We start from the raw sequence: 114,938 nt of genomic DNA, 5'->3' as shown, positions 1-114,938 counted from the left end.
ATCTCTTCCCTTGCCGACAAGTTCATTGAAGACCCGCACACCGTGGTTAAAGCGGGTGACATCGTGAAGGTGAAAGTGCTGGAAGTGGATTTGCAGCGCAAGCGTATCGCGCTGACCATGCGTCTGGACGAGCAGCCGGGCGACACCAGCGCGCGCCGCGGCGGCAATGGCGGTGGCCGCGAGCAGCAGCGCCCGGCCACGAAAGCGGCAAAACCGCGCGGACGTGACGCTCAGCCTGCTGGCAACAGCGCGATGATGGATGCGCTGGCGGCAGCGATGGGTAAGAAACGCTAAGGTTGCAATGCCCCTCACCCTAACCCTCTCCCCAAAAGGGAGAGGGGATCGCACGGTGCGGTCTTTCCCCCTCGTCCTCATGGGTGGGGGGAATAAAATCATATCGAAATATATGAAACCGATTGCATAGCCATATTTAAACCACGAATTATCACCCCGTTAACAAATACTCCCCTTTTTGTTTTCCAGGCAATTCAGCAAATATTGAGCCAAGTCAAACAGGCCGTAAATTAATACCGTAAACAACATTCCGTCACAGTTTTAATATTGCTGATAAAAACTATTCTCATTATCATCCCATAGTAGATAATTTAACCTTTCGTGGAATCAGGCGTTATGCAATTCACTCCAGACAGTGCATGGAAGATTACCGGTTTTACCCGCGAAATTAGCCCGGCCTATCGGCAAAAGCTGCTGTCGCTGGGCATGCTGCCCGGCTCGTCATTCCAGGTCGTGCGCGTGGCGCCGCTGGGCGATCCGGTTCATATCGAAACCCGCCGCGTGAATCTGGTGCTGCGTAAGAAAGACCTCGCGTTAATAGAAGTCGAAGCCTTATCCCGATAACAAGCCAGCGGTTTCAGTGAGTCTAAAAAAATGAAAAAGTTAACTATTGGCTTAATTGGCAATCCTAATTCCGGCAAGACGACGCTTTTTAACCAGCTGACCGGAGCCCGCCAGCGCGTGGGCAACTGGGCGGGCGTGACGGTTGAGCGTAAAGAGGGCCAGTTCACGACAACGGACAACCAGGTGACGCTGGTTGACCTTCCCGGCACCTACTCCTTAACCACCATTTCGTCGCAAACCTCGCTCGATGAGCAGATTGCCTGCCACTATATTCTTGGCGGCGACGCGGACCTGCTGATCAACGTGGTCGACGCTTCCAATCTCGAACGTAACCTTTATCTGACGCTGCAGCTGCTGGAGCTGGGCATCCCCTGCATCGTGGCGCTCAACATGCTCGACATTGCGGAGAAACAAAAGCTTCGTATCGACGTCGATGCCCTCTCCGCGCGCCTGGGTTGCCCGGTCGTTCCGCTGGTCTCGACGCGCGCTCGCGGTATTGATGCGCTGAAGCTGGCCATTGACCGTCACCAGGGAAATCATGACATTGAGCTGGTGCATTACGCGCAGCCTCTCCTGCGCGAAGCCAATGTGCTGGCGCAGGAGATGGACAAAAGCATGCCTGCGAAACAGCGCCTGTGGCTCGGCCTGCAGATGCTGGAAGGGGATATCTACAGCCGCGCTTACGCCGGGCATGCGGCTGATAAGCTGGACGCGACGGTGGCCCGTCTTAGCGACGAGCTGGACGACCCGGCGCTGCACATCGCCGATGCGCGTTACCAGGCCATCGCCTCGATTTGCGACGTTGTCAGTAACGCGCTGACGGCAGAGCCCAGCCGCTTTACGGCAGCGGTGGATAAAGTTGTGCTTAACCGCTTCCTCGGTTTGCCCATCTTCCTGCTGGTGATGTACGTGATGTTCCTGCTCGCCATTAACATCGGCGGCGCACTCCAGCCTATTTTCGACGCCGGTTCCGTCGCGGTCTTCGTCCACGGAATTCAGTGGGTGGGTTACACCCTGCACTTCCCGGAATGGTTAACCATCTTCCTTGCACAGGGGATCGGCGGCGGTATCAACACCGTTCTGCCTCTGGTGCCGCAGATCGGCATGATGTATCTGTTCCTCTCGTTCCTGGAAGATTCCGGCTACATGGCGCGCGCCGCGTTCGTGATGGATCGTCTGATGCAGGCGCTGGGTCTGCCGGGTAAATCCTTCGTCCCGCTGATTGTCGGCTTCGGCTGTAACGTACCGTCGGTGATGGGCGCACGCACCCTGGATGCGCCACGTGAACGTCTGATGACCATCATGATGGCGCCGTTTATGTCCTGCGGTGCCCGTCTGGCCATCTTTGCGGTCTTTGCCGCAGCCTTCTTTGGTCAGCAGGGCGCGCTGGCGGTCTTCTCGCTGTATGTGCTGGGCATCGTGATGGCTATTCTTACCGGTTTAATGCTGAAGCACACCATCATGCGCGGTGAAGCGTCGCCGTTTGTGATGGAGCTGCCGGTGTATCACGTGCCGCATCTGAAAAGCCTGGCGATCCAGACCTGGCAGCGCCTGAAGGGCTTTGTGCTGCGCGCCGGTAAGGTGATTGTCATCGTCAGCATTTTCCTGAGCGCGCTGAACAGCTTCACCCTCAGCGGGCAGGCGGCAGATAACATCAACGACTCTGCCCTCGCCTCCGTCAGCCGCGTCATCACGCCGGTCTTCAAACCGATTGGCGTGCATGAGGATAACTGGCAGGCGACCGTCGGGCTGTTCACCGGCGCGATGGCGAAAGAGGTGGTTGTCGGCACCCTGAACACGCTTTACACCGCAGAGAACATTCAGGAACAGGAATTTAATCCGGCAGAGTTTCATCTCGGTCATGAACTGCTGGGTGCCGTAGAGGAGACCTGGCAGAGCCTGAAAGATACCTTCAGCCTGAGCGTGCTGGCGAACCCTATTGAGGCCAGCAAAGGTGACGGAGAAATGGCAACAGGTGCCATGGGCGTGATGGGCGAGAAATTTGGCAGCGCGTCCGCGGCCTACAGCTACCTCATCTTTGTTCTGCTCTACATTCCGTGCATCTCCGTGATGGGGGCGATTGCCCGCGAGTCCAGCCGCGGCTGGATGGGCTTCTCAATCCTGTGGGGGTTAAACATTGCGTACTCGCTGTCGACGCTCTTTTATCAAACCGTTAATTTCAGCCAACATCCGCGCTACAGCCTGGTCTGCATTCTCGCGGTTGTGCTGTTTAACGTGATAGTGCTCGGTTTGCTGCGGCGTGCGCGCAGCCGCGTCGACATCGACCTGCTGGCAAACCGTAAAACCGCCGCGACCTGCTGCAGCAGCCCGGCGGGCGACTGTCACTAAGGAGCAAACCATGGCATCGTTGATTCAGGTTCGTGACCTGCTGGCACTGCAAGGGCGAATGGAGGCGAAACAGCTGAGCCTCAGCCTGCATACGCCGCAGCCGATGATCGATGCCATGCTGGAAAGACTGGAAGCCATGGGGAAAGCCGTGCGGATTCAGGAAGAAGCGGACGGTTGTCTCTCCGGCAGTTGTAAAAGCTGTCCGGAAGGAAAGGCCTGCCTCAGGGAGTGGTGGACGCTGCGTTAACAAAGCCGGGCATCGCTGCCCGGCTTTATCGTATTACTTGTAGACGTCCGCCGTTGCGCGTACGTTTTTGGTCTGTTTTTCTGCACTGGTGACGACGTAGTACGTTCCGCCCAGCTCATCCGCTTTCTTCGACAGCTCTCTGCGAGCATCCATCGGCGCGGTGGTGTCAGACGTAGAAATCTCACCAATTTTCGTCAGATTCATGCTGGCAACTTTATCTTTTTCCAGCTCTTTTGCCGCAAAGACGCCAAATGACAGTGACCCAATAACCAGAGAAGTGACAATACCTGTAACAAGTTTCATAGCCTGACTCTCCATAGGATTGTTTTTTTGATTATCGTAGGCAGAACAACCGCAACGACATCTGGAGTATGGTTGCGGTGTGTTACTTTTTCCAGGCAGGATAGAAAATAATCAGTCGAAACGTTGACTTAACGCAATCAGCGCTGAACAAAATTCCGTCGGATGAGAGATAAACGGGGCATGTGCGGCTTTGGCAATAATCTGCGATTCACTCTCCGGCCAGAGTGAATCCAGCAGCGGAACCACTTTGCGCGGCACAATCCCGTCGAGATAACCGTAGATACGCAGGTGCGGCACCGTCAGCGCGGCCAGCGGCTCGCGCAGGTCAACCGTTTTCAGGAGCTCAAGTCCGCCGTTTAGCACCTCAACCTCCGGCATCGGCAGCGAAAGCACGGTCTGCTTCAGCGTTCGGGCATCCTTACGCGCGGTGTCAGTGCCCATTGTCTGCAATGCCAGGAACCGCTCTACGGTCCGCTGGAAATCTTCGCTCAGCTGCTGCTGGAAGCCCGCCAGCACGTCAGGCTTGATCCCCGGCCACTCTTCCTGCGCGCTAAAACAGGGCGATGACGCCACCGTCACCAGCGCTTTTACGCGTTCAGGCTGCGACAGCGCAATCTGGCTCGCCACTAGCCCGCCCAGGCTCCAGCCCAGCCAGACCGCGTTTTGCGGCGCAGCGTCCAGAACCTGCTGCGCCATTTCATCAAGCGACAACGCGCCATACCCGCGGCTGCGGCCAAAGCCGGGTAAATCCACCAGATGCAGCGTGAAATGCGAGGCAAGTTCCTCACGTATGCAATGCCATATCTCCGCATTCAGGCCCCATCCGTGCAGCAGCACAAGATGGCAATTTCCTGTCCCTACGGTCTGCCACCACAGCGTCTTCATCAGTTACTGTTCTCTTTTTTCACATGGAGGTTGCACATGCTAACAGTACCCGGCTTGTGCTGGCTATGCCAAATGCCGCTGGCGCTCAGCGGGTGGGGCGTCTGCTCCGTCTGCACGCGATCGCTGCAATGGCGTATCGGGATCTGTCCACAATGTGGTTTACCGGCCACGAACCCCTCGTTGCCCTGTGGCCGCTGCCTGAAAAAATCCCCGCCGTGGAGCGCGCTGGTGGCAGTGGATGATTATGTTCCGCCGCTGAACAGGCTGATCCACGCGCTGAAGTTTTCCGGGCAGAGCTCGCTGGCACAGCCCCTTTCCCGACTGTTGTTGCTGGCGGTTTTGCAGGCGCGACGTCACCGGGCACTGCCGAAAATTGACATGGTGGTGAATGTCCCCTTATACCGCCGTCGGCACTGGCGGCGCGGCTATAACCAGAGTGACCTGCTCTGCCGTCCCCTCGCGCGGTGGCTCGGCTGCCGGTATGAGGCCCGCGCGCTGACACGCGTTCATGCCACCGCCATCCAGCATCAGCTCAGCGCACGGCTTCGCAAAAGAAACCTCAAAAATGCCTTTCGCCTTGAATTGCCGGTTGACGGTCTCCATATCGCGATTGTGGATGATGTCGTCACCACGGGCAGTACCGTTGCTGAACTTTCCCGACTGCTTTTGCGAAGCGGCGCCGCGTCGGTTCAGGTATGGTGTCTGTGCCGTACCTTGTAGCCCTTCTTCAATGGGCGTATGATTATACCCAGGTAATTTAGTCAACTATTAGGCCAAAGCTATGATCCGTATTTCCGATTCTGCACAAGCGCACTTTGCCAAACTGCTGGCAAATCAGGAAGAAGGGACGCAGATCCGCGTGTTTGTGATTAATCCAGGCACTCCGAATGCAGAATGTGGTGTTTCTTATTGTCCTCCGGACGCTGTGGAAGCGACTGACACTGCCCTTAAATTTGAACAGCTCACAGCCTACGTTGATGAGCTGAGCGCACCGTATCTTGAAGATGCGGAGATCGACTTCGTCACCGATCAGCTGGGTTCTCAGCTGACCCTGAAAGCGCCGAACGCGAAAATGCGTAAAGTGTCTGACGATGCCCCGCTGATGGAGCGCGTTGAGTATCTGCTGCAATCCCAGATCAACCCACAGCTGGCGGGCCACGGCGGTCGTGTTTCCCTGATGGAAATCACCGACGAAGGTTTTGCCATTCTGCAGTTTGGCGGCGGCTGTAACGGCTGCTCAATGGTCGATGTAACGCTGAAAGAAGGGATCGAGAAGCAGCTGCTGAACGAGTTCCCGGAACTGAAAGGCGTGCGTGACCTGACCGAGCACCAGCGCGGCGAGCACTCTTACTACTAATTCAGTATCCGTCTGTATCGCCCGGTGGCGCTGCGCTTACCGGGCCTACAGAAATAGTGAGGTCTGATGCCCTCACCCCCGGCCCTCTCCCACGGGAGAGGGTGAAAACATTAAAAACGGTAACCTCATGGTTACCGTTTTGCGTTTACCTCCCATATGTTGACCTGCGTCTCATAATTCAAATTTAGCCTCCCAGGGTGATTCTCAATCGAGCCATGTTACCCGTATCATTCTCGTGGGCACTCAGCATCCTTATAACAGCCGACTAAACTTAATGGTTTCGAAGGCATCAGTATGAGTGCCGTTAACACTCTGTTCCCAGTTGGGACAATCGGAATTTGTCGTTGAAACAATGACGTTACCCATAACAATTCAAAGGCCAGGTAAATCATGCCATTAGTCATCGTTGCTATCGGTGTTGTGTTATTACTGCTCTTGATGATCCGTTTCAAAATGAACGGATTTATCGCTCTGGTTCTGGTGGCACTTGCAGTCGGTCTGATGCAGGGTATGCCGCTGGTTAAAGTTATCAGTTCCATCAAAGCCGGCGTCGGCGGTACGCTCGGCAGCCTGGCGTTGATCATGGGCTTCGGCGCCATGCTCGGCAAAATGCTGGCAGACTGCGGGGGCGCGCAGCGAATCGCCACCACGCTGATTGCCAAATTTGGCAAGAAGAACATCCAGTGGGCGGTGGTATTAACCGGTTTTACCGTCGGCTTCGCGCTGTTCTATGAAGTGGGCTTCGTGCTGATGCTGCCGCTGGTGTTCACCATCGCGGCTGCGGCAAACATCCCGCTGCTGTATGTCGGTGTGCCAATGGCTGCGGCGCTGTCCGTGACTCACGGCTTCCTGCCGCCGCACCCGGGCCCAACCGCTATCGCAACCATTTTCCACGCGGATATGGGTAAAACCCTGCTGTTCGGTACGATTCTGGCGATCCCAACCGTGATTCTGGCGGGCCCGGTTTATGCCCGCTTCCTGAAAGGCATTGATAAGCCGATCCCGGAAGGTCTGTACAGCGCCAAAACCTTCACCGAAGAAGAGATGCCGGGCTTTGGCGTCAGCGTCTGGACCTCTCTGGTACCGGTTATCCTAATGGCGATGCGTGCCGTGGCGGAGATGATTCTGCCGAAAGGTCATCCGTTCCTGTCCGTTGCGGAATTCCTCGGTGACCCGGTCATGGCAACGCTGATTGCGGTGCTGATCGCGATGTTCACCTTCGGCCTGAACCGCGGCCGTTCTATGGATCAGATCAACGACACGCTGACCTCTTCCATCAAAATCATTGCCATGATGCTTCTGATCATCGGCGGTGGCGGTGCATTCAAGCAGGTTCTGGTCGACAGCGGCGTGGATAAATACATCGCTGCCATGATGCATGAAACCAACGTATCGCCGCTCCTGATGGCCTGGTCTATTGCCGCGGTTCTGCGTATTGCGCTGGGTTCTGCGACCGTTGCAGCGATCACCGCGGGCGGTATCGTTGCCCCGCTGATTGCGACCACGGGTGTTAGCCCTGAGCTGATGGTTATCGCCGTCGGTTCCGGTAGCGTGATTTTCTCTCACGTTAACGACCCTGGGTTCTGGCTGTTCAAGGAGTACTTCAACCTGACGATCGGTGAAACCATCAAGTCCTGGTCCGCGCTGGAAACCATTATTTCGGTGTGCGGTCTGGTCGGGGTACTGCTGTTGAATATGGTGGTTTGATGTAAAAAAGCCGGGTGGCGCTGACGCTTACCCGGCCTACATTCTATTCCCTCTCCCTCCGGGAGAGGGTTAGGGTGAAACTACCGCTTCTTGCCCACCGCTCTTCTGCGCTTGTCCAAATCCTTAATCAGCTTGTTCACCCCATCATCGGCAAACATCTTCTCAAGCGTTGTGGACAGCTTGCGACGCCAGTTCTTGTACTGATAGCTGGTCCCCGGAATGTTCACCGGCTCCGCCATATCAATCCAGTCTTCCGGCTGCAGGCCCAGCAGGGCGCTGTTGCTGTCGGCAATATAGCGCTGCAAGCCGCGATTGAGGGTAGCGGTCATCGACATCAATGACGCCTTATGTCCGGCACGTTTCGGCAGACAGCCCTGCTTGTGCAGCGCATCCAGCAGCCCCTGTTTGGAGAGCTCGCGATCCTGATACAGGCCGCGCAAAACCTCTTCATCAGGGTACAGCCCCAGCGTTTTACCGAGCGTCAGATCGCCGCTTTCCCAATAGCCACGAAGCGTAGGAAGGTCATGCGTCGTCGCGACTGCCATTGACTGTTCAGGGTACGCTTTCGGCGCGCGGAAGGTTTTCTCATGGTCGTTTTCAAAATAGAGCACTTTATAGGAGTAGACGCCGCTGTCGCGGAGCTTGCTGACAATTTCCACCGGCACGGTACCGAGATCTTCACCGATCACCATGCACTGATGGCGTTTACTTTCCAGGGCCAGGATCGACAGCAGATCGTCAACCGGATACTGCACGTACGCCCCGTGATCGGCCGTTTCACCGTACGGGATCCACCACAGACGCAGCACGGACATCACGTGGTCGATACGCAGCGCGCCGCAGTTCTGCATGTTAGCGCGCAGCAGGTCGATGAACGGCTCATAGGCGCGCGCCGCCATGACGTGCGGATCCATCGGCGGCAATCCCCAGTTCTGACCGAGCGGACCAAGAATATCCGGCGGCGCGCCGACGGAAGCTTTCAGACAGTAAAGCTCACGGTCGCACCAGGTTTCCGCGCCGCCCTCTGCCACGCCGACGGCCAGATCGCGATACAGGCCGATCGGCATCTTATAGCCCTGGCTCACCTGCCAGCAGGCGGCAAACTGGCTGTACGCCAGCCACTGCAGCCACAGGTAGAAGTCCACTTCATCGGCATATTTTTTACAGAACGCTTTTACTTCAGGCGTGTCGACGGACTGATACGCTTCCGGCCAGACCGGCCAACCCCAGCGCATTTCGTCCTCCTTCACCTGATACGCGTGCAGTGCATCAAACGCCGCCTGCCAGTACAGGCTCTCGCCCTCCTGCGTTACAAACTGGCGGAACGCGGCCATCTGCTCGTCATCGCGCTGCGAAAAGCCTTTCCACGCCAGACGCAGCGCGGCCATTTTCAGCGCCGTGACGGTGGAATAGTCCACCCAGTCCGCGTCGCGCGCCTGCTTCAGGGCCTGCTGCGTGGTGCTGAGTTTCCACCACGCCTGCGCCTCTTTGCTGTTTTTGAAGTCATCTAACGCGTTAACGTCGATATAAATCACGTTCAGCCAGCGACGGGACGACGGGCTGTACGGGCTGGCGCTCTCCGGGTTGGCCGGATAGAGCGCGTGGATCGGGTTGAGCCCGATAAACGCGCCGCCGCGCTCGCCCACATCCACCAGCATCTTTTTCAGATCGCCAAAATCACCGATGCCCCAGTTGCTGTCGGAGCGCAGCGTATAGAGCTGCACGCAGGCGCCCCACAGCTTTTTGCCTTCGAGCAGCGCCTGCGGCTCGTAGCAGCGTTTTGGCGCGACGATCACCCGGCAGTGGAAACGACGATCGTCCTGGGTGAGCGTTAAGGTGTGATACCCCTCCGGCAGCTTCGCCGGAAGGTTTAACGTTTTGCCGCCGGTGGCGTGGCCTTTGTGCTGATGCCCCTCTTCGGTGGTAAGCAGCCAGCTAAACTCGCCGCGCCCCTCCACCGCCAGCGGCATCTTTTTGCCTGCGGTGAATACCTTCACGTTGGGCACCGGCGCAACCGACGCTTTCGCGTCGGCTTTGTGCATGGCATCCAGCAAACGTCTTTTGGTGTCGGCGCCAATAGACTGCGGTTTGCCGTGCGCATTAATGTAACTGAGGCTGATCCCCGCCGCCTGCGCGGCGCTGTCCAGACGTTTACTCTCCATCGCGCTTCCTTAGCGTTTTGCCTGCCAGATACGGGCCTGATAATCACGGATTGAACGGTCAGAGCTGAACATACCGCAGCGCGCGGTGTTCAGAATGCACGCGCGGGTCCACGCCTCCTGGTCACGATACAGCACGTCGACCTGCTTTTGCGCTTCTACATAGGCCGTGAAGTCCGCCATCACCAGATACGGGTCACCGCCGTGTTTGTCCATGCTGTGCAGCATCTGGTCAAACGCGTGCTTGTCGCCGTCGCTGTATTTACCGCTTTCCAGCTCCTTCAGCACCGCGTCGAGCACTTTGTCTTTCTTACGCCATTTCACCGGGTCATAGCCTTTGGCCTTGATGGCCTTCACCTCTTCCACGGTATGGCCGAAGATAAAGATATTCTCTTCCCCGACCTTCTCGGCGATTTCGACGTTTGCCCCATCGAGCGTACCGACGGTCAGCGCGCCGTTCAGCGCTAGCTTCATGTTGCCGGTACCGGACGCTTCTTTACCTGCCGTCGAGATCTGCTCGGAGATATCCGCCGCCGGGATCAGCATTTCAGCCGCCGAGACGCAGTAATCCGGCAGGAACACCACCTTCAGCTTGTCGCCCACTTTCGGATCGCTGTTGATCGCCGCCGCCACTTTATTGATGGCGAGGATAATGTTTTTCGCCAGGTAATAGCCCGGCGCCGCTTTCGCACCGAACAGGAACACGCGCGGCACGCGGTCGGCCTGCGGGTTCTCGCGGATCTCTTTGTACAGCGCCAGAATGTGCAGCAGGTTCAGGTGCTGGCGTTTGTACTCGTGCAGGCGTTTGATCTGGATATCGAAAATGGCATTCGGGTTGATCTCAATCCCGGTACGCACTTTCACAAACTCCGCCAGGCGAACCTTGTTCTCCAGCTTGATCGCGCGATACTGCTCGCGGAATTTCGCGTCGTCAGCGTATTTTTCCAGGTTGATGAGCTGGTCCAGATCGTTGGCCCACTCTTTCTTCAGGGTCTTATCCAGCAGACCGGCCAGCAGCGGGTTGCACTGCTTGATCCAGCGACGCGGCGTGATGCCGTTGGTCACGTTGTGGAATTTGGTCGGCCAAAGCTGGTGGTATTCCGGGAAGAGATCTTTGACCACCAGATCCGAGTGCAGCGCCGCCACGCCGTTCACCGCAAAGCCGCTGACCACGCACATGTTCGCCATGCGCACCTGCTTATCGTGAACCACCGCCAGCTTCGCCCAGACCGCTTTGTTGCCTGGCCAGGTTTTATCCACCAGGGTTTTAAACTGGTCGTTAATCTTGTTGATGATCTGCATGTGGCGCGGCAGCAGCGTTTTCACCAGCTTCTCATCCCAGCACTCGAGCGCTTCTGGCATCAGAGTGTGGTTGGTGTAGGCAAAGGTACGGCTGGTGATGGCCCAGGCGTCATCCCAGCTCAGCTGATGCTCGTCGATCAGCACGCGCAGCAGTTCCGGGATCGCAATCGTCGGGTGCGTGTCGTTGAGCTGAATCACTTCGAAGTCCGGCAGCTGCGCCAGCTTGCGGCCCGCGAGGTGATGGCGACGCAGAATGTCCGCCACGGAGCAGGCGCACTGGAAGTACTGCTGCATCAGGCGCAGCTTTTTACCGGCCAGGTGGTTGTCGTTCGGGTAGAGGACTTTGGTCAGCTTCTCGGCATCGATGCCCTGCTGCTCGGCGCGCAGGAAATCGCCGTCGTTGAATTTGGTCAGGTTAAACGGATGCGCGTGCTTCGCCTGCCACAGACGCAGCGGCTGCGCCACGCCGTTACGGTAGCCGAGCACCGGCAGATCCCAGGCTTCACCGGTAATGGTGAACGCCGGTTCCCAGAGCCCCTGCTTTGTCACTTTCCCGCCAATGCCGACCTGCACATCCAGCTGCGCGTTGTGGCGGAACCACGGATAGGTATTGCGATGCCAGTCGTCCGGCGCTTCCATCTGATGGCCATCGGCAAACGACTGACGGAACAAGCCATACTGATAGTTCAGGCCATAGCCAATCGCCGACTGGCCGACGGTCGCCATGGAGTCGAGGAAACAGGCCGCCAGACGTCCCAGACCGCCGTTGCCCAGCGCCGGGTCAATCTCTTCTTCCAGCAGATCGGTCAGGTTAATGTCGTGTTCTTTAAGGACGTCACCAACGTCCTGATACCAGCCGAGGTTCAACAGGTTGTTGCCCGTCAGGCGGCCAATCAGGAATTCCATTGAAATGTAGTTTACATGGCGCTGGTTCTTCACCGGCTTTGCCAAAGGCTGAGCATCCAGCTGTTCTGCGAGCGCACCGCTCACTGCCTGCCACCACTGGTGAGGCGTCATCTCGTTTGCAGCATGAAGGCCAAAACGCTGCCACTGACGCGTCAGGGCAGCCTGGAATTGAGCTTTGTTGAAGGTAGGCTGTGACATAGGGGATCGGCATCCTTTAGAAAGAAAACACAAGTTGGCGCTAGTGTGCCTGGCTCATTTCCCCTCTTCCTCCTCCTGTGGGGGATTAGACAGGGAGGAGTAGCGGGGATGAGCATAAAAGTGTGATCGAGGCCACTCTCAGAGCATAGTTCGAGTGTGCCCGGAAGATAAAAAAGTAACCGGGGAGAATGTCAAAGAAATGAAATGCAGTTTCGGGTGAAATTAATCCGTTCTGAAATGATTACTTACGTAGAATAATAATTTAGCCATCGGGACACATCTCAAAAGACTATTACTCTCACTCAACTTTACCCGCACTTTATTAAATTTGACGTCACTATACCTTTCTGAAACCAGTTTCAGCGCAGCGGCAATGTATACAGACAAGCCAGCAGTGACGCGGCGTTACGGGCCTTTCGAGAAAGTTCCAACATTTGCCTGAATGTTTTGTGACAGAGTGCAAATTCAGAACCACAAAACCCAGACATAACTTGCAATAGTTCTCTTTCTGTTCGACCTTATATCGTATTAATTACGAAGCGCAAAAAAAATAAAATCTCTCGTTCCCCACAGTGAAGTGAAACCTATGTTGATTCCGTCTAAATTAAGTCGCCCGGTTCGTCTTGACCATACAGTGGTCCGCGAGCGTCTGTTGGCTAAACTTTCCGGCGCGCATAATTTCCGACTGGCGCTGGTTACGAGCCCTGCAGGCTATGGAAAAACAACGCTCATTTCGCAATGGGCCGCGGGTAAAAGCGATCTTGGCTGGTACTCCCTCGACGAGGGCGATAACCAGCAAGAGCGTTTTGCCAGCTATCTGATTGCCGCCATACAGCAAGCCACCCATGGACACTGCGTCGCCAGTGAGGTGATGGTGCAAAAGCGCCAGTACGCCAGCCTGTCCTCTCTTTTCTCTCAGCTGTTTATTGAACTGGCCGAATGGCATCGCCCGCTCTACGTGGTGATCGACGATTACCATCTCATCACGAATCCGGTGATTCATGAATCGATGCGTTTCTTCCTGCGCCATCAGCCGGAAAACCTGACTTTAGTGGTGCTGTCACGCAACCTGCCGCAGCTGGGTATTGCCAACCTGCGCGTGCGCGATCAGCTTCTGGAAGTGGGCAGCCAGCAGCTGGCCTTTACCCACCAGGAAGCGAAACAGTTCTTTGACTGCCGCCTGACATCACCGATTGAGGCCGCCGAGAGCAGCCGTCTGTGTGATGACGTTGCCGGCTGGGCCACGGCGCTGCAGCTCATCGCGCTCTCTGCCCGACAAAACAACAGTCCGGCGCATCAGTCTGCGCGGCGTCTGGCGGGCATCAACGCCAGCCACCTTTCTGACTACCTCGTGGATGAGGTGCTGGACAGCGTCGATCCCTCGACGCGTAATTTCCTGCTGAAAAGCTCGCTGCTGCGCTCCATGAACGATGCGCTTATCGTGCGCGTGACGGGCTGTGAAAACGGACAGCTGCAGCTCGAAGAGATTGAACGTCAGGGCCTTTTCCTGACGCGCATGGACGATCCCGGCGAGTGGTTTAGCTATCACCCGCTGTTTGGCAGCTTCCTGCGCCAGCGCTGTCAGTGGGAACTGGCGGTTGAACTGCCGGAGATCCACCGCGCCGCTGCCGAAAGCTGGATGGCGCAAGGCTTCCCGAGCGAGGCCATCCACCACGCGCTGGCCGCCGGTGATGCCAGCATGCTGCGCGATATCCTCCTCAATCATGCGTGGGGCCTGTTTAACCACAGCGAGCTGACCCTGCTGGAAGAGTCTCTCAAAGCCCTGCCGTGGGAAAGCCTGCTGGAGAACCCGCGTCTGGTGCTGCTGCAGGCCTGGCTGATGCAGAGCCAGCACCGCTACAGCGAAGTGAACACCCTGCTGGCGCGCGCCGAGCAGGAGATGGAAAGCGAAATGGATACCACCCTGCACGGCGAGTTCAACGCGCTGCGCGCTCAGGTGGCCATTAACGACGGCGACCCGGACGAAGCTGAACGGCTGGCGATGGTCGCGCTGGATGAACTGCCGCTGGCTAACTTCTACAGCCGCATCGTTGCGACCTCGGTGCACGGTGAAGTGCTGCACTGCAAAGGCGACCTCACGCGTTCGCTTTCACTGATGCAGCAAACCGAACAGATGGCGCGTCGTCATGATGTCTGGCATTACGCGCTGTGGAGCCTGATCCAACAGAGCGAGATTTTATTCGCGCAGGGGTTCCTGCAGGCCGCCTGGGAAAACCAGGAAAAAGCGTTCCAGCTGATTCGTGAACAGCACCTGGAACAGCTGCCGATGCACGAGTTCCTGTTGCGTATTCGCGCTCAGCTGCTGTGGGCATGGTCGCGTCTGGATGAAGCAGAAAGCTGCGCCCGCCAGGGTGTGGATGTCCTTTCCAGCTTCCAGCCTCAGCAGCAGCTGCAGTGTCTGGCGCTGCTGGTACAGTGCTCGCTGGCGCGCGGCGATCTCGATAACGCCCGCAACCATCTGAACCGCCTGGAGAACCTGCTCGGCAACGGTCAGTATCACAGCGACTGGGTCTCAAACGCCGATAAGGTCCGGGTGATTTACTGGCAGATGACCGGAGATAAAAAATCCGCCGCCAACTGGCTGCGTCAGACGCCAAAACCCGAATTTGCGAACAACCACTTCCTGCAGAGCCAGTGGCGCAACATTGCCCGCGCGCAGATCCTGCTCGGTGAATTAGAGCCCGCAGAGATTGTGCTGGAAGAGCTGAACGAGAACGCGCGCAGCCTGCGTCTGATGAGCGACCTGAACCGCAACCTGCTGCTGCTGAACCAGCTTTACTGGCAGGCGGGTCGTAAAAACGATGCCCAGCGCGTGCTGCTGGAAGCGCTGCAGCTGGCTAACCGCACCGGCTTTATCAGCCACTTTGTGATTGAAGGTGAAGTGATGGCGCAGCAGCTGCGTCAGCTTATTCAGCTCAACACGCTGCCGGAGCTGGATCAGCATCGCGCCCAGCGCATTCTGCGCGAGATTAACCAGCATCATCGACACAAGTTCGCGCATTTTGATGAGAACTTCGTTGAACGTCTGCTGAACCACCCGGAAGTGCCGGAGCTTATCCGCACCAGTCCGCTCACCCAGCGCGAATGGCAGGTTCTGGGTCTGATCTATTCAGGCTACAGCAACGAGCAGATTGCCGGTGAGCTTGCGGTGGCGGCGACCACCATCAAAACGCATATCCGCAATCTGTATCAGAAGTTGGGCGTGGCGCATCGTCAGGATGCGGTGCAGCATGCGCAGCAGCTGTTGAAGATGATGGGGTATGGCGTGTAGGACCTCTGCGGTCTGATGCCCTCACCCCGGCCCTCTCCCACAGGGAGAGGGGGAAAGTTTTGTAGGTCGGGTGAGCGCAGCGCCACTCGTCACAAGTCCTAGCACAATTCCAGCTGCAAATTATTATCTTTAATCACCTGCATCACGCCCGCCGGCGGCATCACGTCGGTGTAGACCGCATCCACCATGCTGATGCTGCCCATGTTTACCATCGCATTTCGGCCAAACTTCGAATGGTCCACCACCAGCATCACGTGGCGTGAGTTCTCAATAATCGCGCGCTTGGTGCGCACCTCGTGATAATCAAACTCCAGCAGCGAGCCGTCGCTGTCGATGCCGCTGATCCCGAGAATGCCGAAGTCGAGGCGGAACTGAGAGATAAAATCGAGGGTCGCTTCGCCGATAATGCCGCCGTCGCGGCTGCGCAGTTCGCCGCCCGCGAGGATGATGCGGAAGTCATCTTTCTGCATCAGGGTATTGGCCACGTTCAGGTTGTTCGTGACCACGCGCAGGTTCTCGTGATCCAGCAGCGCATGGGCGACCGCTTCCGGCGTGGTGCCGATATCAATAAACAGCGTCGCCCCGTTCGGGATCTGGCTGGCGACCTTGCGGGCAATGCGCTCTTTCTCTGCCGTCTGCGTGGCTTTACGGTCGTGCCAGGAGGTGTTGACCGAACTGGAGGGCAGCGCCGCGCCGCCGTGGTGGCGAAGAATGCGGTTCTGATCGGCCAGGTCGTTCAGGTCACGACGGATGGTCTGTGGGCTGACGGCAAACTGCTCCACCAGCTCTTCGGTGCTGACGTATCCCTGTTTTTTTACCAGTTCGATAATAGCGTCATGACGTTGTGTTTGTTTCATCAATTATCCCTGAGAATTATGTTCGTTTTCGCGCATGGAGCGTGTCGGCAAAGGCCATCGCTAACCCCACGGCCAGCCCGGCGACGTGTGCACCGTTGGCGATAGACATACCAAACAGATCAAACCATCCGGCAATTAGCCATATTAACGCAAAGGTTATTAATCCGCGCTGCAGATAGATGCCGCTTTCCGGATCGCGCTCCCCGCGAAGCCAGACATAGCCCATCAGGGCATACACGACGCCCGACAGCCCGCCGAACCACGGCCCGCTGAAATTGTGCTGCACATAGCCGCTCAGCAGGGCGCTGATAAGGGTGATAACGATCAGCTTGCCGCTGCCCAGACGCTTTTCAACAGCGCCGCCGAGATACCACCACCAGAGCAGGTTGAAGAGAATATGCATCACCGAGAAGTGCATCAGCGCGTGGCTAAAGTAGCGCCAGACGTCAAACTCAAGAGACGGGTCATAGGGCCAGGCCAGGGCAATCATCACGCTCTGGTCGCCCACCACGTTCATGATAATGAAGACGATAATGCAGGCCGCCATCAGCAGCAGCGTAAACGGGCCGGCGCGCTCGCGGATGGTGGCGAGGAAGGGAAAACGGCTGTAGTGCAGTCCGCTGTCGGTCTGCCCGGACTGCCAGCTGGCCGCCAGATAGCGCGGGTCGCCGGGGTTCTCAAGAAAACGCGCCAGCTCTTCGTTTACGCGCGCGGCCTGGCTCTCGTCGGCCAGCCAGACGTCGGTCTGCGTATGTTGCTGAATGGTCAGAATAACGCCCTGCGTCGCCATATAGTCGACAAACGCCTGGGCGACGCGCGGGTTGGTAAAAGAAGTGATCATCAACATGGGCAGCGGTCGCTTATTTCCACACAAAAGGGGACAGTATAGCGGGATCAGCGCTCAAAAGCGTATTCCACTTCTGCCGGGAAATGACGATGCCAGGCATCGAAGCCGCCGTCGACGCTGTACACCGCGTCGTAGCCCTGCTGAAGCAGATACTGCGCCGCGCCTTTGCTGCTGTTGCCGTGGTAGCACATGACCATCACCGGCGTCTCGAAGTCGTTATCGCGCATAAACGCGCCCAGCGTGTCGTTAGTGAGATGAAACGCGCCCGGCGTGTGGCCCATCGCAAAACTCTGCGGATCGCGGATGTCCACCAGCACCGCTTTTCCCTGGTGCATCTTCTGGTGGGCTTCTTCTACGTTAATACATTCAAACTGATCCATGGTGTTCTCTTTCGCTTATTCAGGTTTTATGCCGCCTGCTGACCCTCACCCCTGCCCTCTCCCTAAAAGGGAGAGGGAGCAAACCATCCCCTCGCCCCTCTGGGGAGAGGGTTAGGGTGAGGGGAGAGAGCATCAGACCGCACTATTTTACCCCGTAGTGTACGTCCTGGCGGCGGGTAAACGCCATTATGTTATCCATATCACTCTAAATTGTTTTTTTGATGTTACCAAAAGCGCGTTCCTTTGCTATTATGAGCGATATCGAACATTTCTGAGCTTTAACGAAAGTGCATGAGGGTGTTATGGAAACCAAAGATCTGATTGTGATAGGCGGTGGCATCAACGGTGCCGGTATTGCGGTCGATGCCGCAGGACGCGGTTTATCCGTACTGATGCTGGAAGCTAACGACCTCGCCTGCGCGACGTCGTCCGCCAGCTCCAAACTGATTCACGGTGGCCTGCGCTACCTGGAACACTACGAATTCCGCCTGGTCAGTGAAGCACTGGCCGAACGTGAAGTGCTGTTGAAAATGGCCCCGCATCTGGCGATTCCGATGCGCTTCCGCCTGCCCCATCGCCCGCATCTGCGTCCGGCGTGGATGATCCGAATCGGTCTGTTTATGTACGACCATCTGGGTAAACGCACCAGCCTCCCGGGTTCGACAGGTTTGCGTTTTGGCTCAGAATCGGTCCTTAAGCCTGAAATCGTGCGCGGTTTCGAATATTCCGACTGCTGGGTGGACGATGCGCGTCTGGTGCTGGCGAATGCGCAGATGGTCGAGAAGAAAGGTGGCGAGGTGAAAACCCGTACCCGTGCGACCTCTGCCCGTCGTGAAAACGGCCTGTGGATTGTAGAAGCGGAAGACATCGATACCGGCGAGAAATTCAGCTGGAAAGCACGCGGTCTGGTGAACGCCACCGGCCCGTGGGTGAAGCAGTTCTTCGACGACGGCATGCATCTGCCTTCGCCGTACGGCATTCGCCTGATCAAGGGCAGCCACATTGTGGTACCGCGCGTGCATACCCAGAAGCAGGCCTACATTCTGCAGAACGAAGACAAGCGCATCGTGTTTGTGATCCCGTGGATGGACGAATTCTCGATCATCGGTACCACCGACGTGGAGTACAAAGGCGATCCGAAGAACGTCGAGATCGACGAGAGCGAAGTGAACTACCTGCTCAAAGTGTATAACGCGCACTTCAGGAAGCAGCTGTCACGCGACGATGTGGTCTGGACCTACTCCGGCGTGCGTCCGCTGTGCGATGACGAGTCTGACTCACCGCAGGCGATTACCCGCGACTACACGCTCGATATTCACGACGTTGACGGTCAGGCGCCGCTGCTTTCCGTGTTTGGCGGCAAGCTGACCACCTACCGCAAGCTGGCCGAGCACGCGCTGGAAAAACTGGCGCCGTACTATAAAGGCATTGGCCCGGCATGGACCAAAGGCGCGGTACTGCCCGGCGGTGATATCGGCGACAATCGCGATGATTACGCCGCGAAGCTGCGCCGTCGCTTCCCGTTCATCACCGAAGGGATGGCGCGCCACTATGCCCGCACCTACGGCAGCAATACCGAGCTTTTCCTGGCCGACGCGAAGGACATTGCGGATCTGGGCGAACATTTCGGCCACGAGCTGTACGAAGCCGAGCTGCGCTACCTGGTTGAGCACGAGTGGGTTCGTCGTCTGGATGATGCTATCTGGCGTCGTACCAAAGAAGGGATGTGGCTCAACGCCGAACAGCAGTCTCGCGTGGCGCAGTGGTTACAGCAAAATGCGGGGAAGCGTGAGCTGTCGCTGGCGTCGTAATACGATCGGTGCGGGCTGATGCCCTCACCCTGACCCTCTCCCACAGAGAGAGGGAACAAACACTAAAAACGGCAACCGAGGTTGCCGTTTTGCTTTTACAACCTCACCGGATCAATATGCCAGATCGTCTCGGCATACTCCTTGATGGTCCTGTCGGACGAGAAATAGCCCATATTGGCGATGTTATACATCGCGGCGCTGGTCCACTTCTCCTGCTGACGGTACAGCTCGTCAACCTTATCCTGACAGTCCACGTAGCTGCGATAGTCCGCCAGCACCTGGTAGTGATCGCCAAAGTTAATCAGCGAATCGACCAGATCGCGATAGCGGCTCGGTTCATCCGGGCTAAACACGCCGGTCGCGATCTGCGTCAGCACCTGACGTAACTCTTCATCCTCTTCGTAATATTGACGCGGCGAGTAGCCTTTCCTGCGCAGCGCCTCCACCTCTTCCGTCGTATTACCGAAGATAAAGATATTTTCTTCGCCCACGTGCTCCAGCATCTCGACGTTCGCCCCGTCAAGCGTACCAATGGTCAGCGCGCCGTTGAGGGCAAACTTCATGTTACTGGTGCCGGATGCTTCCGTACCCGCCGTGGAAATCTGCTCAGAGAGATCCGCCGCCGGGATGATCATCTGCGCCAGGCTCACGCTGTAGTTCGGAATGAACACCACTTTCAGCTTGTCGCCAATGTCCGGATCCTGGTTGACCACCTTCGCCACGTCGTTGATGAGATGAATGATGTGCTTCGCCATGTAGTAGGCGGAAGCCGCCTTACCGGCGAAGATCTTCACGCGCGGCACCCATTCGGCCGTTGGATCGGCCTTGATGCGGTTGTAATGGGTGATCACGTGCAGCACGTTCATCAGCTGACGCTTGTATTCGTGGATGCGTTTGATCTGAACGTCAAACAGCGCTTTCGGGTTTGCCACCACGTTGAGGTGCATCGCTAGCCAGACCGCCAGACGCTTTTTGTTCAGCAGCTTGGCTTCGCGCACGGCTTTGTTCACCGTCGGGAAATCAATATGCTGTTCCAGCTCGCTCAGCTGGCTCAAGTCGGTACGCCAGGTACGGCCGATATTCTCGTCCAGCACCTCAGAGAGCGGCTGGTTGGCCAGCGCCAGCCAGCGGCGCGGCGTGACGCCGTTGGTCACGTTGCAGAACCGCGTCGGGAAGATTTTCGCGAAGTCCGCAAAAAGCGACTGCACCATCAGGTTCGAGTGGAGCTCGGACACGCCGTTGACCTTGTGGCTGATGACGACCGCCAGCCAGGCCATGCGCACGCGGCGCCCGTTCGATTCATCAATGATGGAAGCGCGGCTCAGCAGCCCGGTATCGTTCGGGTATTGCTCCTGCAGGGTCTTGAGGAAGTAGTCGTTAATCTCAAAGATAATCTGCAGATGGCGCGGCAGGATTTTGCCGAGCATGTCTACCGGCCACGTTTCCAGCGCTTCGCTCATCAGCGTGTGGTTGGTGTAGGAGAATACCTGACAGGTCACTTCAAACGCGTCATCCCAGCTGAACTTGTGTTCGTCGATCAGCAGGCGCATCAGCTCCGGAATGGAGAGCACCGGGTGGGTGTCGTTAAGGTGGATCGCGGTTTTCTCCGCCAGGTTGGCGTAGGTTTTGTGCAGCTGATGGTGGCGGCTGAGGATATCCTGAATCGTCGAGGAGACGAGGAAATACTCCTGACGCAGGCGCAGCTCGCGACCGGAGTAGGTCGAGTCATCCGGGTACAGCACGCGGGACACGTTCTCGGAGTGGTTTTTGTCTTCCACCGCCGCAAAGTAGTCCCCCTGGTTGAATTTACCGAGGTTGATTTCGCTACTGGCCTGGGCGCTCCACAGGCGCAGCGTGTTGGTGGCATCGGTGTCATAGCCGGGGATAATCTGGTCGTAGGCCACGGCCAGGATCTCTTCCGTTTCTACCCAGCGGGATTTTTTGCCTTCCTGCTGGATACGTCCGCCAAAGCGCACCTTGTAGCGCGTATTGTGGCGCTTAAACTCCCACGGGTTGCCGTACTCCAGCCAGTAGTCCGGCGACTCTTTCTGGCGTCCGTCGACGATGTTCTGTTTGAACATACCGTAGTCGTAGCGAATACCGTAGCCGCGGCCCGGCAGCGCCAGCGTTGCCAGCGAGTCGAGGAAGCAGGCGGCGAGACGCCCCAGGCCGCCGTTGCCGAGGCCCGGGTCGTTCTCTTCGTCGATCAGCTCTTCTAAATCTAACCCCATCTCTTCGAGTGCGGTTTTGACGTCGTCATAAATACCGAGCGACAACAGCGCGTTGGACAGCGTGCGGCCAATCAAAAATTCCATCGACAGGTAGTAAACCTGACGCGTTTCCTGCGAGAGCTGGGCGCGGTTTGAGCGCAGCCAGCGTTCAACTAAGCGGTCACGCACCGCAAACAGGGTGGCGTTCAGCCACTCGTGCTTGTTGGCGATAACCGGATCTTTCCCGATGGTGAACATCAGCTTGTAGGCGATGGAGTGCTTTAACGCCTCAACGCTGAGCGTGGGTGAAGAGTAGCTAAATGGAGCGTTCATATCAGTAACTTCGCCTCGTTACATCAAGCGTTGATAGAGATCGCGGTATGACTGCGCCGCAACATGCCAGCTAAAGTCCATGGACATCGCCTGACGCTGAACGTAACGCCAGAGCGATGGACGGGACCACAAGACGAAAGCACGCCGAATCGCCCGAAGCAGCGACCAGGCATTACTGTCCTCAAAGACAAACCCGCTGGCGATACCGTCCGCCAGGTTTTCCAGAGAGCTATCGGATACGGTATCCGCCAGTCCGCCCGTGCGGCGCACCAGCGGCAGCGTGCCGTATTTCAGGCCGTAAAGCTGCGTCAGGCCGCAGGGTTCGAAACGGCTCGGCACCAGGATGACGTCCGCGCCTCCCATGATGCGGTGCGAGAACGCTTCGTGATAGCCAATCTGCACGCCCACCTGCCCCGGATGTTCCGCCGCAGCGGCAAGGAAGCCTTCCTGCAGCACCGGGTCGCCCGCGCCGAGCAGCGCCAGCTGTCCGCCCTGCTCCAGTAAACCGGGCAACGCCTCCAGCACCAGATCCAGCCCTTTCTGGCTGGTCAGGCGGCTGACCACCGCGAACAGCGGCACTTTATCGTTAACCTTCAGGCCCATTGCAATCTGCAGCTGGCGTTTGTTCTCCGCTTTGTCTTCCACGGAATCACGGCCATAGCGCGCCGCCAGCAGGAGATCGGTTTCCGGGCTCCAGATCTGTTCATCCACGCCGTTCAGAATGCCCGACAGGCGGCCTTCGCGGTGGCGCTGTTGCAGCAACCCTTCCATGCCGTAGCCAAACTCCGGCTGGGTGATCTCACGCGCGTAGGTTGGGCTCACGGCGGTAATATGATCGGCGTAATACAGCCCGGCTTTCAGGAACGAGATCTGCCCGTTAAATTCCAGCCCGTGCATGTTATAGAACGATAATGGCAGATCGATTTCACTCATGTGATGGGCATAGTACATCCCCTGATACGCCAGGTTATGCACGGTAAAGACCGATTTCGCCGGGTGGCCGCGCGCCGCGAGATACGCCGGGGCAAGCCCGGCGTGCCAGTCGTGCGCGTGCACCACATCCGGGCGCCAGAACGGATCCAGCCCCGTCGCCATTTCTGCCCCGACCCAGCCGAGCAGCGCAAAGCGCAGCACGTTATCGGTGTAGGCGAACAGGTTCGTATCGTGATACGGGCTGCCCGGTCGATCGTATAAGTGCGGCGCGTCGATCAGGTAAATCCCTACGCCATTGTAATGTCCAAACAGCAGGGTGATGCGTCCGGCGAAGGTCTCACGGCGGGTCACCACTTTTGCATCGGGAATTCCACGCCGGATATCCGGAAAGGCGGGCAGCAGGACTCGGGTATCCACGCCTCCGGCGATTTGCGCTGCCGGTAATGCACCCAGAACATCTGCCAGACCGCCCGTTTTTAACAACGGGAACATCTCAGAACATACATGTAAAACCTGCATCATCGCTCCTGTTTGATCTGCAGCTTCCGCAACATTTCCCGTGTGACTAACACGATCCCCTCTTCCGAACGATAGAAACGACGCGCGTCTTCTTCCGCGTTCTCACCAATCACCATCCCTTCTGGAATGACGCAGGCACGATCGATAACGCAGCGACGCAGACGGCACGAGCGCCCTACCCAGACATCAGGCAGCAAGACTGCCGAATCGATATTACAGAATGAATTTATTCGCACGCGGGGGAACAGCACCGACTGCACCACCACCGAGCCTGAAATAATGCACCCGCCGGACACCAGCGAGTTCAGCGTCATACCGTGGCTGCCGGAGCGGTCCTGCACGAATTTGGCCGGCGGCAGCGATTCCATATGGGTACGAATCGGCCAGTTCTGGTCGTACATATCCAGCTCAGGCGTGACCGACGCCAGGTCGAGGTTCGCTTTCCAGTACGCTTCCAGAGTTCCCACATCGCGCCAGTAAGGTTCCGCATTGGGGTCGGACTGCACGCAGGACAGCGGGAAAGGATGTGCATAGGCCATGCCAGCTTTAGTGATTTTCGGAATGATGTCTTTACCGAAGTCGTGGCTGGAGTTTTCGTCTTTGTCATCGTCTTCCAGCAGCTCATAAAGATAATCTGCATCAAAGACATAAATCCCCATGCTGGCGAGCGATTTGGTGTCATCGCCGGGCATGGTTGGCGGGTTCGCCGGCTTTTCAACAAAGTCGATAATTTTGTCGTCGGCATCCACGTGCATCACGCCAAACGCCGTCGCTTCAGCAACGGGCACAGGCAGACACGCTACGGTGCAGCGCGCCCCTTTTTCGACGTGGTCGATGAGCATGTGGGAGTAATCTTGCTTGTAGATATGGTCCCCGGCGAGGATCACGATGTATTCCGCGTTATAGCGGCGAATGATGTCGAGGTTCTGCGTCACTGCATCCGCCGTTCCGCGGTACCAGTTCTCACCGTGGACGCGTTGCTGAGCGGGAAGGAGATCGACAAACTCGTTCATCTCTTCGCTGAAGAATGACCAGCCGCGCTGGATATGCTGAACCAGCGTGTGCGACTGATACTGCGTAATGACGCCAATACGGCGAATGCCCGAGTTAAGGCAGTTGGAGAGCGCAAAGTCGATGATACGGAACTTACCACCAAAGTGAACGGCCGGTTTCGCGCGCTTGATGGTCAAATCTTTCAGACGGGTACCACGTCCACCCGCAAGTATCAGGGCAACCGTTTTTAATGGTAGCTGGCGCGCCAACATTAAGGGATCGTTCTTCTCTAATCTAACCATGACTAACTCCTTTTTTATCATCTTTGGAATACGCACACTCCGTGCGCAGGCCCGTGCCAGACAGCCATTACTACCGGATTATCCGCTCCGGCAAAGGGGGGAACAGCTCGCCATTCCCCTTCAGGTAAAACAATCTCTGCGACGTCATCCGTCGCGTTCAGCGTGACCAGCCATTTATCCGACAGCAGGATTTGCAGGCGTGGTACGCCGTGTTGCCACTCTTGCGCGCTTAACGGTTGCGCGTCTTGATTCAACCAGCGAACGTTGCCGTCACCCTCTTCCCACCAGCGGTCGGCGGTCAGCGCGGGGATCTGCTGGCGAAGATGGATCAGCGCAGCGGTAAAATGAATCAGCCCGCTGTTGGCTTCACCCCAGTCGAGCCAGGTTAACGTGTTGTCCTGGCAATACGCATTGTTGTTACCGTGCTGGCTATGGCCGTGTTCATCGCCTGCCAGCAGCATCGGCGTGCCCTGCGACAATAAAAGCGTTGTCAGCAAAGCGTGAACGCTGGCGCGTCGCCGCTCGATGACGTCAAGGCTTCCGCCTAACCCTTCTATACCATGATTAAAGCTATGGTTATTGTTAGTACCATCGCGATTCTCTTCGCCGTTTGCCTCATTGTGTTTCTGATTGAAACAAACGCAGTCCCTGAGCGTAAAACCGTCGTGTGCCGTCAACAGATTGACGGTGGCCGACGGGCGTTTGCCGTCGCGCTTAAAGAGATCGCTTGAAGCGGCAAAGCGTCCGGCGAACTCCCCCAGCGAAAGATTCCGTTCCAGCCAGAAGCGGCGCGCGGCATCGCGGTAGTGATCGTTCCACTCGGCAAACAGCGGCGGGAAATTCCCGACCTGATAACCGCCTTCCCCGATGTCCCACGGCTCGGCAATGAGCTTCACCTGCGAGAGCACCGGACAGTTTTTTATCGCCTCAAACAGCGGCGCCTGCTGGCTGAACGCTGGCGTGCGCCCCATCACTGGCGCCAGATCGAAACGAAAACCGTCGACGTGGAACGTCTCCACCCAGTATTTCAGGCATTCATAAGCAAAATGCGTGACCGCCGGATGGCTGAGGTTGAGCGTGTTACCGCAGCCGGTCCAGTTCTCATAATCGCCATCCTGCCTGATCCAATAATAGCTACGGTTATCAATTCCGCGCATGGAGAGCGTCGGACCGTCGAGATCGCTTTCGGCACTGTGGTTGAGCACGACGTCCAGAATGACCTCAATGCCCGCCGTATGGAGCGCCTTCACCGCATCGCGAAACTCGTCCCGCGCCTTTTCCGGATGGGCGGCATAGCGTGGCTCAAGCGCGAACATCGCCAGCGGGTTGTAGCCCCAGTAGTTGCTTAGCCCCAGCCGCTGCAGGCGCGGCTCGCTGGCAAAGTGGGCGACGGGCAACAGTTCCAGCGCGGTGATGCCGAGGTGTTTCAGGTAGGCAATCATGGTGGGATGCCCGAGCGCCTTATAGGTGCCGCGCATCTCTTTGGGGATCGACGGGTGCAGGTACGTCAGCCCTTTGACGTGGGCTTCATAAATGACGGTATTGCCCCACGGCGTCTGCGGCGGGGCATCGTCTTCCCAGTCATAAAGATCGTTTACCACCACGCTTTTTGGCGCGACGGGCGCGCTGTCGCGGTGGTCGGGCTCGCCGTAGCCCACGTGGAACAGCGGGTCGTCTTTAAATTCGCCGTCCACGCGGTGCGCGCACGGGTCAATCAACAGCTTCGCCGGGTTAAACCAGTGCCCCTGCGCCGGATCCCACGGACCATGTACGCGAAAGCCATAGTGCATGCCTGGCCGTCCTCCGGCCAGGTAGCCGTGCCAGGTATCCCCCGTGCGCGCGGGTAAATCGTAACGGTGCTCGTTACCTTCCCCATCAAACACGCACAGTTCTACCCGCTCAGCGTGAGCGGAAAAGAGGGTGAAATTGACACCCTTTCCGTCAAAACGTGCGCCGAGCGGTTCGGGTTTACCTGCCGTAAGCTGCGTCATTCGCCCTCCCGCATCAGCCAGATGGTGCCAAGCGGCGGCAGCGTCAGGCTCAGGGAGTTGGGTCGCCCGTGGCTTTCGATGGCGTCGCTCTGGACCAGCCCGCCGTTACCGGCGTTGCTGCCGTGATAGTGCATCGAGTCGGTATTCAGGATCTCGCGCCATTTGCCCGGTTGGTTAATGCCGAAGCGGTAATGTTCGCGCGGCACCGGCGTGAAGTTGCTGGCGACGACGATCTCGTTACCCGCTTTGTCACGACGCACAAAGACAAACACCGAGCGCTCGTGGTCGTCCACCACCAGCCACTCAAAGCCGTACGGATCGAAGTCGAGCTCGTGCAGCGCTTTGTGGTGGCGGTAGGTCAGGTTCAGGTCGCGCACCAGACGCTGCACCCCGTGGTGCCAGTTGTCGCCGCCTTCCAGCAGGTGCCAGTCGAGGCTGGCGTCGTGGTTCCACTCGCGTCCCTGGGCGAACTCATTGCCCATAAACAGCAGTTTCTTGCCCGGAAAGGCAAACATCCAGCCGTAGTAGGCGCGCAGGTTGGCAAACTTCTGCCACGCGTCGCCCGGCATGCGGTCGAGAATGGATTTTTTGCCGTGCACCACTTCATCGTGCGACAGCGGCAGCATGAAGTTTTCGGTGTAGTTGTAGAGCATCCCGAACGTCAGCTTATCGTGATGATACTTACGGTGAACCGGATCCAGCTTCATGTAGTCGAGCGTGTCGTGCATCCAGCCCAGGTTCCACTTATACCAGAACCCCAGGCCGCCTGATGACGGCGGACGGGAGACGCCCGCAAAGTCGGTCGACTCTTCCGCCATGGTCACGGCACCGTCCACTTGTTCGCCGATAATCCGGTTGGTATTGCGCAGGAATTCAATCGCTTCCAGATTTTCACGGCCGCCAAACTCGTTCGGGATCCACTCGCCCTCTTTGCGGCTGTAGTCGCGGTAGATCATCGACGCCACCGCATCGACGCGCAGGGCATCAATGCCAAACCGCTCGATCCAGTACAGGGCATTCCCGACCAGGTAGTTTGCGACCTCACGGCGACCGTAGTTATAGATCAGCGTGTTCCAGTCCTGGTGATAGCCTTCGCGCGGGTCGCTGTGCTCGTACAGCTTCGTGCCGTCAAACTCTGCCAGCGCAAAGTCATCCGACGGGAAATGGCCCGGCACCCAGTCGAGGATGACGTTCAGCCCGGCGGCATGCGCGGCATCAATGAAATAGCGGAAGTCATCGCGCGTGCCGAAGCGGCGCGTTGGCGCATACAGCCCGGTGGGCTGATAGCCCCAGCTGCCGTCGAACGGATGCTCGTTGACCGGCAGCAGTTCAAGGTGGGTAAAGCCCATCCATTTGGCGTAGGGCACCAGCTGGTCGGCAAGCTCCCGGTAGCTGAGCCAGAAGTTGTTATCGGTATGGCGACGCCAGGAGCCAAGGTGTACCTCATAGACGGAGATCGGCGCATCAAAGCGGTTGGCCTGTTTGCGCTCCTCCGTCTGGACGACCTTCTCCGGCAGGCCGCAAATCAGCGACGCGGTATCCGGGCGCATCTGCGCTTCGAAGGCATACGGGTCAGCTTTAATGCGCAGCTTGCCGTTGGCGTCGATCATCTCGAATTTATAAAGCTGCCCGGGGTGCGCTCCAGGGATAAACAGCTCCCAGATGCCGCTTTCCCGGCGCAGGCGCATCGGATGGCGGCGACCGTCCCAATAGTTGAACTGGCCGACAACGGAGACGCGCTGGGCGTTAGGCGCCCACACGGAGAATCGCGTGCCGGTAATGCCGTCCATGGTATCGGCATGGGCACCCAGCGTTTCATAAGGGCGAAGATGCGTTCCTTCGGAGAGCAGCCAGGCATCCATCTCTTTAAGCAGCGGGCCAAAGCTGTAAGGATCGTCAATCAGGTTTTGCTGACCGTGCCAGAGAACGGCGAGCTGATAGCGAAAAGGGTTTTTACGGCGGGGCATCACGCCCGAGAAAAAGCCACGGGAATCGAGGCATTCAAGATTATCGACCTTGCGGCCGGTTTTGGGTTCAATCACCCAGACTTCTGTGGCATCCGGTAACAGTGCCCGAACTTCAAGGCCATCCTCAGTTTGATGCATCCCAAGCACAGAAAAGGGGTCAGCAAAATGACCCGCAATAAGCGCATTAATCACGTCTCTATCCACACGATCGGACATGGTATTCATCCTGTTTTTTATGTCGTCCTTTTTAAGCGCTCCGGGACGACTTTTAATGTGACCTGAACGGGACAGCACAAAAATGTGCATCCATTCTGCTCCGTTCGAACCTCAGGTAAGAAATGACTCTTCCTTAAAGCATAGCCAACGCTCTAGATGACTCCTGATAAAAAATAAGACATACGCGTGTTACTCCATGTAGTACGCAAAAAAAGGGGGTGAAAATCACCCCCGGTAGTTAACAAATTATTACGCCAGCTGGCGCAGCATGCGGCGCAGCGGCTCGGCGGCGCCCCACAGGAGCTGGTCGCCGACGGTGAACGCGGAGAGATACTCCGGCCCCATGTTCAGCTTGCGCAGACGGCCAACCGGCGTGGTCAGCGTGCCGGTAACGGCAGCCGGGGTCAGCTCGCGCATGGTGATATCGCGATCGTTTGGCACCACTTTCGCCCACGGGTTGTGCGCGGCCAGCAGCTCTTCAACGGTCGGAATAGACACATCTTTTTTCAGTTTAATGGTGAAGGCCTGGCTGTGGCAGCGCAGCGCGCCGATACGCACGCACAGGCCGTCAACCGGAATGGTGTTCGCGGTCGCGAGGATTTTGTTGGTCTCAGCCTGGCCCTTCCACTCTTCGCGGGTCTGGCCGTTATCCAGCTGTTTGTCGATCCATGGGATCAGACCACCGGCCAGCGGTACGCCGAAGTTGTCCACCGGCAGCTCGCCGCTGCGGGTCAGCTGAGTGACCTTACGTTCGATATCAAGGATCGCGGACGCCGGGTTTGCCAGCTCGGTCGCGACGCTTTGGTGCAGCTGGCCCATCTGGGTCAGCAGCTCGCGCATGTGACGCGCGCCGCCGCCGGACGCCGCCTGGTAGGTCGCCACGGAGACCCACTCCACCAGATCCTGCGCGAACAGGCCGCCGAGGGACATCAGCATCAGGCTGACGGTGCAGTTACCGCCGACAAAGGTTTTCACGCCGTTGTTCAGGCCGTCGGTGATGACGCCCTGGTTCACCGGGTCGAGAATGATGATGGCATCGTCTTTCATACGCAGCGAAGAGGCCGCGTCAATCCAGTAGCCCTGCCAGCCGCTTTCACGCAGCTTTGGATAGATTTCGTTGGTATAATCGCCGCCCTGGCACGTCACAATAATGTCGAGTGCCTTCAGCGCTTCCAGATCGTAAGCATCCTGCAACGTGCCTGTGGTACCACCAAAGGACGGAGCAGCCTGGCCGAGCTGGGAAGTGGAGAAGAAGACCGGGCGGATAGCGTCGAAATCGCGCTCTTCAACCATGCGTTGCATGAGTACAGAGCCGACCATACCGCGCCAGCCGATAAAACCAACGTTTTTCATAGCATTTTTTTCCTGCTGAGGGTGTGTGCTGATTGTGCAAGCCAGTATTGAACTGGGATATGCTTCACATTACAAAATGCTGCCAAAGTCGCAAGCGAAATTAATCGATGATTGCCCGGCAATCAGAAAAAGCGCTAATCATCGGAATAACACTACTAAGTATCAGGGATAATTTAAAGATGAGTGAAATCATTTCCGCGGCGGTTTTATTGATCCTGATTATGGATCCACTGGGAAACCTGCCTATCTTCATGTCGGTGCTGAAGCACACCGAGCCGAAGCGCCGCCGGGCGATCATGATCCGCGAGCTGCTCATCGCCCTGCTGGTGATGTTTATCTTCCTGTTTGCCGGTGAAAAAATTCTCGCGTTCCTGAACCTGCGCGCCGAAACCGTGTCGATTTCCGGCGGGATTATTCTGTTCCTGATTGCCATTAAGATGATTTTCCCAAGCGCGGAAGGCAGCAGCAGCGGCCTGCCCGCGGGTGAAGAGCCGTTTATCGTGCCGCTGGCAATTCCACTCGTCGCCGGGCCGACCATTCTGGCCACGCTGATGCTGCTGTCGCATCAGTATCCGAACCAGATGAGCCATCTGGTGATTGCCCTGCTGATCGCCTGGGGCGGGACGTTTATCATCCTGCTGCAGTCGTCGCTGTTCCTGCGCCTGCTGGGTGAGAAAGGAGTGAACGCGCTGGAGCGCCTGATGGGGCTGATTCTGGTGATGATGGCAACGCAGATGTTCCTGGACGGGATCCGCGCGTGGATGAAAGGCTAGGTAAACGCAAAACGGCAATCAAAGATTGCCGTTTTTAGTGTTTGCACCCTCTCCCCGTGGGAGAGGGGCGGGGTGAGGGCATCAGGCCGCAGAGGACACATATTCGTCGGGTGGCGGCCTCGCCTTACCCGACCTACAGCAACGCCAGCCCATCTACCCCTTACGAATCAAATACCGGTACGGCAGCGCCTCGGTCTGCTGTGCCACCAGCTCATGCTCCATAAAGGTACAAAAACCGGGAATATCGCGGGTCGTGGCCGGGTCGTCGGCAATAATCAGCAGCGTTTCACCGGTCTGCATGTTGCGCACGGTTTTGCGTACCATCATTACCGGTTCCGGGCAGCGAAGGCCCTGGGCATCAAGAGTGTGGTCTGGGCTGGAAAACAGGTCGGTCATGGTCTTCTCGGTCTGGTAAAAACGGCTGTAGTTTACGCCCGGTTGCGATCAATGCAAACCAGGTTAACGATTGCGTAAAAACTAACCATTGCAATGTCCTGCCAAAGCAGTATCATGTTGCGGTTTTTATTGGGTTCCCTCACCCCAACGTATAAAAAGGTCACAATATGACGTCGTTTTCTGAATCACAGCGCGTAAAAGCGTTGTTCTGGCTTTCGCTTTTCCATTTGCTGGTGATCACCTCCAGCAACTATCTGGTGCAGCTCCCAATCTCCATCTTTGGTTTTCATACCACCTGGGGCGCGTTCAGCTTCCCGTTTATTTTCCTCGCGACGGATTTGACCGTGCGTATCTTTGGCGCACCGCTGGCTCGCCGTATTATTTTTTCGGTCATGCTCCCGGCGCTGTTCATCTCGTACGTGGTTTCGTCACTGTTTTATATGGGAAGCTGGCAGGGCTTTGAGGCGTTAACCCACTTCAACCTGTTTGTTGCCCGTATCGCCGCGGCAAGCTTTATGGCCTACGCGCTGGGGCAGATCCTCGACGTGCATGTGTTTAACCGCCTGCGTCAAAATCATCGCTGGTGGATGGCGCCAACCGCCTCCACGCTGTTCGGTAACGTGAGCGATACGCTGGCCTTCTTCTTCATCGCCTTCTGGCGCAGCCCGGATGCGTTCATGGCCGAACACTGGATGGAAATCGCGCTGGTGGACTACTGCTTCAAGGTCCTTATCAGCATTGTGTTCTTCCTGCCGATGTACGGCGTGCTGCTCAATATGCTGCTGAAAAGGCTGGCAGATAAATCTGAAATCACGGCATTGCAGGCTGGTTAAGGGTTCGCTTTATCAGTTGTGATAAGATGAGCGAATGAGCCGTTATGGCCGTTTATCGAAAGGAAGAAGTCAATGCGCAATCTGGTTAAATATGTCGGGATTGGCCTGCTGGTTGTGGGTCTTGCAGCCTGTGATAACAGCGACACGAAAACGCCTGCTCAGGGCGCATCCGCAGAGAGCAACGCGACCGGCCAGCCGGTGAATCTGATGGATGGCAAACTCAGCTTCTCTCTGCCAGCCGATATGACCGATCAGAGCGGCAAGCTGGGCACCCAGGCGAATAACATGCACGTTTACTCCGACGCAACCGGGCAGAAAGCGGTCATTGTGATTGTGGGCGACGACACCAGCGAAGACCTGGCCGTCCTGTCCAAACGTCTGGAAGATCAGCAGCGCGGCCGCGATCCTCAGCTGCAGGTCGTGACCAATAAATCCATCGAGCTGAAAGGCCACACGCTGCAACAGCTCGACAGCATCATCTCTGCAAAAGGCCAGACCGCCTACTCTTCTGTGGTGCTGGGCAAGGTTGATAACAAACTGCTGACCCTGCAGATCACCCTGCCAGCCGAAGATCAGCAGAAAGCGCAGACGGCTGCTGAAAACATCATTAACACCATCGTGATCCAGTAACGCTTCACGACGATGACGTGGCCTCCGGTGCCTGCACCGGGGGCCATTTTTTTAGCCGCCACGTCAGCAGCAGCGCAATCACCACCAGACCCGCCGCGGCAAGATAGATCACCGGAACCCCTGCCCAGGCCATCACCAGCCCCGCCAGCGGGCCGGTAATGCCTAAAGACATATCCATAAACACCGTATAGGTCGCCAGCGCCGCCCCCTGATTCTGCTGCGGCACGGCTTTTACCGCCACCACGCCCAGCGCCGGGAAGACCAGGGAAAAGCCTGCCCCCGCGAGGAACACACCCACTTTCGCGACCCAGGGCACCATCGCAATTCCGGTCAGCAGCAGCCCGACAATCTCTATCGCAAAGCAGATCATCGCCACATTCAGCCCGCCAAGGCGGTTGATGCCGTTAGGGAAAAGCAGGCGGGCGCCAACAAACGCACAGCTAAACAGGGTTAACGCAAAGGCTGCGCCGTCCCAGCCTTTGGCGTCGTAGAACAGGGTAATGAAGGTCGCAATCACGCCGAAGCCGGTGGTCGCCAGCGCCAGGGCCATACCGTACGGCCAGACGCGCCCCAGCACCGCCCGAAACGGCAGCGGCTTGCCCTTGCTGGCCTTCACTTTCGGACGCGGCAGCGCAAAGAGGATTGCCAGCAGCGCGACCGCCATAATGGTGATGGAAAGCCCATACAGCCCGCCAAGCGCATAGCAGGCCACGCCGAGCGGCGCTCCGAGCGCCATCGCACCGTAGGTGACAATCCCGTTCCAGGAGATCACCCGGCCAATGTGCGGCGCGCCTACCACACCCACGCCCCACAGCGTCGAGCCGGTTCCCGCCAGACTTTGCCCGATGCCAAGAATAACGCGGCCCAGGCAGAGCAGCGCCAGGCTGACCAGCGGCCAGTGGCCGGTTGCGGCAGCCAGCAGGTAGCTCAGGCCGCTCAGGAAACAGCCGCACAACCCGACCACCACGATGCTTTTTGGACCGAACGCGTCCGCGTAGCGCCCGGCATGCGGGCGGCTGAGGAGCGTGGCGAAATATTGCAGGCTAATCACCAGCCCCGCCCAGAAGGCGCTGAAGCCCATCACGTCATGGACATAGCCCGGCAGGACCGCCAGCGGCAGGCCAATGGTCAGATAGCTGGCAAAGTTGAAAATAACAACGGAAACGATGCGCAGATTGAGGCGCAGTCCGCTCAGTGCCGGTTCAGCGGCAGGTTCGGGCATGGGGTTCTACCTGGATTTTTTACAACAGTGTTTCACTATTACCACGGCGCAATAAGAAAATCAGCCCCGACTTTCAGATTAACGGTGCCAGACGAAGCGAAGCCCGGGCACTACACTTATCGGGTCATCATATTAAGGAACACGCATGATCGCTAACCCGTCCGACAAAGCAGGACTCCACATCTTATTAAAACTCGCCTGTCTGGTGGTTATCCTTGCGGGTATCCATGCTGCCGCTGACATTATTGTTCAGCTCCTGCTGGCGCTCTTTTTTGCCATCGTGCTTAATCCTCTGGTCACCTGGTTTTTACGCCGGGGCGTCAGCCGTCCGGTAGCCATCACCATCGTGGTTATTGTCATGCTGATTGGCCTGACGGCGCTCTTCGGCGTGCTGGCGGCATCGCTGAGCGAATTCTCCACCATGCTGCCGCAGTACAACAAAGAGCTGACGCGTAAAATTGTCGCGCTGCAGGAGATGGTGCCATTCCTCAATCTGCATATCTCACCCGAACGGATGCTGCGCAGGATGGACTCCGAGAAGGTCATGACCTACGCCACCACCTTGATGACGGGGCTTTCCGGCGCGATGGCCAGCATTCTGCTGCTGGTCATGACCGTTGTGTTTATGCTGTTCGAAGTTCGCCACGTCCCCTATAAGCTGCGCTTTGCGCTGAACAATCCGCAAATTCACATTGCCGGGTTACACCGGGCCCTGAAGGGCGTCTCCAAATATCTGGCGCTGAAAACGCTCCTGAGCGTCTGGACCGGGGTGATTGTCTGGCTGGGGCTGATGCTGATGGACGTGCAGTTCGCGCTGATGTGGGGCGTGCTGGCCTTTCTGCTGAACTACGTGCCCAATATTGGCGCGGTGCTTTCCGCCGTGCCGCCGATGATTCAGGCGTTTCTGTTTAACGGCTTCTACGAATGCATGCTGGTCGGCGCGCTGTTCCTCGTCGTGCATATGGTGCTGGGCAATATTCTTGAACCGCGCATGATGGGACACCGTCTGGGCATGTCGACGCTGGTGGTGTTTTTATCCTTACTGGTTTGGGGATGGCTGCTGGGCCCGGTCGGTATGCTGCTGTCGGTTCCTCTAACCAGCGTATGTAAAATCTGGATGGAGACCACCAAAGGCGGCAGCAAGCTGGCGATCCTGCTCGGGCCGGGAAGGCCGAAAAGCCGGTTACCCGGCTAACCGACCTACCTGTACAGGTAGGTTTAAACCGTCAGTAATACACCGTAAATTACCGCGTCCCTAATCCGTCGCGGTATTTTTATTTGCGTTAAGGCGATACTCATTCTGTTTTTAATTACGCCGCGCGCATTACGTTGAAACGCAACTCATGATTTAACGCAAATTATAAAAAATGAAATTCTTATTTATTTTCCATGTTATTATGCCCGTCTTCGCGTCAACGTAATGTAAACATTAATATTGATTAAAAAATACACCCAGCGATAACAAAAAGCCGGATGAATATTATTTGTAAAAAACACTACCTTTAATTGTTATTATTGATATGGAGTTGTTGATGAAAAAGATCGTTAAATGGTGTGCTGCTGCCGTATTCGTTGGCGCACTGGCAGGCTGTGCGCGCACCGCCCCAATTGCTCAGGTTCACTCTATTGTAAGCGCGGGCCATACTGCCGATCAGGTAAAAACGGCAATTTTGAAAGCAGGCCAAAAACGCGACTGGATCATGACGGAAACCGGCCCGGGAATGATTAAGGGGCGTCTGCAGTCACGCGATCACTCCGTCCAGGTAAGTATTCCGTACACGGCCACAAGCTATTCAATCAACTATGAAAACAGCCTTAACCTGAAAGCGGCAGACGGTAAAATTCACAAAAATTATAACCGCTGGGTAAATAACCTCGACCACGATATTCAGCTGAACCTCTCCGCTGGCGCCGCGCTGTAATATTTTTCTAAAGTCGGGCCGCGTATGGCCCGATAACCTCTTTTTATTAGCCTCAAAGGTTACGCAGGAATGTACGAAAAGGACACACTCAGCGCACTGGATGCCATTACCGAAGCGCAACGCATCGCCTTTGCCCCGATGTTATTCCAGACTGCGCTTTGTCTGCGTAACTCAGGCGTTCTCGCCTGGCTCGATAAACAAGGTAAAGCGGGGGCAAGCCTCGACGAAATAACCGAACACAGCACGCTCGGCAGCTATGGCGTCAGCGTACTGCTGGATATGGGATTAAGCGGTCGAATTGTTACCCAACAGAATGGACGTTATTTCCTGGCGAAAGTGGGCCATTTTTTACTGCACGACGAAATGACCCGCGTAAATATGGATTTCACCCAGGACGTTTGTTATCAGGGGCTATTTCACCTGGCGGACGCCCTGCAGGAGGAAAAACCTGCCGGATTAGCCGTGTTTGGCAACTGGCCAACCATCTACCCGGCGTTATCCCAATTACCTGCTCCGGCGAAAGAGAGCTGGTTCGCCTTCGATCATTACTATTCTGACGCCGCTTTTGACGCTGCGTTGCCATATATATTCGCAAGCTCGCCGACAAACTTGTACGATGTGGGCGGAAATACGGGTAAATGGTCGTTACGCTGCTGCCGCTATGACGAAAATGTTGCCGTGACGATCCTCGATCTGCCGCAGCAGATAGCGCTGGCGCAGGAAAACATCGCAAAAGCAGGTTTTTCTCATCGTATTGCATTCCATGCTGTCGATATGCTTAGCCCAGCAACATTGCCGGGTGACGCCGACGTCTGGTGGATGAGCCAGTTCCTGGATTGTTTCTCTCCGGATCAGATTGTCGCCATGCTGACGCGCGTCGCACAGGCCATGAAGCCAGGCGCACGTTTGTGCATCATGGAGCTTTTCTGGGATGCTCAGAAATTTGAAGCAGCCTCTTTCAGCCTGAATGCCACCTCGCTCTATTTCACCTGTATGGCGAATGGCAATAGCCGGTTTTACAGCGTAGAGAAGTTCTATCGCTACCTGGAGAGCGCAGGTTTCAGCGTTGAACAGCGGCTGGACAACCTTGGGGTCGGTCATACCCTGCTGATATGCACCAAACGTGAACAATAGAGCAGCTTAGCTGCCGGGTGGCCCAGTCTGCCCTTTGAATACGGTTTTTTTCGCGGACGCGCGTAGATGAAATTTTCACTGAACATTATCGACTGGCAGGCGAGAGCGCCAGGACTCAGCGATGCCACAGAGTGGCAGGCATGGTCGCGCCTGCAGCTGGCCGTTGACCCAGCGGCCCCGCTTCCCCGCCTGACCGCTTTACCCATGATGACCGCGCGCCGCCTCAATTCAGGCAGTAAGCTGGCGGTGGATATTGGTCTGGCCATGCTGCAAAACCACGCCATTGATGCCGTCGTCTATTCCAGCCGCCACGGCGAGCTGGAGCGCAACTACCGTATTCTGCATGCTCTGGCGACCGGGCAGTCCGTTTCACCCACCGACTTCGCGATGTCCGTGCACAATTCCGCGGTGGGCAATCTCACGATCACCGCACGCCAGGCCATCGTCTCGTCATCCATTTCTGCCGGGCTGGACACCTTCCAGCAGGCCCTATGTGAAGTGCTGAGCCTGCTGCATGCGGGCTATTCCCGCGTCCTGCTGGTCGATTTTGACGGCGCGCTGCCGGAATTTTACCATCCGGCGCTACCGCCGCAGATGCCCACCTGGCCCTACGCGCTGGCGCTGGTGATTGAATCCGGCAACGGATTGCAGTGTGAAACCCGCAGCGGCAGCACGGGTGAAGAACCCGCCCTGCCGCAAAGCCTGATGTTCCTGCAGCGCTATCTCAGCGAGGAACGTCAGTTTGCGGTGCCCGGCGAACGTTTGCTGTGGCAATGGACGCGAGCATGAACCGCCTGGCTGCCCGTATCAACTGGTTATGGCGTCTGGTGATGACCGGCTTCTGCTTCGCGCTGTTTGGCGTGGGCGGGCTGATGCTGTCGCTGGTCTGGTTCAACCTGCTGCTGATCGTCCAGCGCGACCGCGCCAGCCGTCGCCGCCTGGCGCGTCGCAGCATTGCGGCCAGCTTCCGCTTCTTCCTGACCGTTGCGCGCGGCCTCGGCGTACTGGACTATCGCATTCACAATCTTGACGCGCTGCGCAGCGATCGGGGTTGTCTGGTGGTGGCTAACCACCCCACGTTAATTGACTACGTGATTCTGGCGTCGGTGATGCCCGAAACCGACTGCCTGGTGAAAAGCGCGCTGCTGCGCAATCCCTTTGTCAGCGGCGTTATCCGCGCGGCGGATTATCTGATTAACAGCGAAGCCGAGCCCCTGCTCGCGGCCAGCCAGCAGCGTCTGGCTCAGGGCGACACGCTGTTAATCTTCCCGGAAGGCACGCGTACCCGGTTTGGCGAGGCTATCTCCCTCCAGCGCGGCGCGGCAAATATCGCCGTGCGCTGTAACAGCGATCTGCGGGTGGTGCTGATCCACTGTAGCGAACACCTGCTGGATAAAAAAAGTCACTGGTATGATGTACCGCCAGAAAAACCTGTTTTCACCGTGGATGTCCGCGACCGCGTGAACATCGACGAATTTTACGATGCAAATGAACAAGAACCGGCGCTGGCGGCAAGGCAGTTAAACCGGCATCTGCAGCATCGATTAACATCAGGCCTTCAATCTTTGTCAGGAATTAATGATGCAAGCGCTTTATCTTGAAATTAAGAATCTCATAATCACCACGCTGAATCTGGACGAGCTTACCGCAGAGGATATTGATACCGATGCCGCGCTGTTTGGCGATGGGCTGGGTCTGGACTCCATTGACGCGCTGGAACTGGGTCTGGCCGTGAAAAACCAGTATGGCGTGGTGCTTTCTGCCGAAAGCGAAGAGATGCGCCAGCACTTCTTTTCCGTCGCCACGCTGGCGTCCTTTATCAACGCTCAACGCGCCTGAGATGTGAACAATGACTGAACAAGAAACCATTTATCAGGAAGTCTGCGGCCTTCTGACCAAGCTCTTTGAAATCGACCCACAGGACATTACGCCCGAAGCCCGTCTTTACGAAGACCTGGAGCTGGACAGCATTGATGCGGTGGACATGATTGTTCATCTGCAGAAGAAAACGGGCAAGAAAATCAAGCCGGAAACCTTCAAGTCGGTTCGTACCGTTCAGGATGTGGTAGACGCCGTCGAACAGCTTCTGCGCGAAGAGTAAGACGTCGTGCGTGGTGGACGGACGTTCCCGGTCATCCCACTGCTGACGGGGCTGATGCTGCTGGCGTGGCCCTTCCTGATTGGATTTGGGCTAACGCACAACAGCCTGCAGTGGCTGTTGCCGGTGATGGCGCTGGTATTGCTGCTGCGGCTGCGCCAGGCGCGGCGGAACGCTGGCCCGATGCGGTATGTGGTGCAGTGCGTGGCGCTCGCGGGCATCGCGCTCTGCGCGGCAAGCTACCTGCTGAAAACCCACCAGTGGCTGCTGTTCTACCCGGTGGTCGTCAACCTTGTGATGCTGGCCGTGTTCGGCGGTTCACTGTGGAACGCGATGCCGCTGGTCGAACGGCTGGCGCGCCTGCGCGAGCCAAACCTGCCCCCGGAGGGCGTGCGCTATACCCGCAAGGTGACCCTCGTCTGGTGCGGCTTTTTCATCGGAAACGGCGCGATGGCGCTGTTCACCGTGCTCCACGGCGACATGCATCTGTGGACGCTGTGGAACGGTATGGTGGCCTACATCCTGATGGGAACGCTGATGGCGACCGAGTGGCTGGTGCGCCAGCGGGTGATAAAAAAAGAGATGCACAATGACTAACCCCCTTCCGCTGGGCCAGTGGTTAAACGCGCCCCGCCCTGACGACATGCCCGTTGCCTGGCTTGACGATCGCACCTGGACGCTTGGCCAGCTGCGCCACGACGTGACCTTGCTGGTCGACACTCTGCATCAGCAGGAAGGCGAGCGCTGGGCGCTGTGCTTTGAAAACAGCTACCTGTTTATCGTTGCGCTGCTGGCCTCGCTGCACGCCGGTAAAACGCCGGTCATCCCCGGCCATAGCCGCGTCTCGCAGCTTGAAGAACAGCAGGCGTTGTTTAGCGGCGTTCTGAGCGATCGCTCTCTCGATTTCCATGGCAAGCTGATTGTGGTGGCCTCCAGCCATCAGACCGCTCGCCGCTGGGCGCCCCTGCCGGCCATTGACGAAAGCCGCTTCGTTGAACTGTTCACCTCCGGCTCAACGGGTACCCCGCGCCGGGTGATAAAGCACATCGTCAGCCTGGATCGCGAAGCCCGTCTGCTGGCTGACCGCTTCGGCGAGCGGCTGACCGGCTGTAGCATTGTCGCCTCGGTCGTACCGCAACATCTGTACGGCCTGACATTCCGCATCGTCTTGCCGATGGCGCTGGGCCTGCCGCTGCATGCCGCGATGCTCTACTACGCCGAGCAGCTGGCCGCCCTTCCTCATGACCGGCATTACCTGTTCATCAGCAGCCCGGCGTTCCTGAAGCGCCTGGATACGGAGCTGCCCGCGCCGCCCGTCAGAATGCTGATTTCAGCAGGCGGAATGCTGCCGTGGTGTGACGTTTCCACCACCGCTGGCTGGCTTAACATCTGCCCGGATGAAATTTATGGCAGCACCGAAACCGGGATCCTCGCCTGGCGCCATCGCCAGCAGGATAACGTCCCGTGGCTTGCCTTCCCCGGCGTTATCTTCCATCAGGAAGATGACGCCTGTCGCGTCACGTCACCACTGATCCACGAGGCTGAAGGGCTTGAGCTGGACGATATCCTGCACTTCGACAGCGAGGGGCTATTCAGCATCGCCGGTCGTCGCGGGCGGGTGGTCAAAATTGAAGAAAAGCGCATCTCGCTTAACGAGATCGAACGTCGCCTGCTGGAGCTCGACGGCATTTGCGAAGCGGCGGCACTACCGGTCACGCGCGGAGGCCGTCAGGGGATTGGCGCACTGCTGGTGCTGGACGAAGCGGTTCGCCAGCGCGGCTATATGCAGGATAAAAAAGCGCAGGAGTTCGCCTGGCGTCGCGCCCTGCTGCCGTGGCTTGAGCCGGTCGCCGTTCCGCGCTACTGGCGCATTGTCGATGAAATGCCGGTAAACAGTATGAACAAGCGTGTCTATGCGCAGCTAGAGGAGTTATTTCATGAAAATTCATGAAATTGAGCGCCACCAGACACAGCCGGAGAAGCTGGAAATCATTTTGCATCTCGACGCGGCGCTGTTCTGGTTTCAGGGCCATTTTGCCGTACAGCCTCTGCTGCCCGGCGTTGCGCAGCTTGACTGGGTGATGCACTACGCCACGACGTTACTGGCGCCGGGCTACCGCTTTCACAGCATTCAAAACGTGAAGTTCCAGGCGCCTCTGCTGCCGGAAACCACGGTGACGCTGGTGCTTGAGTGGCATGCCGAACGTCAGATGCTGACCTTCAGCTACCAGCGTCACGCCGGGGCGGAGCGCCATACCGCCAGCAGCGGGAAAATTCGGCTATGTCAGTAACCTTCCGCCCCTGCGTGCTGATCCCGTGCTACAACCACGGCGCCATGATCGCCCGCGTGCTGTCGCGTCTGGCACCGTTCGGCCTGCCGTGCCTGGTGGTGGATGACGGCAGCGAAGCGAGCACCCGTCAGGAGCTCGAGCGCCTGGCGGCGGAGCAGCCGCAGGTAACGCTGGTCCGCCTGGCGCAAAACGCCGGAAAAGGTGCCGCGGTCATCAGGGGGCTGGAGGAGTGCGCGCGCGCGGGCTATACCCACGCCGTGCAGGTGGACGCGGACGGTCAACACGCCATCGAAGATATTCCCAAACTGCTGGCGCTGGCGGAGCGCCACCCGGACGCGCTGATCTCCGGCCAGCCCATTTATGATGATTCCATTCCGCGCTCGCGGCTCTACGGGCGCTGGGTGACCCACGTCTGGGTGTGGATTGAGACCTTATCTCTGCAGCTTAAAGACAGCATGTGCGGCTTTCGGGTCTACCCGGTCTCGCCCACGCTGCGCCTGGCAGCGCGTGAAACGCTCGGCAAACGGATGGACTTTGACACCGAAGTGATGGTCCGTCTCTACTGGCAGGGCAACGCCAGCGTCTTTCTGCCCACCCGCGTTACCTACCCGCAGGACGGGTTGTCCCACTTCGACGCGTTAAAAGATAACGTGCGGATCTCCCTGATGCATACCCGGCTGTTCTTCGGCATGCTGCCCCGCATGCCCGGCCTGCTTTTCCGTCGACGCCGCCAGCACTGGGCGCAGCAGGACGAGGTCAAGGGCCTGTGGGGCATGCGCCTGATGCTGCGCGTCTGGAAGCTGATGGGCCGCCGGGCCTTTACCGTGCTGCTGTGGCCGGTGATAGGCGTGTACTGGCTTATCGCACGTCCGGCGCGGCTGGCCTCGCGGCAGTGGATTGGGAGAGTGAAGCAAGAACTGCGTCAGCGGAACATGCCCGTTCCCCCGCGGCTCAACAGCTTTTTCCATTTCATGCGCTTCGGCAACGCGATGCTGGATAAAGTCGCCAGCTGGCGCGGTGAGCTGCAGTTTGATCGCGACGTGGTCTTTGCCCCCGGCGCGAGCGAAACGCTTAATATCGCGGCGCCGCAGGGCAAGCTGCTGCTGGCCTCGCATCTTGGCGACGTAGAGGCCTGCCGTGCGCTGGCCCAGCTGGACGGCAGCAAAACTATCACCGCCCTGGTCTTCAGCGAAAACGCCCGGCGCTTTAAGCAAATCATGAGCGAAATGGCGCCCCAGGCGGGCGTGAATTTGATGTCGGTTACCGACATCGGCCCGGACACCGCGATTGCCATCAAAGAGAAGCTTGAGCGGGGAGAATGGGTCGCGATTGTGGGCGATCGCATCGCGGTGAATCCGCAGCGTGGCGGCGAGTGGCGGGTGATCTGGAGCCCGTTCATGGGCCAGCCAGCGCCATTCCCACAGGGGCCGTTTATCCTGGCCTCCATCCTGCGCTGCCCGGTGGTGCTGATTTTTGCCCTGCGCCAGCAGGGTAAGCTCGTCCTGCACAGCGAACCGTTTGCCGACCCGCTGCGCCTGCCGCGCGGCGAACGCCAGCAGGCGCTGCAGGAGACCGTCGATCGCTACGCGCAGCGGCTGGAGCATTACGCCCTCCTGTCGCCGCTCGACTGGTTTAATTTTTTCGACTTCTGGCATCTGCCAGAGTCCAGAGAGAAGGAGTAAAGGGTGCTGACCGATCCCCGCTTTACGACTGAAGTTGAGATCACCGTTCCGTTCCACGACGTCGATATGATGGGCGTGGTCTGGCACGGTAACTATTTCCGCTACTTTGAGATCGCCCGCGAGGCGCTGCTCAATCAGTTTGACTATGGCTATCGCCAGATGAAGGCCTCCGGCTACGTCTGGCCCGTCGTTGATACCCGGGTGAAATACCGCGATGCGGTGACCTTTGAGCAACGTATTCGCGTCCGCGCGCACGTTGAAGAGTATGAAAACCGCCTGCGCATTGCCTATCAAATTTTCGATGCGCAGACCGGCAAACGCACCACCACCGGCTACACCATCCAGGTAGCGGTGGAAGAAGCCACCCGCGAAATGTGCTTTGTGAGCCCGGCAATACTGTTTGAACGAATGGGAGTGACGCCATGAAATGGTTGTCTTTACTGGCGCTGCTTGTCAGCCCGCTGGTCAGCGCCGTGACGCTGGATGAACTGCAGCAGCGCTTCACCGGGCAGCCCGTCGTGCGCGCGCACTTCGAGCAGGTTCGCACCATAAAAGATATGCCGCAGCCGCTGCGCTCGCAGGGCGAGATGCTGATCGCCCGCGACAGCGGCCTGCTGTGGGATCAAAAAGCGCCGTTTCCGATGACGCTCCTGCTGGACGACATGCGGATGGTTCAGGCCATTAACGGCCAGCCGCCGCAGACCGTCACCGCCGACAATAATCCGCAGATGTTCCAGTTCAACCATCTTCTGCGGGCCCTGTTCCAGGCCGACCGCAGGGTGCTTGAAGAGAACTTCCGCATCGATTTTAAAGACCTGGGCGCCGGCCGCTGGTCGCTGGTGCTTACGCCAAAAACGACGCCGCTGGACAAGATTTTCGCCACCCTCGATCTGGGCGGCGCGACCTATCTGGAGACGATTCGCCTCAACGATAAACAGGGCGACCGTACCGATATCGCCCTTTCACGCCACCAACTGACGCCCGCCAGCCTGACCGATGACGAACGCCAACGCTTTGCCGCACCGTAAATCCCTGCGCCCGGCGCTGCTGTGGGCCACGCTATGCCTGATTCTGCTGGGCGTGCTGCTGTCGCTTCTGCCCGGCGCGCGTCTGAACAGCAGCGTGCTGGCCATGCTGCCGAAGCAGACGCTGGGGGCGATCCCGCCGGCGCTCAACGACGGGTTTATGCAGCGTCTCGACCGCCAGCTGGTCTGGCAGGTCAGCCCCGGCAAAGAGCCCGATCCGCGCGTGGCGCAGCAGTGGCTGGCGTTGCTGCAAAGCAGCGATTCGCTCAGCGAGGTCAAAGGCCCGATGGACGCCGCCGGGCAAAAGGCCTGGGGAGAGTTCTTCTGGCAGCACCGAAATGGCCTGATCGATCCCGCCACCCGCGCCCGCCTGCAAAACGGCGGAGAAGCGCAGGCGCAGTGGATTTTATCTCAGCTCTATTCGGCCTTTTCCGGCGTCAGCGGCAAAGAGCTGCAAAACGATCCCCTGATGCTGATGCGCGGCTCGCAGCTCGCTCTGGCGCAAAACGGCCAGAAGCTGCGGCTGATGGACGGCTGGCTGGTCACACAGGATGAGGCGGGAAACTACTGGTATCTGCTGCACGGCGAGCTGGCGGGCTCGTCATTTGATATGCAGCAGACCCACCGGCTCGTGACGACGCTTAACGCGCTGCAGGAGACGCTAAAAGCGCGTTACCCACAGGCGCAGCTGCTTTCGCGCGGGACCGTGTTCTACAGCGATTACGCCAGCCAGCAGGCCAAACGTGACGTCTCGACGCTGGGCATCGCCACCCTGCTTGGCGTGTTCCTGCTCATCGTAGCGGTGTTCCGCTCTCTGCGCCCGCTGCTGCTGAGCGTGCTCTCCATTGCCATCGGCGCGCTGGCGGGTACGGTGGTGACGCTGCTGCTCTTTGGCGAACTGCACCTGATGACGCTGGTGATGAGCATGAGCATCATCGGTATTTCAGCCGACTACACGCTCTACTACCTGACCGAACGGATGGTGCACGGCGCGGAGCACTCCCCCTGGCAAAGCCTGGCCAAAGTACGCAATGCGCTGCTGCTGGCGCTGCTGACGACCGTCGCCGCCTACCTGATTATGATGCTGGCCCCCTTCCCCGGGATCCGCCAGATGGCTGTGTTCGCCGCCGTGGGGCTGAGCGCCTCCTGCCTGACGGTGATTTTCTGGCATCCGTGGCTGTGCCGGGGTTTACCGGTGCGCCCGGTTCCGCTGATGGTTATCATGCTGCGCTGGCTGGCCGCGTGGCGACGCAATAAAAAATTGTCCGTGGGTTTGCCCGTCGCGCTGGCGCTGCTCTCCGCCGTGGGGATGAGCACCCTGAGGGTGGACGACGACATCGCCCAGCTGCAGGCGCTGCCGAAAAATATTCTGGCGCAGGAGAAGGCCATTACCGCCCTGACCGGACAGAGCGTCGATCAGAAATGGTTTGTGGTTCATGGCGCCTCGCCTCAGCAAACGCTGGAGCGGCTGGAAGCCTTTACCCCGGCGCTGGCACAGGCGCAGAAAGCTGGAGAGATCGCCCGCTGGCGTACGCTGCCGCTGAACTCGCTGGCCCGCCAGAAAAGCGATCTGAAGCTGCTGCGCGAGGCTGCCCCTGCGGTAACTAACGTGCTGAAAAGCGCCGGGCTCAACGCCGTATCCCCGAATCTCGACGCCATGCCGGTCAGCGTGGACGCGTGGCTTAAAAGCCCGGCCAGCGAAGGCTGGCGTCTGCTCTGGCTGACCCTGCCCAACGGGGAAAGCGGCGTGCTGGTGCCGGTGGACGGCGCGAAAAACAGCGCTTACCTCGGTGAACTGGCCGCGCGCCATGACGGCGTCGTCTGGGTCGATCGCAAAGCCAGCTTTGACAGCCTGTTTGCCCTCTACCGCACGCTGCTGACAGGGCTACTCTTTGCCGCGCTGGCAGTCATTGCCTGCGGGGCGATGCTGCGCCTCGGCTGGCGTAAAGGGCTGATAAGCCTGGTGCCGTCCGTGCTGTCGCTGAGCTGCGGCCTGGCGGTGCTGGCCGCAACGGGCCACCCGGTGAATCTGTTCTCACTGCTGGCGCTGGTACTGGTGCTCGGCATTGGCATTAACTACACGCTGTTTTTCAGCAACCCGCGCGGTACGCCGCTGACCTCGATGCTGGCGATTACGCTGGCCATGATGACCACGCTGCTGACGCTGGGCATGCTCGTCTTCAGCGCCACCCAGGCCATCAGCAGCTTTGGCATCGTGCTGGTGAGCGGTATTTTTACCGCCTTCCTGCTGGCTCCGCTGGCGATGCCGGATAAGAAAGAGAGAAAACGTAAATGAACGCTTTTTATCGCGCCGTTGCGCTGGCCGCGGCGCTGCTGCTGGCAGGCTGCAGCCATTCGACCGATACCAAAGAGACGCGGCCTCAGGCCTGGCTCCAGCCGGGCACCAGAGTGACGCTGCCGCCGCCCGGCATCAGCCCGGCGGTAAGCACCCAGCAGCTGCTGACCGGCAGCTTTAACGGACAAACGCAGTCCCTGCTGGTGATGCTCAACGCGGATGCGCATAAGGTGACGCTGGCCGGGCTTTCTTCCGTGGGCATTCGTCTGTTCCTGGCAACGTACGATGAGACCGGTATTCATACCGAGCAGTCGATCGTCGTGCCGCAGCTGCCGCCCGCCAGCCAGGTGCTGGCCGACGTGATGCTCAGCCACTGGCCGATTAGCGCCTGGCAGCCGCAGTTGCCGAAGGGCTGGACGTTAACGGACAATGGCGATCGGCGCGAGCTGCGTAACGCCAGCGGCAAGCTGGTGACGGAGATTGTCTACCTGCAGCGCAAAGGCAAGCGCGAGCCGATCAGCATCGAGCAACACGTCTTTAAATACCACATCACCATTCAATATCTGGGTGACTGAGATGATTTATATATCCGCTGTTGGCATGGTCAACGCGCTGGGCAACTCGCCTGACGAGATTGCCGCGAACCTGACGGCAGGCGTGGCGCCAGGGATGCACGCCCGGACCGGCTGGTTGCAGGGTTTACCCGAAGCCGTTCTGGGCGGCGTGGAAGGCGAGCTTCCACCCATCCCGGACGCCTTCGCCGCACACCGTACCCGCAATAACCAGCTGCTGCTGGCCGCGCTGGCGCAGATTCAGCCCGCCGTTGACGAGGCCATCGCCCGCGTCGGTCGTGACCGCGTGGCCGTGGTGCTGGGGACCAGCACCTCCGGGCTGGACGAAGGCGATGAGCACGTGCGCCACATGGCCCATGGCGAAGCGAGCACGCGCTGGCAGTATCCGCAGCAGGAGCTTGGCGATCCGTCCCGCTTCCTCGCCAACTGGCTTCAGCTCGAAGGCCCGGCCTATACGATCTCCACGGCCTGCTCTTCCAGCGCACGGGCGATGATCGGCGGCAAACGTCTGATTGAAGCCGGGCTGGTGGACATCGCCATTGTCGGCGGTGCCGATACCCTGAGCCGGATGCCCGTCAACGGCTTTAACAGCCTTGAATCTTTCTCCCCTACGCTCTGCGAGCCGTTTGGTCGCGACCGCCGGGGGATCACCATTGGTGAAGCCGCCGCGCTGATGGTATTGAGCCGGGAGTCCGCGGACGTGGCGCTGCTCGGAACGGGCGAATCCAGCGATGCGTACCATATTTCCGCTCCGCATCCGCAGGGTGAAGGGGCGATAAGGGCTATCGCGCAGGCGCTTAACGAAGCGGGCATGCAGCCGCAGGATATCGGCTACATCAACCTGCACGGCACGGCCACGCTGCTCAACGATCAGATTGAATCGCAGGTGGTTCACGATCTCTTCGGGGAAAGCGTGCCGTGCAGCTCAACCAAACACCTTACCGGCCATACGCTGGGCGCCGCCGGTATTACCGAAGCGGCCCTGAGCTGGCTGATTCTGACGCGCGATCTGCCGTTGCCGCCGCAGGACTTCGCCCGCTACGCGCCGGACGACACGCTAGCGCCGTGCGGCCTGCTGCACCAGCGAGCCGCTCTGAAAAAACCGGTCATTTTGTCTAACTCGTTCGCGTTTGGCGGCAATAACGCCAGCATCCTGCTGGGGAGAGCCTCATGAGCTACTTATCACCCGAAGCCTATTTGCCGCACGAGGCGCCAATGATGCTGCTGGGATCCGTTGAGAACGTTACGGACGACACGGCGGTCTGCCGCGTTGCGGTCAACGGGCAAAGCGTGCTGGCGCCGTTTCTCAATGCCGATGGCGACCTGCCGGGCTGGTACGCGCTCGAGCTGATGGCGCAGACCGTCGGCGTCTGGTCAGGCTGGCATCGCCAGCAGCAGGGGCAGGATCATATCGCGCTGGGCATGGTGCTCGGCGCGCGCGAGCTGGTCTGCGCCAGCGGGCGTTTCGCCGCAGGCCTGACGCTGGACATCACCGTTAAGCTGCTGATGCAGGACGAACGCTTCGGCAGCTTTGAATGCGCGATTTCCGCAAATGAAGAGACGCTGGCCACGGGCCGGGTCAACACCTTCCAGCCGAGCGCAGAAGAATTAACATCGCTTTTTAATCAGGGATCTAACGCATGAGTCGTTCCGTACTGGTCACCGGGGCCAGCAAAGGCATAGGGCGCGCCATCGCTCGTCAGCTTGCCGCCGACGGGTTTACCGTAGGCGTGCATTACCATCGTGATGCCGCAGGCGCGCAGGAGACGCTGGACGCCATCACGCAGGCGGGTGGCAACGGTCGTTTACTCGCCTTTGATGTGGGCAACCGCGAACAGTGCCGCGAGGTGCTGGAGCAGGAGATTGAAGCCCATGGCGCATGGTATGGCGTGGTCAGCAACGCCGGAATTACCCGCGACGGCGCCTTTCCGGCGCTGAGCGAAGACGACTGGGACAGCGTGATCCACACCAATCTCGACAGTTTTTATAACGTCATTCACCCCTGCATTATGCCGATGATTGGCACCCGTAAAGGGGGGCGCATTATCACCTTATCGTCCGTGTCCGGCGTGATGGGCAACCGCGGGCAGGTGAACTACAGCGCGGCCAAAGCAGGCATTATCGGCGCCACCAAAGCGCTGGCGATTGAGCTGGCAAAACGCAAAATCACCGTCAACTGCATTGCCCCGGGGCTGATTGATACTGGCATGATTGAGATGGAAGAGGCCGCGCTGAAGGAAGCCATGTCCATCATCCCAATGAAACGGATGGGCCAGGCTGAAGAGGTCGCCGGGCTGGCAAGCTATCTGATGTCAGATATTGCGGGCTACGTTACCCGCCAGGTCATTTCCATTAACGGAGGAATGCTATGACGCGTCGCGTGGTGATTACGGGCATGGGCGGCGTGACCGCCTTTGGCGAAAGCTGGCAATCCGTTTCCAGCAGGCTGCTGGCGTATGAAAACGCGGTGCGTAAAATGCCGGAATGGCAGGTGTACGATGGCCTGCATACCCTGCTGGGCGCGCCGATCGACGATTTCACGCTGCCGGAACACTATACCCGCAAGCGTATTCGCGCCATGGGCCGCGTGTCGCTGATGTCGACCCGCGCCACCGAGCTGGCGCTGGAGCAGGCGGGGCTGATTGGCGAAGCGGTGCTCACCAACGGCCAAACCGGTATCGCCTACGGTTCTTCGACAGGCAGCACCGGTCCGGTCAGCGAATTCGCGACCATGCTCACCGAAAAGCACACCAATAACATCACCGGGACAACCTACGTCCAGATGATGCCGCACACTACGGCGGTGAATACCGGCCTGTTCTTTGGACTTCGCGGCCGCGTCATCCCGACCTCAAGCGCCTGTACCTCCGGCAGCCAGGCGATTGGCTACGCCTGGGAGGCCATTCGCCACGGGTATCAGACCGTGATGGTCGCGGGGGGCGCTGAGGAGCTGTGTCCGTCTGAAGCGGCGGTATTTGATACGCTGTTCGCCACCAGCCAGCGCAATGACGCCCCTAAACACACCCCGTCGCCATTTGATACGCAGCGCGATGGTCTGGTGATTGGAGAAGGCGCAGGCACCCTGATTCTGGAAGAGCTCGAGCACGCCAAAGCGCGCGGGGCCACGATCTACGGCGAAATCGTGGGCTTTGCCACTAACTGCGACGCGGCCCATATCACCCAGCCTCAGCGTGAAACCATGCAGATTTGCATGGAGCAGTCGCTGTCCATGGCGGGATTAAGCGCCCGGGATATGGGGTATATCTCCGCGCACGGTACCGCCACCGATCGCGGCGATATCGCCGAAAGCCAGGCCACTGCCGCCATCTACGGTGACAGCGTGCCGGTTTCCTCGCTGAAGAGCTATTTTGGCCATACGCTGGGTGCCTGCGGCGCGCTGGAAGCGTGGATGAGCCTGCAGATGATGCGTGAAGGCTGGTTTGCCCCGACGCTCAATTTAACGCAGCCGGATGAGCAATGCGGTGCTTTAGATTATATTATGGGGGAAGCCCGCCAGATTGACTGCGAGTATCTGCAGAGCAATAACTTCGCGTTTGGCGGCATCAACACCTCGATCATCATTAAACGCTGGGCGTAACTATGTACCAGTTTGTACTGGGAAAAATCTCCACCCTTTGCGCGGACCCGCTGGCGTCAGCGCTCGCAGACAGGGCGCCTCAGGGTGCCCGACAGGCCTCCTGGCTGGCCGGGAGAACGCTGCTCGCCAGAACGTTATCCCCTCGCCCGCTCCCCGACATCATTTACGGCGAGCAGGGGAAACCGGCCTTTGCGAAGGGTCATCCGCTGTGGTTCAACCTGAGCCACAGCGGTGACGATATCGCCCTGCTGATGAGCGATGAAGGTGAAGTCGGCTGCGATATCGAAGTGATTCGCCCGAGGAAGAACTGGCAGGCGCTGGCTAATGCGGTATTCAGCATGACCGAGCATGACGAGCTGGAGCGTGAAGCGCCCGAGGAACGGCTTTCCGCCTTCTGGCGTATCTGGACGCGGAAAGAAGCGATTGTGAAACAGCGTGGCGGCAGTGCCTGGCAGATTGTCAGCATCGACAGCACGGCGCAGACGCACGCGGTCAGCCAGCTACAGGTCGGCTCGCTGAGCCTTGCCGTCTGCACATCGACCCCTTACACCCTGACCCACGAGTCGATTATTCACGTTGGGACGTTCGGGGCAGAAAAATCACTAACACACCCAGAATAATAAATCCGACGCCCACCAGCCCGTGCCAGGAGAAGCGTTCTCCCCAGCCGGGCAGCAGGATCGCCGCGCCCCACACCAGAATATAGCTGAGGCTCAGCAGGGCATAGGCTTTGCTGAGCGCCATGCGATGCAGCGCCAGATACCAGCAGCCCATCGAGGCCACGTACCCCGTCAACCCCAGCAGCAGCGCACCCGTGCCGGACGAGAAGTGCCACAGCGCGGATATCAGCGCCAGGATCTCACTGACCGGTGGCAATGCCTGCATGGCATTGCGCAGCAACAGCTGCGCCGCGCTGACTAACAGCACGCTGCATAAGGCCCAGAACGCTCCTTTCACAGGCTCCCTCCCAGGATAACAATCCCAATGATGATGAACCCTACCCCCAGCCAGTGATGCGCAGCAACGTGCTCACGCCAGAACGCCTTCGCCGCCAGCGTCACCCAGACAAAATTGAGGCTCAGCATAGGGTACGCGATGCCGACAGGGAGGCGTTGTAGCACCACCAGCCAGACCAGCATCCCGCTGCCCAGCGCCAGCAGTGCCAGGCCAAGCCACAGCGCGATATGCGCCCCGCGCCGTCCGGCTTTCGCCGGACGGGTGGCCTGTTTCTGGCACAGCTGCCCCGCGCAGCTGAGCAGGCTTGCCAGTATCAGCCAGATCCAGGTCATCACTTCGGCAGGTACTCCAGCAAGGCCAGACGCCCCTGAATATAGAGATTGTCCGGCTGCGGTAAATTCGCCCGTGAAATATCGTCGTGTTTTGACAGCAGCATCACCAGCGATACGCGCCCCTGCTGACGGTGCGCTGCCAGCCACTGCGCGAAGTCGTCCTCACTGACAAAACGATCTTTCACATCGGGATAATCCAGCCCGTAGCGCAGTTCGCCGCTCTGACCAAACAGCGTGATGTCATTGCGCTTCAGCTCCCACGCCAGGCCCGCGGCCACGCCAACGTTATTGGCCAGCACGAATCGGCTTTCCTGAAGCGGCTCGCGCACGGTATCGACCAGCGACTGCGGCTGTTTGGAATCCACCACCAGGTTAGGAATGGCAAAACCAATCAGCAGCGCCAGCCCTGCGGGGCACAGTGCCGCCAGCCACCAGCGCTGCTGGCTCTGTCTGAAGGTAAACCAGCCTACCGCGGCCCAGATGAGGAACGCCACCACCGCACAGAAGACTTTGTACAGTTCGACCGACGTCCAGACCGGATGCTTAGACAGTCCCCACGGCGAGACCACCAGCGCCGCCACCACGCCGATAACGCCAAACGCCAGGTTAATCCCGCCGTTAATGCGTAACGCTCTGGCACCTTTTTCCGCCGCGAGGCAGGCATAGCGCGCCATCAGGATAGCCAGCGGGGCAAAGCACGGCAGGATATAGGTCGGCAGCTTGCCTTTGGCGATGCTGAAGAACAGCAGCGGCATCACCACCCAACCCAGCAGATAGAACCCGCCACCCGCGTTTTGTCGGTCATTCCAGCCGAGACGAATCGCACCGGGCAAAAGCGCAAGCCACGGCAGGCTGCCCGCGATCAGGAACGGTATGTAGTACCAGAACGGGGCTTTGTGCTGCGCGTCGCTCTGGGCAAAACGCTGAATATGCTCAACCCAGAAGAAATAACGCCAGAAGTCAGGTTCACGCTGCGCAATAGCCAGCCCCCACGGCAGAACAATCAGCACACAGCTCAGGATCGCGAGCCAGCCAAAAATCAGCACCTCTTTCCAGCGCTTATGGGCGATTACCCACGGCAGCACGCCAATCACCGGTACCGCCAGCGCCAGGAAGCCTTTGGTCATCACCCCCATCCCGCAGGCCAGCCCAAGCAGCACATAGCCGCCCGCTTTTCCGGCAACGGTTTGGGCCTGTGAGGCCAGCCAGAAGCTGCACATCGCCGCCACCAGCCACAGGGTGATGATAGGATCCAGCACCGCATACGTGCCGATGCCATACACCAGGAACAGGGTCAGGAAGATAAGACCGGAGAAAATGGCGGTCCGCTTATCTCGCCAGAGACGCCATGCCATCCAGATGACCAGCAGCGCCGCTAACCCGGTGGAGAATATAGAACCGGCGCGCACGGCGAGGTTGGTGTGCCCGAACAGCAGCTGCCCGATGCTGTTGATCCAGTAGCCAGCAATCGGTTTTTCAAAGTAACGCAGCCCCAGAAAATGCGGGACTACCCAGTCTCCGGATGCCAGCATTTCGCGGCTGATTTCCGCATAGCGCGTTTCATCAGGCTGCCAGAGCAGACGAATATCGACCGGAATGAGGTAGTAAACGATAAACAGTGCGAGAAGCGCTAAGCCATAACGGGCTGTTTTCATGGGACCGGACTCACGGTTTGTTGATAGCCAAGCCAGCCTTCCCGGCCAGCCATTTCATTACGGACGACTTTGCCCACGGGCAGGGTGCTGAGATCGTCCGGCAGCAGCTCGCTCAACGGACAAAATTCAATGCCCTCCTGAGCGGCCATCGTCAGCAGTTCGTCGAAATCATGCTGATACGCAATCCCTTCCACTTCGGCATGGATGGTATACACCGGCGTGCCGGCGTCACGATGGATGCGGTCCAGAATGTAGCGATTGAACTCATCCGCCTTCACCTCGCGCCCGACCACTTCATCCCAGGTGGGAAGCGTAACCGGAATTTGCACCGTTCCGTAGCGATTTTCGCCTAACAGCGGCAAAAAGGGCCCGGTTCCGCGACAGTCGCTGTTGTAGCGAAACGCAAAGGCTTCTTTGGCCTTCACGACGCGCTGATCCGCACGCCATCCCGCCACGGCGGAGCAACGCACGGGCTGACCGGTAATGGCCTCCAGCTCCAGCATCCCACGCTCGACCTCACGGGACAGGCGCGGGATATCCCAGACGCCCGCCCAGGCTTGCCAGGCATGGTGGTCCCAGGCGTGCAGACCCACCTCATGATGCTGCGCCGCCTCACGGATAACGGCTTCATTACCCGCGCCGATACGTCTGCCGGGCCAGGCGGTGCCGGCCAGCAAAATATCCCAGCCGTAGAGGGATGCTGCGCGCGAGCGCAGCATTTTGAACAGAAATGCCGGTTTAATCAGACGCCATAAATGGCGTCCCATGTTGTCAGGCCCCACGCTGAAGAAAATGCTGGAACGCACACCGTGCTTGCTCAGCAGTTCCAGCAGTTTGGGTACGCCGTCACGCGTTCCCCTGAAGGTGTCGACATCAATGCGTAAACCGACTTTTTTCATGAGGCCTGTTCCGACAGCTCCACGGTGCGCAGGAAGAAATCGAGCGTTTCGTCAATGGTCTGCTCCATCTTCACCGTCGGCGTCCAGTTCAGGCAGCGCTTCGCGTTGCGAATGCTTGGCTTACGGTGCTCAACGTCCTGATACCCTTTGCCGTAGTAGCTGCTGCTTTCCACTTCGCGGAAGCCGGCAAACGGCGGGAACTTGTCGCGCAGCGGATGGCGCTCAAAGCTGTCCAGCAGCATCTCTGCCAGCTCGCGAATGCTCGCTTCGTTGTCCGGGTTACCGATGTTGATGATTTCACCGTTGCAGCGGTTATCTTTGTTTTCGATGATGCGGAACAGCGCTTCGATACCGTCGCTGATGTCCGTAAAGCAACGTTTCTGTTTCCCGCCTTCGATAAGCTTAATTGGCGAGCCTTCCACCAGGTTAAGGATCAGCTGGGTGATCGCACGGGAGCTGCCGATACGCGCCGCGTTGAGGTTATCCAGACGCGGGCCCATCCAGTTGAACGGACGGAACAGGGTAAAGCGCAGACCTTCTTTCTCGCCGTAGGCCCAAATCACGCGGTCCAGCAGCTGTTTGGAGACGGAGTAAATCCAGCGCTGTTTGTTGATCGGCCCAACCACCAGGTTGGAGGTGTCTTCATCGAAGTTCTTATCGGTACACATGCCGTACACTTCAGACGTGGACGGGAAGATGATGCGCTTATCGTATTTCACGCAGTCGCGGATGATCTTCAGGTTCTCTTCGAAGTCCAGCTCGAACACGCGCAGCGGGTTACGGGTGTACTCGATTGGCGTGGCAATGGCGACCAGCGGCAGCACCACGTCGCATTTTTTAATGTGGTATTCAATCCACTCGGAATGGATGCTGATGTCCCCTTCCACGAAGTGGAAACGCGGGTTGTCGAGGAAACGGCTGATGGCGTCAGAGCCGATATCCAGACCGTAAATCTCGTAGTTATCGTCCTTGAGCAGACGTTCCGTCAGGTGGTTACCGATAAAGCCGTTCACGCCGAGGATCAGCACGCGGGTACGGCGCTTGATGGCAACCACCGGCGCGCTGGTGATCAGCGCGCCGGCCACCAGACCCAGAGACTGCGCCAGCTGCGTGCCCTGCACGTACAGGCCGTTGTCGGTTTGTCCGGTGACGATCTCCAGCGCCTGCTCGCCGCAGCTTACAATCAGCGGAGAGACAGAGACGACGGTGCCCGGTTTGGCAGCAGGGATGTCGTCACGCACGCGGGATTTCCAGACGATAAATTTGCTTACGCCCGCAAAGCTGTACGCGCCCGGCCACGGGTCGGTCACGGCACGCACCAGGTTGTGCAGCTGGCGGGCAGGCTTGTTCCAGTCCAGACGACCATCTTCCGGCGCGCGGCGGCCAAAGATGCTTGCCTTGCTCTCATCCTGCGCGGTCTCGCTGAAGGTGCCATTGAGGATGCCTGGAAGTGCATCACGCAGCAGCGTCTGCGCCGTTGCATTCAGCTTTTGATGCAGCTGCAGCGCAGTTTCGTCCGCATCAATAGCGACCTTCTGCTGTGCCACGATAGCGCCCGCATCAGCACGGCGCACCATGCGGTGCAGCGTCACGCCCGTCTCCGTTTCACCGTTCACCAGCACCCAGTTCAGCGGAGCGCGGCCGCGGTAGGCGGGAAGCAGAGAACCATGAAGATTAAAGGCGCCTTTTGCGGCCAGACCTAAGATCTCGTCAGAGAGCAGGTTGCGATAGTAGAACGAGAAGATTACGTCAGGCGCGAGCGCGCGGATGCGATCCACCCACAGCGGGTGGTTGACGTCGTCCGGTGCATAAACCGGGATCCCACGCTCGGCGGCGATACGCGCCACGGAGCCAAAAAAGTTATTCTCTCCGGTCGTGTCCGGATGGGTAAAGATTGCCGCAATGTCATAGCCCGCTTCCAGCAGGGCCAGCGTGCCCGTGCACCCCATATCGTGATAGGCAAATACAACAGCTTTCATGGGTGAATTTCCTCTTGAGATGCTTTGTGTTCCTGACGGACAACACGTTGAATAAAGTAGCGCGGACGCGCGCGAACATCGTTATAGATACGGCCAATGTATTCACCGAGAAGGCCCATCCCGACAAACTGGGCGCCGATGAACATAAACAGCACGGCAAAGAGCATGAAGACCCCTTCCGCCGCCCACTGCGGGCCAAAGACCAGGCGCAGCACCACCAGCAGAACGGACAACGCAAACCCGGCCACGGCGATGATGCTGCCGAACACGCTCAGCAGACGCAGCGGCGTGGTGGTCAGGCAGGTGATGAGGTCATACATCAGGTTGATGAGACGCATAAAGCTGTACTTCGATTCCCCGTGCTCGCGCTCGGCGTGCAGAACCGGAATTTCCGTTGCCTTGCGGGCAAAGGTGTTGGCGAGGATCGGAATAAAGGTGCTGCGCTCATGGCAGTGCAGCATCGCGTCGACAATATGGCGGCGGTAGGCGCGCAGCATGCAGCCGTAATCGCCCATCGCTTTACCGGTCGTGCGCTGGATAAGGCGGTTGATGGTGCGTGAGGCCAGCTTGCGGAACAGACTGTCCTGACGGTTCTGACGTACCGTGCCGACCACGTCATAGCCTTCATCGGCTTTGGCGACCAGGCGCGGGATCTCTTCCGGCGGGTTTTGCAGGTCAGCGTCCAGGGTGATGACCAGATCGCCCGTAACGTGGCTAAATCCCGCCATAATCGCCGAGTGCTGGCCGTAGTTGCGGTTGAGCAGCACGGCAACAATATGGCTGCCTTCGGCCTGCGCGGCCTCTGTCAGCATCAGCGCGGAATTATCGCTACTGCCATCATCCACCAGCAGAATTTCATAAGCCTTGCCCATCGTGTCGCAGGCGGCGGTTGTACGGCGGATCAGTTCGGGCAGGCTCTCCTGCTCGTTATAAACCGGGATTACCACGGAAACTTTTTGTACAGGCGGTGCACTGAACATATCAATGTCCTGCAAGCTGATGGAGTGCGGTAATGACGCGGGTTGTGTCGTCATGAGTCATGTCCGGGAAAAGAGGGAGAGAACAAATACGCGCGCTATTCCATTCAGAATTCGGGAGCGATACATCAGGAAAACGCTCGCGGTAGTATTTTTGGGTGTGTGCCGCGCGGAAGTGGAGGCCGGTACCGATGCCTTTCTCTTTCAGCGCCGCCATCAGGTTGTCGCGTGAGATCCCGCAGCGCGCTTCGTCAACGCGAATAATAAACAGGTGCCAGGCGTGCACGTGCGGCCATGACGGAATGGTGAGCGGCTGGAACGGCGTATCGGCAAGCTCACGCAGGTAGCGTTCAGCAATTTCCTGGCGGCGTCTGTTGGCCTCTTTCAGCTTGCCTAACTGCACCAGCGCCAGCGCGGCGTTGATGTCCGCCAGGTTGTATTTATAGCCCGGCGCGATCACTTCCGCCTGCGGCGCGCGGCCGTGCGTCTGGCGGTCATAGGCATCTACGCCCAGGCCATGGAATTTCAGGCTGCGGATCCGCTGTGCCAGCTGGGCATTATCCGTGACGACTAAGCCGCCTTCCGCGCAGGTCATATTTTTAATGGCGTGGAAGGAAAAAATCGCGGTCCCTTTCCATCCCACATGATGGTTCTTGTAGTACGTTCCGGCGGCATGGGCCGCATCTTCAATAACCGGAATACCGTGACGTTCACCGATGGCATGAATGGCGTCGATTTCACACGGCGCGCCAGCATAATGAACGGGAATAATGGCTTTGGTACGCGGGGTAATGGCGGCTTCAACGGCTTCTGGCGTCACCATTAATGTATCTTTGTCCACATCAATCATGACCGGTGTGGCACCCAGCAACACGATCATATTCAGCGTGGAGACCCAGGTCTGGGAAGGGGTAATGACTTCATCGCCCGGGCCAATATCCAGCGCCATCAGCGTGACGTGCATACCCGCGGTGGCTGAACAGACGGGAATCGCATGCTGATTCCCGGTAAGCTGACAGAATGCCTCTTCAAGTTCCTGATTCTTAGGCCCAGTGGTGATCCAGCCCGACATCAAAACGTCCTGAAGCGCCGCAATTTCCTCAGCGCCCATCGACGGCCGCGAAAAAGGCAGAAAATCACTCATTATTAATTTCCTTGCAATAAAAATGGCATGTTTTTGATATTAACCAAATGCCAGCCCGTTTATTTCAACGAACCATAAACTTATATCAAAGTAGCTCTCTTTCCTTAGGGAAAAATTAAGACAACGTTTGCAACGTTATAAGACAACTAGCAGCTAGTTGAAAAACAACAAGTTAAATTAATATTAAATATTTTTAATGTGATCTTTCGCAACATTTTGAAATGGATTCATTTAAACCAATCATCAACAAACAAAAAAAATCCCGGCCATTTCAAAATAATATGAAATAGCCGGGAACTTTTCTTTTTAGTTAATTGTCGCGCTTATTAGAGATTATCTGGAAAGTTTTTCGGTAATTCACTGGCCGCACAGGCAATAACGCTTTCATTATTGGCACCGCAGTCGCGCACAAAGGTGATCGTAGCGAATTCATCAATCACTTCCGTTGGATACGCCGGACCCGCATCGCGATAGCTGTTCATCAGCGGAATATGGTCGTTCTGGAAGCAGACGGTTTTTTCCGGGTTGTTCATGACCCAGCGTGGGAAGAAGATGGTGCCGTGGAACAGCTTGTCGCCCAGGTTCACGATCAGGCTGACGTCGGTACCGGTTGGTTCGGTCCAGGAAATTTTATAGATGCTCTCGCCTACCCGCACGATATAAGCCTGCTGATCTTTCACCCAACGGTTGGCCACAAGACCGCTGTGAATACGGTAATCAAGCGTGGTCTCATTTTTTACGTAAATCTCGTAGTTCCAGCCGTTATCGTAGGTATATACAAGATGTTTACCAACAAAGCCGCTTAAGTCGTGTTTGTCGAAGGTGTTCATAAGATGTCTCCTTTGTTTTGATGAGACAATCGTACCCCTTCAAAAAATGAATGAATAACGCTATGTTTTAATCAAATTCATCCAAATTTTAGATAAATCATGCATAAGACGACGCTGGAACAATGGGCTTTACTGGAAAGAGTGGTGGAAGCGGGCAGCTTTGCCAAAGCCGCGGAAGAAACCCACCGCAGCCAGTCCTCGGTGAGCTATAACCTGTCGCTGCTGCAGGAGCGGCTCGGCGTGGCGCTGCTGGTCCCGGAGGGGCGACGGGCGGTGTTAACCCCGGCCGGAGAGCTTCTTCTCAACCAGGTTAAACCGCTGCTGAAAGCGTTTTCGTACGTTGAGACGCGCGCAGCGACCCTTCGCAACGGGATGCGAACGCGGTTAGATCTGGTGGTGGACTCCATTTTCCCGCGCCGCCGCCTGTTCGCTATTCTTCGTCAGTTCCAGCAGCAGTATCCGCAGACTCAGGTACGTCTGACCGAGGTGCTGGAAAATACCCGCGCCGATGCCATTAACGACGAAGCCGATGTGATGGTCTTAACCCGCCGCCAGGACATTACCGGGCTCGGAGAATGGCTGATGAATATCGACTTTGTTGCCGTGGCCCATTCCCGGCATCCCTTGTTTCACCTCGACGCGCCGCTAAATGATGAGATGCTGCGCCCGTGGCCGCTCATCCAGATTGCGGACAGCCAGCCCGCCGCGCGTGCTGCCGGCGAGTCGTGGACCTTCTCCACCATCGATGCCGCGATTGAAGCCGTCGTCTCTCAGGTCGGCTACGGCTGGCTGCCAGAGGAACGCATCCAGACCCAGTTGGATCAGGGTGTACTAAAACGGCTGCCGCTGAGCCACGGCGCGCGCAGGGCAACGCCGCTTCACCTGATTGTTAAACGTTCCCTCGCCCCGCTTGATGAACAGGTTGAGACGCTGTTGCGCCTTTTTAGCCAGGAGCCGTCATCCTCACCTGCTACGCTTTAAGGTCCGAACGTTAAAACGATAAGGAGCAGATGATGAAAATCGACTTTGCGGGGAAAGTGGCGCTGGTGACCGCCTCAACCGGCGGGATCGGATTCGCCATTGCCAGAGGTCTGGCAGAAAGCGGTGCGGAAGTGATCGTCAATGGCCGCAGCACGGAATCGGTGAATAAAGGCATTCAGCAGCTCCAGCAGGTGGTGCCGGGCGTACAGGTGCGTGCCGCGATTGCCGATCTCAGCACGGCGGAAGGGGTCGAGTCGCTTCTGAAGGTGGCGAATAACGTCGATATTCTGGTCAACAACGCCGGGATTTACGGTCCGCAGGATTTCTATGCCACCGACGATGAGACCTGGGAGCGTTACTGGCAGACCAACGTGATGTCCGGCGTGCGTCTGTCCCGCGCCCTGCTGCCGGGTATGGTGCAGAAAGGCTGGGGACGCGTGGTGTTTATCTCCTCCGAGTCGGCCTGCAATATTCCGGCGGATATGATCCACTACGGCGTGACCAAAACGGCGCAGCTCTCGCTGGCGCGCGGATTGGCGAAGTTTGTGGCGGGGAGCGGCGTGACGGTCAACAGCGTCCTGCCGGGCCCGACGATGTCTGACGGTTTCGCAGAGATGATGAAAGATGAAATCGAAAAAACCGGCAAATCGCTGGAGCAGCTGGCGAAAGAGTTTGTGATGGCCAACCGCCCCAGCTCGGTTATCCAGCGCGCGGCAACGGTTGAAGAGGTGGCCAATATGGTGATTTATGTCTGTTCGACCCAGGCCTCCGCCACCTCGGGCGCGGCGCTGCGCGTCGACGGTGGCGTCGTGGATGACATCATCTGACGCTGTCAGGCCGCGCTGCCTGCAATGCGACGAGCGGTAATGTAGTGTGCCTGCCAGTAATCATCCGTCAGGGTTGAGACCGTTACGCCCTGACTGGTTGAGGCATGAATAAACTGGTTTTCGCCAATATAAACGCCAACGTGCTTGCGGTTCGGGCCGGTCTGGAAGAAGACCAGATCGCCGGCTCTCAGGCGGTATTGCGCCACCTGCACGCCGCGATGGATCTGTTCACTCGTCGTGCGCGGCAAATTAAGATGCGCCGCATCGCTGAACAGGTGCTGCATCAGTGCGGAGCAATCCACCCCGCGATGCGTGGTTCCGCCCCACCGATACTGGGTGCCTTTCCATTTCTGGTATTGATCGAGAATACGCGAGCGCAGCGGACCTGTTTCCTGATGCACCAGCGCAGATTTCGCCGGTGATGCCGCCAGCTCGCTGTTCATCGATAACATCGACGCTGGAAGTTGAAAGCTGAACGCAGAAAACGAAGCAAAACTTAACGTGAGGATTGAAATAAGCGATCTAAGAGTCATATCAAGAAAGAAGTAGTGAGTGAGTTTTTCCTTACCTGTGGGGGCCAATGGTTCCCCTAAATATCTTGCGATGTGGCGATAATATAGACAGCTCGTTTTTTCACCAATTGTTATCGAGGCCAAAAATGGACTCACTTTGAGATCGCAAGATCGAGAAAAAAAGAGTGGTGATATAAGGACTGTCCAGCTAAAGCAGGTAAACTGATCCGCAGAATGTGTATTTCAGCTAAGACGTATTTATGACCAATATGATTGCCGACGAGACGGTGGCTAAATCCAGCGTGCTCTCTGTCTTTGACTTTGACGGGACATTAACGCACCACGACAGCTTTATTCCTTTCCTGCGTTTTGCCTTCGGTAAACGCTACTTCGCGGGCCGCCTGGTGCGCATGGCGCTGCCCACGCTCCACTGCGTGCGTCGCAAGCTGACGCGCGATGAGCTCAAGGAAGTGCTGATTAAAACGTTCCTGACGGGCGTGGATGAACACTGGCTGCGCCAGCAGGCGGAAGCCTTTTGTGAAAAATACTGGAACAAGCTGATGCGCCCTGAAGGGGTTCTGGCGGTGGCGGCTGAGGTAAATTCCGGTGCGGAGGTGACCATCTGTTCCGCATCCCCGGCGCTGGTGCTCCAGCCGTGGGCTGACAAACTGGGCATTAAGCTGATTGGCACGCAGCTGGAAGTGAAAGACGGCAAGCTGACGGGGCGCATCACGGGCAATAACTGCCGCTGCGCCCAGAAGGTGGCAAGGCTGGAAAAAGTGTATGGCGATCTGAACGCCTATCACCTGCGCGCCTGGGGAGACACCCGCGGCGACCACGAACTGCTGGCGGCGGCGCAGGATCCGCACTGGCGGCACTTCCATCACCCGCGCAAGCGTCGGAATTCACCGATTAAGGGTTAGGTGCGGTCCGGTGCCCTCACCCCGGCCCTCTCCCACAGGGAGAGGGAGAAAGGCGGTACATCAGGCCTCACGTTTCCCCGGGAACATCACGCTCGCAATAATCCCCAGCGCCAGCACGCCCAATACCACAAACAGGCTGGCCGTCGCGCCAATGCTGTAACCGTGATGCCAGAAGTGATCGGTGGCATTTAACCCCAGCTTGAACGCCACGAAGAACAGCAGCAGCACCACGGCTTTCTCGAGGTGCACCAGATACTGCTTCAGCGCTTCCAGCACGAAGTAAAGCGTACGCAGGCCGAGAATGGCGAACATCATGGCGCTGTAGATAATCAGCGGCTCGCGGCTCACGGCAATAATGGCCGGCACGGAGTCAAACGCGAACATGACGTCAGAGAGTTCGACGACGGCTACGCAAAGCAGCAGCGGCGTCGCATAGCGCTTCGCCTTCTTCACGCGTCCGACCATCACGTCCTGGTTTTCCGGTTTCTCCAGCTCCGCATCCACCTCTTTCTGGGTCAGAATAAAGGCGTTGCTGCTGATTTTCGGCCAAACCGGGTAGAAGCGCTTCACCAGGCGATAGGCGAGATGACCCGAGTAATCCTCCACTTCGTCACTCTCTTCATTGCGCCTGAGCATCATCACCGCCGTCCAGCCAACGACCAGCGCGAAGATCACCTCAACGTACGGCCCCAGGCTTAACAGGCTGGTGCCGATAGCCACAAAGATGCCGCGGAAGACTATCGCCCCCAGCACGCCCCAGTAGAGCACGCGGTGACGGTACTTATCCGGCACGCCGAACCAGGCGAAGATCGCCATCATCACAAACAGGTTATCGACGGAGAGCACCTCTTCCAGCGCATAGCCGGTGAGGAACAGGCTCGCCATCTCGGCGCCGTGGTGAACATACAGGAATCCGGCGAAGGCCATCGCCATCATGACCCAGAAAATGGACCACATCGCCGCGCTTTTCAGCGAGACGGGTTTATCGTGACGGTGCATAAAGAGGTCGATAAACATCGCCCCTACGGCCATCACCACAAAGACAACAACGGTTTCCGTCGGGAAACCGAGATGAGCAGCAGACATACAAAACCCTTTTGGCAGACAAAACACAACACCATGCAAACTGGCGTAAACCAGGAACAGAAAAGGGCGGGCCGTTAATCAGCCTCTTCGCCCTCAAAGTCGCGGCCTTCCGGCCACGCAAGGAGGAGTACTTTACCTTACCAGGCGGGGATCGCGCATCTGCCGTTTAGGCGCTCATGCCGCGCAAACGCTGCAGCACCGCCACCAGAACCGCGACAGACCAGCCCACCATCAACGCGCCCACCAGCCCTTCCACCCCGCCGATGAGCCGCCAGTGCTGGGGTAACGTGACGTCGCCGTATCCCACGGTAGCGTAGCTGACCAGTGAAAAATAGAAGCTGGTGTTCCAGTCATTAAACGCGTCGATGACAAAATAAAACGCAGCAAACAGTCCGGCCTCAAGGAGGTGGGCGAAGATCATGGAGATCACGATACCGACATTGCGTAAAACGATGCGTACCGCCGAATCGACTTCTAATTTGATGAACTTTAAAACGCCAAACATCCACAGCGAATGGATCACCACGGTAAGGGTAAGCAAAATAATAATACTGAGTAGCTGCATGATGCGTGCTCGACCAAAAGGAATCTGGCCCCGCGAACGAGGCGGGGCACCTGGTCGAAGCTTAGTTGAATGACGAGGAAAAGTTGGTGCAATAATTGCGTTGCGTGATTATCTCCCTTGCAGCGTGCCCTCTTTGCGGCTGGTTCGACTGCTGTGAGCGATATATCTGCAGCGCACTATCTGTGAGTCACCTCTTATTTACATCATTTAAACCTTCCATTAACTGGATAAAAATAACGCGCCGTCGCTATAGTGGTTTTGTTTAATAAAACTGAGTTGTACCTAATAAAACAAAGAACAAACCCTGCGAGGACACAATGACAGAACATTTACGTAACGGCGCTACCGCCACCGAGGACATAGAAAGAGAGACGATGCGGAAGGTGATCTGGCGTATTCTCCCGTTTCTGATTGTCAGTTACCTGGTCTCCATTATCGATCGCGGGAATATCGGCATGGCTTCGCTGCAGATGAATGAGGACCTTGGCCTCAGCAAAGCCGCGTTTGGCTTCGCCAGCAGTCTTTACTTCGTGGCCTATTTTTTGTTTGAAGTACCCAGCAACCTGGCCATGCAGAAAGTCGGCGCCCGGCTGTGGATCCCGCGCATTATGATCAGCTGGGGCATCGTCTCCATGTGTATGGCCCTGGTGCAGAACACCACGTCGCTCTATATCGTCCGTTTTCTTCTCGGTGCTGCAGAGGCGGGCTTCTTCCCGGGCGTCGTGCTGTATCTGACCTGGTGGATCCCGTCCCGCTACCGCGCACGCATTATTGCGTCCTTTATGGTCGCCATCCCGCTCGCTAACTTCATCGGCTCCCCGCTTTCCGGGTTGATACTGTCACTGGATGGCTGGCTGGGTCTTCGCGGCTGGCATCTGCTGTTCATTATTGAAGGCTTGCCGGCGGTGCTGCTGGGTATTGCAGCCTGGTTTATTCTCCGGGATCGCCCTCATCAGGCGAGCTGGCTCAGTGATGAACAGAAAAAGTGGCTGGAAACCACGCTTGAGACCGAGCGTAGCCAGCAAAAGAACATTGGACACCAGACGACGTGGCAGTTGCTAAAGCATCGTCAGATCTGGCTGATGGCGCTGATTTACGCGGGTGCATCTTCCGCGGGCACCACCATCAGCGTCTGGTCTCCTCAACTGCTGAAATCCTTCCATCTGGATAACCTTGAGACAGGTCTGTTTAACGCCATTCCTTACGGTCTGGCATCGGTTCTGATGATTGTATGGGGACGGAATTCCGATCGTACCAACGAACGCCGCTGGCATACCGCACTCACGCTGTTCATGATTGCCGCAGGTGTGTTCGCCGCCTTTGTAAGCGTCTCGCTGTCTGCCACGATCGTTATCCTGAGCATTATGCTGATAGGCGCTTATTCAATGAAAGGGCCTTTCTGGGCGCTGGCGTCCGGTTGGATGAGCAGTACCTCAGCGGCGGCGGGACTGGCCGCGATTGGCGCCATCGCAAACCTGATAGGTGGGGCGGTGATGGTAAACGCGTACGGCATTATCAATGAGCGGACAGGCAGCTACACGCTGGCAATGCTTCCGCTGGCCGCGCTGTGCGTGGCCGGGGGTATCGCGGTGCTCATTATGGGGCGGCAGGCCCGCCGCGCTCAGCTACACGAAAAACAGGTCACGCATTAACGATGACAGAAGCGGGACATTTGTCCCGCTTCTGCGTTTAAAGATTTTCTTCCGCCGCGTCGCTCGTTTCACCAAAGAACTGCTGACAGAAGGGCTTGCTGGCGCCCATTTTCTGCGACAGACGGCTTGCAGCCGCCTTCATCAACTGCCCTATTTCCTTCTCACGACGATCTTCCGTCAGCCGCGAGATGGGGCCGGTCAGGGCTAACGCCGCAACCAGCTTGTCGTGAACGCCGAAGACAGGCATCGCAAACGCAGCGGTATGGGGGTCGCGCGCGCCTGACGTGTAGAATGGGAGTTCAGCGTCTCCCTCCGGCAGGCTTTCATTGAGCCCCCAATGGCGTAATACCTTACTGATGGCCGAATTATCGAGCGGGAACTGGCTGCCGGGAAGATTGCTGTGTCGCAGGCCATGCGACGCTTCAGCGCGAAACAGGCAAAGCCGCTGCCCTCCCTCCAGCACATACCAGCTGGCACTCTCCTGAGACGCCAGGGATAAGGCCTGAAGCTCTGGCTGAACCACCCGGGAAAGATGGAAAGATTGTTCATACAGCTTGCCGAGGTAAAGCAGACGTGGGCCCAGCGCATAATTGCCGTCTTCATGCCTGACGACGTAATTCATCCGTTCAAGAGAATTCATCAAGCGGTAAACCGTGGTTTTGTGATAACCCGACAGCTGTGCCAGCGCGGTCAGCGTCAGGCTCTCATCTCCAGGACGGAAGCAATCCAGTAAAGCCAGCGCTTTTTCAACCGCTACAACGCCTTCATTCCCCATCATTATCTCCTTTTTAGCCCGGCAGTGAGTGTACCTCAAATTTTGTGAGTCACTTCGTGTTTACATCACAAACGCCACCTCGGGTCTGGCTAAAAGGAAAGCAACACCGCTATAGTTGTTTTGTTCTGTACACCTGCATTGTACTCAGTAAAACAATATGGAGGCATTTATGTCCGTTAATGAAAAAAAACCGATTAATCGCCATTTCGAGCGCGTTTCTGCCGAGGACGTACGTCGGGCGGCCGAGTATCAGGCAGCTATTCTGGCCGACGTGGCCGGTCGCCGCGGTACGCTTCATGGCCGCATCAAACCGCTGGCCCCACACATGTCCGTTGCGGGTCCGGCCATCACCGTTGAAGTCCGCCCGGGTGATAATCTGGCGATTCATGCCGCGATGGCGGTGGCGCAGCCCGGCGATGTCCTGATCGTCGATGGCAAAGGCGACCTGAGCTGCGCGCTGCTTGGCGAAATCATGGCCACTCAGGCTCAGGCGAGCGGCATTGCGGGCATTATTATTGATGGCGCTGTACGTGACGCCGACACCCTGAGCAAAGGTCACTACCCCGTCTTTTCTGCCGGTTTGAACCCCTGCGGCCCGACAAAGTTAATTTCTGGCCGGGTTAATCATCCCATTTCAGTCGCCGGGGCGACGGTTCAGGCCGGGGATCTTGTTGTCGCGGATATCGACGGCGTGGTCGTCATCCCGCGCGATGAGGTTCAGGAGGTTATCGCTCTGGCAAAAGAAAAGCTGGAGATGGAGACCCGGCGTCTTGCCGCCATCCGTGAAGGCGATTTACGTCCACACTGGCTTGATGACGCGCTTCGTAAGGCAGGTATGTTGAGCGACGAGGAGACGCTGTGATGGGGGGCAAAGACGTAGTGCTGGTTACCGGAAGCGACCTGGCGGAGCAGGCCATGGTGATGTTACAGGGCTTTGAGGTAGTGTTTGCGGGCCGCCAGCCCACAGAAGATGACCTGATCGCGCTGTGTAAACGACACAATCCTGTGGCGATCCTGGTACGTTACGGCAGGATCACCGAGAAAGTTATGGATGCCGCCCCGGCTTTGCAGGTTATTTCCAAGCACGGAAGCGGGATCGATGTGATAGACCAGACGGCAGCGGCCGAGCGCAACATCGCCGTCCGGGCTGCGCCAGGTGCAAACGCGGCGGCAGTGGCTGAACATACCTGGGCGCTGATCCTCGCCTGCGCAAAGTCAGTGGTGCCTCTGGACAAGCGGCTGCGAGACGGGCACTGGGATAAGGCGACGCATAAATCCATTGAACTGGAGGGCTTAACGTTAGGGCTAATTGGGTTGGGTGCTATCGGCTCGCGCGTGGCGACTATTGGTCACGCTTTCGGCATGAAAGTGCTGGCTTACGATCCCTATGCTAAGACTATGCCTGCCCTGTGCGAACGCGCAGAAACGCTGAACGGACTTCTTTCCCGTTCCGATGTCATCTCTTTGCACTGTCCGCTGACCGATGAGAATCGGGGGATGATCAATAGCGAAACGCTCGCACACTGCAAGCGGAACGCAATTCTGGTCAATACGGCACGCGGTGGGCTGATCCACGATGAGTCGTTACTGACGGCGCTCAGGGATGGCACGCTGCACAGCGCCGCGCTGGACAGCTTTACCCACGAGCCGCTGACCGCGCCGCACCTCTGGCAGTCCGTAGAAAACGTGGTTATTTCACCGCATATTGGCGGCGTTACCGCAGCGTCATATATCAGGATGGGGACCGTGGCCGCGAGCAATATTCTTGCTGTGACAGACGTCACCACCGTCAGCTCGTAAAGCCAACCGTGACGAGTGGCTGTGCTCTTATGTCACTTGTCTTCTGCCAGCGCCTGAGCGCACGCCCAGGCACTTGCCCATGCCCACTGGAAGTTGTACCCGCCGAGCCAGCCAGTGACGTCCATCACTTCGCCAATAAAATAGAGCCCCGGCACGTTGCGCGCTTCCATGGTGCGGGACGAGAGCTCATTCGTGTCAACGCCACCCAGCGTCACTTCTGCGGTGCGGTAGCCTTCGGTGCCGTTTGGCTGAACGCGCCAGTTTGTCAGGGTCTCGACCAGCGTTTCCTGCTCGCGGCTGTTAAGCTGCTTGAGCGATACGTCCGGGATCTGCCCCAGCGCCTGCAAACATTCCACCAGACGTTTTGGCAGCTGCATTGCCAGGGTGTTTTTCAGGCTTTGATTCGGGTGCGCGGTACGCTGCTCGTTAAGGAACGCGTCGAGATCGCAGTCGGGAAGCAGGTTAACCGTGACAAACTCCCCCGGCTGCCAGTAGCTGGAGATTTGCAGTACCGCCGGGCCGGAGAGGCCGCGATGGGTAAAGAGCAGATTTTCGCGGAACACCGTCCCGTCTTCGGCGGTAATGACCGAGGGAACAGACACGCCAGACAGCGTCTGAAGCTGTTCAAGAAGCGGTTTATGCAGCGTAAACGGCACCAGCCCGGCGCGCGTAGGCAAGACTTTAAGGCCAAACTGTTCGGCAATCTTATAGCCGAACGGGGAGGCGCCCAGCCCCGGCATCGACAGGCCGCCGCTGGCGATCACCAGGCTATCCGCACTGACGGTTTCACCGTTCAGCTGCAGCGTATAGCCCTGGTCGTCGCGGGCGACTTCCAGCACTTCCGTGCGCAGGCGCATGACGACGCCGCCCTTCTCGCACTCGGCCACCAGCATATCGACAATCTGCTGCGCGGAGTCGTCGCAGAACAGCTGTCCCAGCGTCTTTTCATGCCACGCGATGCCGTGCTTACCCACCAGGTCGATAAAATCCCATTGGGTGTAGCGCGCCAGCGCAGATTTACAAAAATGACGGTTTTGGCTCAAATAGGCCGCGGGTTCAACATACAGATTAGTAAAGTTGCAGCGCCCACCGCCGGACATCAGGATCTTACGGCCGGGCTTTTTACCGTTATCCAGCAGCAGCACGCGACGACCCGCCTGTCCGGCCATTGCCGCACAAAACATACCCGCCGCACCGGCGCCAATTACCACGGCATCAAACCTTTCCACGTCAAAACCCTCTTTGTTAACTGCCGCGGATTGTAAAGTTTCCTCTGTGGTCACACCAGCGTAAAAAGATATTACAAAGCCATTTCATTGAAATTTAAAGAATATCCTTTCTAGTGCTTTTCTCAAATCAGGTGGTATGTCAAAAAAAGTCTATATTTCACTTTGCCCGCCGCGCATTTGTCCTGGATAATGCGCCGCGTTCATGTCCTCAAAATGGCGTAACGTCCTATGCTACATTTGTTTGCCGGCCTGGATTTACATACCGGGCTTTTATTATTGCTTGCTCTGGTTTTTGTACTGTTTTACGAAGCGATCAACGGCTTCCACGACACTGCAAACGCAGTAGCGACGGTTATCTACACTCGCGCAATGCGATCGCAGCTTGCGGTTGTTATGGCGGCGGTATTTAACTTTTTTGGTGTTCTCCTGGGCGGACTGAGCGTTGCGTATGCCATCGTGCATATGCTGCCAACGGATCTGCTGCTTAACGTTAGTTCTGGCCATGGCCTCGCTATGGTGTTCTCAATGCTGCTTGCTGCAATTATCTGGAACCTCGGTACCTGGTATTTTGGCCTGCCTGCATCCAGTTCTCACACCCTCATCGGCGCGATTATCGGTATCGGGTTAACCAACGCCCTGATGACCGGGACATCGGTTGTTGATGCGCTGAACCTGCCTAAAGTATTGGGCATTTTCGGCTCCCTGATCATCTCCCCTATCGTGGGTCTGGTAGTCGCGGGGGGATTGATTTTCATCCTGCGTCGTTACTGGAGTAACACGAAAAAACGTGCGCGTATCCACCTGACGCCAGCAGAGCGTGAGAAGAAAGACGGCAAGAAAAAGCCGCCGTTCTGGACGCGTATCGCCCTGATCATTTCTGCTATCGGCGTGGCCTTCTCTCACGGCGCGAACGACGGGCAGAAAGGCATTGGTCTGGTGATGCTGGTTCTGATCGGCGTCGCACCGGCAGGCTTCGTGGTGAACATGAACGCCTCGGGTTACGAAATCACCCGTACCCGCGATGCGGTCAACAACGTTGAAACCTATTTCCAGCAGCATCCTGACCTGCTGAAAAAAGCGACCGGCGTTGATCAATTGATCCCTTCTCCGGAAGCCGGTGCAACCACCGCGCCTGGCGAGTTCCACTGCCATCCGGCAAACGCGATTAACGCGCTGGAACGTGCGAAAGGCATGCTGGGCGATATCGAAAGCTACGACAAACTGGCTGTAGAACAGCGTGGTCAGCTGCGTCGTATCATGCTCTGTATCTCTGATGTGACCGATAAAGTCGCGAAGCTGCCAGAGGTGAATGGTGACGACAAACGTCTGCTGAAGAAACTGAAAAGCGATATGCTCAACACCATTGAGTACGCGCCAATCTGGATCATCATGGCCGTCGCGCTGGCGCTTGGTATCGGTACGATGATTGGCTGGCGTCGTGTGGCGACCACCATCGGCGAGAAGATCGGTAAGAAAGGCATGACCTATGCGCAGGGTATGTCCGCGCAGATGACGGCGGCAGTGTCTATCGGTCTGGCGAGCTACACCGGTATGCCGGTATCCACCACCCACGTACTCTCTTCGTCCGTGGCAGGTACCATGATTGTTGACGGTGGCGGTCTGCAGCGCAAAACCGTGACCAACATTCTGATGGCCTGGGTGTTCACCCTTCCGGCCTCAATCCTGCTGTCTGGCGGTTTGTACTGGATTTCGCTGAAGCTGATCTAATCGGTTTAGTGCGACAAAAAAGCGGGTCAGGAAACTGACCCGCTTTTTTTATGGCAGCTTTTTTCCATGAAGTGTTTGATAACATGAGGATTTCCTGAACATTTTTTGTTCAATTTTAAAACACAGAAAAAACTATCATGGCGGCCAGAAGAAAAATCCAGACAAAGGAGAATGTATGGCTTCTGTCCCTATCTCAGGACCGGGTTCAATCGTTATAGCGAACAATATGCGTGAGGCACGCCTTAACGGAATGTCACGCAATATGGCTACGCCCTCAACGTATTATTGGTTCTACCAAAAAGTCCGAAATGGCGGTCCCTGGGATTATAAAAAATTCGACCCTTATTTTGCTGCATTTGGTAACTTCAACTTCGGAGCCGCCGGTACTGCGGCAGGTATCCCTGCAAACATCCTCCTTATGGGGGCAGGCTGGGCTCAAGGCCGGGCAGGTACCTCAAAACCGGAATGGGGAAAATGGTACGAAAAGCCGCCTTACGGAGACGACCCAACGGACCAACGCAACATCAGAGAAGGAATAGAGTATGCCATTCAAAACGGCTATTAAATGGATTCATCGCCTTGTTACCTTTTCACTTCTGGTTCTGGTCATTGGATTTTTCTGGTTAAACCATCAGCCCAATCAGCGAAATAGCGATGAGCTACAGCGCGTTTATAAATTATCCGATAGCGTCTGGCTCTATATGACCGTGAACAATCAGGGTGGCACAACCGTACCACCAATCTACCGTTACTATCTCTCGGGGGCGCTTGCAGGGAAAGACCCTGATATTATCCATCAGCTTGCGATGAAGTATCCGGTAATCGAAGGTACAGGCACGATAACCTCGGCCAGTATTGATACAAGCGGGGAAGTGAACATTGCCTATAGCGGAAAGGTTATTTCGATTGAGAACAATATCTCCAGTCTCCGGTTCTCAGTTAAGCCCTGAGCCAGATGAAAGAAGGCGGGGCTTTCCCCGCCTGCTGTGATGCTCAGTGCCAAATCATCAATGCAATCATACTGACTACGACCAGCCCGCACAGGGCACTGGTCAAAATGAACTGACGACGCAGGCGCTCGCAGCGACGAATAAACTCTTCATCGTGATGATCGCGGTAGCGCTGGTAGTAGATGTACCCCACCAGACGCATCTGCTTGCTGGGCTGTCCATGCGAGGTGAAGAACCCTCCACCGTCCACATACTGATAAAGCAACGGATCGCAACCACGAAGTACCACTAACAGCGCACGTAACGATGAGAAGTAGCGCGCCATATTCACTATGCAAACCACGCATAACGCCCAAAACAATGCGACGGTGCTAATCATACATCCTCCCCGGCGTCCACCCACGAAGCAAGGCTCCTGAGCTACCGCACCCCAATGCCCTGACAGACAGTTCAGTGAAAGAATGACCAAAATCGATCCGGTTCGCGTTTTAATATCCGAACGGCTCATTTAACAGTGTAGGAGATCCGTTAATTTTTTTGCCACAAGGTTAATCGTTATCAACACCAAAGCTTGAAAAATATGTTTAACTGGGCCGTAATGAAAGTATCAGACGACGGCATTCTCACTTAGTCATCGATAACTTAAGGAAGGAGTAACACTATGGCTTACAAACACATTCTCATCGCGGTTGACCTCTCTCCGGAGAGCAAAGTGCTGGTTGATAAAGCGGTATCCATGGCACGTCCCTACAACGCGAAAGTTTCGCTGATTCACGTTGACGTGAATTACTCCGACCTCTACACCGGTCTGATCGACGTGAATCTTGGCGATATGCAGAAACGCATTTCCGAAGAGACTCACCATGCCCTGAGCGAACTCTCCACCAACGCGGGCTATCCGATTACCGAAACCCTGAGCGGCAGCGGCGACCTGGGCCAGGTGCTGGTTGATGCGATCAAGAAATACGATATGGACCTGGTGGTTTGCGGTCACCATCAGGACTTCTGGAGTAAGCTGATGTCTTCAGCGCGCCAGCTGATTAACACCGTTCACGTGGATATGCTGATTGTTCCACTGCGTGACGAAGAAGACGAGTAAGTGCAAAAAAGCCCGGTGGCGCTAACGCTTACCGGGCCTACAAGGTAAAAGCAAAACGGCAACCTGGTTGCCGTTTTACATGTTTGTTCCCTCTCCCTGTGGGAGAGGGTTAGGGTGAGGGCATCAGCCCGCACTATTCCGGCGTACCCGGATAAATATCAAACCGGTGCCCTTTGGTGGTCACCGCGTTAGCGGTCGCAACGTCCGCCAGCGGCGGCGCATAGTCCGGGCGCTTTACCACCACCCGCTTCGTGGCAAGCTGACGAGCCGGCTCCAGCAGGCCATCGGCATCCAAATCCGGTCCCACCAGCGACTGAAACACCCGCATCTCTTTCTTCACCAGCGCGCTTTTCTGCTTATGCGGGAACATAGGGTCGAGATAGACCACCTGCGGGCGCGGGGTGATGTCCGTCAATGCCGTCAGGCTGGAGTCGTGGATCAGCTGCAAACGATCCTGTAACCAGGGGCCGATTTCCGGGTCCGCGTAGCCTCGCGCCAGCCCGTCGTCGAGCAGCGCAGCGACCACCGGATTACGCTCCAGCATCCGCACGCGACAGCCGACGGACGCCAGCACAAACGCATCGCGCCCCAGCCCCGCCGTTGCATCGACCACGTCCGGGAGGTAGCTCCCTTTGATGCCGACCGCTTTGGCCACCGCTTCGCCGCGACCGCCGCCGAACTTGCGCCGGTGCGCCATCGCGCCGCCGACAAAATCGACGAAAATCCCGCCGAGCTTCGGTTCGTCGCGCTTGCGTAATTCGAGATGTTCCGGCGTCATCACCAGCGCCATCAGGTTTTCTTCATCGTGCTCCAGCCCCCAGCGGGCCGCCAGAACAGATAAGGCGCCGTCTCCGGCGCCTGTTTCATCTACTAAGCAGATCTTCACGTAACAATCAGCCTTTGATCCCGTAATGCTCAAGCATCGCGTCCAGCTGTGGCTCGCGGCCGCGGAAGCGTTTGAACAGCACCATTGGCTCTTCAGACCCGCCGCGGGTCAGGATGTTATCGAGGAACGACTGGCCGGTTTCGCGGTTGAAGATCCCCTCTTCTTCGAAGCGGGAGAAGGCATCTGCCGCCAGCACGTCGGCCCACAGGTAGCTGTAGTAGCCCGCCGCGTAGCCGCCTGCGAAGATATGGCTGAAGGCATGCGGGAAGCGGCCCCAGGTTGGCCCTGGAATAACGGCAACCTGCTTTTTAATCTCGGCCAGGGTCTCAAGGATTTTAGCGCCCTGCTCCGGGCTAAACTCGGCGTGCAGGCGGAAATCGAACAGGCCGAACTCCAGCTGACGCAGGATGAACATCGCCGCCTGGTAGTTTTTCGCCGCCAGCATTTTATCCAGCAGCTCCTTCGGCAGCGGTTCGCCGGTCTCGTAGTGGCCGGAGATAAACGCCAGCGCGTCCGGCTCCCAGCACCAGTTTTCCATAAACTGGCTTGGCAGCTCGACCGCATCCCACGGCACGCCGCTGATACCGGCTACGCCTGCGGTTTCGATACGGGTCAGCATGTGGTGCAGACCATGACCGAACTCGTGGAAAAGGGTGATCACTTCGTCGTGGGTGAACAGCGCCGGTTTACCGCTTACCGGACGGTTGAAGTTACAGGTCAGGTAGGCGACCGGCTTCTGCAGAGAACCGTCGGCTTTACGCATCTGGCCTACGCAGTCGTCCATCCACGCCCCGCCGCGCTTGTTCTCACGCGCGTAGAGATCGAGGTAGAAGCTACCGCGCAGCTCGTTTTTCTCGTCATACAGCTCGAAGAAGCGCACGTCCGGGTGCCAGACGTCGATATCGGTACGCTCTTTGGCGGTGATGCCATAGATGCGTTTTACCACTTCGAACAGGCCGTTAACGGCTTTGTTTTCCGGGAAGTACGGGCGCAGCTGCTCGTCGCTGATGCTGTAGAGATGCTGCTTCTGTTTTTCGCTGTAGTACGCGATATCCCACGGCTGCAGCTCGTCCACGCCGAACTCGGCTTTCGCGAAGGCACGCAGCTGGGCCAGCTCTTTCTCACCCTGCGGACGGGCGCGTTTCGCCAGATCGGTCAGGAAGTCGAGCACCTGCTGCGGGTTCTCCGCCATTTTGGTGGCGAGGGATTTATCCGCGTAGTTTTCGAAGCCCAGCAGCTGCGCCAGCTCGTGACGCAGGGCGAGGATTTCCGCCATTACCGGGCTGTTGTCCCACTTACCGGCATTCGGCCCCTGATCGGAGGCGCGGGTGCTGTACGCGCGGTACATCTCTTCGCGCAGGGCCTGGTTGTCGCAGTAGGTCATTACCGGCAGATAGCTCGGGATATCAAGCGTCAACAGGAAGCCTTCCTGCTCTTTCGCTTCGGCCTGGGCTTTTGCCGCCGCCAGCGCGCTTTCCGGCATACCGGCCAGCTCAGCTTCGTCGGTAATCAGCTTCGTCCAGCCCATGGTGGCGTCGAGCACGTTGTTGCTGTACTGGTTGCCCAGTTCGGACAGACGCGCGGCAATTTCGCCGTAGCGGGTCTGCTTCTCTTTTGGCAGGCCAATCCCGGACAGCTCAAAATCACGCAGGGCGTTATCGACCGATTTTTTCTGCGCCGTGTTCAGTTCGGCATAGTGGTCGCCGTCGCGCAGGTCGCGGTAGGCTTTGTACAGCCCTTCGTGCTGCCCGACCCAGGTGCTGTACTCAGAGAGCAGCGGCAGGGTCTGCTCGTAGGCTTCGCGCAGTTCCGGGCTGTTTTTTACCGAGTTCAGGTGGCTCACCGGGGAGAAGATACGCCCCAGCACGTCGTCCACTTCGGCCAGCGGCTGACACAGATTTTCCCAGGTGTACGGCGCGCCCTGCGCTACCACGCTTTCTACCGCCGCGCGGCAGTTGTCCAGCGATTGCGTAACGGCTGGAACAACATGCTCAGGGAGGATTTTAGAAAACGGCGGCAACGAAAAAGGCGTCAGTAATGGATTGGTCATAAACGCTGTCCTGTTGAAATAGGTGAATGAAGCGCGCATCCGGCGCTGTGCATATGGGATCTAGAATGGGGTTAAGTGTAGAGGATTTCAATGCCGGACGTTGCGCTTTCGCGGCGGTGGAAACTTTTCTGTATACTGTGGCGATACGCTCTATTTTTGCCCGATGGCGTTACGCTTATCGGGCCTACGTTTACTACCTGGAACACATTCATCCATGCTCAGTTATCGCCACAGCTTCCACGCAGGCAACCACGCCGACGTCCTTAAACACACCGTTCAGAGCCTGATCATCGAATCGCTCAAAGAGAAAGAGAAGCCGTTTCTCTATCTGGACACGCACGCGGGCGCGGGCCGTTATCAGCTGAGCGGCGAGCATGCCGAGCGTACCGGTGAATATCTGGAAGGGATTGCCCGCATCTGGCAGCAGGACGACCTGCCTGCCGAGCTGGAGCCTTACATCGGCGTGGTGAATCACTTCAACCGCAACGGCCAGCTGCGCTACTACCCTGGCTCACCGCTGATTGCACGCCAGCTGCTGCGCGAGCAGGACAGCCTCCAGTTGACCGAACTGCATCCGAGCGACTTCCCGCTGCTGCGTTCCGAATTCCAGAAAGACAGCCGCGCCCGCGTGGAAAAAGCCGACGGTTACCAGCAGCTGAAGGCCAAACTGCCGCCGGTTTCCCGTCGTGGCCTGGTGCTGATCGACCCGCCGTACGAAATCAAAACCGACTATCAGGCAGTGGTAACCGGCATCCACGAAGGCTACAAACGCTTTGCTACCGGCACCTATGCCCTGTGGTACCCGGTGGTGCTGCGCGCGCAGATCAAACGCATGATCAAAGACCTGGAAGCGACCGGCATCCGCAAGATCCTGCAGATCGAGCTGGCGGTACGCCCTGACAGCGATCAGCGCGGCATGACCGCCTCCGGCATGATTGTGATCAACCCGCCGTGGAAGCTCGAAGCGCAGATGAACAACGTGCTGCCGTGGCTGCATAAAACGCTGGTCCCCGCCGGTACAGGCCACGCCACCGTCAGTTGGATCGTGCCGGAGTAATCGCAGTCATCGGTGGAAACTATTGATTTCAGGTATACAATCGCGGCAATTCACGATTAAGGACAAAAGCAATGACTAAGCATTATGACTACATCGCAATCGGCGGCGGCAGCGGCGGCATCGCCTCCATCAACCGTGCGGCCATGTACGGCCAGAAGTGCGCGCTGATTGAAGCCAAAGCGCTGGGCGGCACCTGCGTGAACGTGGGTTGTGTACCGAAGAAAGTGATGTGGCATGCGGCGCAGATCCGTGAAGCTATTCATATGTATGGCCCGGACTACGGCTTTGACACCACCATCAACCGCTTCGACTGGGACAAACTGATCGCCAGCCGTACCGCCTACATCGACCGCATTCACACCTCGTACGACAACGTGCTGGGTAAAAATAACGTCGATGTTATCCACGGTTTCGCCCGCTTTGTGGACGCGAAAACGATCGAAGTGAACGGCGAGACGATCACCGCCGATCACATCCTGATCGCCACCGGCGGTCGTCCGAGCCACCCGAACATCCCGGGCGTGGAATACGGCATCGACTCCGACGGTTTCTTCGAGCTGCCTGCCCTGCCAAAACGCGTTGCCGTTGTTGGCGCGGGCTATATCGCGGTGGAACTGGCTGGCGTGATTAACGGCCTGGGCGCGGAAGCGCACCTGTTCGTACGTAAACACGCGCCGCTGCGCAGCTTTGACCCGCTGATTGTCGATACGCTGGTTGAAGTGATGAACACGGAAGGCCCGACCCTGCACACCAACGCCGTGCCAAAAGCGGTGGTGAAAAACGCGGATGGTAGCCTGACGCTTGAGCTGGAAGATGGCCGCAGCCAGACCGTCGATTGCCTGATCTGGGCGATTGGCCGTGAACCTGCGAACGATAACTTCAACCTGGGCGTGACGGGCGTGAAAACCGACGAAAAAGGCTATATCGTCGTCGATAAATTCCAGAACACCAGCGTACCGGGCATTTATGCGGTCGGCGACAACACCGGCGCGGTTGAGCTGACGCCGGTCGCCGTTGCGGCGGGTCGTCGTCTCTCCGAGCGCCTGTTCAACAACAAGCCGGACGAGCATCTTGACTACAGCAACATCCCGACCGTGGTCTTCAGCCATCCGCCAATCGGCACCGTCGGCTTAACCGAGCCGCAGGCGCGCGAACAGTACGGCGACGACCAGGTGAAAGTGTATAAATCGGCGTTTACCGCGATGTACACCGCCGTCACCTCTCACCGTCAGCCGTGCCGCATGAAGCTGGTCTGCGTGGGCCCGGAAGAGAAGATTGTCGGCATCCACGGCATCGGCTTCGGCATGGACGAGATCCTGCAGGGCTTCGCCGTGGCGCTGAAGATGGGCGCAACCAAGAAAGACTTCGACAACACCGTGGCCATCCACCCGACGGCCGCGGAAGAGTTTGTGACCATGCGTTAATCCTGATGCCCCTCTCCGGAGGGGCATTTTTTTAACATTCATAAATCGTTGCAAAACGAATGCTCCGAAAATAGTGATCTACCGCACATATCCCTCCCCATCTACCGAAGCGAATGTCTACGCTTATAAGACGCCCGGATAAACCTGTCTTTTGAACACACAACCGGAGGTCCCTATCACCATGTTCAACCAGAAACTACAGGCTACCGAGAACATCGAGTTCGAGATTGCAGAAGAGCTGCGCTACGAGACCGATCCCTGCGAGTTGAAACTGGATGAAATGATTGAGGCGGAACCGGAACCCGAAATGATCGAGGGGCTACCCGCCTCCGATGCGTTGACGCCCGCAGACCGCTATCTTGAACTGTTCGAGCATGTGCAGTCGACGCGGCTGTTTGCGGACAGTAAAACCTTTCCCGACTGCGCGCCGAAGATGGATCCGCTGGATATCCTGATCCGCTACCGCAAGGTCAGACGCCACCGGGATTTCGACCTGCGCCAGTTTGTGGAGAACCACTTCTGGATGCCGGAAACGTACGGCACAGAATATGTCTCCGACCCGGGACTCTCCCTGAAAGAGCATATTGATAACCTGTGGCCGGTGCTGACGCGCGAGCCGCAGGATCATATTCCCTGGTCTTCCCTGCTGGCCCTGCCGCAGGCCTATATCGTCCCCGGCGGGCGATTCAGCGAGACCTACTACTGGGATTCCTATTTCTCCATGCTGGGGCTGGCGGAGAGCGGCCGTAACGATCTGCTCAAATGTATGGCGGACAACTTCGCCTGGCTGATTGAACGCTACGGGCATATCCCCAACGGCAACCGCACCTATTACCTCAGCCGCTCACAGCCGCCGGTCTTTGCCCTGATGGTAGAGCTGTTCGAGGAGGACGGCGTGCGCGGTGCGAAACGCTATCTGGATCACCTCAAAATGGAATACGCCTTCTGGATGGACGGCGCGGAGTCGCTGCTGCTTAACCAGGCTTACCGCAGCGCCGTGCGTATGCCGGACGGTTCACTGCTCAACCGCTACTGGGACGACCGTGATACCCCGCGCGACGAATCGTGGATCGAGGACGTTGAAACCGCGCGTCACTCGGGTCGTCCGCCCAATGAGGTTTACCGCGATCTGCGCGCGGGGGCGGCGTCCGGCTGGGATTATTCGTCCCGCTGGCTGCGCGATCCGTCGCGGCTCGCCAGCATCCGCACGACGCAGTTTATCCCCATCGATCTGAACGCCTTCCTGTTCAAGCTGGAAAGCGCTATAGCCAACATCTCGGCGTCGAAAGGGGATAAAGAGACGGCAGAGGCGTTCCGCCAGAAAGCCAACGATCGCCGCGCGGCGGTGAACCGCTATCTGTGGGATGAGGAGAGCGGCTGCTACCGCGATTACGACTGGCGACGCGAAGAGCTGGCGCTGTTTTCTGCCGCCAGCATTGTGCCGCTGTACGTTGGAATGGCGACGCACGAGCAGGCAGAACGTTTGTCGGATGCGGTCAAGGCGCGTCTGCTGACGCCGGGCGGAATTCTGGCGACCGAGTACGAAACCGGCGAGCAGTGGGATAAACCCAACGGCTGGGCGCCGCTGCAGTGGATGGCGATTCAGGGGTTCAAGCAGTACGGCAACGACTCGCTGGGCGATGAGATCGCCTGGAGCTGGCTGCATACGGTGAACCATTTTTATAAGACGCATCACAAGCTGATTGAGAAGTATCACATCGCCAGCAGTACGCCGCGCGAAGGCGGCGGGGGTGAGTATCCGCTGCAGGACGGTTTCGGCTGGACGAACGGCGTGGTGCGGCGGCTGATTGGGTTGTATGGGGAGCCTTAAGCGGGGTGCGGTCTGGTGCCCTCACCCCTCACCCTAACCCTCTCCCCAGAGGGGAGAGGGGACTGCACGGTGCGCTCTTCATCTCCCTCGCCCCTATGGGGAGAGGGCTGGGGTGAGGGGAAAAATTTTAGCGAATCACCTCATAAATGGCAGTCTGAATGGACTGCCATTTTTTCGTGGTGGCATCCGGCTGCGACTGCGCGCGGCGAGTGGCCATGTCGAGATCGTGCTGCTGGCGTTTCACCACGGCAGGCACGGTGCAGAACGCTTTGAGATACTCTTTACGAACCGAGGTCAGAGACTCGCCGTTCGACATGGCGTGGCTGAGCGTGTTGATGAAGCGACGGCACGGCTTCTCTTCCACCATGTTCTGGCGGTAGCGTAACATCAGCTCCAGCACATCGTCATAGCCTGCCGACATCGCCTCTTCGGTCCAGGAGAGCTTCCAGTCCATACCGCCCTGCAAAAACAGCAGGGTCACGCGGGTATCGTTGCGGTTAATGGCCGAGCGGAAATTATTCTCGTCCCAGGTGACCCCCATGCGCGTGAGCGTTTCGCGCGAAGAAGGCGTCTCGCGCATTTCCTGCGGAGAAGCCGCTTCAGCCGCGCTGGCGGTTGCAGGCTGCGGTTTGCTGCTGGTCACCAGCCAGAAGCCTCCCGCCACGATAGCAATCACCATGACGCCAACCGCCCCCCATAGCGCACCGGAAATGAGCTGCTCGCGTTGTTCAGGGGTACGCGGCGCGCGCTGGGTCGGCTTTTCAATGGTGTCACGGACTTCAAACAGATCCCCACCGGTGACCCGATCCATTTTCTGCGCCTTTTCCCAGAAGGTATGCAATTCGCTGGCATCTACCGCCATGAATCCGGCCGGATTGACGCGCGTTCTCCCCTCTTCAAACGCGCGCTGAACGGGCCGCGCGATCTGCGCGTAGTAGCTATCCAGCAGCTGAATTTGCGCCGAGCTTAACGTTTTCTGAACGGTGATGCTGTTGCGGATTTGCCGGATGTCATCGAGGAAGGTTTGCAGCGTTTTGCGCGGTTCAACCAGCAGCGTCAGCATGGACGGGTCGCTGAACAGCGAAGCGTAATAGCGGCTGAACTCTTTTTTATCCACCAGCATCTGCGCCAGTTCACTGAACATCATGCCGCTCAGGACATCATTGATCTCGCCAAGCTTCAGCCAGCGCCGCACGCGGTCAGCGTTAAACAGGGTCTTTAGATGGTTGTTCAGCCGCACCTGATCGGGCCAGGCCTGCTGGATGAGTCCTTTAATCATCAGCTCAATCGCGCGTACCTGCTTGTGCGCCTGCTGCTGCTGGAGTTCGCTTCCCGGTGCCAGGTCGGTGCTGTAGGTCAACAGCGGCTGCTGCAGGCGAAGATGTTCCAGCGCGGTCACAAACCGCATCGCCGCAATAAGCTGGTTTTCACTCACATCCTGTCCGCTTTCATACTGCGGAACGCGCTGCTGCAGCAGGCGCAGCTGGAGCGTAAATTCCGACATCTCGGCATCATTGAGGTTGAGTTTTTTCGCAACGGCTCCCCAGCCGCCCAGAGCTAATCGCGCGCTGTCGAGTTGTTCCAGAAACCAGCGTGGATCTTTTCCCTCAGAAGCATGTACATTCAGAAGGAGTAAAATTTCCACCGACGCATGGCGAATGACCGCCAGACAGTGTTCAAACTGTTCGCGAATATGATGTGATGTGCTGAGAGTCATTGTTTTCCTTAAGCGACAACGAAGACATCCGGAATGGGCACGAAACGCCCTTTATTCTTTTTATTTATACGCGGTTAACCATACCTGAGTTTCTGTTGAAATAAAGTGACAACCCTAAAATGATTTAAAATGTTTCAGGAGAATCTGAATGCCGGTTTTAATTACCTCTCGCCTGACCTGTTCGCCCCTGCAGGAGCAAGACTGGCCCTTTTTTCTGGCGCTACAGCAGCACCAGGACGTGATGCGCTTTGTGGCGGAAGGCCGCCCCGTCGCGGCGATCCGCGAGGCGTTTGATTCGCGCCTGGCCCCATGGGCACCGGGCAGCGCGCACTGGCTTTGTCTCGTCGTGCGTGACATCGCCTCACAGGCCCCGCTGGGCGTTACCGGGTATATTCATCGGGAGGAAGACTGCGCCGAAGTGGGCTTCCTTTTCGCACCCGAGGCGCAGGGGAAAGGTTACGGCTTTGAATCCCTGAAAGCGCTTTGCGATTACGCTTTTCATCAGGGCGGTATACGGCGACTCACCGCCACTGTCACCGCGGGAAATGTCGCGTCAAGACGCCTGCTGGAAAAAGCCCGCTTTCGTCTGGAAGGTGAATTACGCGAGAGCTATTACCTTGCGGGGCGCTGGCAAAATGACTGGCTATTTGGTTTATTACAGCAGGAATACCTGAATAATAATTCCTGACCAACCGCTTTTTAGCAGATATTTCCCGGACGTCGTTTCCTCTTCAGTGTCGCTATTAAGAGGAAACGAATATCAAACGTCATTCGCTGAAAATATTTTCTGCCGCCATTGCGTTAATAAATAATCATCAGGGTCTTTCTCTTGAGAAATATCGTGATGAAAAGGGGTTATCGGCTATGGCTGCCTGCGTTCTTTATCACTGTCAGTATGCAGACACATCCATACTAAGGGTTTCATTAAGGGGTTCCTTCCCCTTAAGCCCGTGTATCACAGGAACATACCGCCTGATACTTCAATACGTTGCGCATTCATCCAGCCCAATTTATCGCTGAGCAGTGCCGCAATGGCATCGCCAATATCGTCCGGCAGCCCCACCCGGCCCAGCGCCGTCTGCGAGGCCAGAAGCTGATTCAGCTCCGCGTTGTCGCGCACGCGTCCGCCGCCAAAGTCGGTTTCAATCGCGCCCGGCGCAATGATATTGACGGAAATTCCGCGCGCGCCCAGCTCTTTCGCCTGATAACGCGTCAGCACTTCCATCGCCCCCTTCATGGCCGCGTAGGTCCCAGAGCCCGGCTGGGTAAAACGGGCCAGCCCGCTTGAGACGTTGAGGATACGCCCCCCGTCGTTAAGCAGCGGCAGCAGGCGCTGGGTCAGGAAGAAAGGTCCTTTGAAATGAATGTTCAGCGCTTCATCAAACTGGGCTTCCGTCGTGTCGGCATAGGGCGCATATAAACCCGTTCCGGCATTGTTCAATAAATAGTCAAAGGTTTCGCGCTGCCAGACGGTCTTAAGGGTTTCCTGAAGCTGTCGGGCAAAATGATCAAAACTCGTGATATCCCCGACGTTGAGCTGTAATGCCGCTGCGTTGACGCCTTTTTCCTGAATTTCATGCACAACATCCAGCGCTTCCTGCTGGCTACGATTGTATGTCAGGACAATTCCCGTTCCGTCTGCCGCCAGCTTTAACGCAGCGTTTTTACCCAGACCACGGCTACCACCCGTCACTAATGCGATACGTTCACTCATTATAAACCTCGTTTTGGCTGTTAAGGAGATTGAGAAAGAGCTTATTAGGTGATAGAAAATCAATAAAGATGGGTTAAAACGCTTCACTGTTTCAACAGAAACAACAATGAGCTTCCTCTATGGATAAAATTCACGCAATGCAGTTGTTCGTCCGCGTCGCGGAACTGGAGAGTTTTTCCCGCGCGGCCGAAACATTAACCCTGCCGAAAGGCAGCGTCTCGCGGCAAATTCAGGCTCTGGAAAACCGGCTTGGCACCCAGCTATTGCACCGCACCACGCGACGCGTCAGCCTGACGCAGGACGGCATGGTCTATTACGAACGGGCAAAAGATCTGCTGGCAAACCTTGATGAACTCGACGGTATGTTTCAGCACGATCCCTCCAGCATCAGCGGTCGGCTCCGCGTGGATATGCCCGTCGGCGTTGCTCGAAATTTAGTCATCCCCAAACTGCCTGCTTTTCTGCAGCACTATCCGGGCATTGAACTCGAGCTCAGCAGCAGCGATCGTCTGGTGGATGTGATCCGCGAAGGGTTTGATTGCGTGGTGCGCGTCGGCACATTGAAGGATTCAGGGCTGATTGCCCGTCCGCTGGGCAAGCTGTCGGTGATTAACTGCGCCAGCCCGGATTATCTGGCGCGATTTGGCTACCCGGAAACGCTCGACGATTTAGGCTCGCACGCCGTCATCCACTACGCCGCGATGCTGGGAACCCGCCCGCAGGGCTTTGAGTTTTATAACGGCAGTGCGACGCAGTGGATAAAAACGGGCGGGGTATTAACCGTCAACAGCACGGAAACTTACCAGGCTGCCTGTCTCGCCGGGCTGGGCATTATTCAGGTTCCGCGGGTTGGGGTGCGTGATTTACTGCGCGCGAAGAAACTGATTGAGATCCTCCCGCAATACCGGGCCGAACCGATGCCTGTCTCCCTGATTTACCCCCACCGCCGCAACCTCTCCCGACGGGTCCATCTGTTCATGGAGTGGCTTACCGAACTCACAAAAGCTTACGTGGACTAGCCGCAAGCTATAATTCAAAAACACATCCAGCTCAACGAAAAGGAAAATGCGCGTGACGCCGGAAAACAACCCGCAACGACCCACCCAACATTTAGAGTATGAGCCCATCAAAAAGATGGAAACCGAGCCTGAAGCGCCCGCAACGCCGGGAACAGCCAGCAAAGCGCTGGGTACGGTTACCAGCATGGCAGAAAAGATCCAGCAGCTTCCCATGATTGCGCACCTGATACGCGCCACAGAACGGTTTAATGACCGCATGGGAAACCAGTTTGGTGCCGCCATCACCTATTTTTCCTTCCTGTCGATGATCCCAATCCTGATGGTGTCATTTGCGGCAGCCGGTTTTGTGCTCGCGTCGCACCCGACGCTGCTGCAGGATATCTTCAGTAAGATCCTGAATAACGTCAGTGACCCGACTCTTGCCAGCACGCTCAAGAGCACCATCAATACCGCCGTTCAGCAGCGTACCACCGTCGGCATCGTCGGTTTGCTGATTGCCCTTTACTCCGGCGTTAACTGGATGGGCAACCTGCGCGAGGCCATTCGCGCCCAGTCGCGCGACGTCTGGGAGCGTAAGCCGCAGGACCAGGAGAAAATCTGGGTGAAGTATCTCCGCGATTTTGTTTCGCTGATTGGCCTGCTCGTCGCGCTGATCGTGACGCTTTCCATTACCTCCGTGGCGGGCTCGGCGCAGCAGATGATCATCTCCGCGCTCTATCTTGATTACATCGAATGGCTGAAGCCCGCCTGGCGCGGCATTGGGCTGGCCATTTCTATCTTCGCCAACTACCTGCTGTTCTTCTGGATCTTCTGGCGCTTGCCCCGCCATCGTCCGCGCAAGAAGGCGCTGATCCGCGGCACGTTGATTGCGGCGATCGGCTTTGAGGTGATCAAAATCGTGATGACCTACACGCTGCCGTCGCTGGTGAAATCCCCTTCTGGCGCGGCGTTTGGCTCGGTGCTGGGACTGATGGCCTTCTTCTATTTCTTCGCCCGTCTGACTCTGTTCTGCGCGGCATGGATTGCCACCGCCGAGTACAAAGGCGACACGCGAATGCCCGGTAAAACGCACCGCTAGCCCCGCTCTCGGGCTGAAATTTCAGCCCGATTCATCATTTCAGCATATAAATCCAGTCCGTAACTTTTATTTAACTGAAAACCAGTTTAATTGACTGATATTTAAAATCTGTGAAGCATTTCATAGACGTGTTTTCGCTGGCCTGAAAATTATCCGCTTTTTGTTGCTTTTATCACCAGCTCGCGGTTTTGTTACAGATTGAAATGTCGCTTTTGCTGTGCGTAATATGGCCTTTCGTTCGACAAAAATAAGAAAATATTATGCAAGCAACAGCCACCACACTCGACTCAGGAACGGAAAACGTTCCGGTAAACTCGCGCAATAAAGTTGTCGTCGCCTCGCTGATTGGCACCGCCATTGAGTTCTTCGACTTTTATATTTATGCCACCGCCGCGGTCATCGTCTTCCCGCATATTTTCTTCCCGCAGGGCGATCCGACGGCGGCCACGCTGCAGTCTCTGGCGACCTTTGCCATCGCGTTTGTTGCGCGTCCGATTGGCTCTGCGCTGTTTGGACACTTTGGCGATCGCATTGGCCGAAAAGTCACCCTGGTGGCCTCGCTGCTGACGATGGGCATCTCCACCGTAGCCATCGGTCTGCTGCCGACCTATGAAACCATCGGCATTCTGGCGCCGGTCCTGCTGGCGCTGGCGCGTTTCGGTCAGGGTCTGGGGCTGGGCGGTGAATGGGGCGGCGCGGCGCTGCTGGCCACCGAGAACGCCCCGGCGCGCAAGCGCGCGCTGTACGGTTCATTCCCGCAGCTGGGCGCGCCGATTGGCTTCTTCTTTGCCAACGGGACGTTCCTGCTGCTCTCCTGGCTGCTGACGGATGAACAGTTCATGAGCTGGGGTTGGCGTCTCCCGTTTATCTTCTCAGCCGTGCTGGTGCTGATTGGCCTGTATGTGCGTGTTTCGCTGCATGAGACTCCTGTTTTTGCGAAAGTGGCCGCGGCGAACAAGCAGGTGAAAGTGCCGCTGGGTACGCTGCTGACCAAACACGTCCGCGTGACCGTGCTGGGCACGTTTATCATGCTGGCAACCTATACGCTGTTCTACATCATGACCGTCTACTCCATGACGTTCAGTACCGCCGCCGCGCCGGTTGGCCTGGGCCTGCCGCGTAACGAAGTGCTGTGGATGCTGATGATGGCGGTGATCGGGTTTGGCGTGATGGTACCGATTGCGGGCCTGCTGGCGGACAAATTTGGTCGTCGTGCGAGCATGATTACGATCACCACGCTGATTATTCTGTTCGCGCTGTTCGTCTTCCCGCCGCTGCTGGGTTCAGGTAGCCCGGCGCTGGTGATGGCCTATCTGCTGATTGGCCTGAGCCTGATGGGGCTGACCTTCGGCCCGATGGGCGCGCTGCTGCCTGAGCTGTTCCCGACGGAAGTGCGTTATACCGGCGCGTCGTTCTCCTACAACGTTGCCTCTATTCTGGGCGCGTCCGTTGCGCCGTATATCGCCACCTGGCTGCAGGCGAACTATGGTCTGTTCTATGTGGGCGTCTATCTGGCGGCCATGGCGGCGCTGACGCTGATTGCGCTGCTGCTGACGCACGAGACGAAGCATCAGGCTCTGTAAGCTAAGCCGGGTGGCGGCTACGCCTTACCCGGCCTACGATTCAAATGTAGGCCGGGTAAGCGCAGCGCCACCCGGCAAAAACAGGCCGCACCTTACTTCTTCATCTGCGACAAAATAGTCCGGCACTGATTGGCCTCGCCTTCTGACGGCGAAATCAACGCCAGCAGCGCTGCGGCCGGGGTGACCAGCGTCGCCAGGGCCGCAGCCACCGCACCGCGCGCAATCAGCGGTCCGGGCTTCACGCCCGCCTGCGGGTTTTTGAAGGTTCCGCGCACGTAAAGCGGCGAGCGCAGGGTGATGATGCGGATCCCCTTACTTTCCGGGTCAATCGTCAAATCAAGCTGCTCCGAGGCCATGCTGGCGGTCCCGGTCACGTTAATCACCGCGTTTTCCGTGTCGAAGGCAAATATCTGCGGACGCGCCACGCCGTTAACCAGATCCAGATTGGCCGCCGCGCAGTTCACCCGCACCTCGTCATCACCAAAAATTTGCCCGATGACGTAGTTACCGACGTTCAGCCCCAGGATCTCCATCAGGTTGCGGCTGACCAGCCCGTCGTTCATCAGCAGCTTCAGGTTACCATTGCCGCTGCCCAGCAGCGCCGCCACCGAGTTCCCCACGCCGCGAATGTCGGCATCACCGTTCATTTCACCGAGGGTTTTCTGCATCAGCTCTACGTTCGGCATCAGCTCTTTCAGCTTCAATCGACGCGCCTGGATCTCCGCCCGTCCCTGCATCGGCTTCTTATCGCCTTCCAGATGAATGTTCGAGGAAATCGTCCCGCCCGCCATGCCGAACTTCAGCGGCTGCAGGCGCAGGTCGGCATTTTTGAGGAGAATATGGGTCGAAAGATTGCTGATCGGCAGCGTACTGCCATGTTCAATTTTTCCGCCTTTGAAGCGCACATCCGCATCCATCACGTTCCATTTGTCTGTTTCGAAACGATCGTATGGCAGCACTTTGCCCGCAGGCTGAACATCCTTTTTGACCTCTTTCGACCTGGTACCTTTACCCGAGTCCACGCCAATCAGCGGACCAAGATCGGCCAGACGCAGCTGACGGGACTCAACATCCCCTTCCAGTTTCGGGCGCGGTTTTCCGGTGGTGTAGGTCAGCGTGCCGTGGATGTCGCTGTCGCCGATACGGCCGTTGAAGTCCCGGTAGTCAAAAACGGACGATTTTTCGGTATCGATTTTGGCGACCAGATGCCCGTCCGTTTCGAACGGCGGGGTATCCGGCAGCAGCACGCCGGTGAGTTCATACAGCTCGCCCAGAGAATCGCCGGCAAATTTGAGCTGAAGGTCGACGCCGCCCATATTCATCGGATCGTTGACCGTGCCCACGAACGCCACGCGGGTGTTACCGGAACGGAAGTCCGCCTGCACCGGGAACGGCGTGCCTTCGCTCCGCAGCGCCAGCATGCCGCCTATTTTCCCTTTACCACTGAGAGGCCGATCGTTGTAGCGTCCTTTTGCCGTCAGGCCGAAGACATAGTCACCTACGCTTGCCGCGTCGCCTTTTGCTTTCGTGCCCGTGACTTCGCTAAACGGCAGCGGTTTGCCCAGCGGATCGACGAGGATCTCCACATCCGCCTTGCTGACCTTATCGTCTATGGCGATCCGTCCGCGATCGAAAAGAATATTGTCGAGACGGAATGACCAGGAAGAAGGCTGGGCATTCGGATCTTTTTCGCTGTCGCTGGCAAGGTTAAACGTCCAGTTGTTGTTTTTTTCTGAGAGTCGGATCAGGCGCGCATCGGGCTGCTGAAGTTTGATCCACGGCAGATAAACCGTTTTGGTGAGGAGCGCCAGCGGAGCCAGCGTGGCTTCAACGCGCGGCAGGTGGATCATGGTGACGTCCGGGATATCCGGCGGGTTGCCGAGAATGATGTCGTCGGCATGGACGTGAGGCCAGGGGATCCAGCTTCGCCAGCCGGGCTCCTCTTTCTGACGCTCCCATACCACCCCTAAATCGCCGCGTATGGCGAAGGGGCGGTTCAGTTCGGTTGAGACTTTCTGGTTGATGGTCGGCTTGAGACGGTTCCAGTCAAACGTCGCAATAATGATGGCGACGACCACGATCAACAACAAGAAAATCCCTGCTGTCCAGGAGATTACCCTGGTTGTTCTCGTCATTTTTATCCCCTTTCCTGATGACCTGTCCTGTAAAACTATAGTCCAGACAAAGGGAAGCGGGCTTATCAGAGGGTCGTTATAACGCTATCGAGGCGATCCATGGGTACCGGGCGGGAGAGATAATAGCCTTGCGCCGCCGCTGCGGGGGAGTTTTGCACATCACGCCACTCTTCCAGTGTTTCCACACCTTCAACAATCACGCCCTGGCAATAGCGGTTCATCAGCTGTAATAACAGCGTAAACAGATTCCGCCCTTCCGGGGTCTGACGCAGCATAATGAACAGGTCGCGGGCCACTTTGATGTAGTCGTAGCGCACCTCACTCAGGGCGGAGAAGTTCGCCATGCCGGTGCCAAAGTCATCCAGCCACAGCGGGCCGTATTCGCATATCGACGCAAACGAGGAATCCTGCGGCAGGCGGACATGCTCCACCAGCTCAAAGCGCATCCACGGCAGGGTGGCGATCAGCTCCTGCAATTTTGCGTTCTGACGCAGCGCCAGCAGGGTTGGACCATCGACGTTCACCGAGGCGAGGATATCGTGCCGTTCGAAAAAGGACTGCTTCGTTGCCAGCATACGAAGCTGTTCTTCCAGCACGTCCAGACGCTGGCGAACGGCAACTTCGGCAAAATAGCGATCCGGCGCGATGCGCTGAGTAGGGTTTGAGGGATGCGTAACGACGGTCAAAATTTCAATTGCCATCAGTCGACCATCTGTTCGGTAGATCGGCTGATAGGTGTACGCACGCTCACATTGCAGCCAGTAGCGATGCTCCTGCAAGTTCTCAATACTTGCCTCAGGCGTAGTGCTCAGCCGCTGGATAACCTGCTCTGACTTCATTTCAGATGTCCTGTTGTTGGGATAGCCTTTCTGGACTCGTCACAGGATTATCGGCGCGACAATTGAGAACTTTATGTTCAATTCACCGGGAAAATGAAATTAAGATGACAGAAATGCGCGGGAACACGCGCTGGCTCAAATAAAATAATGGAACGTTGTTTTAATATAGTTGACCGGTTAATTCACTCAGCGCACACTGCTGATAATTCTTCTGTTCAGGTTCACGACTATGTCCAAAAAAATTGCCGTGATTGGCGAATGCATGATTGAGCTGTCACAAAAAGGCGCGGAAGTCAGCCGCGGATTTGGTGGCGATACGTTAAACACGTCCGTTTATATTGCCCGTCAGGTCGCGCCTGAGGCGCTCACCGTGAACTACGTGACCGCCCTGGGTACGGACAGCTTCAGCCAGCAAATGCTGGAGGCCTGGCAGAGTGAACATGTCGAAACGTCGCTGATTCAGCGTATGGAGAACCGCCTCCCGGGGCTTTATTACATCGAAACCGACAGCACCGGCGAACGCACGTTTTATTACTGGCGTAACGAAGCCGCGGCCAAATTCTGGCTGGAGAGCGACGCGGCCGCGGCCATCTGCGAAGAGCTGGCGACCTTTGATTACCTCTATCTGAGCGGGATTAGCCTGGCGATCCTGAGCCCTACCAGCCGTGAAAAACTGCTCTCGCTGCTGCGCGAATGCCGTGCAAACGGCGGCAAGGTTATTTTCGATAACAACTACCGCCCGCGCCTGTGGGCCAGCCGCGAAGAGACGCAGCAGGTCTATCAGCAGATGCTGCAGTGCACCGACATCGCCTTCCTCACGCTCGACGATGAAAACGCTCTGTGGGGTGAGAAACCGGTAGAGGACGTGATTGCACGCACGCAGGCGGCAGGCGTGAGCGAAGTGGTGATTAAGCGCGGGGCGGATTCGTGCCTGGTCGCGGTGGCGGGCGAAGCGCTGGTTGACGTTCCGGCGGTGAAGCTTGCCAAAGAGAAAGTGATTGATACCACGGCGGCCGGTGATTCATTCAGCGCGGGATATCTGGCGGTACGGCTGACGGGTGGAACGCCGGAAGCGGCGGCACAGCGTGGTCACCTGACGGCCAGCACGGTGATTCAGTATCGCGGGGCGATTATTCCGCGTGAGGCGATGCCTGTTTAAGGAGGGTGCGGGCTGATGCCCTCACCCTCTCCCACAGGGAGAGGGAATGTTGAAGCATTACTGCCCCTGCGGAATATCCGTCGCGTCCGGATGTAAATCATCAGCCGTGGCGGCCTGCGCTGGCTGCGGCGCGGTAGCCATAATGGAATCCCAGGTCTTCTGAAGTTCCTTCATGTCATATTCCGGCTCGCCCTTCGGTTGCAGGAGGATCAACGCCATCTCCTGCGACAGCTGCTGACGGAGGTCCTGATTGAGCATCTCGACGGTCAGACCGTTCAGGAATTCCTGACGCAGTTTCTGGTACTGTTCCGGCGCAATGTCCACCACCTGATTCTGCAGGGAACGAATACGCTGGCTGATCAGAATGTCGGTATCGGCGCGAGCGTAGGTCGCAAACAGCTTCTGCAGCTCGAGTTTTTTCTGCGCCACGAGAGCGTTGAATTCCTCTTCGGAAAGCCCCTCTTTACGCACTTTTGCCAGCTCTTTTGCGACCACGCCCAGATTGGCATTCAACTTATCGCCCGGCGACTCAACGTTGATGGCACACTGTGCACGCTGGAACAGCACGCGGCAGTCAAAGCCAAGACCGATATTCTTCACGTTGTTCTTGCTCAGCGTCTGCTGAACGTGCCAGAACAGCGCTTCACGCGCCAGATCGGCACGCCAGTAGCGTAACATCGCCGCGGACTCGCGGATTGGCTGCCAGGCGTTATCCCACATGACGGAGAGGCGATCCTGACGCACGGCGTCCGTCATAATGCTGACAGGCTCTGCACGCAACGGAGAGAGCGTCGGGACAGGGGCTGGCGTTTCACGCTTGCCTTTCAAATCACCAAACGCTTTGTTGATCTGCTCCACCACCGCGCGGCTGTCCACGTTACCCACCACGATCAGCGTCATCGCATCCGGGGTGTACCACTTCTGGTAGAACGATTTTACCTGTTCGGCGTCCACCGGCTGTTTCAGCGGTTCGGCCGGGTCATGTCCCAGCAGCGTCGAGCCCTTCAGGCGGTAACGCCACCAGCCCTCTTTGGTATCCCCGGGCCAGGTCGCCACCATGTCGCTGTTGCTCAGCGCATAGTTGACGGTGTCCGGCGTAATCGCCAGATTGCCAGAGGCATCGGAGAGATACGTAAGCGCTTCTTTAAGCAGGTCGTTACGGTTATTTGGCAGGCTCAGGTTAAACATGGTGTAGTCATACGAGACCACAGCCGGAGGGAGCGGGCGTTTCGGATCGATGGCCTGCTGCCAAAGCGAACGCACCTGAACCGCTTGCAGGCTGCCGCTCTGCGTGAGCGCCAGCCGGGGAATAAAATGGCTAAAACCGGTTTGCTGAGTGCTTTCCGCGAGGGAACCGGTATTAATGGACAGACGGATTTCTACACGGTCACTGGGACGTTGCGGAGTGGCTAAAACCTGCCACTGAAAACCGTTCGCTAATGTCCCTTGTTGCCAGGCCGGGTCTGGCTGGAGCGCATCTGCCTGCACATAACTGGCTGCTGCCATCATCAGCAAACCGCCGGTTAAGAGTCGAATTTTTGTGCCCTGCATGTGAACCCCTGATCAACATTCCTGGTTAAAAAAGAGTGTTTCGCGACGCGCTTCACTCTTAAAGATGACGATGAAAACACGTCGATTAGACCGCGCGTTCGGCAAAACGTCACGGTCAGAAGTGAAATATACCCAAAAAAAATCTTGTCGAATTATGACAGGTACGAACAGTTATTATGCGCAGGAGCCCGCATCCCGACAAGGGAATACGGGCATTTGTGACAAGATTAAGAGGTTAAGCCAGGATTTTTGCTGTCAGTTGAACGGTTATTCAGAGTATCGTCGAGCTTTTTGTGATCCAGCTCTTTCACCCATTTCGCCACCACCACCGTCGCCACGCCGTTACCCACCAGGTTGGTTAACGCACGCGCCTCTGACATGAAGCGGTCGATACCGAGAATCAACGCCAGACCCGCCACCGGCAGGTGACCCACAGCGGAAATAGTAGCAGCCAGCACGATAAAGCCACTGCCCGTAACGCCTGCCGCGCCTTTAGAGGAGAGCAGGAGCACCACCAGCAGGGTAATCTGATGGAAAATATCCATATGGCTGTTGGTCGCCTGAGCGATAAACACGGCCGCCATCGTCAGGTATATCGAGGTGCCGTCCAGGTTGAAGGAGTAGCCCGTCGGGATCACCAGCCCGACCACCGATTTACGGCACCCCAGCTTTTCCATCTTGTCGAGCATACGCGGCAGCGCGGATTCTGAAGAGGAGGTCCCCAGAACGATCAGCAGCTCTTCGCGGATGTAACGGATAAATTTGAAGATGTTGAAACCCGTCGCGCGGGCGATGGAGCCCAGCACCACGACCACGAAAAGGATACAGGTGATATAGAAGCAGATAATCAGCTGACCCAGCTGCACCAGCGTACCGACGCCATACTTACCGATGGTGAAGGCCATCGCGCCGAAAGCACCGATCGGCGCCAGGCGCATGATCATATTGATGATGCCGAAAATCACCTGGGAGAAGCTTTCGATCACATTAAAGATAAGCTGGCCTTTGCTGCCCAGACGGTGCAGAGCAAAGCCAAACATCACGGCGAACAGCAGAACCTGCAGGATGTTTCCGCTGGCGAACGCGCCAATGACGCTGCCCGGAATCACGTCCAGCAGGAAGGCCACCACACCCTGATCCTTCGCCTGCTCGGCATATACCGCGACCGCTTTGGCATCCAGCGTTGACGGGTCTACGTTCATCCCCGCGCCCGGCTGCACCACGTTGACGATGATCAGACCGATAATCAGCGCAAGGGTACTGACCACTTCAAAATAGAGAAGCGCCACTGCACCGGTACGGCCGACCGCCTTCATGCTTTCCATGCCAGCGATGCCCGTTACTACCGTACAGAAGATCACCGGCGCGATGACCATTTTGATGAGCTTAACGAACGCGTCGCCAAGCGGTTTCATTTGCGCGCCCAGCTCAGGGTAATAGTGACCCAGCAGAATACCGATGGCGATGGCTGTCAGGACCTGGAAATAAAGACTTTTGAAGAGTGAGGTTTTCATAAGGTGTCCTTGGGAAGAAAAACCACAGGCTTTGTAAGGTTATGGTTAACCTGCGGCTTTAAAATAACACCCACATAACAGGACAGAAATAAACTCAGTTCAAATTTGAAACACAAATGTTAAGAATTTTGAGCTGGCTCGCACAAGCCAGCAACAAAATTACACTTTTGCGTTATTGTCAGCACCAGAAAGGTATCGTTCTTCAAAGACATCCGAAGGAACAGCAGGGGCAAAAAGGAAGCCTTGTCCGCTCTCCACGCCCGCCTCTGCCAGCCATGCGCGTTGCGCTTCGGTTTCAATCCCCTCGGCAATAAGATGCAGGTTGAGGCTGCGCGCCATCTGGATAATCGCCTGAACCATGCTGCTGTCGCCAGGCAGACCGTCGACAAACGCTTTATCAATTTTGAGCACATCCACCGGAAGGGTTTTCATGTGCTGAAGCTGACGCAGCCCGGCGTATCCCATACCAAAATCGTCCAGCGCAATGCGAATGCCGGCATTACGCAGCGGTTTCAGAATTGCGACTGCCTGATTAGGATCGTCGATGCGTCGGCTCTCCGTCACTTCCAGAGTTAACGTATCAGGCTTGATTCGGTAACGATGGATCAGCTCCAGCATCTCTGAAACCATGGTCGGGTGCATAAGCTGCAGGGCAGACAAATTGACCGACAGCGGCAGCGTCACGCCGCGCTCCTGCCAGGCGGCAAGCTGACGGCAGGACTCCTCCAGCACCCAGTAGCCGACGGTAACCATCAGGCCACAGGACTCAATGCGCTCAATCAGCCCTTCCGGCAGCTCCCATGAACCATCCGGCTGCTGCACGCGCAGCAGTGCCTCGGCGCTTTTCACTTCTCCCGTCAGCAAATTCACCTGCGGCTGTAGCCAGAGGGCAAACTGGCGGTTATCCAGCGCGGTCAGGATGTCGCTCTCTTCCGTCAGGCGCTGCTGCGCCTTTTCCATCTCTTCCGGCGCGAAGAACTGGATCTGATTTTTCCCTTTGCGCCGGGCGGTGAACGCCGCCGAGAACGCGCGATGATAAAGCTGCTCTGCCGTTAAATCGCCATAGTACATCGCAATACCGATACTGGCGCTTGGACGAAGCTGGATACCCTGAATGGGCAACCGCTCATTAATGACAGTGAGTACTTGCTGACCTAAAGTGATCGCATGCCAGGGCTCTTTTACGCCGTTGGCAATCACCACAAGGTCGTAACCGCTGACCTGGGTCAGCACCATGCGCGGGGCAAGGACAGACTTCACTTTTTCCACCAGGGTCAGCAGCAGCATTTCGCGCTGGCTCTCCCTGAGCACGCCAGCCGTATCCTGCAGGGTTTCACAGGCGATAACCATCAGCGCCGTGGTTTGCTGACGGGCAACGGTCTGCTCCAGCATCGCCATCAGGAAGGCTTTATTGGGAAGCTCCGACACCGGGAAGCGCGTGGCGCTGCTGTTTAACTCATCCTGCTGGCGCTGAATGCGCTGCTGGTTGAGGTTGTAGCTGCGCACCAGCATGCCTATCTCATCGTCATGATGCAGACGCGGCAGCTCAAGCTGATGCCCCATCTGATCCTGCGGCGCAAGCGTATTCAGCTCGCGGGCGATACGGCGTAGCGGATGAACAATCAGCCGGTTAATGCACCAGGTAAGCGCCACGCTGAGAATAAGCGTCATAAGTAAGCAAGTGGTCACTAACGTAACCACCCAGCTCATGACGAATTTATACATGCGGTAGGAATCCGCCTGTAATACCAGGTAGGCCAGCGGCTGCGGATTGGCAGGGCGTTCAAGCGAATAAACGGGCAGCGAAATCTGCACCGGCAGTTCAAACAGACGCATCACCATCATCGGGACGGGACGCTCCGGGATAAAGCTCATCCGCAGCGCCTGAAACTGATTGGGCAAGACCACATCGGCGCGGCTAACGACGCCGGCAGGCTGAATGCGTTTTAAAATGGTTTCCGCTTCGGGAATATCCCCTTTCAGGATAGCGGCAGAGAGCGGGCCGCGCACCGATCGCGCGATACTTTCTAACTGCGAAGCCGTGTTATAGCGATTCTGCTGTACGGAATGAAACAGCAAAATTACGCAGAAGAGCAGTACAAACAGCACGGTGACGGCAGAAACCATCGCCATCTGTTTGATTGTTAAGGAACGGCTGACACGCAAAATGACTCTCCACAAAACTCGAAGCGCAGGGCGCGCCAGGGTGTAAACCTGGCGCGCCTGAGTATACCCGATTGCCGCGCTATTAAGAGAGACTTACAAATGGATTAAGGATAATCCGATTACCAGTCCGCGTAAGGGATGAGCGGCTGCGGCGGTAAGTCCATATCGCCCTGCCAGCCTGCAGCAGAGTAACGCACATAGATCAGCGCATGGCTTGGGGTATAGTCTTTCGCTTCCTGAATATCCACGCCCATGCCCACAAACCAGTTGGACGTTACGCGGCGTTCGATAATGGCCCGCGCGGTATAACCCGTGCCAGAGGAGCTGCTGCCGGTTTCCATCACGCCCCGGTCGGTATAGCGGTCTGGCTCATCGGTCGGGATCAGATTCTGGATCGGGTAGCGCAGTTCGTCTTTGGTTTTCGAGTGAGACCAGGACACCGAGCCGCCCAGCTCCCAGGACCAGTTCTCCGTGCGTTTACGCCAGGTCACCGGCAGTGCGAAGGAGACATACTCCTGCGGGCTGTAGTAGCCGCCCTGACCCAGGGTATAACCGCTCAGGTCTTTGTCGTAGTGCCAGAGCATATTGGAGACGCCGACCGTCAGGCGCTCGTTGTTTTTATTAATGAGCTTGTAGTAGTAACCCGTCATCCAGCGGACGCGCCAGTTATCTTCCACATTTTTACCCGTCAGCGTTTCCGCGTTCAGGCTTGACCAGACGCCGTTCGCTTCCCCTTTGTCATAGCTCATGCTTACGCCGCCACCGGTGGCACGTACGCCGCCCCAGGTTGTGCCGGTGTTGGTATCTTTTTGCCCGGCGAACGCCAGCAGAGAGCTGGAGATGGGGCGGCGATGGGCGTTAACGGTATAGCCGATGGGCCCCAGATCGCTGCTGTAGCTGATGCCGCCCACCACGTCGACGACGTCAAAGCCCATTGGCGTGGTGCCAATATCCATCGCCCAGGTTTTATTCTGCCAGCCGACGGCGACGCTTGCGCCATTGTCGGACTGATGGGTGTTGCCGCTACACGGCGTTTCGTAGCAGGTCCCCCATTTTGGATCGTAGGTCCCGTTATTGTTATCAAATGAACCGGCGTCCATGTTGACCAGATCGCTTCTGAAGAACATGCGCCCGTCAGAGAGCGGGGCATCCACCTGCAGCATGGTAGTGTGCGCTTTCAGGTCAGAATAGCCACCCGTGCCGCTGGAGCCCCAGTAGTCGTGCTGCAGCGTGACGTTAACATCCTGCTGACGGTACAAGTCACCGGCATCACTGCGCACGCCGCGCTTCAGCCAGTCGTCTTTTTCATCGTTGCGCGTCAGACGGGTGAAACTGTCGTTGTCGGCCGGACGCGTCGTGGTGATGCCCGTCGACACCATCGCGTCTTTATAGGTTTCCAGCGCCTGCTGAGGCTGACCGTTTTGCGCCTGGAAACGCGCGGCATCACGTAACACCAGCGCGTTTTCCATGGAGCCGGGCTGCGATTTAGCCTGCGGAATGATTTTGTTGAAGGTCTGTTCTGCGGCAGCGGAATCGCCCAGACCTGCCTGCGCCATCGCGATCCGGCGCTGCATGTTGAGCGACAGCGGCTGGCCGTTTTGCGCGGCGGGCAGTTTCGCCAACTCTGCGCGCGCGGCATCTTTGTCGCCCTGCGCGCTGTAAATCTCGGTCAGGCCGAGGATCGCGTCTTCGTTCTGCGGTTCACGCTGCAGAACGGCGTTATACGTCGTTTTCGCCGACGCCAGATCGCCACGCTGCTGCGCCCAGTCAGCCAGCGTCAGGTCGATGCGGGTGGAGGTCGGCTGCTGACGCAGAAGGTTTTCCGCCTCCTGCTCTTTTCCGCTGTCGCGCAGACGGTTGGCGGTTTCCAGCACCTGATTGCTTTGCAGGCGGTCGGCAAGCTCCTGAATATTGCCGTTCCACCGGCTGCGCGGCAGCGTGTCCAGATGCGCCAGCGCGGCGCGGTCCTGATCGTTGCCGGAAAGATAGAGCCCGCTGGCGTACACCTGATCCGGATCGGTCGGTTTCTGGCTGGCAAGCTGACGCATAAGGGTATCCGCCTGGCTGCGCTGACCCGCGCTGTAGAGATCGCGCGAGAGACGATAGGTTATCCAAACGTCGCCGGGAGAGAGCGCCAGACGACGGCGCTGAATCTCTGCCGCCTGGGCGTATTTTCCCTGATTTTCCAGCTGTTCTGCCTGAGCGGAGAGCTGCTCGTTGGTCAGACTGCGTTCAATATCATCAATGCTCCGGCGCTGGCTGGCGGAGAGAGACTGGATAAACTGCGAGGCCTTCTCCGGGGACTGCGCGCGGTAAATATTAGCCAGGCCGCGGACCGCATTGCTGTTGCCGCTGTCCATACGCAGCGCCTGGCGATAGTAACGTTCCGCCGCGTCATTATCTTTACGCGCCGCGGCGGCATCGCCCAGCCCCAGCACGGCATAACTGTCGGTATTGTCGATACTGCGCGCCTGCTGATAGTAACGCTCCGCCTGCGCAGGGTTATTCGCCTTCAGGGCCGCATCGCCCTGCTGGATCAGCAGCCAGTAGCGGTTGACCTTCAGCAGACTGTCCCATTTACCCCGGTTATCGCTCTGGGGATCGAGGGCAATCGCCTTTTCAAACTGCGCCACCGCGCGGGCGCGGTCGCCTTTCTGGGAATAAGCCTGGCCAAGGGCACCTACCGCTTCACTGTCGGCATGGTTGGCGCTGACGGCTTTTTGCAGTTCCGCGACCGCCTTACTTCCCTGCCCGGCATCCACCGCCGCCAGCCCTTCCGCTTTCGCGCGGAACGCCGGGTCAGCGAGCTGTTTTTGCTGTTCTTCGAGCTGGGCACGCGCCGCCGCGACGCTATCGCCGTCACTGAATACGCTCAGGTATTTTTGCAGCGCACTGACGCTGGCGCTGCTGGCAGGCTGGCCTTTGATTTGGTCATACCACATATCAGACGCCTGGCTGCGCCCGTTGGTCGATTTAGCCATATCCTGCAATACCGCAAAGCCTTCGTCACGGCGTCCGCTCTGGAACAAAAGCTGGGACAGCGTCGCCTGCAGCTGTGTATTTCCGGGGCTGCTGGTGTTGATTTTCTTGAGCTGGTTAATGGCCGCATTCCGGCGAGCGGGGTCTTTCGCCACGACGTTCCAGTATTCCGTCGCCACGTCGCCGCCCGGCGGGTTGCCGTCAAACAGCTTGTCATAGGCTGCAATCGCCTCCTGCGTGTGTCCCGTGGTGGCGAGCAAACGCGCCTGCTGGAGCTGCTGGCGGCCATCCGGCGTGGACAGCAGCATCGTGTTGCGTGATGACTGGTATGCACTCGAGCCCGGCGCAATCCCTTTCAGACGATCCAGCTCTTTTTGCGCACCGGCGTTATCGCCCTGGCGCAGCAGGTAGCGAAAGCGTGCGGCAATGACGTCAGGGTTGTTCGGGTCAATCAGCTCAAGACGGTAAAGCGACTGACGAACCAAATCCTCACGCTGTGTCGATTCGCCCAGCCGAACCTGTTCCAGCAGCTGTTTCTGCTGCGGAGAGTTAGCGGCTTCAGCCATCGGCATCAGTGCCAGGCCAAGCGATAAAGTGAGTAGATTTACTGTGAACTTGCGCATTCCTGGCCCCAATCCGGTATTAATTCACCTTTTGCGGTGAAGCGAAAACGATGCTGATCCCATCCTTGCCCAAAGAGAGTCAGCACGTAGCTGTAATAGGCATTGTTATCGGGAAAATGGTCCGCAACGCGCTGGCGCTGAACCGCCTGGGCATCACGTTGTTGTAAAAACGGCAGCATGGCGGCAGAGAACCCGACCGGGCCATTCCCGGTGCGTTTACCCGTCGCCACATCCACTTTCTCCGGCGGCACACCCCGTTTCATTGTCTTTGCCGCCATCGGCTGAAAGCGCGTCAGCAGCCGGGCTTTCTGAGGATCTTTATCACTCATCATTCCCACCCAGAGATAAACGCGGATGGCGTCGTAGCCGCCCACCAGCGATTTATCCTGCTGTAACCGCCAGCCTTTGTTTTTCTGATACTGAACCCAGTCCGGCGAAAACCCTTTCGGCGCGCTCTCCAGCAGCAGACGCTGATTGGTTTCACGAAGCTGGGTCCACGGGGGACCAAAGCGCGTGAAATAACTCGCTAACTGCGGAGGAAGATAGCTGGGGTTAAAACGCCAGACGTTTTCATCGGCAAAACCGACTTTACCGGGAAGCAGCATTGCGCCGAGCCCCGGCACTTTCACCACTTCCTCACTGACAATGCGTTTCAGCAGCGCCTTACCCGTGCGGGTATAGTCCGGATGTTTCCATAACCGGCCCGCTTCGAGCAGAGACCAGGTGATCCAGACATCGGCGTCAGAGGCGGAGTTGGTATCAATCACCGCCCACGTCTCTTTATCTTTCTGGCCCCATAGCCAGGCGGGCAGATGGTCGTTGAGATTGCCGCTGGCAAGATTATCGCGCGTCCAGGTCAGCAGCTGGTCAAACGCGCTGCGATCGTTCGCCGCAAGGGCAAAGAACAAGGCGTAGCTTTGCCCTTCAGAGGTCGTAATTTTGCGCGTGTCGCTGGGATCAACGACACGCCCGCCCTCACTGATATAATCCTTTTTAAACTGCTCCCAGGCAGGCCAGGTACAGGCGGCGCGAAGAGGAAGCGCCGCCAGCATCAACGCTGCTAATGCACACCAGCGAAAGGCTTTCATCACATCTTACTCATCCGGGTTCAGGCGACGACGGCTGATGATACGCAGCAGACGCCACAGTACCCATGCCAGCAAGACCACGCTGACCGCCGCCAGGATGGCGAGCAGAACCGGATGGTTAGCCAGCGCATACCACAGGCGTTCGAACCACGGCAGATGGCCCACGTAGTACACGTCGCCCACGCGCAGGCTATTGACGCCGGACTCACGGATCACCGACACGGATCCAAACATCGCGGCACGTTTACCGCTGTCGTTCATGGCCGTATTGAGCAGTTCATACCCGCGCGGGCTGTCCGCCAGAAGAGCCACCACGCTACGCTGTTCGTTGTAAGGTGACTGGAAGCCCACCACCGCGGCCATTGCCCCCGGAGACGTTACCGTCGTCTGCGCGCTGGCCTGACGGTCGTTCATATCCGGCATAATGCTCGGGAACTCGGTCTGACGCAGCGGCGTGTTAACCCAGGACTGGGCCGCTTTCACCAGCAGATCGATACGTTTGTCATCCTTCAGCTTATCCGGAATGGTACCGATCACCATGATGTCAGCATCTTTGTTCTGGATCTGGCTGCCATCGTCCGTCAACGTGACGTTAATCGCCGGTAATCCCGTCTGTCCCCCAACGGTCGCCATGGTATCCAGCAGGGTCGTGACCTGCCCTTCGCTTGGCGCTTTTGGCATCACAACGATGGATTCAGAGAGATCGGCCATGCGGCTGAACGGGAAGCCCGCGTTAGCAAAGGCGCGCAGATCCGGCATCGCCAGGAAGTGATAGTACTTCGAGAAGTCGATGGTCGACTCATCGCCAATCACGACGTGGTTCTGTACGGGCTGGAAGGTGATGCAGTTTTCCGCCGAGCCGCCAGGCATCGGGTTCATGTACTGGAAGTCAAAGCGCAGCTGGTTTATCGCACCCAGCTTCAGTGCCGGGATGGAGACATCCGTTTTACCGTCCAGCAGCCCCTGCAACACCGGCAGGCGAAGCATCAGGCGGTTAGTATCCTGCGTGCTTTGCAGGCTGAACGACTGCAGGAACTGGTTGTTCAGGCTGATATCCATGCGCGAGCTGTCTTTGGTCGCTGGCGCGGTATAACGGTAGTTCAGATTGATATCAATGCCGTTGGTACGCAGCAGATACAGATCCGGCGGCAGATTCAGTGACAGGCTAATCGGCGCTGGCTCAAGCCCCGTCGCCTGCAGCTGTTCTTCATAGGTTTTCAGCTCGCCAAATGTCACCGCACGGTCGGTACGCACCCAGTTTGGCGCATCATAAGGTTTACGCGCCAGCAGCGGTTTGACCTCATCCACTACAACGCTGTTGCCACGGAAAAGGACGTTGCCCTGGGCAATCGCTTTTGCTGCCTGCACCAGATCTTTATCATCACGGCCAAACACCACCAGCAGCTTCACGTACGGGTTTTCCGGGTGGCTTATCATCTCAACGGTCGGCGCTTTGACGTCCGGATGATCGCGCAGGAAGGCCGGGCGTTTCGCGTTGGTCGCAAACACAATGGCATTTCTGTCCGGCAGTTTGTCATACATCGCCGGGAAGCTCTGTCCACGCCAGCCAGCACGTGAACCAAACCAGGACGCCACAATGGTGGCCGCCAGCTGCTCGGTCACGTCCGGGGATGATGCAAACACCATCGGCAGCGTGAGCGGACGGTTATCACGCGGATCGAAGAACGGAACCGGGAATGCCGAGAGATCGTTTTTCAGCGCCAGCGACTGGTAGGTCATCTGCAGCGAGGAGTTACGCCCGACGTCCATCCACAGCGTGTTGCTGGCAGGGTTTTCGCAGACATCGCGGTAGTGACCGACAAATTCCAGACGGATACGGTTAAAGTCGGTGATGAACAGCGGGTTGATCGGCACCTGCGCCTGGGTTTTCTTGCCAAGCTGCTCTTTGGTGACCGGCAGTACGTCCATCAGCTCATCATTCAGGTAGACCTTCAGCTGAGACTGCGTCGGCAGCAGAGATGGCGACGGCGTATATTCCAGGTTCAGCACCGCATTGGAGACGACCTCATCGCTGCGCATGCCAAACTCAATGCCGCCGTTAGGGTTGATGCCGCGCAGCACCATACTGCCCGGAGGCGGTGCAATTTGCGCGAAGGTCAGCTTCACGTCCCGTGACGGCGCATTGTCCGCAACGACAGGCGCATTCGCCCCCCGGACGCCCGGCATCACCTGCCCGATGACCTGGCCGTCTGCCGGCAGGGTGTTCCCCTCCGTTGGCTGGTTCGGCATGATATTTTCTGTTTGACCAGGTGCCGCGGTGACAACCGGATCGGTTGCTTGCGCGACGACAGGTACCGTTGGCGCAGGCGTTGCCGCTGCGTTACCGGGAGCTGCGTTAGCCATTGTTGCGGGGAGGACATTCATCCCCATTGCCACTGCACATAACCAGGAAAGTTTTGTTTTCATCGCGTTATCATCATTGTTGAGCCATAACCGGGTCCGCCTGCTTCGCCTCATCCCGCTCAGGACGACGAGGAATGAACGACACGACCCAGGAAACCAGCGAAGTAAGTGACCGGAAAATTAATTTCACCGACGACGGGGCGAATTCTGCAAGGTGACGATAGCCACGGAACCCCAGCTTCAGAATATCCAGCAGGCTTTCCAGAGGTTTATCTTCCGGGAAGCTGTCCTGCCAGAGAGCCCACGTATCCGCGCGGGCAAACGTACACTGCACAAAATCGATATGTTGCTTTTTGGTCAACGGCATCAGCTGCAAACCGACTTCATTGCCCGCCACGCGCACAACCTGCGTCGGGAAGACATACTCCTGCTGACCGCGCTTAAGCAGCAGGTTAACTTTCTGGCCTTCCAGCACCTTCGCCTGGCCGTTGATTTTGATTCCCAGGCCACCGTCAGAGAAGTCGTGCACGGTACAGGAGAAGAGATGGCCATCTTCACGGGCGATCGCCGCAGGCATGCAGATTTCAACGCGATGCGCACGACGAACCTGTTTACTCTCCACCGACACCGCCACCGCGCCGCCAAGGATAATCAGGTTGTAGAAGACCCAGGCCATACTCACAAAGACGGTCAGGATTTCGTTTTCCGGGCCGTAGAAGTAACGCCAGATACCGGCGATGACGCCAACGATATTCAGCAATACCAGGAAGATATACGGACGGGAGATGACCCAGTCGACGTACTCCTCTTCAACCAGGCCGCCCTTGGCGGTGACGTTAAATTTCCCTTTGTGCGGGTTAATCAGCGCCACCATCGTCGGCGGCGCGATATACCAGGCTAGCACCGTTTCGTAGATTTCACTCCAGAAGGAATGGCGGTATTTACCCTGTATCTTCGAGTTCGTCAGGCTCGCGTGGATCATGTGCGGCAGAACAAACAGCGCAATCATCAGCGCCGGGGCGTAAATGATATAAGCGTGAAGGAGCAGGAACGCCAGCGGCGCGGTCAGGAAGATCAGCCGCGGGATACCGGATAAGAAGTGGAACATGGCGTTGACGTAGCAGAGACGTTGCGCCAGCTTGAGCCCTTTCCCAATCAGTGGGTTATCGAGACGGAAAATCTGCACCATGCCGCGCGCCCAGCGAATACGCTGACCAATGTGCGCCGACAGTGACTCCGTTGCCAGACCGGCGGCCTGCGGAATACGCATATACGCCGAGGTATAGCCACGACGGTGCAGGCGCAAAGAGGTATGCGCATCTTCAGTGACCGTTTCGACGGCGATACCGCCAATTTCATCCAGCGGCTTACGGCGGATAACCGCACAGGAGCCGCAGAAGAAGGTGGCATCCCACATGTCGTTTCCGTCCTGCACCAGGCCATAAAACAGGGTGCCTTCGTTCGGGGTTTTGCGGAAGCGGCCAAGGTTACGTTCAAACGGATCCGGCGAGAAGAAGTGGTGCGGCGTCTGCATCATCGCCAGCTCTTTCTCCTTCAGGAACCAGCCCATGGTCATCTGCAGGAACGAGCGCGTCGGCACGTGGTCACAGTCAAAGATCGAGACAAACTCCCCTGTGGCATACTTCAACGCGTTGTTGATGTTCCCGGCTTTCGCATGTTCGTGAGTCGGACGAGCGATGTACTCGACGCCGACCTCCTCTGCGAACTGGCGGAACGCCGGACGGTTGCCGTCATCCAGGATCCAGACCTTGAGCTTGTCTTTCGGCCAGTCGATGCCCAGCGCAGCATAAATGGTGTTTTTCACCACGCTCAGATCTTCGTTGTAGGTCGGTACAAAGAGATCAACAGACGGCCACTGCGCGGTGTCTTTTGGCAGCGGAACCGGCTGGCGGTTGAGCGGCCAAATAACCTGGAAATAGCCCAACACCAGTACGATCCAGGCGTAGGTTTCGGCAAACAGCAGCACCAGGCCGCACACCAGGCTGACCGGGTCGTCCCAGTTCAGGGTTGAGGTATAACGCCACCAGATGTAGCGACAGGAGACGGTCAACGACAACACAATCAGCATCAGCGCCGAGAAGCGGCCCGGAATACGGCGGACCAGCAGCGCCACGCCCCACAGCAGGATCAGGAAGGTGAACTGCGCCAGAGGATTGAAAGGCTGCGTAATACAGACCAGCGCCAGAATGAGCGAGAACACGACGATCACGCCGAGGATAAAACGCCGCAGGCCCGGGTGAAGATGCCCGAGCTCTTTATGGTTATCCAGATGGCTGGTCTTATCGCTTACGCTGTTGGGCAGTCTGTCCAGCCACTGGTGGTAGCGCTCACGTAACTGCTGAACCCGGGAGAAGCTGCGCCAGTGCGGCGTTATTTTCTCTGAGCGGGATGACGTGACCACCAGCCAGATGGCCTGAATGAGATAGCGCGCCGGATCCAAAGGACGCGGCCGGTTGGGATTAATATGCGGATATAGCTCACTGTGCCGGGCACGTATGCGCTGCCAGCGCGGGTGTTCGAGTGGAATAAACATCCAGGCCAGAATCATCCAGAAGCAGCCGAGCGCGGCGCTAAATGCCGAAGCACCGTGCCGGCGGAAATGCCGGTAATGTTCGCTCAAACGCGAACTGACCGGTGGGATGAGTAACCAGCTGGCGAGACGACTCATACAGAACTCCCTGCATGCTCCGCCCTGTTGGCGAAGTTCAGCAGACACCAGTTAGCCAGCGTCAGGATCTCTTCTGCCGCCAGTGAATCGCTGCGGTATTCGCCGAGCGGTTGCTTAGACGCTAGGCATTCCGCCATCCCCTCATCACGATGGATGACAATGGGAAGCAGACGGCGCTGGCTTTGCAGCCAGACCTGATACAGATCGTCCTGGATCTGGCTGCCAATGCGCAAATCGTTAATCAGAAGGTGAGCGTTCTGAGGCAGCCCCTGCTGATGCAGGCGGATATGGCAGTTCGCATCGACGTTGACGATGGAAAGTATATGATCGCACTGGGCGATAAGCTGTCGAGTGAGCGTGCCGGCGCCGTGCGGCAGATCCAGCAGGATCCACTTGTAGTGCCCCTTTTCTTTCAGGGTTTGCAGCGCCAGCGTGAACTGCGAAAACAGGCGCTGATACGCGGCTTCATTCTCGCGTTCCGTGGTGGTCAGTTGCCCAAACGGCAGCAGATCAAGCTGGGAGGTATAGCGCATCCCCGCATCCTGCCAGTCTTTATCATCAAGCAGCGCGCGGGCCCAGCCCTCTTCACGAGAAAAGTCGACGTTAAACGACATACGCAACAAATTATCGGCGCAGGCGTCAATAACCAGCACCGATTCACCTAAAAGCTGTAATGACCACGCCAGCGCCGCGGTAACTGATGTGGTACCCACACCGCCACGGACACCCTGTAATCCGAGTATGGCCATCAATGGCTCCCTTATTGTTGATGGGCGAATTCAGCTAATAACGGCCAGCGTTTAATAGCCGCGGCCAACTGTTCCCGCTGGGAAATATCGGTGTAATCTATTTCAGGTAAAGAAAAGGCCTGCGTCAGCGCCAGAAAATCGTTTTGGAATGTGTAACCCAGAGTCGAGTCGACTGGGGTTCCAGGTTCGTTATTATCCATTCTTTTTCCATCCCTTTAAGGAAAATCGCACGCTAAAGAAGTTGCGGGGCTTCCTGCCCTGACAAATTTCATTTACATGCTAAATCTGATGTTCTTTAATTTCAATGTTAGGTTTATTTCTACGCTTTCGCTAGTAAACTGAGATACAGATAAATTAGACGAAAAGAGGGACACCGTGGACTCCATATTTTCTATTGGCATCCAGTCATTATGGGACGAATTGAGCCACATGCCAGTCGGAGGAGTCTGGTGGATTAATACGGACCGTAATGAAGATGCTATCAGTCTGGTAAACCAGACAATTGCTGCTCAGGATAAGGATTCCCGCGTGGCCGTCATTAGCATGGGCGAAGATCCGAAGAAAATTATTACGCTTGAAAGTGGTCGCGGCCCCCAGACGGTGCGATTATTTTCCATGACATCGGAAGCCGATAGTCTATACTTTTTGTCCCGCGACGTTCAGTGCTCTATTGATCCGGATCACTATTTTGTGATTCTGAAATGCGCAAATAACGTCCTGCAAAATATGCCCGCTGAAAAACTGCTGCCCTGGCTGGAAAAAATCAATAAATGGGCAAAATTTCAAAATTGCACGCTATTGATAGTCAATCCCGGCAGTAATAATGACAAGCTGTTCTCACTTTTAATGGGCGAATATCGCTCCCTGTTCGGTCTGGCAAGCATTCGTGACCAGGCAGGCAGCTATCTCTACGATATTGCATTCTGGTGTAATGAAAAAGGCGTGAGCGCCAGGCAACAGCTTACGCTGAAACATATTGAGGGCGAGTGGCACCTGGCGCAGCAGGAAGAAACCGTGGTGCAGCCGCGCAGTGATGAAAAACGCATCCTGAGCCATATCGCGGTTTTAGAGGGGGCACCCGCCCTGTCGGAAAACTGGACATTGTTTGATTCTAACGAAGCCCTTTTCCATGAAGCCCGCACAACCCAGGCGGCAACCCTTATTTTCTCGCTGATGCAGAATAACCAGATTGAGACGCTGGCACGACAAATCCACACCTTACGCCGCCAGCGCGGCAGTGCGTTGAAAATCATCGTGCGCGAAAATAATACCAGCCTGCGCGCCACCGATGAGCGCCTGCTTCTGGGCTGCGGCGCCAATATGGTTATTCCATGGAATGCGCCGTTGTCACGCTGCCTGACGCTTATCGAAAGCGTTCAGGGCCAGCAGTTTAGCCGCCACGTACCGGAAGATATTTCCACGCTGCTCTCCATGACGCAGCCGATGAAGCTGCGTGGGTACCAAAAATGGGATACCTTCTGCGACGCCGTGGGCAACATGATGAACAACACGCTTCTTCCTGCTGACGGAAAAGGGGTCATGGTTGCTCTGCGTCCTGTACCGGGTATTCGCGTTGAACAGGCTCTCACCTTATGTCGCCCGAACCGTACAGGGGACATCATGACCATTGGCGACAATCGCCTGGTGCTGTTTTTGTCCTTCTGCCGGGTAAACGATCTCGATACGGCGCTTAACCACATCTTCCCTCTGCCTACAGGGGATATTTTCTCGAACCGTATGATTTGGTTCGAAGATAATACGATTAGCGCGGAGCTGGTGCAGATGCGTGCGCTCCAGCCTGAACAATGGGTTAAGCCGCTCGCTATCAAGAGCGATGCCAAACCGATCCTCAATGCCAGGCATGATGGACACGTCTGGCGTCGAGTTCCGGAACCCCTTCGCTTATTAACAGACAACGCGGAGAACGCATCATCATGAACATCAGCGATATCATTCAACTGGTTATATTCTGTGCGCTGATCTTTTTCCCGCTTGGCTACTATGCGCGCCATTCCATCCGCCGTATCCGTGATACGGCCAGAGTGCTGTTTATTAAACCTCGCTATGTAAAACCAGCCGGAACACTGACACGGGCATCACACGTCAAGGCAGACCGAAAACATGACTAATTCTACCTATACCGCTTCGTCACCCTCGCCGCTCTGGCAATACTGGCGCGGCCTTTCCGGCTGGAACTTCTACTTTCTGGTGAAGTTTGGCCTGCTGTGGGCAGGCTATCTGAATTTCCATCCCCTTCTAAACCTCGTGTTTATGGCCTTCCTGCTGATGCCGCTGCCGAATATCAGGTTACATCGCTTGCGCCACTGGGTCGCTATACCTGTCGGCTTTGCGCTGTTCTGGCATGATACCTGGCTACCGGGGCCGGACAGCATTATGAGCCAGGGGTCGCAGGTGGCGGGCTTTAGCGCCAGCTATGTCCTCGATCTGACCGAGCGTTTTATTAACTGGCAGATGATTGGCGCGGTATTTGTGCTGCTGGTTGCCTGGCTGTTCCTGTCACAGTGGATCCGCGTCACGGTGTTTGTCGTCGCGATTATGATCTGGCTTAACGTGCTGACGCTGGCTGGGCCGAACTTTTCGCTGTGGCCTGCTGGTCAACCGACCACCACGGTGACCACCACAGGGGGAAGCGCGGCGGCAACCGTCACAACGGCAGGCGATACGCCTGTGGTGGGCGATATCCCAACCCAGACCGCACCGCCTACTTCTACAAACCTGAACGCCTGGCTCTCCAGTTTCTATACCGCGGAAGACAAGCGACAGACTAAATTCCCGGACGCGCTGCCGGCGGATGCTCAGCCGTTTGAACTGCTGGTGATCAACATCTGCTCTCTCTCCTGGGCCGACGTGGACGCCGCCGGTTTGATGTCTCATCCGCTGTGGTCACACTTCGATATTCAGTTTAAAGATTTCAACTCTGCCACCTCGTACAGCGGCCCGGCGGCGATCCGCCTGCTGCGTGCAAGCTGTGGTCAGACATCGCATAAAAACCTGTATCAACCCGCCGGCAACCAGTGTTATCTGTTCGATAACCTCGCAAAGCTGGGCTTTACGCAGCACCTGATGCTGGGGCATAACGGCCAGTTCGGTAACTTCCTGAAAGAGGTGCGCGAACAGGGCGGCATGCAGGCACCGCTGATGGATCAAACCGGTCTTCCCGTCTCTCTGCTCGGCTTCGACGGTTCGCCCGTTTATGACGATACTGCCGTCCTGCAGCGCTGGCTGCAGACCATCGAAAAAGACAGCAATCCACGCAGCGCGACGTTCTTTAACACCCTGCCGCTCCACGACGGTAACCATTTCCCGGGCGTGAGCAAAACGGCTGATTATAAAGTGCGTGCGCAGAAGTTCTTTGACGAGCTGGACGCGTTCTTCACGGAGCTGGAAAAATCAGGCCGTAAAGTGATGGTGGTTGTGGTACCTGAGCACGGTGGTGCGCTGAAAGGTGACAGAATGCAGGTGTCGGGTCTGCGTGATATCCCAAGCCCGTCCATCACCAACGTGCCTGCCGGCATTAAATTCTTTGGTATGAAGGCACCGCATCAGGGCGCACCGATTGAGATTACACAGCCAACCAGCTATCTGGCGATCTCAGAGCTGGTTGCCCGCGCCGTTGACGGGAAGCTGTTTGTGGAGGATAGCGTGAACTGGGATCAGCTCACCAGCAACCTGCCGCAAACCGCAGAGGTCTCAGAAAACGCTAACGCGGTCGTCATTCAGTATCAGAACAAACCGTACGTTCGCCTGAACGGCGGGGATTGGGTACCGTATCCGCAGTAACAAGGTATGACTTCCCTCTCCCCATCGGGGAGAGGGATAATGTCGACATTATTGCTGGGCGATCCACACCAGCATTTTCAGACTTGCCGAATAGTAGTCGTCTTTAGAGGTGATTTCGGGTTCACCGGAAGACTGCCCCATCGTGAAATCACGTACAGCCAGCAGGCCGCCTTCCATCATGTAGGGCGCATATTCGTTGGTCGCGACGTTAACCCAGGCGGGCGTTTGTTCCCGGGGGAACTGACCGAACCAGGCCTTCCACGGCGTCAGCAGTGGGCTTTGCTTATCAGACCAGGCAACGTACAGCGGAACACGAATCGCGTCATAGCTCATTCGCGGCGGCCAGCCTTTGGCAGGAGCCAGCTTGCCACCTGATGCCAGTGAAACCCAATCAGTGGGCAGATTCGCTTTACCCGAGCCCATTTTCCCCAGCAGGCGTTTCCCGTCCTTAATCAAATCGCGCCAGACCGGCAAATGGCTGCGTCTGGCGAAAGCTTGCCAGGCCGGAAACACGAAATAGGAAGGATTAAGGACGACTTCACCCTCAAGCTTAAACCCCTGGACGCCGGGCAGCATCACGCGGTAACCGGCATAGCGGATCACGCTGTGGTCAATCAGTGCTTTGGTAATTGCATCCGATGCGGCGCTGTAGCGCTTGTCATGCCAGCGGGCGTCGGCTTTCAGCAACGCCCAGGCAATCAGCACGTCGCCATCTGCAGCGTTGTTTTTGTCGGCGACCGGGTTGGACTCTGCGGGGTTATAGCGCCAGTAAAACAGACCATTTTCTTTGTTCTTTAGCCGACTGTCTGTCCATTGCCAGAGCTTATCGAACGTGGCTTTATCGTCGTTGGCCACCGCCATCAGCATGGCAAAACCCTGACCTTCCGTATGCGACACGCCGCCATTACCGGTATCAACAATACGGCCTTCCGGTTTGAAAAAGCGGGCCTTGTAACTCTCCCAGGCCCGATCCGCATGAGAGAGAGGCGAAAACAGCACACTCATCATGACGGCCAGCGTTGCGCAGACGGGTTTTCGCATAATTAACTCGATCCGGTTATTCGGCACTTCGCAGTGAAATCTCACCGCCCATCCAGGGTTTGATCACGCCATCCTGCTCCAGGAGCAGCGCGCCCTGTGCGTCAATACCGCGGGAAGTTCCGTAGATCTCTTTATCACCAATCAGCAATTTCACCGGGCGGTTGATGAAGTTATCCAGCTTTTCCCAACGAGACAGGAACGATGCCAGCCCTTCCTGCTCAAAAAGCGTGAGTGAACTGCGCAACTCTTTAATCATACGCACGGCAAGGGTGTTGCGATCGATGACGATCCCCGCCTCCTGGAGGTTAGTCCAGGCCTGATTCACCACATCATTTTGTACATTGCGCATCACCATGTTGAGGCCTGCGCCGATGACGATTTGCGCCGCATCGCCCGTTTTTCCCGTCAGTTCGACCAGAATGCCGGCAAGTTTACGATCGTTGAGATACAGGTCATTAGGCCATTTAACGCGTACTTTATCCGCCCCCAGATCGTGCAGCACTTCCGCCATGACGATGCCGATGACCAGACTCAGACCAATGGCAGCGGCCGGGCCCTGCTCGAGTCGCCAGTACATGGACAGATAGAGGTTAGCGCCAAATGGCGAAAACCATTTGCGACCGCGACGGCCGCGACCGGCCTGTTGATATTCAGCAACGCAGGCATCGCCGGATTTCAGCTCAGCCAGACGATCCAGAAGATACTGGTTCGTCGAATCAATCACCGGCAGCACCGCAACATTGCCGTGTCCGATCTGGCTGCGGATCGTTTCTTCATTCAGCAATTGAATCGGCTCCGGCAGGCTGTAGCCCTTTCCGGGAACCGTGAACACATCAACACCCCAGTCGCGAAGCGTCTGGATATGTTTATTGATAGCAGCACGGCTCATGCCAAGCTGCTCACCCAGCTGCTCGCCAGAATGAAACTCGCCGTCAGCAAGGATGCTAATCAGGGTTAAGGGAACGGTATTGTCCTTCACGCGATAGCCTCCACGGCATTAACTTCGCCTGTGCAGCCAATGAAGCGAACTTCTGGCTCCAGCCAGACGTTAAATTTTTCGCCCACACGCTGACGAACATAATGAGCCAGCTGTACAACATCATCGCTGGTCGCATCGCGCTGATTAATCAGCACCAGAGCCTGCTGCTGGTGAACGGCAGCACCGCCTACTGAAGTGCCTTTTAGCTGGCATTGATCGATAAGCCATCCTGCGGCAAGCTTCACGCTGCCATCAGCCTGAGGATAACGTGGCGCGGCTGGCCATCCTTCAAGAAAGACTTTTGCATTTTCGCTGCTGATAACCGGGTTTTTGAAGAAGCTTCCTGCGTTTCCGTTTACTTTTGGATCGGGAAGTTTGGTCATCCGCATATGGCAAACGGAATCAAAAACGTCGCGGGCGGTTACGGTAGCCGGATCGAGACGCGTTAAATCCCCGTAGGTCAACACAGGCTGCCAGTCCTTCGACAGACGCAGGCCCACGGCAACAATCACGTAGCGATCCTGATATTCATGCTTGAAGATACTGTCACGATAGCCAAACCGGCACTGTTCCGCCGTTAAACGCTTTGCCGTTCCGGTTGCCAGTTCGATGCAGTCGACATATTCACAGACATGTTTCAGTTCGATGCCGTAGGCACCGATGTTTTGAATAGGTGACGATCCGGCGCAGCCTGGAATAAGCGCAAGGTTTTCCAGGCCCGGCATCCCTTTTTCGAGGGTGAATTGCACCAGATGATGCCAGTTTTCTCCGGCCCCCACGTGCAGGTGCCAGCTGTCGGCACGCTCTTCCACATCAATTCCCATGATGCGGTTAACGATCACCGTTCCCGCAAAATCATCGAGAAACAGGACATTACTTCCTTCGCCCAGAATCAGTACGGGTTCGTTATTTTCAGTTGCGCTTTGCCATGCATCCAGCAGTTGCTGTGCAGTATCGGCACGTACAATTTGTTTAGCATTGCGTTGAATGCCAAAGGTATTCCAGGGCTTAAGGGAGTGGTTCATAGACGCTATCCTGATGCAAAAACGCAGGTAGTTTACCGTATAAGCAGGGCGTTGGGGGATTAGTTTGTGCAGCCTATAAAAACGCAAAAAGGCCATCCTTGCGGATGGCCTTTCTACTTATTTGATGCCTGGCAGTTCCCTACTCTCACATGGGGAGACCCCACACTACCATCGGCGCTACGGCGTTTCACTTCTGAGTTCGGCATGGGGTCAGGTGGGACCACCGCGCT

The 114,938-nt window shown here is 57.3% G+C and carries 100 protein-coding genes, 1 rRNA gene and 1 pseudogene (1 of these 102 running past the window's edge); 54 read left to right on the top strand and 48 right to left on the bottom strand.

Translation table 11 applies throughout. From position 1 onward, the window contains the following. From USF70_RS16660 to feoC, 4 genes are all read left to right on the top strand, one after another. Positions 1-294, top strand: the end of a protein-coding gene (locus USF70_RS16660; RefSeq protein WP_320735826.1) for a Tex family protein. 2,037 nt of this gene lie to the left of the window's left edge; the window shows 294 of its 2,331 coding nt (coding positions 2,038-2,331); its start codon lies off the left edge, out of view; its stop codon occupies positions 292-294. Between the two features lie 336 nt (positions 295-630). Then, positions 631-858, top strand: a complete 228-nt coding sequence (gene feoA / locus USF70_RS16655) for a ferrous iron transporter A (protein WP_008503050.1) — start codon at positions 631-633, stop codon at positions 856-858. 30 nt (positions 859-888) lie between these two features. Next, positions 889-3,207 carry a Fe(2+) transporter permease subunit FeoB gene (feoB, locus tag USF70_RS16650; protein ID WP_033146822.1) on the top strand — a complete coding sequence of 773 codons (2,319 nt, stop codon included), beginning with the start codon at positions 889-891 and terminating at the stop codon, positions 3,205-3,207. Between the two features lie 10 nt (positions 3,208-3,217). Beyond that, positions 3,218-3,454: a [Fe-S]-dependent transcriptional repressor FeoC gene (gene feoC / locus USF70_RS16645; RefSeq protein ID WP_048976275.1), complete on the top strand. Its 237-nt coding sequence runs from the start codon at positions 3,218-3,220 to the stop codon at positions 3,452-3,454. Between the two features lie 33 nt (positions 3,455-3,487). On the opposite strand, the gene USF70_RS16640 is transcribed toward feoC, so the two are convergent. Together USF70_RS16640 and bioH are read right to left on the bottom strand one after the other, a co-directional pair. Next, positions 3,488-3,757 carry a YdgH/BhsA/McbA-like domain containing protein gene (locus USF70_RS16640; RefSeq protein WP_048976276.1) on the bottom strand — a complete coding sequence of 90 codons (270 nt, stop codon included), beginning with the start codon at positions 3,755-3,757 and terminating at the stop codon, positions 3,488-3,490. Positions 3,758-3,868: 111 nt separating this feature from the next. Then, positions 3,869-4,642, bottom strand: a complete 774-nt coding sequence (gene bioH, locus USF70_RS16635) for a pimeloyl-ACP methyl ester esterase BioH (protein WP_033146825.1) — start codon at positions 4,640-4,642, stop codon at positions 3,869-3,871. 36 nt (positions 4,643-4,678) lie between these two features. On the opposite strand from bioH, the gene gntX reads away from it, so the two are divergent. The 3 genes from gntX (at position 4,679) to gntT (ending at position 7,706) form a co-directional block, all read left to right on the top strand. After that, the gene (gntX, locus tag USF70_RS16630) at positions 4,679-5,362 is read left to right on the top strand and encodes a DNA utilization protein GntX (RefSeq protein ID WP_033146826.1); all 684 of its coding nucleotides are present in this window, start codon (positions 4,679-4,681) and stop codon (positions 5,360-5,362) included. Positions 5,363-5,423: 61 nt separating this feature from the next. Beyond that, on the top strand, positions 5,424-5,999 hold the full coding sequence (gene nfuA, locus USF70_RS16625) for a Fe-S biogenesis protein NfuA (RefSeq protein WP_008503055.1): 576 nt from the start codon (positions 5,424-5,426) through the stop codon (positions 5,997-5,999). 390 nt (positions 6,000-6,389) lie between these two features. Next, entirely contained in the window at positions 6,390-7,706 is a 1,317-nt protein-coding gene (gntT, locus tag USF70_RS16620) for a gluconate transporter (protein ID WP_039263070.1), read from the top strand. An 80-nt stretch (positions 7,707-7,786) separates the two neighbouring features. Here the strand turns inward: gntT and malQ are convergent, their stop codons facing one another. Both malQ and malP read right to left on the bottom strand, forming a co-directional pair. Then, on the bottom strand, positions 7,787-9,868 hold the full coding sequence (malQ, locus tag USF70_RS16615; protein WP_202772500.1) for a 4-alpha-glucanotransferase: 2,082 nt from the start codon (positions 9,866-9,868) through the stop codon (positions 7,787-7,789). A gap of 9 nt (positions 9,869-9,877) precedes the next feature. Then, complete coding sequence (gene malP, locus USF70_RS16610; protein WP_087823632.1) at positions 9,878-12,271, bottom strand: maltodextrin phosphorylase; 2,394 nt, start codon at positions 12,269-12,271, stop codon at positions 9,878-9,880. Positions 12,272-12,857: 586 nt separating this feature from the next. On the opposite strand from malP, the gene malT reads away from it, so the two are divergent. Further along, on the top strand, positions 12,858-15,563 hold the full coding sequence (gene malT / locus USF70_RS16605; protein WP_029742188.1) for an HTH-type transcriptional regulator MalT: 2,706 nt from the start codon (positions 12,858-12,860) through the stop codon (positions 15,561-15,563). Between the two features lie 98 nt (positions 15,564-15,661). Here the strand turns inward: malT and USF70_RS16600 are convergent, their stop codons facing one another. Genes USF70_RS16600 through glpE form a run of 3 tightly spaced genes read right to left on the bottom strand, consistent with a single transcriptional unit; the run spans position 15,662 to position 17,647 of the window. Further along, a complete protein-coding gene (locus tag USF70_RS16600; protein WP_008503060.1) occupies positions 15,662-16,420 on the bottom strand; it encodes a DeoR/GlpR family transcriptional regulator in 759 nt (252 codons plus the stop codon). Between the two features lie 16 nt (positions 16,421-16,436). Continuing rightward, the gene (gene glpG, locus USF70_RS16595; RefSeq protein WP_320735825.1) at positions 16,437-17,267 is read right to left on the bottom strand and encodes a rhomboid family intramembrane serine protease GlpG; all 831 of its coding nucleotides are present in this window, start codon (positions 17,265-17,267) and stop codon (positions 16,437-16,439) included. Between the two features lie 47 nt (positions 17,268-17,314). Continuing rightward, a complete protein-coding gene (gene glpE / locus USF70_RS16590) occupies positions 17,315-17,647 on the bottom strand; it encodes a thiosulfate sulfurtransferase GlpE (RefSeq protein ID WP_006177908.1) in 333 nt (110 codons plus the stop codon). Between the two features lie 302 nt (positions 17,648-17,949). On the opposite strand from glpE, the gene glpD reads away from it, so the two are divergent. Beyond that, entirely contained in the window at positions 17,950-19,458 is a 1,509-nt protein-coding gene (gene glpD, locus USF70_RS16585; RefSeq protein ID WP_182071600.1) for a glycerol-3-phosphate dehydrogenase, read from the top strand. Positions 19,459-19,553: 95 nt separating this feature from the next. Here glpD and glgP read toward each other — a convergent pair whose 3' ends face one another. The 6 genes from glgP to asd form a co-directional block, all read right to left on the bottom strand. Then, a complete protein-coding gene (glgP, locus tag USF70_RS16580; RefSeq protein ID WP_029740650.1) occupies positions 19,554-22,001 on the bottom strand; it encodes a glycogen phosphorylase in 2,448 nt (815 codons plus the stop codon). An 18-nt stretch (positions 22,002-22,019) separates the two neighbouring features. Further along, positions 22,020-23,453 carry a glycogen synthase GlgA gene (glgA, locus tag USF70_RS16575; RefSeq protein WP_023309509.1) on the bottom strand — a complete coding sequence of 478 codons (1,434 nt, stop codon included), beginning with the start codon at positions 23,451-23,453 and terminating at the stop codon, positions 22,020-22,022. Then, a complete protein-coding gene (gene glgC / locus USF70_RS16570) occupies positions 23,453-24,748 on the bottom strand; it encodes a glucose-1-phosphate adenylyltransferase (protein WP_023337914.1) in 1,296 nt (431 codons plus the stop codon). Before glgC ends, glgA begins: the two co-directional genes overlap by 1 nt. A gap of 17 nt (positions 24,749-24,765) precedes the next feature. Next, on the bottom strand, positions 24,766-26,739 hold the full coding sequence (gene glgX / locus USF70_RS16565) for a glycogen debranching protein GlgX (RefSeq protein WP_047059850.1): 1,974 nt from the start codon (positions 26,737-26,739) through the stop codon (positions 24,766-24,768). Next, positions 26,736-28,922 (bottom strand): 1,4-alpha-glucan branching enzyme, encoded by a 2,187-nt coding sequence (gene glgB, locus USF70_RS16560; RefSeq protein WP_320735824.1) that lies wholly within the window; start codon positions 28,920-28,922, stop codon positions 26,736-26,738. The genes glgX and glgB overlap by 4 nt, the downstream gene beginning before the upstream one ends. 249 nt (positions 28,923-29,171) lie before the next feature. Then, entirely contained in the window at positions 29,172-30,275 is a 1,104-nt protein-coding gene (gene asd / locus USF70_RS16555; RefSeq protein WP_033146834.1) for an aspartate-semialdehyde dehydrogenase, read from the bottom strand. A gap of 179 nt (positions 30,276-30,454) precedes the next feature. Here asd and yhgN point away from each other — a divergent pair, with 179 nt between their 5' ends. Further along, the gene (yhgN, locus tag USF70_RS16550) at positions 30,455-31,048 is read left to right on the top strand and encodes an NAAT family transporter YhgN (protein WP_003861574.1); all 594 of its coding nucleotides are present in this window, start codon (positions 30,455-30,457) and stop codon (positions 31,046-31,048) included. Between the two features lie 153 nt (positions 31,049-31,201). Here the strand turns inward: yhgN and tusA are convergent, their stop codons facing one another. Further along, positions 31,202-31,444: a sulfurtransferase TusA gene (gene tusA / locus USF70_RS16545; RefSeq protein ID WP_008503071.1), complete on the bottom strand. Its 243-nt coding sequence runs from the start codon at positions 31,442-31,444 to the stop codon at positions 31,202-31,204. Between the two features lie 167 nt (positions 31,445-31,611). On the opposite strand from tusA, the gene USF70_RS16540 reads away from it, so the two are divergent. Together USF70_RS16540 and USF70_RS16535 are read left to right on the top strand one after the other, a co-directional pair. Further along, positions 31,612-32,277, top strand: a complete 666-nt coding sequence (locus USF70_RS16540; protein WP_023309514.1) for a 7-cyano-7-deazaguanine/7-aminomethyl-7-deazaguanine transporter — start codon at positions 31,612-31,614, stop codon at positions 32,275-32,277. A 72-nt stretch (positions 32,278-32,349) separates the two neighbouring features. Then, positions 32,350-32,907, top strand: a complete 558-nt coding sequence (locus USF70_RS16535) for a DcrB family lipoprotein (protein ID WP_023309515.1) — start codon at positions 32,350-32,352, stop codon at positions 32,905-32,907. 4 nt (positions 32,908-32,911) lie between these two features. Here USF70_RS16535 and USF70_RS16530 read toward each other — a convergent pair whose 3' ends face one another. Next, positions 32,912-34,129 (bottom strand): MFS transporter, encoded by a 1,218-nt coding sequence (locus USF70_RS16530; RefSeq protein WP_039263064.1) that lies wholly within the window; start codon positions 34,127-34,129, stop codon positions 32,912-32,914. A gap of 145 nt (positions 34,130-34,274) precedes the next feature. Here USF70_RS16530 and USF70_RS16525 point away from each other — a divergent pair, with 145 nt between their 5' ends. The 20 genes from USF70_RS16525 (at position 34,275) to acpT (ending at position 51,367) form a co-directional block, all read left to right on the top strand. Further along, positions 34,275-35,324: an AI-2E family transporter gene (locus USF70_RS16525; RefSeq protein WP_032662225.1), complete on the top strand. Its 1,050-nt coding sequence runs from the start codon at positions 34,275-34,277 to the stop codon at positions 35,322-35,324. 337 nt (positions 35,325-35,661) lie between these two features. Beyond that, positions 35,662-36,051: a hypothetical protein gene (locus tag USF70_RS16520; RefSeq protein ID WP_023309518.1), complete on the top strand. Its 390-nt coding sequence runs from the start codon at positions 35,662-35,664 to the stop codon at positions 36,049-36,051. A gap of 69 nt (positions 36,052-36,120) precedes the next feature. Continuing rightward, positions 36,121-37,185, top strand: coding sequence for a methyltransferase (locus tag USF70_RS16515; protein ID WP_033146837.1), 1,065 nt, complete (start codon positions 36,121-36,123; stop codon positions 37,183-37,185). Between the two features lie 66 nt (positions 37,186-37,251). Then, the gene (locus USF70_RS16510) at positions 37,252-37,974 is read left to right on the top strand and encodes a beta-ketoacyl synthase chain length factor (RefSeq protein WP_069303387.1); all 723 of its coding nucleotides are present in this window, start codon (positions 37,252-37,254) and stop codon (positions 37,972-37,974) included. Then, positions 37,971-38,786, top strand: coding sequence for a lysophospholipid acyltransferase family protein (locus USF70_RS16505; RefSeq protein ID WP_320735823.1), 816 nt, complete (start codon positions 37,971-37,973; stop codon positions 38,784-38,786). Before USF70_RS16510 ends, USF70_RS16505 begins: the two co-directional genes overlap by 4 nt. Next, the gene (locus USF70_RS16500) at positions 38,767-39,024 is read left to right on the top strand and encodes a phosphopantetheine-binding protein (RefSeq protein WP_008503081.1); all 258 of its coding nucleotides are present in this window, start codon (positions 38,767-38,769) and stop codon (positions 39,022-39,024) included. The genes USF70_RS16505 and USF70_RS16500 overlap by 20 nt, the downstream gene beginning before the upstream one ends. Positions 39,025-39,034: 10 nt before the next feature. After that, positions 39,035-39,286, top strand: a complete 252-nt coding sequence (locus USF70_RS16495) for an acyl carrier protein (RefSeq protein ID WP_024908875.1) — start codon at positions 39,035-39,037, stop codon at positions 39,284-39,286. Positions 39,287-39,292: 6 nt separating this feature from the next. Next, positions 39,293-39,880: a hypothetical protein gene (locus USF70_RS16490; RefSeq protein ID WP_320735822.1), complete on the top strand. Its 588-nt coding sequence runs from the start codon at positions 39,293-39,295 to the stop codon at positions 39,878-39,880. After that, positions 39,873-41,234 carry an AMP-binding protein gene (locus USF70_RS16485; protein WP_320735821.1) on the top strand — a complete coding sequence of 454 codons (1,362 nt, stop codon included), beginning with the start codon at positions 39,873-39,875 and terminating at the stop codon, positions 41,232-41,234. Before USF70_RS16490 ends, USF70_RS16485 begins: the two co-directional genes overlap by 8 nt. Continuing rightward, positions 41,221-41,574, top strand: a complete 354-nt coding sequence (locus tag USF70_RS16480; RefSeq protein WP_033146841.1) for a hydroxymyristoyl-ACP dehydratase — start codon at positions 41,221-41,223, stop codon at positions 41,572-41,574. The genes USF70_RS16485 and USF70_RS16480 overlap by 14 nt, the downstream gene beginning before the upstream one ends. Then, positions 41,565-43,256, top strand: coding sequence for a glycosyltransferase family 2 protein (locus tag USF70_RS16475; protein WP_320735820.1), 1,692 nt, complete (start codon positions 41,565-41,567; stop codon positions 43,254-43,256). The genes USF70_RS16480 and USF70_RS16475 overlap by 10 nt, the downstream gene beginning before the upstream one ends. 3 nt (positions 43,257-43,259) lie before the next feature. After that, positions 43,260-43,682: an acyl-CoA thioesterase gene (locus USF70_RS16470; RefSeq protein ID WP_023309526.1), complete on the top strand. Its 423-nt coding sequence runs from the start codon at positions 43,260-43,262 to the stop codon at positions 43,680-43,682. Further along, complete coding sequence (locus tag USF70_RS16465; protein WP_320735819.1) at positions 43,679-44,284, top strand: outer membrane lipoprotein carrier protein LolA; 606 nt, start codon at positions 43,679-43,681, stop codon at positions 44,282-44,284. Before USF70_RS16470 ends, USF70_RS16465 begins: the two co-directional genes overlap by 4 nt. Beyond that, positions 44,253-46,577 (top strand): MMPL family transporter, encoded by a 2,325-nt coding sequence (locus USF70_RS16460; RefSeq protein WP_320735818.1) that lies wholly within the window; start codon positions 44,253-44,255, stop codon positions 46,575-46,577. The genes USF70_RS16465 and USF70_RS16460 overlap by 32 nt, the downstream gene beginning before the upstream one ends. Next, on the top strand, positions 46,574-47,152 hold the full coding sequence (locus tag USF70_RS16455) for a DUF3261 domain-containing protein (RefSeq protein ID WP_232938851.1): 579 nt from the start codon (positions 46,574-46,576) through the stop codon (positions 47,150-47,152). Before USF70_RS16460 ends, USF70_RS16455 begins: the two co-directional genes overlap by 4 nt. A 1-nt stretch (position 47,153) precedes the next feature. Continuing rightward, positions 47,154-48,323 carry a beta-ketoacyl-[acyl-carrier-protein] synthase family protein gene (locus USF70_RS16450; RefSeq protein WP_320735817.1) on the top strand — a complete coding sequence of 390 codons (1,170 nt, stop codon included), beginning with the start codon at positions 47,154-47,156 and terminating at the stop codon, positions 48,321-48,323. Next, positions 48,320-48,793: a 3-hydroxy-fatty acyl-ACP dehydratase gene (locus USF70_RS16445; protein ID WP_047059877.1), complete on the top strand. Its 474-nt coding sequence runs from the start codon at positions 48,320-48,322 to the stop codon at positions 48,791-48,793. The genes USF70_RS16450 and USF70_RS16445 overlap by 4 nt, the downstream gene beginning before the upstream one ends. Beyond that, the gene (locus USF70_RS16440; protein WP_032662188.1) at positions 48,790-49,521 is read left to right on the top strand and encodes a 3-ketoacyl-ACP reductase FabG2; all 732 of its coding nucleotides are present in this window, start codon (positions 48,790-48,792) and stop codon (positions 49,519-49,521) included. Before USF70_RS16445 ends, USF70_RS16440 begins: the two co-directional genes overlap by 4 nt. Continuing rightward, complete coding sequence (locus USF70_RS16435; protein ID WP_320735816.1) at positions 49,518-50,747, top strand: beta-ketoacyl-ACP synthase; 1,230 nt, start codon at positions 49,518-49,520, stop codon at positions 50,745-50,747. The genes USF70_RS16440 and USF70_RS16435 overlap by 4 nt, the downstream gene beginning before the upstream one ends. A gap of 2 nt (positions 50,748-50,749) precedes the next feature. Further along, a complete protein-coding gene (gene acpT, locus USF70_RS16430; protein WP_048981452.1) occupies positions 50,750-51,367 on the top strand; it encodes a 4'-phosphopantetheinyl transferase AcpT in 618 nt (205 codons plus the stop codon). Here the strand turns inward: acpT and arnF are convergent. From arnF to USF70_RS16390, 8 genes are all read right to left on the bottom strand, one after another. Beyond that, complete coding sequence (arnF, locus tag USF70_RS16425) at positions 51,315-51,704, bottom strand: 4-amino-4-deoxy-L-arabinose-phosphoundecaprenol flippase subunit ArnF (protein ID WP_094934868.1); 390 nt, start codon at positions 51,702-51,704, stop codon at positions 51,315-51,317. The genes acpT and arnF overlap by 53 nt on opposite strands. Continuing rightward, positions 51,701-52,036 (bottom strand): 4-amino-4-deoxy-L-arabinose-phosphoundecaprenol flippase subunit ArnE, encoded by a 336-nt coding sequence (gene arnE / locus USF70_RS16420; protein ID WP_039263049.1) that lies wholly within the window; start codon positions 52,034-52,036, stop codon positions 51,701-51,703. The genes arnF and arnE overlap by 4 nt, the downstream gene beginning before the upstream one ends. Next, positions 52,036-53,691 (bottom strand): lipid IV(A) 4-amino-4-deoxy-L-arabinosyltransferase, encoded by a 1,656-nt coding sequence (gene arnT / locus USF70_RS16415; RefSeq protein WP_320735815.1) that lies wholly within the window; start codon positions 53,689-53,691, stop codon positions 52,036-52,038. The genes arnE and arnT overlap by 1 nt, the downstream gene beginning before the upstream one ends. Next, entirely contained in the window at positions 53,688-54,590 is a 903-nt protein-coding gene (gene arnD / locus USF70_RS16410) for a 4-deoxy-4-formamido-L-arabinose-phosphoundecaprenol deformylase (protein ID WP_058842007.1), read from the bottom strand. The genes arnT and arnD overlap by 4 nt, the downstream gene beginning before the upstream one ends. Further along, on the bottom strand, positions 54,587-56,569 hold the full coding sequence (arnA, locus tag USF70_RS16405) for a bifunctional UDP-4-amino-4-deoxy-L-arabinose formyltransferase/UDP-glucuronic acid oxidase ArnA (protein ID WP_320735814.1): 1,983 nt from the start codon (positions 56,567-56,569) through the stop codon (positions 54,587-54,589). The genes arnD and arnA overlap by 4 nt, the downstream gene beginning before the upstream one ends. Continuing rightward, positions 56,566-57,549, bottom strand: coding sequence for an undecaprenyl-phosphate 4-deoxy-4-formamido-L-arabinose transferase (gene arnC / locus USF70_RS16400; protein WP_029740674.1), 984 nt, complete (start codon positions 57,547-57,549; stop codon positions 56,566-56,568). Before arnC ends, arnA begins: the two co-directional genes overlap by 4 nt. Position 57,550: 1 nt before the next feature. Continuing rightward, positions 57,551-58,690 carry a UDP-4-amino-4-deoxy-L-arabinose aminotransferase gene (arnB, locus tag USF70_RS16395; protein ID WP_320735813.1) on the bottom strand — a complete coding sequence of 380 codons (1,140 nt, stop codon included), beginning with the start codon at positions 58,688-58,690 and terminating at the stop codon, positions 57,551-57,553. 326 nt (positions 58,691-59,016) lie between these two features. Further along, positions 59,017-59,520, bottom strand: a complete 504-nt coding sequence (locus USF70_RS16390) for a phenolic acid decarboxylase (RefSeq protein ID WP_008503103.1) — start codon at positions 59,518-59,520, stop codon at positions 59,017-59,019. Between the two features lie 99 nt (positions 59,521-59,619). On the opposite strand from USF70_RS16390, the gene USF70_RS16385 reads away from it, so the two are divergent. Then, complete coding sequence (locus tag USF70_RS16385; protein ID WP_032662157.1) at positions 59,620-60,501, top strand: LysR family transcriptional regulator; 882 nt, start codon at positions 59,620-59,622, stop codon at positions 60,499-60,501. 32 nt (positions 60,502-60,533) lie between these two features. Further along, positions 60,534-61,328: an SDR family NAD(P)-dependent oxidoreductase gene (locus USF70_RS16380; RefSeq protein WP_045403298.1), complete on the top strand. Its 795-nt coding sequence runs from the start codon at positions 60,534-60,536 to the stop codon at positions 61,326-61,328. A gap of 5 nt (positions 61,329-61,333) precedes the next feature. Here the strand turns inward: USF70_RS16380 and USF70_RS16375 are convergent, their stop codons facing one another. After that, positions 61,334-61,861 carry an NlpC/P60 family protein gene (locus USF70_RS16375; RefSeq protein WP_414464682.1) on the bottom strand — a complete coding sequence of 176 codons (528 nt, stop codon included), beginning with the start codon at positions 61,859-61,861 and terminating at the stop codon, positions 61,334-61,336. 239 nt (positions 61,862-62,100) lie between these two features. Here USF70_RS16375 and USF70_RS16370 point away from each other — a divergent pair, with 239 nt between their 5' ends. Next, positions 62,101-62,763 (top strand): HAD family hydrolase, encoded by a 663-nt coding sequence (locus USF70_RS16370; RefSeq protein ID WP_014885577.1) that lies wholly within the window; start codon positions 62,101-62,103, stop codon positions 62,761-62,763. 60 nt (positions 62,764-62,823) lie between these two features. Here the strand turns inward: USF70_RS16370 and USF70_RS16365 are convergent, their stop codons facing one another. Beyond that, entirely contained in the window at positions 62,824-63,849 is a 1,026-nt protein-coding gene (locus USF70_RS16365) for a TerC/Alx family metal homeostasis membrane protein (protein WP_024908851.1), read from the bottom strand. Positions 63,850-64,015: 166 nt separating this feature from the next. Beyond that, entirely contained in the window at positions 64,016-64,414 is a 399-nt protein-coding gene (locus USF70_RS16360; protein WP_023309546.1) for a potassium channel family protein, read from the bottom strand. Between the two features lie 317 nt (positions 64,415-64,731). Here USF70_RS16360 and USF70_RS16355 point away from each other — a divergent pair, with 317 nt between their 5' ends. Continuing rightward, complete coding sequence (locus tag USF70_RS16355; RefSeq protein ID WP_033146856.1) at positions 64,732-66,066, top strand: MFS transporter; 1,335 nt, start codon at positions 64,732-64,734, stop codon at positions 66,064-66,066. Positions 66,067-66,103: 37 nt separating this feature from the next. Here USF70_RS16355 and USF70_RS16350 read toward each other — a convergent pair whose 3' ends face one another. Continuing rightward, positions 66,104-66,841: an IclR family transcriptional regulator gene (locus USF70_RS16350; RefSeq protein WP_033146857.1), complete on the bottom strand. Its 738-nt coding sequence runs from the start codon at positions 66,839-66,841 to the stop codon at positions 66,104-66,106. Positions 66,842-67,010: 169 nt separating this feature from the next. On the opposite strand from USF70_RS16350, the gene USF70_RS16345 reads away from it, so the two are divergent. Beyond that, positions 67,011-67,703, top strand: a complete 693-nt coding sequence (locus USF70_RS16345; protein ID WP_058842012.1) for an RraA family protein — start codon at positions 67,011-67,013, stop codon at positions 67,701-67,703. Next, positions 67,703-68,641 carry an NAD(P)-dependent oxidoreductase gene (locus USF70_RS16340; RefSeq protein WP_094934863.1) on the top strand — a complete coding sequence of 313 codons (939 nt, stop codon included), beginning with the start codon at positions 67,703-67,705 and terminating at the stop codon, positions 68,639-68,641. The genes USF70_RS16345 and USF70_RS16340 overlap by 1 nt, the downstream gene beginning before the upstream one ends. Before the next feature lie 32 nt (positions 68,642-68,673). Here USF70_RS16340 and USF70_RS16335 read toward each other — a convergent pair whose 3' ends face one another. After that, the gene (locus USF70_RS16335) at positions 68,674-69,870 is read right to left on the bottom strand and encodes an NAD(P)/FAD-dependent oxidoreductase (RefSeq protein WP_033147086.1); all 1,197 of its coding nucleotides are present in this window, start codon (positions 69,868-69,870) and stop codon (positions 68,674-68,676) included. 228 nt (positions 69,871-70,098) lie between these two features. On the opposite strand from USF70_RS16335, the gene pitA reads away from it, so the two are divergent. From pitA to USF70_RS16320, 3 genes are all read left to right on the top strand, one after another. Then, a complete protein-coding gene (gene pitA / locus USF70_RS16330) occupies positions 70,099-71,598 on the top strand; it encodes an inorganic phosphate transporter PitA (protein ID WP_023309552.1) in 1,500 nt (499 codons plus the stop codon). Positions 71,599-71,773: 175 nt separating this feature from the next. Further along, complete coding sequence (locus tag USF70_RS16325; RefSeq protein WP_029740249.1) at positions 71,774-72,163, top strand: polymorphic toxin type 44 domain-containing protein; 390 nt, start codon at positions 71,774-71,776, stop codon at positions 72,161-72,163. Then, on the top strand, positions 72,141-72,548 hold the full coding sequence (locus tag USF70_RS16320) for a hypothetical protein (protein ID WP_221703117.1): 408 nt from the start codon (positions 72,141-72,143) through the stop codon (positions 72,546-72,548). Before USF70_RS16325 ends, USF70_RS16320 begins: the two co-directional genes overlap by 23 nt. 43 nt (positions 72,549-72,591) lie before the next feature. On the opposite strand, the gene uspB is transcribed toward USF70_RS16320, so the two are convergent. Next, the gene (gene uspB / locus USF70_RS16315; RefSeq protein WP_003861224.1) at positions 72,592-72,927 is read right to left on the bottom strand and encodes a universal stress protein UspB; all 336 of its coding nucleotides are present in this window, start codon (positions 72,925-72,927) and stop codon (positions 72,592-72,594) included. Positions 72,928-73,209: 282 nt separating this feature from the next. Between uspB and uspA the strand changes: the two genes are divergently transcribed. Beyond that, positions 73,210-73,647 (top strand): universal stress protein UspA, encoded by a 438-nt coding sequence (gene uspA, locus USF70_RS16310; protein ID WP_003861223.1) that lies wholly within the window; start codon positions 73,210-73,212, stop codon positions 73,645-73,647. A 133-nt stretch (positions 73,648-73,780) separates the two neighbouring features. Here uspA and rsmJ read toward each other — a convergent pair whose 3' ends face one another. After that, the gene (gene rsmJ / locus USF70_RS16305) at positions 73,781-74,533 is read right to left on the bottom strand and encodes a 16S rRNA (guanine(1516)-N(2))-methyltransferase RsmJ (protein WP_320735812.1); all 753 of its coding nucleotides are present in this window, start codon (positions 74,531-74,533) and stop codon (positions 73,781-73,783) included. 7 nt (positions 74,534-74,540) lie between these two features. After that, positions 74,541-76,583 (bottom strand): oligopeptidase A, encoded by a 2,043-nt coding sequence (prlC, locus tag USF70_RS16300; protein ID WP_064673676.1) that lies wholly within the window; start codon positions 76,581-76,583, stop codon positions 74,541-74,543. Positions 76,584-76,797: 214 nt separating this feature from the next. Here prlC and USF70_RS16295 point away from each other — a divergent pair, with 214 nt between their 5' ends. The 3 genes from USF70_RS16295 (at position 76,798) to USF70_RS16285 (ending at position 80,895) form a co-directional block, all read left to right on the top strand. Next, positions 76,798-77,640 (top strand): 23S rRNA (adenine(2030)-N(6))-methyltransferase RlmJ, encoded by an 843-nt coding sequence (locus USF70_RS16295; RefSeq protein ID WP_032640380.1) that lies wholly within the window; start codon positions 76,798-76,800, stop codon positions 77,638-77,640. Positions 77,641-77,711: 71 nt separating this feature from the next. Then, a complete protein-coding gene (gene gorA, locus USF70_RS16290) occupies positions 77,712-79,064 on the top strand; it encodes a glutathione-disulfide reductase (RefSeq protein WP_033146863.1) in 1,353 nt (450 codons plus the stop codon). A 181-nt stretch (positions 79,065-79,245) separates the two neighbouring features. Beyond that, positions 79,246-80,895: an alpha,alpha-trehalase gene (locus USF70_RS16285; protein WP_033146864.1), complete on the top strand. Its 1,650-nt coding sequence runs from the start codon at positions 79,246-79,248 to the stop codon at positions 80,893-80,895. Between the two features lie 127 nt (positions 80,896-81,022). On the opposite strand, the gene USF70_RS16280 is transcribed toward USF70_RS16285, so the two are convergent. Then, complete coding sequence (locus USF70_RS16280; protein ID WP_320735811.1) at positions 81,023-82,612, bottom strand: STY4199 family HEPN domain-containing protein; 1,590 nt, start codon at positions 82,610-82,612, stop codon at positions 81,023-81,025. A 148-nt stretch (positions 82,613-82,760) separates the two neighbouring features. On the opposite strand from USF70_RS16280, the gene USF70_RS16275 reads away from it, so the two are divergent. Together USF70_RS16275 and USF70_RS21765 are read left to right on the top strand one after the other, a co-directional pair. Next, positions 82,761-83,300 (top strand): GNAT family N-acetyltransferase, encoded by a 540-nt coding sequence (locus USF70_RS16275; protein WP_094934860.1) that lies wholly within the window; start codon positions 82,761-82,763, stop codon positions 83,298-83,300. A 71-nt stretch (positions 83,301-83,371) separates the two neighbouring features. Continuing rightward, positions 83,372-83,470: pseudogene (locus tag USF70_RS21765) on the top strand (lysozyme); the annotation flags it as partial. Positions 83,471-83,567: 97 nt separating this feature from the next. Here the strand turns inward: USF70_RS21765 and USF70_RS16270 are convergent. Further along, on the bottom strand, positions 83,568-84,326 hold the full coding sequence (locus USF70_RS16270) for an SDR family NAD(P)-dependent oxidoreductase (protein WP_047059901.1): 759 nt from the start codon (positions 84,324-84,326) through the stop codon (positions 83,568-83,570). A 119-nt stretch (positions 84,327-84,445) separates the two neighbouring features. Here USF70_RS16270 and USF70_RS16265 point away from each other — a divergent pair, with 119 nt between their 5' ends. From USF70_RS16265 to USF70_RS16255, 3 genes are all read left to right on the top strand, one after another. Next, entirely contained in the window at positions 84,446-85,345 is a 900-nt protein-coding gene (locus USF70_RS16265) for a LysR family transcriptional regulator (RefSeq protein ID WP_045404754.1), read from the top strand. A gap of 52 nt (positions 85,346-85,397) precedes the next feature. Next, on the top strand, positions 85,398-86,423 hold the full coding sequence (gene yhjD / locus USF70_RS16260) for an inner membrane protein YhjD (RefSeq protein ID WP_047059925.1): 1,026 nt from the start codon (positions 85,398-85,400) through the stop codon (positions 86,421-86,423). Positions 86,424-86,683: 260 nt separating this feature from the next. Further along, positions 86,684-88,006 carry an MFS transporter gene (locus USF70_RS16255; protein WP_023309582.1) on the top strand — a complete coding sequence of 441 codons (1,323 nt, stop codon included), beginning with the start codon at positions 86,684-86,686 and terminating at the stop codon, positions 88,004-88,006. A 92-nt stretch (positions 88,007-88,098) separates the two neighbouring features. Here the strand turns inward: USF70_RS16255 and USF70_RS16250 are convergent, their stop codons facing one another. Beyond that, positions 88,099-90,141, bottom strand: coding sequence for an AsmA family protein (locus USF70_RS16250; RefSeq protein WP_214538962.1), 2,043 nt, complete (start codon positions 90,139-90,141; stop codon positions 88,099-88,101). A 65-nt stretch (positions 90,142-90,206) separates the two neighbouring features. Further along, entirely contained in the window at positions 90,207-90,980 is a 774-nt protein-coding gene (gene pdeH, locus USF70_RS16245; protein ID WP_039263033.1) for a cyclic-guanylate-specific phosphodiesterase, read from the bottom strand. Positions 90,981-91,209: 229 nt separating this feature from the next. Here pdeH and USF70_RS16240 point away from each other — a divergent pair, with 229 nt between their 5' ends. Further along, positions 91,210-92,139 carry a sugar kinase gene (locus USF70_RS16240; protein WP_214538963.1) on the top strand — a complete coding sequence of 310 codons (930 nt, stop codon included), beginning with the start codon at positions 91,210-91,212 and terminating at the stop codon, positions 92,137-92,139. A gap of 57 nt (positions 92,140-92,196) precedes the next feature. On the opposite strand, the gene USF70_RS16235 is transcribed toward USF70_RS16240, so the two are convergent. From USF70_RS16235 to bcsR, 9 genes are all read right to left on the bottom strand, one after another. After that, positions 92,197-93,690 carry a M16 family metallopeptidase gene (locus USF70_RS16235; protein ID WP_214538964.1) on the bottom strand — a complete coding sequence of 498 codons (1,494 nt, stop codon included), beginning with the start codon at positions 93,688-93,690 and terminating at the stop codon, positions 92,197-92,199. A 227-nt stretch (positions 93,691-93,917) separates the two neighbouring features. Continuing rightward, positions 93,918-95,204 (bottom strand): dicarboxylate/amino acid:cation symporter, encoded by a 1,287-nt coding sequence (locus tag USF70_RS16230; protein ID WP_023309587.1) that lies wholly within the window; start codon positions 95,202-95,204, stop codon positions 93,918-93,920. Between the two features lie 159 nt (positions 95,205-95,363). Beyond that, positions 95,364-97,370: a biofilm formation regulator HmsP gene (gene hmsP, locus USF70_RS16225; RefSeq protein WP_064673669.1), complete on the bottom strand. Its 2,007-nt coding sequence runs from the start codon at positions 97,368-97,370 to the stop codon at positions 95,364-95,366. Positions 97,371-97,489: 119 nt separating this feature from the next. After that, positions 97,490-100,972: a cellulose synthase complex outer membrane protein BcsC gene (gene bcsC, locus USF70_RS16220; protein WP_320735810.1), complete on the bottom strand. Its 3,483-nt coding sequence runs from the start codon at positions 100,970-100,972 to the stop codon at positions 97,490-97,492. Further along, a complete protein-coding gene (gene bcsZ / locus USF70_RS16215) occupies positions 100,954-102,060 on the bottom strand; it encodes a cellulose synthase complex periplasmic endoglucanase BcsZ (RefSeq protein WP_320735833.1) in 1,107 nt (368 codons plus the stop codon). The genes bcsC and bcsZ overlap by 19 nt, the downstream gene beginning before the upstream one ends. 6 nt (positions 102,061-102,066) lie before the next feature. Continuing rightward, a complete protein-coding gene (bcsB, locus tag USF70_RS16210; protein WP_143347684.1) occupies positions 102,067-104,487 on the bottom strand; it encodes a cellulose biosynthesis cyclic di-GMP-binding regulatory protein BcsB in 2,421 nt (806 codons plus the stop codon). Positions 104,488-104,497: 10 nt separating this feature from the next. Beyond that, positions 104,498-107,113: a UDP-forming cellulose synthase catalytic subunit gene (gene bcsA / locus USF70_RS16205; protein ID WP_029740462.1), complete on the bottom strand. Its 2,616-nt coding sequence runs from the start codon at positions 107,111-107,113 to the stop codon at positions 104,498-104,500. Further along, positions 107,110-107,862 (bottom strand): cellulose biosynthesis protein BcsQ, encoded by a 753-nt coding sequence (gene bcsQ / locus USF70_RS16200; protein ID WP_023333774.1) that lies wholly within the window; start codon positions 107,860-107,862, stop codon positions 107,110-107,112. Before bcsQ ends, bcsA begins: the two co-directional genes overlap by 4 nt. 11 nt (positions 107,863-107,873) lie before the next feature. Further along, a complete protein-coding gene (gene bcsR, locus USF70_RS16195; protein ID WP_008503237.1) occupies positions 107,874-108,062 on the bottom strand; it encodes a cellulose biosynthesis protein BcsR in 189 nt (62 codons plus the stop codon). A 175-nt stretch (positions 108,063-108,237) separates the two neighbouring features. Between bcsR and bcsE the strand changes: the two genes are divergently transcribed. From bcsE to bcsG, 3 genes are read left to right on the top strand one after another with little or no spacing between them, the layout of a single operon-like run. Further along, on the top strand, positions 108,238-109,800 hold the full coding sequence (gene bcsE, locus USF70_RS16190; RefSeq protein WP_033146877.1) for a cellulose biosynthesis c-di-GMP-binding protein BcsE: 1,563 nt from the start codon (positions 108,238-108,240) through the stop codon (positions 109,798-109,800). After that, on the top strand, positions 109,794-109,991 hold the full coding sequence (gene bcsF, locus USF70_RS16185; RefSeq protein ID WP_024908822.1) for a cellulose biosynthesis protein BcsF: 198 nt from the start codon (positions 109,794-109,796) through the stop codon (positions 109,989-109,991). Before bcsE ends, bcsF begins: the two co-directional genes overlap by 7 nt. Beyond that, the gene (gene bcsG / locus USF70_RS16180) at positions 109,984-111,663 is read left to right on the top strand and encodes a cellulose biosynthesis protein BcsG (protein ID WP_033146878.1); all 1,680 of its coding nucleotides are present in this window, start codon (positions 109,984-109,986) and stop codon (positions 111,661-111,663) included. Before bcsF ends, bcsG begins: the two co-directional genes overlap by 8 nt. 48 nt (positions 111,664-111,711) lie before the next feature. Here bcsG and USF70_RS16175 read toward each other — a convergent pair whose 3' ends face one another. The 4 genes from USF70_RS16175 to rrf form a co-directional block, all read right to left on the bottom strand. Next, the gene (locus USF70_RS16175) at positions 111,712-112,704 is read right to left on the bottom strand and encodes a glycosyl hydrolase family 8 (protein WP_064673665.1); all 993 of its coding nucleotides are present in this window, start codon (positions 112,702-112,704) and stop codon (positions 111,712-111,714) included. Positions 112,705-112,720: 16 nt separating this feature from the next. Continuing rightward, the gene (birA, locus tag USF70_RS16170) at positions 112,721-113,683 is read right to left on the bottom strand and encodes a bifunctional biotin--[acetyl-CoA-carboxylase] ligase/biotin operon repressor BirA (RefSeq protein ID WP_320735809.1); all 963 of its coding nucleotides are present in this window, start codon (positions 113,681-113,683) and stop codon (positions 112,721-112,723) included. Continuing rightward, a complete protein-coding gene (murB, locus tag USF70_RS16165) occupies positions 113,680-114,708 on the bottom strand; it encodes a UDP-N-acetylmuramate dehydrogenase (RefSeq protein WP_064673664.1) in 1,029 nt (342 codons plus the stop codon). The genes birA and murB overlap by 4 nt, the downstream gene beginning before the upstream one ends. Before the next feature lie 126 nt (positions 114,709-114,834). Continuing rightward, positions 114,835-114,938, bottom strand: a 5S ribosomal RNA gene (rrf, locus tag USF70_RS16160); the annotation flags it as partial.

This window comes from Enterobacter sp. 237C8 (genome assembly GCF_034106865.1).
Lineage (GTDB): Bacteria > Pseudomonadota > Gammaproteobacteria > Enterobacterales > Enterobacteriaceae > Enterobacter > Enterobacter asburiae_B.
The sequence above is the reverse complement of the archived record's forward strand: the minus strand, read 5'-3'. Positions and strand labels throughout refer to the sequence as shown.

What these genes read in the sequence shown, in the direction of transcription:
- feoA (WP_008503050.1), top strand. Translation starts at nt 631, where the DNA reads ATGCAATTCACTCCAGACAGTGCATGGAAGATTACCGGTTTTACCCGC.
- feoB (WP_033146822.1), top strand. Translation starts at nt 889, where the DNA reads ATGAAAAAGTTAACTATTGGCTTAATTGGCAATCCTAATTCCGGCAAG.
- feoC (WP_048976275.1), top strand. Translation starts at nt 3,218, where the DNA reads ATGGCATCGTTGATTCAGGTTCGTGACCTGCTGGCACTGCAAGGGCGA.
- USF70_RS16640 (WP_048976276.1), bottom strand. Translation starts at nt 3,757, where the DNA reads ATGAAACTTGTTACAGGTATTGTCACTTCTCTGGTTATTGGGTCACTG.
- bioH (WP_033146825.1), bottom strand. Translation starts at nt 4,642, where the DNA reads ATGAAGACGCTGTGGTGGCAGACCGTAGGGACAGGAAATTGCCATCTT.
- gntX (WP_033146826.1), top strand. Translation starts at nt 4,679, where the DNA reads ATGCTAACAGTACCCGGCTTGTGCTGGCTATGCCAAATGCCGCTGGCG.
- nfuA (WP_008503055.1), top strand. Translation starts at nt 5,424, where the DNA reads ATGATCCGTATTTCCGATTCTGCACAAGCGCACTTTGCCAAACTGCTG.
- gntT (WP_039263070.1), top strand. Translation starts at nt 6,390, where the DNA reads ATGCCATTAGTCATCGTTGCTATCGGTGTTGTGTTATTACTGCTCTTG.
- malQ (WP_202772500.1), bottom strand. Translation starts at nt 9,868, where the DNA reads ATGGAGAGTAAACGTCTGGACAGCGCCGCGCAGGCGGCGGGGATCAGC.
- malP (WP_087823632.1), bottom strand. Translation starts at nt 12,271, where the DNA reads ATGTCACAGCCTACCTTCAACAAAGCTCAATTCCAGGCTGCCCTGACG.
- malT (WP_029742188.1), top strand. Translation starts at nt 12,858, where the DNA reads ATGTTGATTCCGTCTAAATTAAGTCGCCCGGTTCGTCTTGACCATACA.
- USF70_RS16600 (WP_008503060.1), bottom strand. Translation starts at nt 16,420, where the DNA reads ATGAAACAAACACAACGTCATGACGCTATTATCGAACTGGTAAAAAAA.
- glpG (WP_320735825.1), bottom strand. Translation starts at nt 17,267, where the DNA reads ATGTTGATGATCACTTCTTTTACCAACCCGCGCGTCGCCCAGGCGTTT.
- glpE (WP_006177908.1), bottom strand. Translation starts at nt 17,647, where the DNA reads ATGGATCAGTTTGAATGTATTAACGTAGAAGAAGCCCACCAGAAGATG.
- glpD (WP_182071600.1), top strand. Translation starts at nt 17,950, where the DNA reads ATGGAAACCAAAGATCTGATTGTGATAGGCGGTGGCATCAACGGTGCC.
- glgP (WP_029740650.1), bottom strand. Translation starts at nt 22,001, where the DNA reads ATGAACGCTCCATTTAGCTACTCTTCACCCACGCTCAGCGTTGAGGCG.
- glgA (WP_023309509.1), bottom strand. Translation starts at nt 23,453, where the DNA reads ATGCAGGTTTTACATGTATGTTCTGAGATGTTCCCGTTGTTAAAAACG.
- glgC (WP_023337914.1), bottom strand. Translation starts at nt 24,748, where the DNA reads ATGGTTAGATTAGAGAAGAACGATCCCTTAATGTTGGCGCGCCAGCTA.
- glgX (WP_047059850.1), bottom strand. Translation starts at nt 26,739, where the DNA reads ATGACGCAGCTTACGGCAGGTAAACCCGAACCGCTCGGCGCACGTTTT.
- glgB (WP_320735824.1), bottom strand. Translation starts at nt 28,922, where the DNA reads ATGTCCGATCGTGTGGATAGAGACGTGATTAATGCGCTTATTGCGGGT.
- asd (WP_033146834.1), bottom strand. Translation starts at nt 30,275, where the DNA reads ATGAAAAACGTTGGTTTTATCGGCTGGCGCGGTATGGTCGGCTCTGTA.
- yhgN (WP_003861574.1), top strand. Translation starts at nt 30,455, where the DNA reads ATGAGTGAAATCATTTCCGCGGCGGTTTTATTGATCCTGATTATGGAT.
- tusA (WP_008503071.1), bottom strand. Translation starts at nt 31,444, where the DNA reads ATGACCGACCTGTTTTCCAGCCCAGACCACACTCTTGATGCCCAGGGC.
- USF70_RS16540 (WP_023309514.1), top strand. Translation starts at nt 31,612, where the DNA reads ATGACGTCGTTTTCTGAATCACAGCGCGTAAAAGCGTTGTTCTGGCTT.
- USF70_RS16535 (WP_023309515.1), top strand. Translation starts at nt 32,350, where the DNA reads ATGCGCAATCTGGTTAAATATGTCGGGATTGGCCTGCTGGTTGTGGGT.
- USF70_RS16530 (WP_039263064.1), bottom strand. Translation starts at nt 34,129, where the DNA reads ATGCCCGAACCTGCCGCTGAACCGGCACTGAGCGGACTGCGCCTCAAT.
- USF70_RS16525 (WP_032662225.1), top strand. Translation starts at nt 34,275, where the DNA reads ATGATCGCTAACCCGTCCGACAAAGCAGGACTCCACATCTTATTAAAA.
- USF70_RS16520 (WP_023309518.1), top strand. Translation starts at nt 35,662, where the DNA reads ATGAAAAAGATCGTTAAATGGTGTGCTGCTGCCGTATTCGTTGGCGCA.
- USF70_RS16515 (WP_033146837.1), top strand. Translation starts at nt 36,121, where the DNA reads ATGTACGAAAAGGACACACTCAGCGCACTGGATGCCATTACCGAAGCG.
- USF70_RS16510 (WP_069303387.1), top strand. Translation starts at nt 37,252, where the DNA reads ATGAAATTTTCACTGAACATTATCGACTGGCAGGCGAGAGCGCCAGGA.
- USF70_RS16505 (WP_320735823.1), top strand. Translation starts at nt 37,971, where the DNA reads ATGAACCGCCTGGCTGCCCGTATCAACTGGTTATGGCGTCTGGTGATG.
- USF70_RS16500 (WP_008503081.1), top strand. Translation starts at nt 38,767, where the DNA reads ATGCAAGCGCTTTATCTTGAAATTAAGAATCTCATAATCACCACGCTG.
- USF70_RS16495 (WP_024908875.1), top strand. Translation starts at nt 39,035, where the DNA reads ATGACTGAACAAGAAACCATTTATCAGGAAGTCTGCGGCCTTCTGACC.
- USF70_RS16485 (WP_320735821.1), top strand. Translation starts at nt 39,873, where the DNA reads ATGACTAACCCCCTTCCGCTGGGCCAGTGGTTAAACGCGCCCCGCCCT.
- USF70_RS16480 (WP_033146841.1), top strand. Translation starts at nt 41,221, where the DNA reads ATGAAAATTCATGAAATTGAGCGCCACCAGACACAGCCGGAGAAGCTG.
- USF70_RS16475 (WP_320735820.1), top strand. Translation starts at nt 41,565, where the DNA reads ATGTCAGTAACCTTCCGCCCCTGCGTGCTGATCCCGTGCTACAACCAC.
- USF70_RS16465 (WP_320735819.1), top strand. Translation starts at nt 43,679, where the DNA reads ATGAAATGGTTGTCTTTACTGGCGCTGCTTGTCAGCCCGCTGGTCAGC.
- USF70_RS16460 (WP_320735818.1), top strand. Translation starts at nt 44,253, where the DNA reads ATGACGAACGCCAACGCTTTGCCGCACCGTAAATCCCTGCGCCCGGCG.
- USF70_RS16455 (WP_232938851.1), top strand. Translation starts at nt 46,574, where the DNA reads ATGAACGCTTTTTATCGCGCCGTTGCGCTGGCCGCGGCGCTGCTGCTG.
- USF70_RS16450 (WP_320735817.1), top strand. Translation starts at nt 47,154, where the DNA reads ATGATTTATATATCCGCTGTTGGCATGGTCAACGCGCTGGGCAACTCG.
- USF70_RS16445 (WP_047059877.1), top strand. Translation starts at nt 48,320, where the DNA reads ATGAGCTACTTATCACCCGAAGCCTATTTGCCGCACGAGGCGCCAATG.
- USF70_RS16440 (WP_032662188.1), top strand. Translation starts at nt 48,790, where the DNA reads ATGAGTCGTTCCGTACTGGTCACCGGGGCCAGCAAAGGCATAGGGCGC.
- USF70_RS16435 (WP_320735816.1), top strand. Translation starts at nt 49,518, where the DNA reads ATGACGCGTCGCGTGGTGATTACGGGCATGGGCGGCGTGACCGCCTTT.
- acpT (WP_048981452.1), top strand. Translation starts at nt 50,750, where the DNA reads ATGTACCAGTTTGTACTGGGAAAAATCTCCACCCTTTGCGCGGACCCG.
- arnE (WP_039263049.1), bottom strand. Translation starts at nt 52,036, where the DNA reads ATGACCTGGATCTGGCTGATACTGGCAAGCCTGCTCAGCTGCGCGGGG.
- arnT (WP_320735815.1), bottom strand. Translation starts at nt 53,691, where the DNA reads ATGAAAACAGCCCGTTATGGCTTAGCGCTTCTCGCACTGTTTATCGTT.
- arnD (WP_058842007.1), bottom strand. Translation starts at nt 54,590, where the DNA reads ATGAAAAAAGTCGGTTTACGCATTGATGTCGACACCTTCAGGGGAACG.
- arnA (WP_320735814.1), bottom strand. Translation starts at nt 56,569, where the DNA reads ATGAAAGCTGTTGTATTTGCCTATCACGATATGGGGTGCACGGGCACG.
- arnC (WP_029740674.1), bottom strand. Translation starts at nt 57,549, where the DNA reads ATGTTCAGTGCACCGCCTGTACAAAAAGTTTCCGTGGTAATCCCGGTT.
- arnB (WP_320735813.1), bottom strand. Translation starts at nt 58,690, where the DNA reads ATGAGTGATTTTCTGCCTTTTTCGCGGCCGTCGATGGGCGCTGAGGAA.
- USF70_RS16390 (WP_008503103.1), bottom strand. Translation starts at nt 59,520, where the DNA reads ATGAACACCTTCGACAAACACGACTTAAGCGGCTTTGTTGGTAAACAT.
- USF70_RS16385 (WP_032662157.1), top strand. Translation starts at nt 59,620, where the DNA reads ATGCATAAGACGACGCTGGAACAATGGGCTTTACTGGAAAGAGTGGTG.
- USF70_RS16380 (WP_045403298.1), top strand. Translation starts at nt 60,534, where the DNA reads ATGAAAATCGACTTTGCGGGGAAAGTGGCGCTGGTGACCGCCTCAACC.
- USF70_RS16375 (WP_414464682.1), bottom strand. Translation starts at nt 61,861, where the DNA reads ATGACTCTTAGATCGCTTATTTCAATCCTCACGTTAAGTTTTGCTTCG.
- USF70_RS16370 (WP_014885577.1), top strand. Translation starts at nt 62,101, where the DNA reads ATGACCAATATGATTGCCGACGAGACGGTGGCTAAATCCAGCGTGCTC.
- USF70_RS16365 (WP_024908851.1), bottom strand. Translation starts at nt 63,849, where the DNA reads ATGTCTGCTGCTCATCTCGGTTTCCCGACGGAAACCGTTGTTGTCTTT.
- USF70_RS16360 (WP_023309546.1), bottom strand. Translation starts at nt 64,414, where the DNA reads ATGCAGCTACTCAGTATTATTATTTTGCTTACCCTTACCGTGGTGATC.
- USF70_RS16355 (WP_033146856.1), top strand. Translation starts at nt 64,732, where the DNA reads ATGACAGAACATTTACGTAACGGCGCTACCGCCACCGAGGACATAGAA.
- USF70_RS16350 (WP_033146857.1), bottom strand. Translation starts at nt 66,841, where the DNA reads ATGGGGAATGAAGGCGTTGTAGCGGTTGAAAAAGCGCTGGCTTTACTG.
- USF70_RS16345 (WP_058842012.1), top strand. Translation starts at nt 67,011, where the DNA reads ATGTCCGTTAATGAAAAAAAACCGATTAATCGCCATTTCGAGCGCGTT.
- USF70_RS16340 (WP_094934863.1), top strand. Translation starts at nt 67,703, where the DNA reads ATGGGGGGCAAAGACGTAGTGCTGGTTACCGGAAGCGACCTGGCGGAG.
- pitA (WP_023309552.1), top strand. Translation starts at nt 70,099, where the DNA reads ATGCTACATTTGTTTGCCGGCCTGGATTTACATACCGGGCTTTTATTA.
- USF70_RS16325 (WP_029740249.1), top strand. Translation starts at nt 71,774, where the DNA reads ATGGCTTCTGTCCCTATCTCAGGACCGGGTTCAATCGTTATAGCGAAC.
- USF70_RS16320 (WP_221703117.1), top strand. Translation starts at nt 72,141, where the DNA reads ATGCCATTCAAAACGGCTATTAAATGGATTCATCGCCTTGTTACCTTT.
- uspB (WP_003861224.1), bottom strand. Translation starts at nt 72,927, where the DNA reads ATGATTAGCACCGTCGCATTGTTTTGGGCGTTATGCGTGGTTTGCATA.
- uspA (WP_003861223.1), top strand. Translation starts at nt 73,210, where the DNA reads ATGGCTTACAAACACATTCTCATCGCGGTTGACCTCTCTCCGGAGAGC.
- prlC (WP_064673676.1), bottom strand. Translation starts at nt 76,583, where the DNA reads ATGACCAATCCATTACTGACGCCTTTTTCGTTGCCGCCGTTTTCTAAA.
- USF70_RS16295 (WP_032640380.1), top strand. Translation starts at nt 76,798, where the DNA reads ATGCTCAGTTATCGCCACAGCTTCCACGCAGGCAACCACGCCGACGTC.
- gorA (WP_033146863.1), top strand. Translation starts at nt 77,712, where the DNA reads ATGACTAAGCATTATGACTACATCGCAATCGGCGGCGGCAGCGGCGGC.
- USF70_RS16285 (WP_033146864.1), top strand. Translation starts at nt 79,246, where the DNA reads ATGTTCAACCAGAAACTACAGGCTACCGAGAACATCGAGTTCGAGATT.
- USF70_RS16280 (WP_320735811.1), bottom strand. Translation starts at nt 82,612, where the DNA reads ATGACTCTCAGCACATCACATCATATTCGCGAACAGTTTGAACACTGT.
- USF70_RS16275 (WP_094934860.1), top strand. Translation starts at nt 82,761, where the DNA reads ATGCCGGTTTTAATTACCTCTCGCCTGACCTGTTCGCCCCTGCAGGAG.
- USF70_RS16270 (WP_047059901.1), bottom strand. Translation starts at nt 84,326, where the DNA reads ATGAGTGAACGTATCGCATTAGTGACGGGTGGTAGCCGTGGTCTGGGT.
- USF70_RS16265 (WP_045404754.1), top strand. Translation starts at nt 84,446, where the DNA reads ATGGATAAAATTCACGCAATGCAGTTGTTCGTCCGCGTCGCGGAACTG.
- USF70_RS16255 (WP_023309582.1), top strand. Translation starts at nt 86,684, where the DNA reads ATGCAAGCAACAGCCACCACACTCGACTCAGGAACGGAAAACGTTCCG.
- USF70_RS16250 (WP_214538962.1), bottom strand. Translation starts at nt 90,141, where the DNA reads ATGACGAGAACAACCAGGGTAATCTCCTGGACAGCAGGGATTTTCTTG.
- pdeH (WP_039263033.1), bottom strand. Translation starts at nt 90,980, where the DNA reads ATGAAGTCAGAGCAGGTTATCCAGCGGCTGAGCACTACGCCTGAGGCA.
- USF70_RS16240 (WP_214538963.1), top strand. Translation starts at nt 91,210, where the DNA reads ATGTCCAAAAAAATTGCCGTGATTGGCGAATGCATGATTGAGCTGTCA.
- USF70_RS16235 (WP_214538964.1), bottom strand. Translation starts at nt 93,690, where the DNA reads ATGCAGGGCACAAAAATTCGACTCTTAACCGGCGGTTTGCTGATGATG.
- USF70_RS16230 (WP_023309587.1), bottom strand. Translation starts at nt 95,204, where the DNA reads ATGAAAACCTCACTCTTCAAAAGTCTTTATTTCCAGGTCCTGACAGCC.
- bcsC (WP_320735810.1), bottom strand. Translation starts at nt 100,972, where the DNA reads ATGCGCAAGTTCACAGTAAATCTACTCACTTTATCGCTTGGCCTGGCA.
- bcsZ (WP_320735833.1), bottom strand. Translation starts at nt 102,060, where the DNA reads ATGAAAGCCTTTCGCTGGTGTGCATTAGCAGCGTTGATGCTGGCGGCG.
- bcsB (WP_143347684.1), bottom strand. Translation starts at nt 104,487, where the DNA reads ATGAAAACAAAACTTTCCTGGTTATGTGCAGTGGCAATGGGGATGAAT.
- bcsA (WP_029740462.1), bottom strand. Translation starts at nt 107,113, where the DNA reads ATGAGTCGTCTCGCCAGCTGGTTACTCATCCCACCGGTCAGTTCGCGT.
- bcsQ (WP_023333774.1), bottom strand. Translation starts at nt 107,862, where the DNA reads ATGGCCATACTCGGATTACAGGGTGTCCGTGGCGGTGTGGGTACCACA.
- bcsR (WP_008503237.1), bottom strand. Translation starts at nt 108,062, where the DNA reads ATGGATAATAACGAACCTGGAACCCCAGTCGACTCGACTCTGGGTTAC.
- bcsG (WP_033146878.1), top strand. Translation starts at nt 109,984, where the DNA reads ATGACTAATTCTACCTATACCGCTTCGTCACCCTCGCCGCTCTGGCAA.
- USF70_RS16175 (WP_064673665.1), bottom strand. Translation starts at nt 112,704, where the DNA reads ATGCGAAAACCCGTCTGCGCAACGCTGGCCGTCATGATGAGTGTGCTG.
- murB (WP_064673664.1), bottom strand. Translation starts at nt 114,708, where the DNA reads ATGAACCACTCCCTTAAGCCCTGGAATACCTTTGGCATTCAACGCAAT.